General features: G+C 71.4%; 90 protein-coding genes, 1 other RNA gene, 1 pseudogene and 1 riboswitch (2 of these 93 running past the window's edge). Of the genes and pseudogenes, 47 read left to right on the forward strand and 45 right to left on the reverse strand.

Annotated features, from left to right (window positions below; genetic code table 11):
• The 8 genes from ACIRU3_RS22945 to ACIRU3_RS22980 all read left to right on the forward strand — a co-directional run.
• On the forward strand, positions 1-5,863 hold the 3' portion of the coding sequence (locus ACIRU3_RS22945) for an SDR family NAD(P)-dependent oxidoreductase (RefSeq protein ID WP_404059065.1). It extends 3,251 nt beyond the left edge of the window; only the last 5,863 of its 9,114 coding nucleotides appear in the window; the start codon falls outside the window, past its left edge; it ends in the stop codon at positions 5,861-5,863.
• 11 nt (positions 5,864-5,874) lie between these two features.
• Positions 5,875-8,346, forward strand: a complete 2,472-nt coding sequence (locus ACIRU3_RS22950; RefSeq protein WP_404059068.1) for a beta-ketoacyl synthase N-terminal-like domain-containing protein — start codon at positions 5,875-5,877, stop codon at positions 8,344-8,346.
• Positions 8,343-9,146 carry a thioesterase II family protein gene (locus ACIRU3_RS22955; protein ID WP_404059071.1) on the forward strand — a complete coding sequence of 268 codons (804 nt, stop codon included), beginning with the start codon at positions 8,343-8,345 and terminating at the stop codon, positions 9,144-9,146. The genes ACIRU3_RS22950 and ACIRU3_RS22955 overlap by 4 nt, the downstream gene beginning before the upstream one ends.
• 57 nt (positions 9,147-9,203) lie before the next feature.
• Positions 9,204-9,794 carry a flavin reductase family protein gene (locus ACIRU3_RS22960; protein ID WP_404059074.1) on the forward strand — a complete coding sequence of 197 codons (591 nt, stop codon included), beginning with the start codon at positions 9,204-9,206 and terminating at the stop codon, positions 9,792-9,794.
• Complete coding sequence (locus tag ACIRU3_RS22965) at positions 9,791-11,095, forward strand: AMP-binding protein (protein ID WP_404059077.1); 1,305 nt, start codon at positions 9,791-9,793, stop codon at positions 11,093-11,095. The genes ACIRU3_RS22960 and ACIRU3_RS22965 overlap by 4 nt, the downstream gene beginning before the upstream one ends.
• 50 nt (positions 11,096-11,145) lie before the next feature.
• Positions 11,146-12,519 carry an NAD(P)/FAD-dependent oxidoreductase gene (locus ACIRU3_RS22970; RefSeq protein WP_404059080.1) on the forward strand — a complete coding sequence of 458 codons (1,374 nt, stop codon included), beginning with the start codon at positions 11,146-11,148 and terminating at the stop codon, positions 12,517-12,519.
• Positions 12,520-12,639: 120 nt separating this feature from the next.
• Complete coding sequence (locus tag ACIRU3_RS22975; RefSeq protein ID WP_404059083.1) at positions 12,640-13,596, forward strand: alpha/beta fold hydrolase; 957 nt, start codon at positions 12,640-12,642, stop codon at positions 13,594-13,596.
• Between the two features lie 36 nt (positions 13,597-13,632).
• On the forward strand, positions 13,633-14,832 hold the full coding sequence (locus tag ACIRU3_RS22980; protein WP_404059085.1) for a cytochrome P450: 1,200 nt from the start codon (positions 13,633-13,635) through the stop codon (positions 14,830-14,832).
• 86 nt (positions 14,833-14,918) lie between these two features.
• Here the strand turns inward: ACIRU3_RS22980 and ACIRU3_RS22985 are convergent, their stop codons facing one another.
• The 3 genes from ACIRU3_RS22985 to ACIRU3_RS22995 all read right to left on the reverse strand — a co-directional run bounded on the left by ACIRU3_RS22985 (position 14,919) and on the right by ACIRU3_RS22995 (position 20,596).
• Positions 14,919-16,895 (reverse strand): BTAD domain-containing putative transcriptional regulator, encoded by a 1,977-nt coding sequence (locus tag ACIRU3_RS22985; protein WP_404059087.1) that lies wholly within the window; start codon positions 16,893-16,895, stop codon positions 14,919-14,921.
• Positions 16,896-16,951: 56 nt separating this feature from the next.
• Complete coding sequence (locus ACIRU3_RS22990; protein ID WP_404059090.1) at positions 16,952-18,352, reverse strand: salicylate synthase; 1,401 nt, start codon at positions 18,350-18,352, stop codon at positions 16,952-16,954.
• Between the two features lie 804 nt (positions 18,353-19,156).
• Positions 19,157-20,596: an MFS transporter gene (locus ACIRU3_RS22995; RefSeq protein ID WP_404059093.1), complete on the reverse strand. Its 1,440-nt coding sequence runs from the start codon at positions 20,594-20,596 to the stop codon at positions 19,157-19,159.
• A gap of 221 nt (positions 20,597-20,817) precedes the next feature.
• Here ACIRU3_RS22995 and ACIRU3_RS23000 point away from each other — a divergent pair, with 221 nt between their 5' ends.
• Both ACIRU3_RS23000 and ACIRU3_RS23005 read left to right on the forward strand, forming a co-directional pair.
• Positions 20,818-21,546: a TetR/AcrR family transcriptional regulator gene (locus tag ACIRU3_RS23000; protein WP_404059096.1), complete on the forward strand. Its 729-nt coding sequence runs from the start codon at positions 20,818-20,820 to the stop codon at positions 21,544-21,546.
• A gap of 286 nt (positions 21,547-21,832) precedes the next feature.
• Positions 21,833-22,498, forward strand: coding sequence for a TetR/AcrR family transcriptional regulator (locus tag ACIRU3_RS23005; RefSeq protein WP_404059099.1), 666 nt, complete (start codon positions 21,833-21,835; stop codon positions 22,496-22,498).
• Between the two features lie 112 nt (positions 22,499-22,610).
• On the opposite strand, the gene ACIRU3_RS23010 is transcribed toward ACIRU3_RS23005, so the two are convergent.
• From ACIRU3_RS23010 to ACIRU3_RS23045, 8 genes are all read right to left on the reverse strand, one after another.
• A complete protein-coding gene (locus ACIRU3_RS23010; RefSeq protein ID WP_404059102.1) occupies positions 22,611-24,239 on the reverse strand; it encodes a (2,3-dihydroxybenzoyl)adenylate synthase in 1,629 nt (542 codons plus the stop codon).
• An 86-nt stretch (positions 24,240-24,325) separates the two neighbouring features.
• On the reverse strand, positions 24,326-25,069 hold the full coding sequence (locus tag ACIRU3_RS23015; RefSeq protein ID WP_404059104.1) for a thioesterase II family protein: 744 nt from the start codon (positions 25,067-25,069) through the stop codon (positions 24,326-24,328).
• A 70-nt stretch (positions 25,070-25,139) separates the two neighbouring features.
• The gene (locus tag ACIRU3_RS23020; protein ID WP_404059107.1) at positions 25,140-26,855 is read right to left on the reverse strand and encodes an ABC transporter ATP-binding protein; all 1,716 of its coding nucleotides are present in this window, start codon (positions 26,853-26,855) and stop codon (positions 25,140-25,142) included.
• Positions 26,852-28,720 carry an ABC transporter ATP-binding protein gene (locus ACIRU3_RS23025; RefSeq protein ID WP_404059110.1) on the reverse strand — a complete coding sequence of 623 codons (1,869 nt, stop codon included), beginning with the start codon at positions 28,718-28,720 and terminating at the stop codon, positions 26,852-26,854. The genes ACIRU3_RS23020 and ACIRU3_RS23025 overlap by 4 nt, the downstream gene beginning before the upstream one ends.
• Complete coding sequence (locus ACIRU3_RS23030; protein ID WP_404059114.1) at positions 28,717-30,150, reverse strand: MFS transporter; 1,434 nt, start codon at positions 30,148-30,150, stop codon at positions 28,717-28,719. Before ACIRU3_RS23030 ends, ACIRU3_RS23025 begins: the two co-directional genes overlap by 4 nt.
• A 179-nt stretch (positions 30,151-30,329) precedes the next feature.
• Positions 30,330-31,427 (reverse strand): Gfo/Idh/MocA family oxidoreductase, encoded by a 1,098-nt coding sequence (locus tag ACIRU3_RS23035; RefSeq protein WP_404059117.1) that lies wholly within the window; start codon positions 31,425-31,427, stop codon positions 30,330-30,332.
• Positions 31,424-36,976: an amino acid adenylation domain-containing protein gene (locus ACIRU3_RS23040; protein ID WP_404059120.1), complete on the reverse strand. Its 5,553-nt coding sequence runs from the start codon at positions 36,974-36,976 to the stop codon at positions 31,424-31,426. The genes ACIRU3_RS23035 and ACIRU3_RS23040 overlap by 4 nt, the downstream gene beginning before the upstream one ends.
• A complete protein-coding gene (locus ACIRU3_RS23045; RefSeq protein WP_404059123.1) occupies positions 36,973-41,622 on the reverse strand; it encodes an amino acid adenylation domain-containing protein in 4,650 nt (1,549 codons plus the stop codon). The genes ACIRU3_RS23040 and ACIRU3_RS23045 overlap by 4 nt, the downstream gene beginning before the upstream one ends.
• Positions 41,623-42,243: 621 nt before the next feature.
• Here ACIRU3_RS23045 and ACIRU3_RS23050 point away from each other — a divergent pair.
• The 3 genes from ACIRU3_RS23050 (at position 42,244) to ACIRU3_RS23060 (ending at position 44,277) form a co-directional block, all read left to right on the forward strand.
• Entirely contained in the window at positions 42,244-42,474 is a 231-nt protein-coding gene (locus ACIRU3_RS23050) for a hypothetical protein (RefSeq protein ID WP_404059126.1), read from the forward strand.
• A 185-nt stretch (positions 42,475-42,659) separates the two neighbouring features.
• Positions 42,660-43,052, forward strand: coding sequence for a hypothetical protein (locus ACIRU3_RS23055; RefSeq protein ID WP_404059129.1), 393 nt, complete (start codon positions 42,660-42,662; stop codon positions 43,050-43,052).
• Position 43,053: 1 nt separating this feature from the next.
• Positions 43,054-44,277, forward strand: coding sequence for an MAB_1171c family putative transporter (locus ACIRU3_RS23060; RefSeq protein ID WP_404059131.1), 1,224 nt, complete (start codon positions 43,054-43,056; stop codon positions 44,275-44,277).
• Here the strand turns inward: ACIRU3_RS23060 and ACIRU3_RS23065 are convergent.
• On the reverse strand, positions 44,214-44,702 hold the full coding sequence (locus ACIRU3_RS23065) for a hypothetical protein (RefSeq protein ID WP_404059134.1): 489 nt from the start codon (positions 44,700-44,702) through the stop codon (positions 44,214-44,216). The genes ACIRU3_RS23060 and ACIRU3_RS23065 overlap by 64 nt on opposite strands.
• 196 nt (positions 44,703-44,898) lie before the next feature.
• Between ACIRU3_RS23065 and ACIRU3_RS23070 the strand changes: the two genes are divergently transcribed.
• On the forward strand, positions 44,899-45,627 hold the full coding sequence (locus ACIRU3_RS23070) for a VOC family protein (protein WP_404059137.1): 729 nt from the start codon (positions 44,899-44,901) through the stop codon (positions 45,625-45,627).
• On the forward strand, positions 45,617-46,783 hold the full coding sequence (locus ACIRU3_RS23075) for a PucR family transcriptional regulator (RefSeq protein ID WP_404059139.1): 1,167 nt from the start codon (positions 45,617-45,619) through the stop codon (positions 46,781-46,783). Before ACIRU3_RS23070 ends, ACIRU3_RS23075 begins: the two co-directional genes overlap by 11 nt.
• 45 nt (positions 46,784-46,828) lie before the next feature.
• Here ACIRU3_RS23075 and ACIRU3_RS23080 read toward each other — a convergent pair whose 3' ends face one another.
• The 3 genes from ACIRU3_RS23080 to ACIRU3_RS23090 all read right to left on the reverse strand — a co-directional run bounded on the left by ACIRU3_RS23080 (position 46,829) and on the right by ACIRU3_RS23090 (position 51,018).
• A complete protein-coding gene (locus ACIRU3_RS23080) occupies positions 46,829-47,665 on the reverse strand; it encodes a class I SAM-dependent methyltransferase (RefSeq protein WP_404059142.1) in 837 nt (278 codons plus the stop codon).
• Positions 47,666-47,747: 82 nt separating this feature from the next.
• Positions 47,748-49,355, reverse strand: coding sequence for an FAD-dependent monooxygenase (locus ACIRU3_RS23085; RefSeq protein WP_404059145.1), 1,608 nt, complete (start codon positions 49,353-49,355; stop codon positions 47,748-47,750).
• A gap of 43 nt (positions 49,356-49,398) precedes the next feature.
• Positions 49,399-51,018, reverse strand: coding sequence for an MDR family MFS transporter (locus ACIRU3_RS23090; RefSeq protein WP_404059148.1), 1,620 nt, complete (start codon positions 51,016-51,018; stop codon positions 49,399-49,401).
• A 228-nt stretch (positions 51,019-51,246) separates the two neighbouring features.
• On the opposite strand from ACIRU3_RS23090, the gene ACIRU3_RS23095 reads away from it, so the two are divergent.
• From ACIRU3_RS23095 to ACIRU3_RS23160, 14 genes are all read left to right on the forward strand, one after another.
• The gene (locus ACIRU3_RS23095) at positions 51,247-51,675 is read left to right on the forward strand and encodes a nitroreductase/quinone reductase family protein (RefSeq protein WP_404059151.1); all 429 of its coding nucleotides are present in this window, start codon (positions 51,247-51,249) and stop codon (positions 51,673-51,675) included.
• A 233-nt stretch (positions 51,676-51,908) separates the two neighbouring features.
• Complete coding sequence (locus tag ACIRU3_RS23100; protein ID WP_404059153.1) at positions 51,909-53,300, forward strand: phenylacetate--CoA ligase family protein; 1,392 nt, start codon at positions 51,909-51,911, stop codon at positions 53,298-53,300.
• A gap of 98 nt (positions 53,301-53,398) precedes the next feature.
• Positions 53,399-54,229, forward strand: a complete 831-nt coding sequence (locus ACIRU3_RS23105; RefSeq protein ID WP_404059155.1) for a 2-amino-3,7-dideoxy-D-threo-hept-6-ulosonate synthase — start codon at positions 53,399-53,401, stop codon at positions 54,227-54,229.
• A 44-nt stretch (positions 54,230-54,273) separates the two neighbouring features.
• Positions 54,274-55,551: a 3-dehydroquinate synthase II gene (locus ACIRU3_RS23110; protein ID WP_404059158.1), complete on the forward strand. Its 1,278-nt coding sequence runs from the start codon at positions 54,274-54,276 to the stop codon at positions 55,549-55,551.
• The gene (locus tag ACIRU3_RS23115; RefSeq protein WP_404059161.1) at positions 55,541-56,311 is read left to right on the forward strand and encodes an amidohydrolase family protein; all 771 of its coding nucleotides are present in this window, start codon (positions 55,541-55,543) and stop codon (positions 56,309-56,311) included. Before ACIRU3_RS23110 ends, ACIRU3_RS23115 begins: the two co-directional genes overlap by 11 nt.
• Positions 56,308-57,588, forward strand: coding sequence for a phenylacetate--CoA ligase family protein (locus ACIRU3_RS23120; RefSeq protein ID WP_404059163.1), 1,281 nt, complete (start codon positions 56,308-56,310; stop codon positions 57,586-57,588). The genes ACIRU3_RS23115 and ACIRU3_RS23120 overlap by 4 nt, the downstream gene beginning before the upstream one ends.
• Before the next feature lie 30 nt (positions 57,589-57,618).
• A complete protein-coding gene (locus ACIRU3_RS23125; RefSeq protein ID WP_404059166.1) occupies positions 57,619-58,146 on the forward strand; it encodes a hypothetical protein in 528 nt (175 codons plus the stop codon).
• Positions 58,143-59,420 (forward strand): phenylacetate--CoA ligase family protein, encoded by a 1,278-nt coding sequence (locus tag ACIRU3_RS23130; RefSeq protein WP_404059168.1) that lies wholly within the window; start codon positions 58,143-58,145, stop codon positions 59,418-59,420. The genes ACIRU3_RS23125 and ACIRU3_RS23130 overlap by 4 nt, the downstream gene beginning before the upstream one ends.
• Positions 59,390-60,355, forward strand: a complete 966-nt coding sequence (locus tag ACIRU3_RS23135; protein WP_404059170.1) for a PQQ-binding-like beta-propeller repeat protein — start codon at positions 59,390-59,392, stop codon at positions 60,353-60,355. Before ACIRU3_RS23130 ends, ACIRU3_RS23135 begins: the two co-directional genes overlap by 31 nt.
• A complete protein-coding gene (locus tag ACIRU3_RS23140; RefSeq protein ID WP_404059173.1) occupies positions 60,348-62,240 on the forward strand; it encodes an FAD-dependent oxidoreductase in 1,893 nt (630 codons plus the stop codon). The genes ACIRU3_RS23135 and ACIRU3_RS23140 overlap by 8 nt, the downstream gene beginning before the upstream one ends.
• Positions 62,237-62,851 (forward strand): NADPH-dependent FMN reductase, encoded by a 615-nt coding sequence (locus tag ACIRU3_RS23145; protein ID WP_404059176.1) that lies wholly within the window; start codon positions 62,237-62,239, stop codon positions 62,849-62,851. Before ACIRU3_RS23140 ends, ACIRU3_RS23145 begins: the two co-directional genes overlap by 4 nt.
• A complete protein-coding gene (locus tag ACIRU3_RS23150; protein ID WP_404059180.1) occupies positions 62,851-63,378 on the forward strand; it encodes an ACT domain-containing protein in 528 nt (175 codons plus the stop codon). The genes ACIRU3_RS23145 and ACIRU3_RS23150 overlap by 1 nt, the downstream gene beginning before the upstream one ends.
• 55 nt (positions 63,379-63,433) lie before the next feature.
• Positions 63,434-65,041 carry an FAD-dependent monooxygenase gene (locus tag ACIRU3_RS23155; RefSeq protein ID WP_404059183.1) on the forward strand — a complete coding sequence of 536 codons (1,608 nt, stop codon included), beginning with the start codon at positions 63,434-63,436 and terminating at the stop codon, positions 65,039-65,041.
• A gap of 395 nt (positions 65,042-65,436) precedes the next feature.
• Complete coding sequence (locus ACIRU3_RS23160) at positions 65,437-66,060, forward strand: TetR/AcrR family transcriptional regulator (RefSeq protein ID WP_404059185.1); 624 nt, start codon at positions 65,437-65,439, stop codon at positions 66,058-66,060.
• 674 nt (positions 66,061-66,734) lie between these two features.
• Here ACIRU3_RS23160 and ACIRU3_RS23165 read toward each other — a convergent pair.
• The 9 genes and pseudogenes from ACIRU3_RS23165 to ACIRU3_RS23205 all read right to left on the reverse strand — a co-directional run bounded on the left by ACIRU3_RS23165 (position 66,735) and on the right by ACIRU3_RS23205 (position 73,859).
• Positions 66,735-67,115, reverse strand: coding sequence for a hypothetical protein (locus tag ACIRU3_RS23165; RefSeq protein WP_404059188.1), 381 nt, complete (start codon positions 67,113-67,115; stop codon positions 66,735-66,737).
• A 54-nt stretch (positions 67,116-67,169) separates the two neighbouring features.
• The gene (locus ACIRU3_RS23170) at positions 67,170-67,724 is read right to left on the reverse strand and encodes a hypothetical protein (protein ID WP_404059191.1); all 555 of its coding nucleotides are present in this window, start codon (positions 67,722-67,724) and stop codon (positions 67,170-67,172) included.
• Between the two features lie 36 nt (positions 67,725-67,760).
• The gene (locus ACIRU3_RS23175) at positions 67,761-68,033 is read right to left on the reverse strand and encodes a hypothetical protein (RefSeq protein WP_404059193.1); all 273 of its coding nucleotides are present in this window, start codon (positions 68,031-68,033) and stop codon (positions 67,761-67,763) included.
• A 166-nt stretch (positions 68,034-68,199) separates the two neighbouring features.
• Positions 68,200-69,729 (reverse strand): S8 family serine peptidase, encoded by a 1,530-nt coding sequence (locus ACIRU3_RS23180; protein ID WP_404059196.1) that lies wholly within the window; start codon positions 69,727-69,729, stop codon positions 68,200-68,202.
• Positions 69,730-70,131: 402 nt separating this feature from the next.
• Entirely contained in the window at positions 70,132-70,416 is a 285-nt protein-coding gene (locus ACIRU3_RS23185) for a hypothetical protein (protein WP_404059199.1), read from the reverse strand.
• A 449-nt stretch (positions 70,417-70,865) separates the two neighbouring features.
• Positions 70,866-71,271, reverse strand: an RNA gene (gene rnpB / locus ACIRU3_RS23190) — RNase P RNA component class A.
• 118 nt (positions 71,272-71,389) lie between these two features.
• A pseudogene (locus ACIRU3_RS23195) lies at positions 71,390-72,169 on the reverse strand (DMT family transporter); the annotation flags it as partial.
• Positions 72,170-72,188: 19 nt separating this feature from the next.
• Positions 72,189-73,013 carry an AraC family ligand binding domain-containing protein gene (locus ACIRU3_RS23200; protein WP_404059202.1) on the reverse strand — a complete coding sequence of 275 codons (825 nt, stop codon included), beginning with the start codon at positions 73,011-73,013 and terminating at the stop codon, positions 72,189-72,191.
• A 225-nt stretch (positions 73,014-73,238) separates the two neighbouring features.
• Positions 73,239-73,859 carry a TetR/AcrR family transcriptional regulator gene (locus tag ACIRU3_RS23205; RefSeq protein WP_404059205.1) on the reverse strand — a complete coding sequence of 207 codons (621 nt, stop codon included), beginning with the start codon at positions 73,857-73,859 and terminating at the stop codon, positions 73,239-73,241.
• A gap of 46 nt (positions 73,860-73,905) precedes the next feature.
• Between ACIRU3_RS23205 and ACIRU3_RS23210 the strand changes: the two genes are divergently transcribed.
• The gene (locus ACIRU3_RS23210) at positions 73,906-75,528 is read left to right on the forward strand and encodes an FAD-dependent oxidoreductase (RefSeq protein ID WP_404059208.1); all 1,623 of its coding nucleotides are present in this window, start codon (positions 73,906-73,908) and stop codon (positions 75,526-75,528) included.
• A gap of 76 nt (positions 75,529-75,604) precedes the next feature.
• Here ACIRU3_RS23210 and ACIRU3_RS23215 read toward each other — a convergent pair whose 3' ends face one another.
• On the reverse strand, positions 75,605-77,038 hold the full coding sequence (locus tag ACIRU3_RS23215) for an RNB domain-containing ribonuclease (protein ID WP_404059211.1): 1,434 nt from the start codon (positions 77,036-77,038) through the stop codon (positions 75,605-75,607).
• A gap of 74 nt (positions 77,039-77,112) precedes the next feature.
• Between ACIRU3_RS23215 and yaaA the strand changes: the two genes are divergently transcribed.
• Complete coding sequence (gene yaaA / locus ACIRU3_RS23220) at positions 77,113-77,895, forward strand: peroxide stress protein YaaA (RefSeq protein ID WP_404059213.1); 783 nt, start codon at positions 77,113-77,115, stop codon at positions 77,893-77,895.
• A 165-nt stretch (positions 77,896-78,060) separates the two neighbouring features.
• Positions 78,061-78,723, forward strand: a complete 663-nt coding sequence (locus ACIRU3_RS23225) for a bifunctional 4-hydroxy-2-oxoglutarate aldolase/2-dehydro-3-deoxy-phosphogluconate aldolase (RefSeq protein WP_404059216.1) — start codon at positions 78,061-78,063, stop codon at positions 78,721-78,723.
• On the opposite strand, the gene ACIRU3_RS23230 is transcribed toward ACIRU3_RS23225, so the two are convergent.
• Genes ACIRU3_RS23230 through ACIRU3_RS23240 form a run of 3 tightly spaced genes read right to left on the reverse strand, consistent with a single transcriptional unit; the run spans position 78,695 to position 81,759 of the window.
• Entirely contained in the window at positions 78,695-80,098 is a 1,404-nt protein-coding gene (locus ACIRU3_RS23230; protein ID WP_404059219.1) for a bifunctional RNase H/acid phosphatase, read from the reverse strand. The genes ACIRU3_RS23225 and ACIRU3_RS23230 overlap by 29 nt on opposite strands.
• Positions 80,099-80,110: 12 nt before the next feature.
• On the reverse strand, positions 80,111-80,854 hold the full coding sequence (locus tag ACIRU3_RS23235) for a zinc ribbon domain-containing protein (protein WP_404059481.1): 744 nt from the start codon (positions 80,852-80,854) through the stop codon (positions 80,111-80,113).
• Positions 80,851-81,759 (reverse strand): Nif3-like dinuclear metal center hexameric protein, encoded by a 909-nt coding sequence (locus ACIRU3_RS23240; RefSeq protein WP_404059222.1) that lies wholly within the window; start codon positions 81,757-81,759, stop codon positions 80,851-80,853. Before ACIRU3_RS23240 ends, ACIRU3_RS23235 begins: the two co-directional genes overlap by 4 nt.
• Before the next feature lie 186 nt (positions 81,760-81,945).
• Here ACIRU3_RS23240 and ACIRU3_RS23245 point away from each other — a divergent pair, with 186 nt between their 5' ends.
• The gene (locus tag ACIRU3_RS23245; protein ID WP_404059225.1) at positions 81,946-83,193 is read left to right on the forward strand and encodes a hypothetical protein; all 1,248 of its coding nucleotides are present in this window, start codon (positions 81,946-81,948) and stop codon (positions 83,191-83,193) included.
• 324 nt (positions 83,194-83,517) lie between these two features.
• On the opposite strand, the gene ACIRU3_RS23250 is transcribed toward ACIRU3_RS23245, so the two are convergent.
• Genes ACIRU3_RS23250 through ACIRU3_RS23260 form a run of 3 tightly spaced genes read right to left on the reverse strand, consistent with a single transcriptional unit; the run spans position 83,518 to position 86,433 of the window.
• Positions 83,518-84,456, reverse strand: coding sequence for a 3-oxoacyl-ACP reductase (locus ACIRU3_RS23250; protein WP_404059227.1), 939 nt, complete (start codon positions 84,454-84,456; stop codon positions 83,518-83,520).
• Positions 84,457-84,468: 12 nt separating this feature from the next.
• Entirely contained in the window at positions 84,469-85,545 is a 1,077-nt protein-coding gene (locus ACIRU3_RS23255) for a Zn-dependent alcohol dehydrogenase (RefSeq protein ID WP_404059229.1), read from the reverse strand.
• Between the two features lie 30 nt (positions 85,546-85,575).
• A complete protein-coding gene (locus ACIRU3_RS23260) occupies positions 85,576-86,433 on the reverse strand; it encodes a MaoC/PaaZ C-terminal domain-containing protein (protein ID WP_404059231.1) in 858 nt (285 codons plus the stop codon).
• A gap of 241 nt (positions 86,434-86,674) precedes the next feature.
• Here ACIRU3_RS23260 and ACIRU3_RS23265 point away from each other — a divergent pair, with 241 nt between their 5' ends.
• From ACIRU3_RS23265 to ACIRU3_RS23275, 3 genes are read left to right on the forward strand one after another with little or no spacing between them, the layout of a single operon-like run.
• Positions 86,675-87,595, forward strand: a complete 921-nt coding sequence (locus ACIRU3_RS23265) for an ATP-binding cassette domain-containing protein (protein ID WP_404059234.1) — start codon at positions 86,675-86,677, stop codon at positions 87,593-87,595.
• The gene (locus ACIRU3_RS23270; protein ID WP_404059236.1) at positions 87,595-88,311 is read left to right on the forward strand and encodes an ABC transporter permease; all 717 of its coding nucleotides are present in this window, start codon (positions 87,595-87,597) and stop codon (positions 88,309-88,311) included. Before ACIRU3_RS23265 ends, ACIRU3_RS23270 begins: the two co-directional genes overlap by 1 nt.
• A gap of 15 nt (positions 88,312-88,326) precedes the next feature.
• Positions 88,327-89,604 carry a sensor histidine kinase gene (locus ACIRU3_RS23275; RefSeq protein WP_404059238.1) on the forward strand — a complete coding sequence of 426 codons (1,278 nt, stop codon included), beginning with the start codon at positions 88,327-88,329 and terminating at the stop codon, positions 89,602-89,604.
• Here the strand turns inward: ACIRU3_RS23275 and ACIRU3_RS23280 are convergent.
• Entirely contained in the window at positions 89,582-91,150 is a 1,569-nt protein-coding gene (locus tag ACIRU3_RS23280) for an alpha-L-arabinofuranosidase B (RefSeq protein ID WP_404059240.1), read from the reverse strand. The genes ACIRU3_RS23275 and ACIRU3_RS23280 overlap by 23 nt on opposite strands.
• 223 nt (positions 91,151-91,373) lie before the next feature.
• Here ACIRU3_RS23280 and ACIRU3_RS23285 point away from each other — a divergent pair, with 223 nt between their 5' ends.
• Positions 91,374-91,985, forward strand: a complete 612-nt coding sequence (locus tag ACIRU3_RS23285; RefSeq protein WP_404059244.1) for a response regulator — start codon at positions 91,374-91,376, stop codon at positions 91,983-91,985.
• A gap of 25 nt (positions 91,986-92,010) precedes the next feature.
• Here the strand turns inward: ACIRU3_RS23285 and ACIRU3_RS23290 are convergent, their stop codons facing one another.
• The 4 genes from ACIRU3_RS23290 to ACIRU3_RS23305 all read right to left on the reverse strand — a co-directional run bounded on the left by ACIRU3_RS23290 (position 92,011) and on the right by ACIRU3_RS23305 (position 96,111).
• Positions 92,011-92,832, reverse strand: a complete 822-nt coding sequence (locus ACIRU3_RS23290; RefSeq protein ID WP_404059247.1) for a hypothetical protein — start codon at positions 92,830-92,832, stop codon at positions 92,011-92,013.
• Positions 92,832-93,371 (reverse strand): SigE family RNA polymerase sigma factor, encoded by a 540-nt coding sequence (locus ACIRU3_RS23295; protein WP_404059249.1) that lies wholly within the window; start codon positions 93,369-93,371, stop codon positions 92,832-92,834. Before ACIRU3_RS23295 ends, ACIRU3_RS23290 begins: the two co-directional genes overlap by 1 nt.
• A gap of 51 nt (positions 93,372-93,422) precedes the next feature.
• Complete coding sequence (locus ACIRU3_RS23300) at positions 93,423-94,859, reverse strand: MFS transporter (protein WP_404059251.1); 1,437 nt, start codon at positions 94,857-94,859, stop codon at positions 93,423-93,425.
• A gap of 64 nt (positions 94,860-94,923) precedes the next feature.
• Positions 94,924-96,111 (reverse strand): lipid-transfer protein, encoded by a 1,188-nt coding sequence (locus tag ACIRU3_RS23305; RefSeq protein ID WP_404059253.1) that lies wholly within the window; start codon positions 96,109-96,111, stop codon positions 94,924-94,926.
• 163 nt (positions 96,112-96,274) lie between these two features.
• Here ACIRU3_RS23305 and ACIRU3_RS23310 point away from each other — a divergent pair, with 163 nt between their 5' ends.
• The 5 genes from ACIRU3_RS23310 (at position 96,275) to ACIRU3_RS23330 (ending at position 102,220) form a co-directional block, all read left to right on the forward strand.
• A complete protein-coding gene (locus ACIRU3_RS23310) occupies positions 96,275-98,020 on the forward strand; it encodes an MFS transporter (RefSeq protein ID WP_404059255.1) in 1,746 nt (581 codons plus the stop codon).
• 165 nt (positions 98,021-98,185) lie between these two features.
• Positions 98,186-98,836 carry a class I SAM-dependent methyltransferase gene (locus ACIRU3_RS23315; RefSeq protein WP_404059258.1) on the forward strand — a complete coding sequence of 217 codons (651 nt, stop codon included), beginning with the start codon at positions 98,186-98,188 and terminating at the stop codon, positions 98,834-98,836.
• A 307-nt stretch (positions 98,837-99,143) separates the two neighbouring features.
• Positions 99,144-100,100: an N-acetylmuramoyl-L-alanine amidase gene (locus ACIRU3_RS23320; protein ID WP_404059261.1), complete on the forward strand. Its 957-nt coding sequence runs from the start codon at positions 99,144-99,146 to the stop codon at positions 100,098-100,100.
• Positions 100,101-100,258: 158 nt separating this feature from the next.
• The gene (locus tag ACIRU3_RS23325) at positions 100,259-101,104 is read left to right on the forward strand and encodes a DUF5336 domain-containing protein (RefSeq protein WP_404059263.1); all 846 of its coding nucleotides are present in this window, start codon (positions 100,259-100,261) and stop codon (positions 101,102-101,104) included.
• A 105-nt stretch (positions 101,105-101,209) separates the two neighbouring features.
• Positions 101,210-102,220 (forward strand): LLM class F420-dependent oxidoreductase, encoded by a 1,011-nt coding sequence (locus ACIRU3_RS23330; RefSeq protein ID WP_404059265.1) that lies wholly within the window; start codon positions 101,210-101,212, stop codon positions 102,218-102,220.
• A 250-nt stretch (positions 102,221-102,470) separates the two neighbouring features.
• Here ACIRU3_RS23330 and ACIRU3_RS23335 read toward each other — a convergent pair whose 3' ends face one another.
• The gene (locus ACIRU3_RS23335) at positions 102,471-103,037 is read right to left on the reverse strand and encodes a hypothetical protein (protein WP_404059268.1); all 567 of its coding nucleotides are present in this window, start codon (positions 103,035-103,037) and stop codon (positions 102,471-102,473) included.
• Between the two features lie 138 nt (positions 103,038-103,175).
• On the opposite strand from ACIRU3_RS23335, the gene ACIRU3_RS23340 reads away from it, so the two are divergent.
• Complete coding sequence (locus ACIRU3_RS23340; RefSeq protein ID WP_404059270.1) at positions 103,176-103,466, forward strand: hypothetical protein; 291 nt, start codon at positions 103,176-103,178, stop codon at positions 103,464-103,466.
• Between the two features lie 54 nt (positions 103,467-103,520).
• Here the strand turns inward: ACIRU3_RS23340 and ACIRU3_RS23345 are convergent, their stop codons facing one another.
• From ACIRU3_RS23345 to ACIRU3_RS23355, 3 genes are read right to left on the reverse strand one after another with little or no spacing between them, the layout of a single operon-like run.
• The gene (locus ACIRU3_RS23345; RefSeq protein WP_404059272.1) at positions 103,521-104,591 is read right to left on the reverse strand and encodes a prenyltransferase; all 1,071 of its coding nucleotides are present in this window, start codon (positions 104,589-104,591) and stop codon (positions 103,521-103,523) included.
• The gene (locus ACIRU3_RS23350; protein ID WP_404059275.1) at positions 104,588-105,331 is read right to left on the reverse strand and encodes a class I SAM-dependent methyltransferase; all 744 of its coding nucleotides are present in this window, start codon (positions 105,329-105,331) and stop codon (positions 104,588-104,590) included. Before ACIRU3_RS23350 ends, ACIRU3_RS23345 begins: the two co-directional genes overlap by 4 nt.
• The gene (locus ACIRU3_RS23355) at positions 105,325-106,737 is read right to left on the reverse strand and encodes a glycosyltransferase family 4 protein (protein WP_404059278.1); all 1,413 of its coding nucleotides are present in this window, start codon (positions 106,735-106,737) and stop codon (positions 105,325-105,327) included. Before ACIRU3_RS23355 ends, ACIRU3_RS23350 begins: the two co-directional genes overlap by 7 nt.
• Before the next feature lie 219 nt (positions 106,738-106,956).
• Here ACIRU3_RS23355 and ACIRU3_RS23360 point away from each other — a divergent pair, with 219 nt between their 5' ends.
• Complete coding sequence (locus ACIRU3_RS23360; protein ID WP_404059281.1) at positions 106,957-107,589, forward strand: TetR family transcriptional regulator; 633 nt, start codon at positions 106,957-106,959, stop codon at positions 107,587-107,589.
• Between the two features lie 79 nt (positions 107,590-107,668).
• Positions 107,669-107,844, reverse strand: a riboswitch (TPP riboswitch).
• Positions 107,845-107,960: 116 nt separating this feature from the next.
• On the opposite strand, the gene ACIRU3_RS23365 is transcribed toward ACIRU3_RS23360, so the two are convergent.
• Positions 107,961-108,830, reverse strand: a complete 870-nt coding sequence (locus tag ACIRU3_RS23365) for a tetratricopeptide repeat protein (protein WP_404059284.1) — start codon at positions 108,828-108,830, stop codon at positions 107,961-107,963.
• A gap of 166 nt (positions 108,831-108,996) precedes the next feature.
• Here ACIRU3_RS23365 and ACIRU3_RS23370 point away from each other — a divergent pair, with 166 nt between their 5' ends.
• Together ACIRU3_RS23370 and ACIRU3_RS23375 are read left to right on the forward strand one after the other, a co-directional pair.
• Positions 108,997-109,971 carry a helix-turn-helix domain-containing protein gene (locus ACIRU3_RS23370; RefSeq protein ID WP_404059286.1) on the forward strand — a complete coding sequence of 325 codons (975 nt, stop codon included), beginning with the start codon at positions 108,997-108,999 and terminating at the stop codon, positions 109,969-109,971.
• A gap of 268 nt (positions 109,972-110,239) precedes the next feature.
• On the forward strand, positions 110,240-110,674 hold the full coding sequence (locus tag ACIRU3_RS23375; protein WP_404059289.1) for a hypothetical protein: 435 nt from the start codon (positions 110,240-110,242) through the stop codon (positions 110,672-110,674).
• Between the two features lie 175 nt (positions 110,675-110,849).
• Here the strand turns inward: ACIRU3_RS23375 and ACIRU3_RS23380 are convergent, their stop codons facing one another.
• The 3 genes from ACIRU3_RS23380 to ACIRU3_RS23390 all read right to left on the reverse strand — a co-directional run bounded on the left by ACIRU3_RS23380 (position 110,850) and on the right by ACIRU3_RS23390 (position 112,996).
• Positions 110,850-111,083, reverse strand: a complete 234-nt coding sequence (locus tag ACIRU3_RS23380; RefSeq protein ID WP_404059292.1) for a ferredoxin — start codon at positions 111,081-111,083, stop codon at positions 110,850-110,852.
• Between the two features lie 2 nt (positions 111,084-111,085).
• Positions 111,086-112,537, reverse strand: coding sequence for an aldehyde dehydrogenase (locus ACIRU3_RS23385; protein ID WP_404059294.1), 1,452 nt, complete (start codon positions 112,535-112,537; stop codon positions 111,086-111,088).
• Positions 112,538-112,849: 312 nt separating this feature from the next.
• Positions 112,850-112,996: a hypothetical protein gene (locus ACIRU3_RS23390; protein WP_404059297.1), complete on the reverse strand. Its 147-nt coding sequence runs from the start codon at positions 112,994-112,996 to the stop codon at positions 112,850-112,852.
• A gap of 187 nt (positions 112,997-113,183) precedes the next feature.
• Here ACIRU3_RS23390 and ACIRU3_RS23395 point away from each other — a divergent pair, with 187 nt between their 5' ends.
• The gene (locus ACIRU3_RS23395; protein ID WP_404059300.1) at positions 113,184-114,221 is read left to right on the forward strand and encodes an MBL fold metallo-hydrolase; all 1,038 of its coding nucleotides are present in this window, start codon (positions 113,184-113,186) and stop codon (positions 114,219-114,221) included.
• A 6-nt stretch (positions 114,222-114,227) separates the two neighbouring features.
• Here ACIRU3_RS23395 and ACIRU3_RS23400 read toward each other — a convergent pair whose 3' ends face one another.
• Positions 114,228-115,343 carry the 3' portion of an MAB_1171c family putative transporter gene (locus ACIRU3_RS23400; RefSeq protein ID WP_404059484.1) on the reverse strand. The gene runs 195 nt beyond the window's last position, so 1,116 of the gene's 1,311 nt are visible here — the last part of the coding sequence; the start codon falls outside the window, past its right edge; its stop codon occupies positions 114,228-114,230.

The raw sequence follows: 115,343 nt of genomic DNA on the forward strand, positions 1-115,343 counted from the left end.
CGCGGGCCATACCGTGGTCTGTCCGCTCGATCTGCCACGGCTGACCCGGATCATGTCCGGACTGCGCCCCCGCGGCCTGTTCTCCGGTACCCCGGAGGCGGTCGAGAGCTCCCCGTCCGCGCGGGAGGCGTGCGTCGCCGACGAACTCGCCGCACTGGCGCCGAAGGCGCGCGAGGAGGCGATCCGCGGCCATGTCCGCCGGCTGCTCGCAGAGCAGCTCGGGCACGCCGAGCCGGACGCGGTCCGGGAGGATGCCGGATTCCTGGACCTGGGCCTGGATTCGATCATGGCGGTGGACCTGTCGGAGCGGCTGTCCACGGTGTTCGGCCTCGGCTTCCAGGTCGCGGACGTCTTCAACCACCCCACGGTCCGCGAGTTGAGCCGGTTCCTGCTGGAGCGGCCGTCCGCGCTGCCGTCCTCCGTCACGCCACCCCAGCCCGCCCCGCCGCCGTCCCCCGACGCACCGCTGCCCCGGCCGTCCGCCGTCGCAGTGCCCCACCCCGCCGCGGACGACCGCGAACCCATCGCCCTCGTCGGCATGGCGGGCCGCTTCCCCGGAGCGGATTCCGTGGACGAGCTGTGGGATCTGCTGAGCGAGGGCCGGGACGGCGTCGGGACCGTGCCGCCCGGCCGCTGGGACGAGGAGCTTGTGCACAGCACGGGTCCGGCCGGCCGGATCACCACCGACCAGGGCGGCTTCCTGCACGACCTGGACCGGTTCGACGCGGCTTTCTTCGACATCCCGGCTCGGGAGGCCGAGAACCTCGACCCGCAGCAGCGGCTCCTGCTGGAGTCGGCCTGGCACGCCCTGGAGGACGCCGGCATCGACCCCAAGAGCCTTCGGGGCTCGCGTACCGGCGTGTTCGTCGGCATCAGCTATTCGGACTACGCGCGGCTGCTGGCCCGGGGCGGACCCGACGGCGTCGACGCGTACTACAGCACCGGTACGGCGCTGAACGCGGCCGCCGGGCGTCTGGCCTTCACCCTGGGGCTGAACGGACCGGCCGTGGCCGTGGACACGGCCTGCTCGTCCTCGCTGGTGGCCCTGCATCTGGCGGTGCGCTCGTTGCGCTCGGGCGAGACCGACACCGTGCTCGCCGGCGGTGTCAACGTCCTGCTCGACCCGCTGTCCTCCGTCGCGGTCAGCCAGGCCCACATGCTCTCGCCGCGCGGCCGCTGCCGGACGTTCTCCGCCGGAGCGGACGGCTTCGTGCGCTCCGAGGCATGCGGCGTGCTCGCCCTCAAACGCCTCGGCGACGCCCGGCGTGACGGCGACCGGGTCCTGGCCGTGATCCGCGGCACCGCCGTCAATCAGGACGGCGCCTCCTCGGGACTGACCGCACCCAGCGGCCGGGCGCAGGAGTCGATGCTCGCGGCGGCCCTCGCGGACGCCGGCGTCGCGGGGCGCGAGGTGTCGTATCTGGAGGCCCACGGGACCGGTACCGCGCTGGGCGACCCGATCGAACTGGGTGCCGCCTGGCGGATGCTCGGCCCGGAGCGGCGCCCCGGCGAAGCGCTGCTGGTGGGATCGGTCAAGAGCAATGTGGGGCACTGCGAGTCGGCGGCGGGCGTCGTCGGCGTCATCAAGACCGTTTTGGCGCTGCGCCACGGAGTGATCCCGGCCAACCTCCACTTCGACGAACCCAATCCGCATGTGCCGTGGGCCGACATGAACCTCCGCGTGGCCGACACACCGACCCCCTGGCGGGCCGGTGAGCGGCCCCGGCTGGCAGGAGTCTCCGGGTTCGGCTTCACCGGGACCAACGCGCACGTCCTGCTGTCGGACGCCCCGCCCGTCACCTCTCCGGCGACGGCCGCGGCGCCCGGCGCGCCCCGGACGCACCTCGTCCCGCTGTCCGCCCCCGACGCGGCGGGCCTGGAGCGGCTCACCGAGGCCTGGGAGCGGCGGCTGTCGCAGGCGACCGAGGAGGAACTGCCGGCCCTGGCCTCGGCGGCGGGCGCCGGGCGCGCCCACTTCCCCTACCGGCGCGCCCTGTCGGGCCGCTCCGGGGATCAGCTGAGGTCGGCTCTGCGCGGCGCCGCGCCGGTCCGGGAACCCGCGCGCGCTCCCCGGGTCGCGTTCCTCTTCTCGGGCCAGGGCAGCCAGTACTTCGGCATGGGCCGGGAGCTGTACGAGACCGAGCCGGTCTTCCGGGAGGTCTTCGACTCCTGCGATCAGGTGCTCGCTCCCCGACTGGGCGCCTCACTGACCGAGCTGACGCTGTACGGGAGCGACCCGCGGCTGATCGACGAGACCCGGGTGACGCAGCCCGCGCTGGTGACGCTGGAGATCGCGCTGGCGGCCCTGTGGGAGTCCTGGGGCGTGACGCCCGCCGTCGTCATGGGACACAGCGTCGGTGAGATCGCCGCGGCCCTGCATGCGGGGGTGATGGACCTGCCGACGGGGCTGGGCCTGATCTCCGAGCGTGCACGGCTGATGCAGGACACCCGGCGCGGCGCGATGCTGGCGGTCGTCGCGTCCGAGGAGCAGGTGCTCGACTGGATCGACGGCACGGGTCTGGACCTCGCGGCCGTCAACGCCCCCGAGTCGACCGTGGTCTCCGGTGCTCCCGAGGCAGTGGACGCGCTCGCCGCCCGGCTGAAGGAACAGGGGGTCAGGTCCCGGCGGCTCAGCGTCTCGCACGCCTTCCACTCGCGCCTGCTGGACCCGGCACTGTCCCAGCTGGCCGAGAGCATGGGAGCGTTCGAGTTCCGCGCGCCCCGGCTGCCCGTGGTGTCCAACCTCACCGGCGGGCTCGCGGACGCGGACTCCTACGACGTGGACTACTGGTGCCGGCATGCCCGCAACCCGGTCCGGTTCCACGACGGCGCACGCCGGCTGGACTCCCTCGGTATCGACGTGTGCCTGGAGATCGGGCCGGACCGGACCCTGATCAATCTCGTGCGGTCCGCCGGCCTCGAACCGGCCGGCGGTCTCGCGGCCTCACTGCGGCGTGGCAGGGGCGACCGCGACTCGCTGCTGACCGCCGCCGGAACGCTCTACGAACGGGGAGCGGACCTCGACTGGAACGCCGTGCACCGGCGCGACGGCGCACCCCGGGTCGGCGCACCCGTGTACCCGTTCGCCGCGACACGGCACTGGACACAGGCACGGAGCGCCCCTCAGGCGGCCCGCCCGCGGCACCACGGGCCGGCCTGGGGCACCGAGTTGCGCTCTCCCGCCCTGCGCGGACGGGTTTTCGTCACCGAGCGCAGCACCGTCTATCCGCCCCACCTCACCGACCACCGGCTGTTCGGCACGGTGTCGGTCCCCGGGGCGTCCCAGACGGCCACCGCCCTGTCGGCACTGGGCGACGGAGGCGTGCCGGTCGCTCTGGAGGACCTGCACTTCCCGCGGGCACTGGTCCTGCGGGACGGGGAGTGCTACGAGCTCCAGACCCTCGCAGGCGAGCGGGAACACGGTACCCGGACCGTGAGCGTGCAGAGCCTCGTCGACCCTCGACGCGACCAGTGGCAGGAGCATTTGGCGGCCCGGGTCGTGCCCGCGGAGCCGGCCCGGCCACGGGCCACGCCGGACCGCGACGCCTTCGTCGCCACCGCCGAGCGGCATCTGAGCGGCGAAGCCTTCTACCGCCATCTGCACACGCTCGGTTACCACCTGGGTCCCTCCTTCCGCTGGATCGGGGACGTGTGGATCACAGGCGACGAGGCGCTCGTCCGCTTCGTGCAGCCGCGGGACACGAAGGAGCCCTCGTCGGCCTACGAGATCCACCCGGGGCTGCTGGACTCCTGTCTGCAGAGCACGGTCGCCTTCGGGGTGGACCAGCCCGGGGCGGATCCGGTCGCGGAGGCCCGCGAGCTCGCGATCCCCTTCGCGGCAGCCCGGCTCGACTTCCCCGGCCGGCCGGGGCCGGACGAGGAGCTGTGGGGTCACGTACGGGCGGTGCGGCAGCGCAGCTCCGGTGACTTCCTCCAGGTGGAGTCCGCTGATCTGCATCTGTTCGGGGCCGGCGGCTCGACCGTGCTCGCCGTGGACGGATTCCGGTTCCGTGCCGCCCCGCGTGCGCTGCTCGAGCGTTCTCTGCGCACGGGGACGGAGCACGCGTACGAACTGGTGTGGACGCCGGTGGAACAGCCCTCCGCGTCGGCCGCCCGGCAGGACATCGCCCTTCTCGGCGCCGACGACGAGACCGGACGGACCGCACGTGTGGCGCTGGAGGCCCAGGGGCACCGCGTCAGCGCCGTGGACGCGGCCGGGCTCGCCGCCGCCGACGCGGATCTCGTCGTCGACGCCCGCTTCCATGCGCCGGACCGCCCGACCGCGCAGGACGCGGACGCCACTCTGGCCGCCGCCCTGGAGCTTGCCGAGTCCCTGCGGGCCGCGCCCGCCGCTGTTCCGTACGCCGTGCTCTGCGCGGACACGGACTCCGCGGCGCCGCTGCGCGAGGCGCTGTGGGGTCTGCTCGCCTCGCTGGCCGCCGAGCAGCCCGGTCGCCGGCTGCTGCGGATCGGGCTGACCCCGGACTGGGACGCCGGCACCCTGGCGCGCACCCTGGTGGCGGGGCCGCGCGAGGGCGTCCTGGCTGTGTCCGCGCACACCGTCCGCACGGCTCACCTGACGCCGTTGCGGGACACCGGCCCGCAGGACGGGACGGGCGCGATCGGCGCGCAGGAGGCGGACGGACGAGGCGAGGAACCGGGTGCACCCGGTGGCGTGCTGATCACCGGCGGGCTGGGGGCACTCGGGCTCAGCACCGCGGCGTTCCTCGCCCGGCGCACGTTCCCGTCGCTCACGTTGATGTCGCGCTCCGCTCCGGACGACGCCGCCCGTGCCCTGCTCGACGAACTGAAAGCGGGCGGCACCCGGGTCCACGTGGTGCGCGGCGATGTCACCGATCCGGACGACTGCCGGGCAGCCGTGGCCCGTGCCGAGCAGGACGGCCCGCTGCGTCTGGTGTTCCATCTGGCGGGTACCGCCGACGACCACGCCTTCGAGCAGCTGACGGCCGGTTCCTTCGAGACGGTCTTCGCGGCCAAGGCCCGGGGAGCCGTCACCCTCGCCGAGGCCCTGGGCGAGCGCACGCTGGATGCCTTCGTGCTCTACTCCTCGGCCTCCAGCGTGCTCGGCTCGGCGGGGCAGGCGAACTATGCGGCGGCCAACGGATTCCTGGACGGGCTGGCCCGACTGCTGCGATCCCGCGGGATCCCGGCCACCAGTGTCGACTGGGGCCCGTGGAGCCCGCGTTCGGGACGCGGACTGGCCGCCACCGACAGCGTCGAGCGGGCCGCCGCCCGCCTGGGCATCCGGCCGCTGACGGACGAAGAGGCGGACGAGCTGCTCTCCGTGGCCCTGGACGGGCGTCGGGAGAGGCTGGTCGCGGTTGCCGTGGACCGGTCCCGGCACGCCGAAGCACTGTCGGGCCGTGGCCGCACCAGCCTGTTCGACGGATCGCTCCCCCGTCCCGCCCAGGCCGAGGAGCCTGCCCGTGGGTGGTTGCGGGCGGAGCTCGAAGGACTCGGCCGCGAGCGCGGCGATGCCCGTCTCCGCGCGGAGATAGGCGCACTGGCCGGCGAGGTGCTCGGCGAAGACTCCGCGGTCGACGAGGAACGGGGCTTCGGGGACATGGGGTTGGACTCGATCATGGTGATCGACCTGCGGACCCGGCTCTCGCAGGCGCTGGACACCGACCTGCCCGCGACGATCGCCTTCGACCACCCCACCGTAGCCCGGCTCTCCGCACACGTCATGGCCGGGCTGTACGGCGATGAGCACCAGGCGTCCGCCCCCGCGGACCACGCACCGGCCGTCTCCGAATCCGCGACCGACGACGGTTCCCTGCAGAGCCTGACCTTCGACGAACTCCTCCACGCCGTGCAGGCGGACGTGGCGGCAGAGAAATGAGGGCGCAGACCATGGACACCGCGCAGATACGCGCCTTGATGGAGGAGCAGCTCACTCTCTCCCGCAGGTTGCGGGCGAGGGTCGAGGAACTGGAGGAGGCGAGGCACGCGCCGGTGGCGGTCGTCGGCATGGGCCTGCGGCTGCCGTCCGGCACGGCCGAGGACATCGACTCGCCCGAGGGTTACTGGGACTTTCTGCGCAGCGGCGCGAACGCGCAGTCGGAACTGCCCGACGAGCGACCGGGACTGCGTGCCGTGTACGACCCTGTGCCGGGCACGCCGGGCCGGTCGTACGTGTCCCGGGCGGGCTTCCTCACGGACATCGCGCACTTCGACGCGGACTTCTTCGGGATCTCCGCGCGCGAGGCCAGGTTTCTCGACCCGCAGCAGCGCATGCTCCTGGAGACGGCGTGGGAAGCCCTGGAGCGGGCCGCGATCCCGGTCCAGCGCTCCGCACGCCTCGATGTGGGTGTGTACCTGGGCATGATGGCCTCCGAGTACAGCGAGCGACTCGAGGACCGCGCGGACACCACGCGCATCGACCCGTACTACACGACGGGCGGCGGGCTGTGCTTCGGCGCGGGGCGGATCGGCTATGTGATGGGCTTTCGCGGGCCCGTGGTCAGCGTGGACACGGCCTGTTCCTCGTCGCTGTCCGCGCTGCACCTCGCCGTGCGCGGGCTGCGCGACGAGGAGTGCCGTTATGCGCTGGTGTGCGGCTCGAACCTGCTGCTGTCCGCGAACCTGATGGTGTCGCTGTCCCAGACCCGGGCCCTGTCCCCCGACGGCCGCTCGAAGTCCTTCCTCGCCTCGGCCGACGGCTACGGGCGTGCAGAGGGGGTGGGCGCACTGGCCCTGATGCGGCTGGCCGACGCCCGGCGGGAGGGCCGGCCGGTGCTGGCGGTCGTCCGCGGTACGGCCGTCAACCACGACGGCGCCGCCTCCGGCCTCACCGCCCCCAACGGACCCGCGCAACAGGAGGTGATCCGGGCGGCGCTGGCCGACGCCCGCACCGATCCGGCCGAGCTGGGCTGGATCGAGGCCCACGGCACCGGGACCGTACTCGGCGATCCCATCGAGATCGGCGCGCTCGACAACGTGGTGGGCGAGGCCGTGCGCGAGCGGGGCACTCCGCTGGCGCTGGGCAGCGTGAAAGCCCGCCTGGGCCATCTGGAGGCCGCGTCGGGGATCGCCGCGCTGATGAAGACGGTCCTGATGCTGCGGCACGGCGAGATCCCGTCCACGCTCTCGGACGATGACGGCGAGCTCAACCCCCACATTCCCTGGGACCGGCTGCCGTTCGAGGTGCCCCGGAGCAACCGGCCCTGGCCGCCGGCCCTTCCCCACCGGGTCGCCGGCGTCAACTCGTTCGGCATGAGCGGCACCAACGCCCATGTCGTCGTCGCCGCGTACGAGGACGTCGTGGACGAGGACGGTGCGCGGCCGGCGGAGTCCGCCGGATCCGGGGGCGTCCGCACCGAGCTGCTGTCCGTGTCCGCCAAGGACGAAGGAGCGCTGCAGCGGCTGGCCGAGCGGGTCCGGACGTATCTGAAGGGCACGGACACCGCCATGGTGTCCTCGGTGTGCCACACGCTGCGCACGGGGCGCGCCGTCTTCGGGCACCGGCTGGCGGTCACCGGCACCACCGCGGCCGAACTCGCCGAAGCGCTGCAGGCTGCGCTGGAGCAGCGGCCCCGGGCCGGGCAGGCGGCAGTGGCGGCGCCCCCGGACGGCCCGGCGACGCTCCGGGTGACCTCCGACGCGGAGCGGCTGGCCCGTGGAGTCGCCGTGCTCGCCGACGCCTTCCCCGGGCTGGCGAGGCACGGAGAGGTCACGGACGACGACCCGGCACGGCGGCTGACCCGGATGCTGGGCTCGCTGGGGGTGCGCGTCGCCATCGCGCCCGGTGAGCCGGCGCAGGACGCGTCGGCCACACTCGACTGGGGGCCGGAGGCCTCCCGCATCCTCATACCGGACTCACCCGAGGGCGCCACCGCCCGTCTGCAGGCAACGCTGGCCGCGCTGTTCACGGCCGGGGCCGAGCTGCGCTTCGACGCCCTCCGGGCGCCCGGGGCACGGCTGCTCGGCGATCTGCCCACCTATCCGTTCGCGCGCAGGCGCCACTGGCTGGACGAACCCGCGCCGGGGACACGTGCCGCCGGCGTGCCCGACGGCGACGCCACACCCCGCCCGGACCTGCCCGCCGCGCACGATCGCGCGGCCGTGCGCGCCTATCTGCTCGCCGAGTTGGCCGACGTACTGCAGTCAGCCGACCCTCTCGATCCCCAGCTGTCCTTCCTGGAGACCGGCGGCGACTCGTTCCTGTCCACCCTGTTCATCACCAGGGTCGAAGCGCACTACGCGGTCAGCCTCACGCCGGAGGAGCTGCCGCTCGACCTGCCGCTCACCGAGCTCTTCGGGCGTCTGTCGGACGACATCGCCGCGACCGCCGCCACCGCCGAGCCGGAGGTGACGGGCATATGACCGCCTTCGTACGTCCGCGCCGGCTGGACGCCCCGGCGTTGCGCCTCGCGGTGATCCACCACGCGGGAGGCTCGGCCGCGGCCTACTTTCCGCTCCACCGCGGACTCCCCGACGACTGGGACCTGCTGCTGCTGGACCTGCCGGGGCGCGGCAAGCGTCACGGGGAGGCGCCGTCGGCCGATATGGCGGAGCTGGTCGACCGGGCCGTCGAGGATCTGCTGCCCTGGAGCGGCTCCGCTCCCCTGGCGCTGTTCGGTCACAGCCTGGGCTCGGTCGTCGCCTTCGAGGTCGCGCACGCCCTGGAGGACCGTGGGGTGCCCGTCGCGTGGGTGGGCGTGTCGGGCCGTCCGGGGCCGAAGTCACCGGTCCCGGCGCCCCGTCTCGACCCCGCGCTGCCGGACGAGGAACTGCTGCACGGGCTGGCCCGGCTGGGCGGGCTGCCCAGCCTGTTCCACGAGCACCCCGACCTCCGCCACCGTTTCCTCGGGCTGATCCGGGCAGATCTGAGGGCACTCGGCACCTACCGGCCGGACCCCCTGCGGCGCCCCCTGTCGGCGCATCTGACCGCATTCGGCGCGGTGGACGATCCCCTGGCGCCACCGGACTCCCTGAACGCCTGGGCGGGCGAGACGGCCGGAGAGTTCGGGCGACGTCTGCTGCCCGGCGGACACTTCCACTTTCTCTCCGACTCCTTCACACGGTTCACCCGCCTGCTCACCGCGGAGATCCGGACCCGGGTCCCGTCGTCGCCCACCGAACAGCCGTCCGCGGCCGCCGGGTCCGCCCGCACCGCGGTCTGAGCCGCCCGGCCCGGCCCCGCCCATGACTCGCCCCACATCTCCACAGGAGAAAGAGACATGACAGGTCAGCAGACCTCGACAGACCATCCGCCGGGCGACCTTCGTTCACTCATGGCGGCGTTTCCGACCGGCGTGTCCATCGTGACGACATCCGGCAGCAACGGCACCAACTGGGGCATGACCTGCACGTCCCTGTGCAGTGTCTCCCTCGATCCGCCGATGCTCCTCGTATGTCTGCGGTGCGGCAGCCCCACGCTGAACGCCGTACGCGAGAGCGGCCGGTTCGCCGTCAACCTGCTGCACGAGCAGGCACGTCCGACCGCCGAACTCTTCGCCTCCGGGGATCCGGACCGCTTCGAACGGGTCGCCTGGTACTCCGACGAGAGCGCCGCCGGTCCCCATCTGACGGACTCGTCGCACACGATCGCCGACTGCTCGGTGGCCGCCACCCACGAGGTCGGGGACCACACCATGGTCCTCGGGAAAGTGGACATCGTCACCCAACTGCGCTCCCAGCAGCCCTTGTTGTACGGGCTTCGCCGCTACGCCTCGTGGCCGCCACCGGCCGAGAAGGCAGCACCCGTCAAGAACTTCTCCAGAGCGCGGGGCCAGGCTGGATGTGTCCCCGACCCCGAGGAAGGGCTGTGATCACTGACCAGGCGGTGGCGACGTCGTCTCCGCGCACCGTGAGGACACCTCGCACCGCACAGGGCGTTCCCTCTCTCCGTCCCGGGCGTGCCGGCACGAGCGCCGGAGCGGCCGGCCGGAACACCCCGCCGGCCGAGGACACCCTGGACGCCGTGTTCACCCGGGCCGCCCGTCGGTGGCCCGGCGCCGTCGCCGTGCAGGACGCACGCGGCGGGCTGGGGTTCGCCACGGCCGAGCTGCGGGCCACACAGCTGGCCTCGGTGCTGACCCGCGGCGGAGTCCAGCTCGGCGACCCGGTGATCGTCCACTGCGACGACCACCGGCAGGCGGTGGTGGCCCAGCTGGCCGTGCTGAAGGCGGGCGGAGTGTGCGTGCCCGCCGCTCATGGTCTCGGCCGGACGGAGCTCAGGGCGATCGCCGCCCTCAGCGGGGCGTCGACCGTCCTGTGCAGCCGTTCCACCCAGGACGCCTGGCCGCGCCGCTGCGCCTCGCTGCCGCTCGACGACCAGCAGACCTGGCGACGGGTCGCCGCGCACCGGCCGGAACGGGCGCTGCCCCTCTCGTCGGCCCGGGAGGCCGCCTACCTGCTGGTGTCCGGCGAGGGGCCGGACGAACCCACGGGGCACCTGATCGACCACCATGCGTGGCGGCTCGCGATCGCCGCCCGGACCCGTGCGGCGGGACCTGCGCCACGCCAGGTCTTCGTGTCCGCGCCGCCCGCGAGCCCCCGTGCGCTGTCCGCGATGTGGTGGGCGTTCGCCTCCGGCGGGTCGTTGCGCACGCTGCCCGGCGCCGGCTCCCCGGCGGAGCGCGTCGGCCCGGTGTGCGCCGTCGTGTTCAGCCCCGACGAGTACGCCGCCGTCGTGGACACACTCCCGATCCGGCCGCGGCTCGTCCAGCTCCTCGGCGGCCCGGTGCCGGGCGAGCTGGTCGCCAGGCACTTCGCGGCCCTGCCGGACACCAGGTTGCGCGCCGACTTCGCCCCGAGGGGTGGCGCCCTGCCCTGGACGTCCCGCGAGTTCGCCGCGCAGGCGGGGGCCCTGCCGTCGCCGAGCACGCTCGGCACCCCGGTGCCCGAGGTCCGGGTACACGTGGTGGACGGCCGGGGCCGTCCGCTCGCGGCCGGGCAGGAGGGGGAACTGTGCGCGGCGGGCCCCGCGCTCCCCTTCGGCACCATCCGCCGTCCCGGGCGCACGGCAGCGGCCTGGGAAGACGCCCCGCTGCTGCGTTCCGGGGTGCCCGGGCGCCGCCTGGCGGACGGCGGTCTCGAACTGACCGAACCGCCGCCCACCGCCGCCTGACCCCCGTCCGTCCGCCCTCGCGCCAGCTGCTTCGGAGAAAGGAGACCGGTATGTCGACCAAGTCCGGTCAACACGGACTCGTACTCGGCGGTGGATTCGCCGGAATCCTTGCCGCCCATGTCCTGGCCGCCCGCATGGACTCCGTCACCGTCGTGGAACGCGACGGCCTGCCCGGACGCCCGGAGCCACGCAAGGGGGTCCCACAGGCCCGCCAGTCGCATCTGTTCATGGGCGCCGGTGCCCGCACGGCCGACGCGCTCGTACCGGGGCTCCTGCGTGCCTGGACCACGGCCGGCGCCCACCGGCTGAGCGCTCCCGGTGATGTGGCGTTCCTGACGAAGTTCGGCTGGCTGCCCCGCACGCCGCACGACGAGTTCGTGCTGTGCTGCAGCCGGGACCTGCTCGACTGGGTGGTGCGTGACCTGGTGCTGCGCAATGAGCGCATCACCGTCCTGACGGAGACCGAGGCCGTCGGTCTCACCGGTGACGCGCAGCGGATCACCGGTGCACGGCTCCGCGATCGCGCCACCGGCGAACACACCTCGCTGGAAGCCGACTTCGTGGTCGCGGCGACGGGCCGTTCGTCCCGGGTGGACGACTGGCTGGGCGCGCTGGGCCTGCCGAAGGTGCCCGTCGAGGTCATCGACGCGGGCACCGCGTACGCGACCCGGATCTTTTGCCCGGCACCGGACAGGCACCGGGCCACCCCCGGCATCGTGATGATCGCCAACGTCACGGGCGAGGCCACGGGCGGTGTCCTGCTCCCCCTGGAGGACGGCCTGTGGACGGCCACTCTGATCGGTATGCGCGGCAGCGAACCCCCCGTCGGTGACGACGCGTTCCTGGACTTTGCCAAGGGGCTCTCCCACCCGGTGCTGGCCGAGCTCGTCTCGGAGGCCGCCCCGCAGGGGTCCGTACGCGGTTTCCGGGGGCTGGTGAACCGGCGCCCGCGCTTCGACCGGCTGCCCCGTCATCCCGAGGGTCTCGTGGTGCTCGGGGACGCCGCGTGCACCCTGAATCCTTCGCACGCGCACGGCATGACCGTGGCCGCCTCGGCTGTCGCCGCGTTGCATGCGCATCTGGAGCAGTACGGCATCACCCGCGGGGTGGCGGCGCGCATCCAGCGTGCGGTCTCCAGATCCGCCGCGACGGCATGGCAGTTGTCCGTCAGCGACGATCTGCGTCACCCGGACGTCGTCGGCTCCGGCCTCTCGCCCGCCGTCCGGGTCCAGAACCATTACGCCGACAGGGTCATGCGTGCGGCGACCGAGCGCCCCGCCGTGGCCCGCGCGTTGGTGGACGTGATGGCGCTGGCCAAGCCGGTGACGTCGCTGATGCGTCCGCGCACGCTCACCGCCGCGTTCCGGGGACCGCGCCGACGCCTCGCCTCCGCCGACGCCCCCCTGGCACCCCGTACCACCTGACCGGCCGCACGGGGTCCCGCTTGCCCGGCCGCCCCGGCCGCCCGCCTTCCCTCACCCCGACCGCCGTCCGTCCCCGTCGTACCCCCTCGCCCCTCGAACCGTCGACCCCAAGGAAGCCGTATGCCCCGCCACCACACCGTCGAAGTCAACGGTCTTCGTCTGCACGTAGCAGAGGAGGGAGAGGGACCGCTCGTCCTTCTCCTGCACGGATTCCCGGAGTTCTGGTACTCCTGGCGCCACCAGCTGACTGCGCTGGCGCAGGCCGGCTACCGCGTGGTCGCACCGGACCAGCGCGGCTACGGGAGCAGCGACCGCCCCGATTCCCCGGACGCGTACTCCATCCTGCATCTGTCCGGCGACGTCGTCGGGCTGATCCATGCCCTGGGTGAACGGCAGGCGTTCGTGATCGGTCACGACTGGGGCGCGCTGGTCGCCTGGTCCACCGCCACCATGCGGCCCGACGTCGTCCGCGGGGTCGCCGGCCTCAGCGTGCTTCCCCCGGCACGGGGGCCGCTGCCGCCGCTGCGGCAGACTCGGGAAAAGTTCGACGGGCGGTTCTACTGGAACTACTTCGAGCAACCGGGCGTCGCGGAGGCCGAGTTCGGCAAGGACCCGGACCGCACCTTCCGGCGCCTGCTGTTCGGGGCCTCGGGCGACCGTCAGCTCAGCGGCCCGCCCGGCCCGCCGTTGGTCCCGCCGGGCGGCGGCTTCCTGGACCTCGCCGCCGATCCCGAGCGGCTGCCGCCCTGGCTGACGGAGGAGGACATCGCCGCCTATGTGGCCGCGTTCGAGCGCTCCGGCTTCACCGGCCCGCTGAACTGGTACCGCAATCTCGACCGCAACTGGGAGCTGACCGCCACCTGGGCCGGCGCCCGCATCGACGTGCCCGCCCTGTTCGTGATCGGCGACCGTGACCGGGCCTTTCCCGGACGTGACGGGATCGTGGACGCCCTGTCCGCGGCAGCACCCCACCACCGCGAACCCGTGATAGTCGCCGGGGCGGGGCACTGGGTCCAGCAGGAGCGCCCCGCGGAGGTGGGCGACGCCCTGGTCTCCTTCCTCGCGTCGCTCGCCTGACCGTCCTCCGCTTCCCCCCACCGCCGAGGAGTTGTCTTGGCCGCTCACACCCCCATCGACCTTGCCGCGCTGGGCGAGGACTTCGCCCGGGACCCCTATCCGGTGTACGAACGATTACGCGCCGACGGTCCGGTGCACCGGGCCTGGATGCCGGAGGGAGCCGAGGTCTGGCTCGTCGTCGGCCACGCGGAGGCACGGGCCGCGCTCACCGACCCCCGGCTGTCCAAGCAGTGGGACAACGCCGCCGCCTCCTTCCCGATCAAGAGCCCGTCCGGCAGCCACATGATGAACTCCGACGTGCCCCGCCACACCCGGCTGCGCAAGCTGGTGGCGCGCGAGTTCACCACACGCCGGATCGAGGCACTGCGTCCCCGCGTCCAGCAGATCTGCGACGAGCTGCTCGACCGGATGCTCGCGGCACCCGACGGACGCGCCGACCTGGTCGACGCGTTCTCCTTCCCGCTGCCCATGTCGGTCATCTGCGAACTGCTCGGTGTGCCGTTCCTGGACCAGGCCGAGGTGCGGCGCTGGGCGGACGCGGCGATTTCGTCGCAGGACCCGGACGAACGCACGGCCGCCGCCGCGGATGCCGCGCGCTTTCTCGCCGCTCTCGTGGAGGAGAAGCGCGCCCGGCCCGGCCCGGACCTGCTGAGCGCGCTCATCCGCACGGTCGACGAGGACGGCGACCGGCTCTCGGCGGACGAACTGATGGGGACGGTCTTCCTGCTGATCGTCGCCGGGCACGAGACCACCACCAACCTCATCGGCAACGGCGTGCACGCACTGCTCCGGCACCCCGACCAACTTGCCCTGCTGCGCTCCGACTTCAGCCTGCTGGACGGGGCGGTCGAGGAGATGCTGCGCTATGACGGGGCGGTGGAGAGCGCCACCTTCCGCTTCGCCACCGAGGCGTTCGACATGGGGGGCCACCGTATCGAGGCGGGGGAAGCGGTGATGGTCGATCTCAATGCCGCCAACCGTGACGCCGCACGCTTCCCCTCCCCCGATCGGTTCGACATCCGCAGAGCCACCGCAGGTCATGTCGCCTTCGGCCACGGAATCCACCACTGCCTGGGCGCGCCGCTGGCCCGCATGGAGGCCCGTATCGCCATCCGCTCCCTGCTCGAGCGCTGTCCCCGGCTGGCTCTGGACGCTCCCGCGCACACGGTGCTGTGGCGCCACGGCATCCTGGTACGCGGTCCGCATCACCTGCCGGTCCGCTTCACCGCCGGCTGAGCCACGCATGCCGTCCCGTCGGTTCCGGGCAGGATCCGGCGGGAGGGTGGGGCCGACGGCGGCGGAAGCCGGCGGCGGCCCCCCGGTCAGCTCGCGGTGACGTGCGGCATCCAGTCTTCTTCCAGGGCCACCTTCCGGTGCCGCGCGAAGCCGCGTCCCGGCTCGAACAGGCGGGTCAGCGCCTGTTCACGGTCGGCGAGCGGCTCCCGCTGGGCGCACTCCGCCGCGTAGAGCCTGATCAGAGCGTGGAAGCGGTAGTGGTGCCGGTACACCTCTTCCAGCAGATGGTTGTCGACCAGCAGATCGAGCAGATGCCGGGCCTGCGCACGACTTGTGCCCATCAGGGTGGCGGCGACCTGGACGGTGATCGGATTGCCCGAATGCAGGCCCAGGTAGCGGAACATCCGGGCCGCTTCGGCAGGCAGCGCCTGGTACGACGCCTCGAACACCGTGCGCAGGCTCGCTGCCGCGTCGTCCTCCACGTTGAGCCTGTCCAGCAACGCACCTTCGTCGGAGTACCGTTCGACCATCGCGGTTGCCGGAACGTCGCGCGTCGCCAGCAGGCCTTCGGCCGCACTGCGCAGCGCCAGCGGCAGCCCTCCGCAAATGCGTGCGAGACTCATGACGGCCGCCTCCTCGCCCCGCAGACGGTCCCCGCCGAGATAACTGAGCAGGTCAGCCGATTCCCGGTCGGACAGCGGGTCGATCCGGATCAGATGGGCCCCGTCGCGGATCGCCAGACCGCTGAGCCGCTGCCTGCTCGTGGCGAGCACACAGGACGAGCCCGGGGGGATCAGCGGCCGCAACTGGTCGGCACTGAGCGCGTCGTCGAGCACCACCAGCATCCGTCGGCCGTGCAGCAGACTGCGGTAGAGGGTGACGCGCCCGGCCGGGTCCTCGGGGATCCGCGCGTCGTCGACGCCCAGGCTGCGCAGCAGCTGGGCATGTGCCTCGAACGCGGTGAGCGGTTTGCCCTGAAGTCGGGTGCCGCCGAGGTCGACGAACAGCTGACCGTCCGGGAACCGGTCCTTCAGCCGGTACGCCAGTTCCAGGGCGAGCGCCGTCTTGCCCACACCCGCCAGGCCGTCCACCACGGCCACGGGAGTGCTGGCGCGGTGTCGAGCCAGCTGCACGTCCAACACCTCTTCCAGCCTGGCCAGTTCCGTCGCACGGCCCACGAAGCCGCGGACCAGGGGTGGCAGCTGGGCCGGGCGGGGAGTGTCCGGCGGCACCGTGTCCGCGAGGTCGACGGACGTCACCGGTGCGGGTGACTGGGCACGGCAGGCCGTGACCGGACGCCCCGCGAGGATGTCCTGGTGGAGGTGGCGCAGTTCCGCGCTCGGTTCGATGCCCAGTTCCTGGTTGAGCAGTCGCCGCGTCTCGGTGTACACGGCGAGTGCGTGGGCCTGCCGGTCGCAGCGGTACAGGGCCAGCATCAGCAGCCAGCGCAGCTGCTCACGCAGCGGCTCCTCGGCCACCGCGACGGACAGGTCGGCGACCACCTCCCTGTGCCGTCCTGCCTCCAGCATGTCCGATGCCCGCTCCTCGACGGCCGTCAGCCGCAGGTCCTGCAGCCGGGTCCGTTCCACGGCCGCGAACGGTCCGGGGATACCGGCGTACGCCTCACCGTGCCAGAGCGTCAGGGCCTCCTCGTACAGCTCGAGAGCCGCTTCGGTGCCGCAGCCGGCGCGCGCCTTGCGGGCCTGTGCGTGGCTGCGCGCGAACCGTGTGACGTCCACGGCCTCGGGATCGATGCGCAGGCAGTAGCCGCCGGACGCGGAAGCGAGAACAGAGCTGGTCCCGCGCCTGCTGCGCCCGGGCTCCAGCACGCGGCGCAAGCCGGCGACATACGTGTGGACGCCGTTGGCGGCGGTCTGTGGGACGTCGCCTCCCCACACGGCGTCGATGATGTGCTCGATGCCCACGACATCGCCGGCCCGGCTGGCAAGCAGGCCGAGGACGGCACGTTGCTTGGGTGGGCCGAGGACGACTTCGGTGCCGCCCCGCCAGGCCCGTATGGGCCCCAGGAGCTGGATCTGTATGGTTTCCCCCGTGGTCAGCACTGTGCCGTTCCCTCCATGAGTGTGTGGTTGGTCGCCTGCGAACTCCGGAGCCGTGGTCAGTTACGCGCTGCTCCGGCACGAACGGGCGCGCCACCGGCCGCGACAGTGCCGAAGTCCTCGGTCCGCGCGAGCAGCGATGTGGCCACGCACCTCAGCTTCTCGCGGGTCTCCTCGAGCTCACGCTCCGGTCGGGACTGCTCGACGATTCCGGCGCCCGCCCTCAGCCAGGTCCGGCCTCCTTGCGCGTAGACGCTGCGCAACACCAGGGCGGCGTCCATGGTGCCGTCCTCGGCGACCTTCAACACCGCGCCCGCGTACGGGCCGCGTGGGTGCTGCTCATGCCTGCGGATGGCCTCGTAGGCGGCGCGCTTGGGCACTCCGGACGCGGTGACGGCGGGGAAGACGGCGGCGAACGCGTCCCAGGGGCTGACCCCTTCGGGTATCCGCCCCACCACCCTGGAGGCGAGGTGCTGGACGGAACCGCGTTCCTTGACGGACATGTACTCCTCGACGACGACCGTCTCCGGCTTGCAGGGGCCGGCGAGTTCGTCGACCGCGATCTTCACCGAGATGGCGTGCTCGTGCAGTTCCTTGGGGTCCGACAGAAGGTCTTCGCGAAGCTTGCGGTCGACATCGGGGTCCCCTGTCAGGGCACGTGTGCCGGCCAGCGGCTGGCTCGCCACCCGCCGGTCGGCGGACACCTCGACGACCGTCTCGGGGCTGAATCCGAAGCAGCGCAGTCCGCCCATGTCCAGGAGGAAGGACCGGGCGGGCGTGTTCTGGCGGCGGCCCCTGCGGTAGCTGGCGGGGAAATCGATCTCGGCGTCGACGGAGATCTCACGGGAGAGGATGGCCTTCTGCAGCTTGCCCGCCCTGATCTCCTCGACCAGCGACGCCACGGCCAGGCGGTAGGCGCCTGCGCCGGTTTCCAGACCCACCTCGACGGGCCGGCGCCGATCAGCCGGAGCCGTGTCCGCCCGGCCGGCTGTCACCTCCGCCTCGATGCGGGCCAGCGCGTTCTCCACCGCCGTCAGAGCCGCGCCGTCCAGGCTGCGCACGACGATCCGGGACCCGGTCAGCCTGAGCTCCGTCTCGGGGACGATGAGGTGGAGCAGGGTCCCCTCTTCCACCGTCATCCCGGCGATGGCGTGGGAGAGCTCGAAGGCGCACCAGCCGTACGCGGTCCAGTCGGCGATCGGCAGGTCGGACAGAAACTCCTGGACGGCGGCCAAGGGGTCCCCGTACCAGCGGTGTTCACGGGTCTCCCCGGACCTGGTACATCGCAGGGTGTCCGCGTCGACGACCACCTCCGCGGCCACGCCCCCGGCTATCGACCAGCCGTCCGGGGCCTCGTGGATCACCGAGGTCTCGAACAGGCCCGAGGCGGCGAGGCCGACGGCGATGTCCAGCGGCTCGCATGTGGTTTCCACCACGGCGGTGCGGTAATGGGTCTTCATTTCACTTCCTCCGAGTGGGGGGCGACATCGCGTCCGGCGGAGCCAGGGATGGGCTCGCCAAAGCCCGCGGTCGTCGCCTCTGAGGGAAATCAATGACAGATCGGGCAGAGCCGACCACACAGCACGAACGGAGAATCACCGGAGGCGGCGCAGACCCTCGCGGTCAGAAAAGGAATCGCCGCACGTGCGCATCACAAGGAGTGCGATCACTTCGCGACATCGCGACGACCGCACTCATCAAAGGGAGGGTAGGAATTCAGACAAGAATCGGCTCGCGGACCCTCACGTTCCGCAGCACGGACCGCCGGACCACTTGCTTCACGACCTGTGCGAGTCGTTCGGCTCCACACCGAGGCGCCCGACATTCGCCAGGGCGGCTCGGGCTACGAGCGCAGCAAGGAATCAACCGATCTCAAGGACGACGAGCGGCCGCAATTCTTCATGAACACACGCCGATCAGACATCGCCACCCCGTACGAGAAACACCTCTATGTCGACCCGGTTGTCCGAGTCGACCGAACTGAACACGAGTCTACCTAATCAAGGATACCCGTTCAACATATTTTACCTGGGCCCTGGCGGCCACCTCCATTCATTTCCCGGTGGAACCTATTCCGGCCATTCAGTCATTTCACCCGCCGGAAGCCGGCCGGCCTCGCCACGGTCACCGCCTCACGTAATTCCCGATAACGGGAGGCGGTCCACGGGCACCACGGTGGAGAGCGACGGCGGGGGCCGACGGGGGTTGCGGCCCCCGCCGTCGCGGCTGGGAACTCCGCCCGGACAGGCGGAGAAGATCACTCGTCAGCGCGTGTCGGCCGTCGCACCGCTGGGCCGGGCGGCCTGTGCGGAGGGGGGCGCCGGCGTGTCCGGTCCCTTGCCGCGTGCCCGCCCGGGCAGCACGAAGACCGCCACCAGCACCGCGAGCAGCAGGAAGCCTCCGGCCAGGACGAATCCGACGGCGTAACCGTCGGTCGCCGCGCTCTTCGCCGAGGCTCCGGCAGCCAGGCGGCTGTCGGTGTGGGCGGCCTGCACGGTCACCAGGACGGCGAGACCGATGGCGCCGCCGATCTGACGCGAGGCGTTCAGCAGCGCCGAGGCCATGCCGGCCTCCTGCGGCGGCAGCCCGCCGGTGGCCGCGACCGTGAGCGGTACGAAGGACGTGCCGATGCCGAGCCCGGCCACCAGGGACGGCCCGAGGACGTCGGTCAGGTAACTCCCGGACGGGTCCACCAGTCCGAACCAGGCGAATCCCGCGGCCGCGAGCAGACCGGCCGGAATCAGCAGCACCTTCACGCCCACCACGGGGAGCAGCCGCGTGGCCAGCCGGATGCCCACGACCACGATCAGGCACAGCGGCAGGAACGCCACTCCGGCCTCGGCGGCCGTCAGGTTCAGAGTCCGCTGGAGATAGAGCGAGAGGAAGTAGAAGACACCGAACTGGCCGGCCACCAGCAGCCCCATGTAGAGGTTGGCGCCGCCGACGCTGCGTCTGGCCAGCAGGCCGAGCCGGATGAGGGGATCGGCCATCGGCCCGTACTGCTCCCACAGACCGAAGCCGGCGAGCAGCACCACGGCCGCGGTCAGGGTGACCACCGTGGTGGTCGACGTCCAGGAGAGCTGGTCCGTGCGCACCACTCCGAGGATCAGCAGACCCACACCGGCCGTGGCCAGCACGGCACCGACGACGTCGAGCCGGCCGCGCTTGTTGCCGAAGGTGCCCGCCGGCACGCTGCGCATGGCGAGCACCATGACGCCGAGCACCATCGGAAGGTTCACCAGCATCACCCAGCGCCAGCCGGCGTACTGAGTCAGCAGTCCGCCGATGAGAACGCCCGCGCCGCCACCTACCGCGGAGACCGCGGCGTACACCCCGAGCGCCCGCGTGCGCTCCGCGCCCTCGCGCTGGGTGAGCGTGAGCACGGCCAGCGCCGCCGGGGCCATCACCGCCGCACCCACCCCCTGCACGGCACGGGCGACCACCAACTGCCACGGCTGCTGTGCCAGCCCACCAACCAGGGAGGCGAGCGCGAAGAGCGTGGCACCGGACAGGAGAATGCGGCGCTGCCCGAACATGTCCGCGGCGCGGCCGCCCAGCAGCAGGAACCCGCCGAAGAACAGGGCGTAGATGTTGACCACCCAGGGAAGCCGGGCCGGGTCGAAGTCGAGACCGGATCCCATGTCGGGCAGCGCCACGTTCACGATCGTCATGTCCAGGGTCACGGTGAACTGGGCCAGAGCCACTGCGAAGAGTGCCCCTCCCCGGTTCAGACCCGCCTGAGGCATCTGCCCCTCCAGAGTTTTTGTACTCGTAATACGTACGCGTACGATAACTGTATCCCGAGGTCGGTCGGTTGTCACCCCCGGCCCGGACGCAGTACCGCGAAACATGGCCCGACCAGGCCGTGTTGCCGTTTGGGCCGACCGGCCGACGCCGGTCGCAGACACGCGAGGAGACGAGCACGGTGGAACCGAAGCAGCCGGACGGCAGTCGTGGGCGCAACACCGGGGCGCGGCGCCGCAGCCGGCTCTCCCAGGCGGTGATCGTCGCCGCGGCGCAGCACATCATCAGCACCGGGGGCGACGGCAGTCTGTCCATGCGGCAGCTGGCCCGCGAGCTGTCCATCACCCCGATGGCCCTCTATCACCACGTGCGCGACAAGGACGAACTCCTCATGCTGCTCCTGGAGACCAAGGCACAGAACGTGTCCAGGCCTCCGCTTCCCGCGGACCCGCGCGAGCGGCTGGTGACAAGCTCCCAGCTGCTCTACGACATGCTCGCCGACTGCCCGTTCCTCGGGGAGATCCTGTCCTCCGAGGACCTCATGACGGCCTCGAACCTGTGGATCATCGAAGCCGTGCTGGATGCGGCCGTCGACTGCGGTTTCGCGCCCGACGAAGCCGTCGGGATCTACCGCGTCATCTGGCACTACACGTCCGGGGAGCTCATGATCCGCCTCACCCGCGAGCGCCGCCTCGCCGAGCTGGACCAACCCCCCTACCGGGAGCGGGTCTTCGCGGACATCGAACCGCGGACCTACCCACGCCTCCACGCCCTCGCGGATCGCTGGACCGACCTCACCGCGCGGCAGACGCACCGCAAGGGGCTGGAGGCGCTCGTCGCCGGCTTTCTGCGCGGCGCCGGCACGGCCCCGTGGCCGCCCGGCCACGCCGACGGACACATCGCCGGGTGACCCGACCGGCCGGATGCTACGGTGTCGGCCAGGCATTCTGTGGCTTCAACTCGCTTGGCACCAAGAGGTGTTGACAACCCGGCCAGAACGCGGGCCCTTGGGTTTGACCGGCAGTGATCCCCGCGGGCGGCTCCCCCCCTTCCGGCGCCTACGCGACGGCCCTCCGACACCCCACCACGGCCTTGCGGGACCGGGGAGCCGGTCGGCGGGGTCCACGGTCGCGCACAGCGCCCGCTACGAGGCGGGCCGCGGACGCGGCCGGCCAGACGTGAAGGAAGATGGACGGATGCAGCCCCGAACGAATCGCACCGGCAGGACCGGTCGTCCGCCCCGACTGTCGCAGGAGGCGATCATCTCGGCCGCCCAGCGTCTGCTGGCGGCGGAAGGCGCCGATGGCCTGTCGATGCGGCGCCTGGCGAAAGAGCTGGCCAGCACACCAATGGCACTCTATCACCATGTACGCGACAAAGATGAGCTGTTGCTGCTCCTCCTGGAGGAGCACGCGCGGAGCATCCCCCGCCCCGAACTGCCGAAGGATCCCCGCGAGCGGATGATCACCGCGGGGCAGCTGCTCCACGACGTGCTCGCCGAGTGCCCCTGGATCGTCGAAGTGCTCGCCTCGGACGATCTCATGGCCGTCTCCGCGTTGTGGATGGTCGAGGCCATGGTCGACGCCGCCATCGAGTGCGGTCTCACGCCCGAGCAGGCCGTCGACGCGTACCGGATCGTCTGGTACTACACCGTCGGCGAGTTGATGATCCGCGTGACCCGTGAGCGCCGGCGGGCGGAGGCGGACCGCCCCTCGCATCGCGACCGCACCTTCGCCGCCCTGGCCGAGGACGAGTACCCGCGGCTCGCCTCTCTGGCCGGCCGATGGGCCGAGCTCACCGCCCGCGACACCCACCGCCAGGGCCTCGAAGCGGTGGTCGAGGGACTGCTCGCACACGTCTGATCGGAACTGCGCGCACCGTGGCCCGGTGAGGGGTTCCAGACCTTCACCGGGCCACGGCACGGGCGAGCCGGACCGCGTCACACTCCGCGGGAAGCCCGCCCGGGGGAACCGCTCACGAGGAAGCGGCTCGGGCGGTCGCGGGGCCCGCGAGCACGTTCACCCGCAGTGCCTTCTTGTCGACCTTGCCCACGGCGGTCAGCGGGAGCTCGGAGAGCACCACCAGACGGTCGGGCAGCTTGTAGGCCGCGATACCGCGCGCCCGCAGGGCGCTCTGCACCTCGCGCAGCGTCGGCGGGTGAGCGGTGTCCCGCGGGACGACGCAGGCGCATGTCCGCTCCCCCATCAGGTCGTCGGGCAGCGCGATGACCGCGGCGGCAGCGATCCGGTCGTCCGCGCCCAGGTGCTCCTCCAGCTCCTGGGCCGGCACCTTCTCACCACCCCGGTTGACCACGTCGCTGACCCGGCCCACCACTTCGAGGTTCCCGTCGGCCGTCCGGACCACCAGGTCACCGGTCCGGTAGTAGCCGTCCTCGGTGAACCGGGCCCGGTTGTGCTCGGGAGCCCGGTAGTAGCCACGCAGGGTGTAGGGCCCGCGCGTGAGCAGTTCGCCCGGCTCTCCGGGCGCGGCCGGCCGGCCGTCCTCCCGGATCACCAGGATCTCGTCCGCCGGTGACAGCGGGCGCCCCTGCGTGTGGCACACCACCTCCTGAGGGTCGTCAGGACGCGTGTAGTTGAGCAGTCCCTCGGCCATGCCGTAGACCTGCTGAAGCGTGCAGCCGAGTCCGCCGGGCACCTGCCGTGCCGTGGCGGCGTCGAGTTTGGCACCGCCCACCTGGAGCAGCTCCAGCGTGGAGAGGTCGTGCTCGTTCCACTCCGTGGCCTCCAGCCACAGGGGGAGCAGCGGCGGCACCAGAGACGTGGCGGTCACCCCGGCGCGCTCGATGAGCGGGAAGCACACCTCCGGTGTCGGCACCGGAGCCAGCACGGCCGTTCCGCCCAGCCGCAGGACGCCCAGGACACCGGGACAGGCCAGGGCGAAGTTGTGCGCCGTCGGCAGCGCCGCCAGATAGCGGCTGTCCGGGCCGAAGCCGCACAGCCGCGCACTCTCCCGTATCTGGTACGTGTAGTCGGCGTGGGTGCGCGGTATCAGCTTCGGCCGGCCCGTGGTGCCACCGGAGAGCAGGAACAGCGCCACGTCGCGGGGGCCGGGCGCGGGCAGGTCGAGGGGCTCCGCGTCCACCTCGCCGAGCGTGCCGAAGGGGCCCGCCCCGCCCGCCACCAGCACCTCCCGCAGGGAGGCACAGCGGGCTGCGACCTCCTTGGCCAACCGCCCGTACTCGCTGTCCAGGGACTCGGACGGGCAGACGTACGCCACTGCCTCCGCGGTGTCCACGAGGTGGACGATCTCCACTTCCCGGTGCGCCGGAAGCGCGAAGACGGGAAGCGCGCCCAGCCGGAACAGTGCCAGGCTGAGCACCACCAGCTCCGCGGTGTTGGGCAGTTGTACGACCACACGCTCGCCGGGCCGCAGTCCGCGTGCGTACAGCCCCGCGGCCGTCCGGTCGGCGGCCAGGTCGAGTTCGGCGAAGGTCAAGTGCCGTTCCGGAGTGATCAGGGCGGTCCGGGCGCCGCGATCCGGTACACCGGACGGCCATACACCCAGCGTCTCGTCCGTCCAGTACCCGAGTTCCTGGTAGCGCCGGGCCACTGCGTCGGGCCAGCCCACAAGGCCTTCGCTCATCGATGATCCCCCGTCTGTCTGCTGAATGGTGATGCCGGGCACCTCTGCGGCCCGGCTCCGTCGCGGCCGCACCGCGACGGGGCCCGTCACGGCATGGCGCTCCAGGCCGCGGGCGGGCCGGCCGCGGCGCGCGCCTGCGCCACGATGAGGTCGAGCACCGCTCGGCGGTGGGTCTCGAGGTAGAAGTGGTCGCCGGGGAACACCTGGACCGCGCAGGGGCCCTCGGTGGCCTCGTGCCACGCCGCGGCCTCCCGCTCGTCGACTTCGGGGTCCCCGTCCCCGTACAGGACGGTGACCGGGGCCCGCAGCGAGACGCCCGGCAGCGGCCGGTACGTCTCGATGAGCTGGTAGTCGCGTCGGACGGCGGGCAGTACGGCCGTCATCAGGGATGCGTTGCCCAGGACGGCGCTCCCTGTGCCGCCCAGGCGACGCATGTCCGCGATCAGGTCGTCGTCCGTGCCGAGGTGTACCGTGCCCGGCCGCGACAGCCGGGGCGCGGGACGGCCCGACACCACCAGGGCCACCGGGGGCCGGCCGGCGGCCGTCAGTCCCCGGGCGACCTCGTAGGCCACGGCCGCCCCCATGCTGTGTCCGAACAGCACCGTCGGGAGCGGGGTACCGGCCGACGGGTCGGACAGCAGCTCGGCGACGATCTCGCCGACCAGCCCGGCCATGTGGGCGGGCGCCTGCTCCTCGTAACGATCCTCGCGGCCGGGGTACTGGATCACCGCGAACTCCAGGTCCCAGGGAGCCTCCACGGCCCACCGGCGGTAGTGGCTCGCGGCGCCGCCGGCGTGCGGGAAGCAGAGCACCCGGGCTCTGGCACACACGCGTGGAGCGGGTCGGCGGACCGCCGCGCCGGCTCGGGACGGTGGCAGGGGGTCGGAGATCATGTCCGCCTCACTCACTCGGTACGGGTGCCAGGGACACCTGCCAGAACCGGGCGTAGCGCCCGTTCCGGCGCAGCAATTCGTCGTGGGTGCCCTGCTCGACGACGTGCCCGCCGTCCAGGAAGGCGATACGGTCCGCCTGCCGGACGGTCCTCAGCCGGTGGGCGACCATCACCACGGTCCGCCCCCGGAGCAAGTGCTCGATACCCTCCTGGACGGCCGCCTCGTTCTCCGGATCCAGTGCGGAGGTCGCCTCGTCCAGCAGCACGACAGGGGCGTCCTTCAGCAACGCCCGGGCGATGGAGACACGTTGGCGTTCTCCGCCGGAGAGCACCGCACCGCCCTCTCCGACCCTGGTCGACCAGCCCTCCGGCAGCCGGGCCACGACCTCGTCCAGGCGGGCGGCCGCCGCGGCGGCACGCAGTTCGGCGTCACTGGCGTCGGGCCGGCCGAGACGTACGTTCTCCTCGATGGTGCCGTCGAAGAGATAGACCTTCTGGAACACCACCGAGACCCGGCTCATCAGCTCGTCGGTGCGGATGTCACGGACGTCCACGTCACCGAGCCGCACCGCGCCCGCGTCCACGTCGTGGAAGCGCGCCACAAGGTGGAGCAGCGTGCTCTTGCCCGCTCCGGACGGGCCGACGACCGCGAGGCACTGGCCGTGAGGCACGGTCAGCGACATCCTGTCGAGGACCGTGCGGCCGCCGCGACGGAACACCACCGAGTCGAACGACAGGGCGGCGTTCCGTGGTTCGAGCGGCTGCGCCGGCTCGGGCAGCGGTTCCTCCCGCAGTACGGCGTCGAGCCGCTCCAGCTCACCGCGCGACGCCCGCATCTGGCCGGCGAGGTCGGACAGCGACAACAGCGGGTCCACGCACCGGGCGGCCAGGACCAGCAGCGCCAGCACCTCGGCCGGGTGGATCCGGCCGCCGAGCGCGAGGTCCGTGCCCAGCACCAGGAGCGCGGTGAACACGGCCTGCACGGTGAAGGACAGTCCCAGCACGCCGGGGAGTGCCGACAGGGCGGAGCGCCGTATCGCCCGGCGCTGCCCGTCGAGCGCGTCGTCGAGTTGCCGGAACCCGTCGGTGGTCCGGCCTCCCACGCGCAGCACGGGCTGGGCGCGGACGTACTCGATGACCCGGCCGGCCGCCTCGTCGCCCCGGCGCAGGCGCTCCGCGTCCTGCGCCGCGGTGGCTCGGCCGGTCCAGATCTGCGTCGCCGCGACGACCGGTACGGCGGCCAGGGCGGCGAGCCCCATCCGCCAGTCGTAGCAGAGCATCACGGCCACCACGGCGAGCGGTGTCACGCAGGCGCCGATGAGCGGCTGGAGGCGGTGGGCCGGGACGGCCATCACCTGCAGCACACTGCGGCTGGCGAGGACGGACACGTCGCCGACGCGCTTCGGGGTGAACCATCCCAGGGGCAGCCTGGCCAGCCGGCCGCCGAGCCGGTGGTGCAGGCCGCGCGAGAGGACGGCCCCGGCCCGGAAGCCCGACAGGTCCGCGAGATAGCGCAGCACCGCGCAGCCGGCCGCCACGGCCGCGAAAGCGCCCAGCCACGGCCAGGCGTCTGCCGGCCGGTCGCCGAACAGGGCGTTCAGCAGCGGGACCAGCAGAGCGTAGGACAGCCCCTCTGCCGTCGCGGTCGCGGCCATCAGGGTGAGCGTGCGGCGCAGCGGCCGGGCGTGCTCGTCGCCCAGCACATGCAGCAGCAGACGGATCATCGGGCCTCCCCTCCTTGCACCACCGGGTCACGGTCCTGCGGCAATTCGCCGCGCCTCGCCTGCTGGGCCTGCTGGGCCTGCTGGGCCTGCTGGGCCTGCCACATAGTGGCGAACTTTCCTTTCCGCGCGAGGAGTTCGGCGGGTGTGCCGCGCTCGGAGACCCGTCCGTCCTCCAGGACCACGACGGTGTCGGCCCCGGCGATCGTTTCGAGCCGGTGGGCGATGACCAGTTGTGTGCGGTGCTCCCTGAGCGTGTCCAGGGCCTGGCGCACCTCGTGTTCCGTACGGGGGTCGGCGAACGCGGTGGCCTCGTCGAGCACCAGCACAGGTGCGTCGGTGAGCAGCGCCCGTGCGATGGAGATCCGCTGGGCCTCTCCCCCGGACAGCCCCGCGTCCTCGCCGATCACGGAATCGTATCCGCGGGGCAGTTCGACGATCCGCTCGTGGATGCGCGCGAGCCGCGCCGCGCGGACGATGTCGTCCGTGCCGGCGTACGGCACCGCGAGCGCGATGTTCTCGGCGACCGTGGCACGCAGCAGCCGGACGTCCTGGAACACGAAGGAGACCAGTCCGTACAGCTGCCCGGGTGCGATGTCCCGCAGATCGACGTCGCCCAGCAGGACGGCACCGCTCGTCGGGTCGAAGAAGCGCGGCAGCAGCTGGGCCAGAGTGGACTTCCCGCTGCCCGAGGGGCCGACCAGCGCCGTGGTGGTGCCCGGTTCGAGGACGAGGTCGACACCGCGCAGGACTTCGTGTCCCGGCTCGTAGGAGAACCCGACGCCGCGGAGCTCGACCCTGTGGCCGCGGGGTGCGACCGGACGGGCCGGCTCGGGCAGCGGTGGCTCCCGGAGCAGGGCGCGGATCCGGCCGGCTGCCCGCTGGGCGGCCTGCACGTCGTCGAGGCCGTGACCGAGAGCGGCGACCGGGGCGGTGAGCCCGAGTGCCAGCAGCAGGAAGGGCAGCAGGTCGGCGGGCGGCATGGCGTCACCGGTGATCAGTACGGTGCCACCGGTGAGGACGACGACCAGGACGAACGGCGGCGACAGCACGAGGGAGGCCAGGGCACCGAGGCCTGCGACGCCGGTCACCCAGCCCAGGAAGTAGTCGGCGAAGTCGTCCGCCGCCTCGATGAAGCTGCGGTGTGCGCGCCCGGCGCCGCCGAAGACCTTCACCTCCGAGATCCCCTCGACGAACTCGACGGCGGAACCGGCGATCCGGCCCATCGCGGCGTCCAGGGCGAGTTGGTCGCGACGCCGGCTGTCCGACATGAGCATGAGGTTCAGCACCAGGCCGAGCAGCACCGGAATCAGTGCGACCAGGGTGAGCCGCCAGTCGATGGAGCACAGGTAGACCAGGGAGGCCACGGGCACGACGACAGCCGAGGTGATCTCGCCGGGGGTGTGGGCGGTCAGCGGGTGCAGATCGCCCACGTCGTTCTGCACGACCTGGCCGAGCTCGCCCGAACTGCGCCGGGAGTACCAGCCGATGGGCAGCCGGCCGAGGTGGGCGGCGAGCATGCGCCGCAGGGACAGCTGGAGTTCGCCGTCGACGACGTGTCCGATACCCGAGGCCAGGGCCGCGAAGAGGACGCGGACGAGCAGCCCGATCGCTCCCGCGGTGACGACGGTCCATACATGGTCCTCGTGCACCGGACCCGGCAGCAGCAGCGTACGTCCGAGTTCGACCACCGCGATCAGCGGTGCGAGACCGGCGAGAGCGCTGATGATCTGCAGGACGAGGACGGCGCCGAGGCTGAAGCGGTGCGGCCGCAGCAGCCCGATGAGTGCCTGCCCGCCGGAGGCCCCGGCGCTCGGCTGCTCTCCGTGGGCGCCGCCCCCCTCCGGGGACTCGGCTTCGGCGGTCACCGCCGTACCTCCGTCGCCGGGACGCCGGTGCCGTCGGCAGCCTGCGCGGGTGTGCGGCCCGCGGCGGCGTCCCGCGCGCGTCCGGGCAGCACGACAGCCGCCACGAGCGCGGCCACGGCCATGATCGCTCCTGCCAGGCCTAGTCCCAGACCGAATCCACTGGTCATGGCCTCCTTGGGAGTGTCTCCGGCGCCAAGTCCGTCCTTGGTGTGCTGGACCTGGACGGTCACCAGCACCGCGAGGCCGATCGCCCCGCCGATCTGCCGAGCGCTGTTGAGCAGCGCGGAGGCCATCCCCGCCTCGTGCGGGGGGAGTCCGCCGGTGGCCGCGCCGGTCGGCGGGACGAAGCAGACTCCGATGCCGAAACCGGCCACCAGGGACGGCCCGAGGATGTCGGTCAGGAAGCTGCCGGACGAGCTGATCATGCCGAACCAGCCGAAGCCGGCGGCTGCCACCAGACCGCCCGGGACCAGCAGAGCCTTGGCCCCGAGCGTGCCCAGCAGCCGGGTCGAGACGGCGCTGCCCGTGATCATGCCGGCGCAGAAGGGCAGGAAGGCCGTACCGGCGGCGACGGGCTTCATCTCGAGCACCTGCTGGAGGTAGAGCGAGACGAAGTAGAAGCCGGCGAACTGGCCCGCGCACACCAGGAGCATGAAGAGGTTGGCGCCGCCGACGCTGCGCCGGGCCAGGAGTCCGAAGCGCACCAGCGGATCGGTCGTCGACGAGCGTGTCTCGACCACGACGAAGGCGAAGAGCAGGACCACCGCCCCCGCGAGCGTGCCCAGGGTGACGGCCGAGGTCCAGGCGTACTCGTTGGTGCGTACGACGCCGAGGACGAGCAGCCCGACTCCGCCGGTGCCCAGGATGCCGCCCAGCACGTCGAGCCGCCGCCGTCCGGCCGCGGCGCCCCGGGGCACGTGGCGCAGGGCGAGCCAGACCACGGCCAGGGCCATGGGGACATTGACGAGCATGACCCAGCGCCAGCCGCCGTATTCGGTGAGCAGGCCGCCGGCGAGCACGCCGGCGGCCCCGCCGACGGCCGACACGGCGGCGTACACGCCGAGCGCCCTGGTGCGCTCACGGCCTTCGCGCTGGGTGGTGGTGAGCACCGCGAGTGCCGCGGGCGCCATGGCCGCGGCGCCGAGACCCTGCACAACGCGCGCGACGATCATCTCGGCGGGATTCTGCACCAGCGCACCGCCGAGCGAGGCGGCGGCGAAGACCAGCGCACCGCCGACCAGCAGCCGGCGCTGTCCGTACACGTCGGCCGCGCGGCCGCCGAGCAGCAGCAGGCCGCCGAACACCAGCGAGTACGCGTTGATGACCCACGAGAGCTGATCCGGGTCGAATCCCAGGCCGGTGCGGATCGCGGGCAACGCCACGTTCACGATCGACATCACCATCGTGACGGTGAATTGCGCCAAGGCCACCGCAAGGAGCACTCGACCCCTGTTCAGACCTGCCTCGTTCACTGCTCCTCCATTTTCGTACGCGTTATTTGTACGCGTACAAGAACTGTACAAGGGGCAGGCGACCCTTGTCACCCCCGCTCTCTCGAAGGATCTTCGGACAGGCTCTGATCACGCACGGACCGCTGGTGAGGGGCGGCTCACCAGCCGGCGGGGAGCAGGTCGGCGGCTGTCAGCGGAGCACCCGGCCGAGGACCGGCCGCCTGCGGGTAACCGAGCGCTTCCGTGAGCTCCTGCCAGGCGTGAGCCACCGTCAGATGCCGTTGAGCGCCGCGCAGCGGGTCGCCGCCGGCGTCGATGCGGGTGCGCAGCGCGTCCAGGGCGCGCAGCACACCGTCCGGCCACACCTCTTCCAGCACCGCCTGCCACGCGGGCGCCGCGGCGGGGCCGAGCACCTCGGCACTGGCCCCCTGGTCACCGCCGGTCCCTGGATCCGCCGCGTGCGCGCCGCCCAGGAATCGGCCGACAGCATCCGGCACCGTGCGCAGGACAGGGCTCCAGACCACCGGGCCGTGGGTGTTGACGAGCGTCAGGTTCCCGGAGTCCGTACCGACGGTGATGCGGTGCAGGAAGAGACTCGTGCTGTCGTCCCCGGGCTCCATCCGGTTCTCCACCCGCAGGGTCAGCGGGATCCCGGCGACCGTCGCCTGCACGGCGGTGAGCGGGTGGCCGTCGGCCGCCGCCGGTGCGGTCAGCGACCAGGGACGTACCCCGCCGAAGATCTCGCCGAGGATGTCCAGCAGGTCGAAGGAGACCTGGACGGCGCACATCGCGTCCACGAACACGGGGGCCCGCAATTCCACCAGGCGGCGCGCCGCGGCCACGAAGCGCCGGACGGGCTCCAGATGCGGGTAGAAGGTGTTCAGCGCGTACTGCGTCCCGGTGCGCCGCGCGGTGCGCAGACAGTCCGCCAGCTCGGACGGGTGCACCGGGTGCTCCTGGAGGACGTGCACACCGCGCTCCATCAACTCCCGTGCCAGCTCGGCACCCTGGCCGCCACCGACGCCGCTGGAGACCACCACACAGGCAGCGTCCACGTCATCGGGCAGCGAGCCGACCGTCGAGTACAGCGGGACGCCATACTCCTCGGCGAGGGCCACGGACCGGGCGCTGCCCCGGGCGACGATGCCGACGAGGCGGTAGCGGTCCGGACACCGGCTCAGGGCCGACAGATAGACCTGGCCGAATCGCGTACCGCACACCACGACACGCAGCGGGGCACGCGCGGGGCCGCTCATCGCTCCGCTCCGGCCCGCGCGGTGATCGCCGCGGCCGTCTGCGCCACGTGCGGCGCCTGGATGCAGGTGAAGTGGTCGCCGGGGACGTCGACGACCGTCAACTCGCCCAGACACAGTTCCCGCCAGAAGCGCGTCATGTCGTCCTGGAAGCCGGGGATGAAGTGCGTAGGCGCAAGGGGTCGCAGGAAGGTGATGTCGCCCGCGTACGGCAGCGGCTCGTAGTGGGTGACGGCCTGCACGGTGCGCTCGAAGACCCGGTGCAGGGCAGCCACCTGGCCGGCGTCGCCCAGGCCCGCGTCGGTGTCGGCGAGTGCCCGGCACAGTGCGTCCTGGCGTTCCTCCGTGGCCCGTTCCCCCAGCAGACGGAAGCGTTCGGCGACGGATTCCAGCTGCTCGTCACCGCCGAGCAGCGCGAAGGCTCCGGGCTCCAGCGCCTTCGGGGAGCGGGCCAGCGCCGCGGCGAGCGCCCGCCCCATGTCGCCCTCGTGCGCGGGCCAGCCGAGCGCCGCCAGGTCACCGCCCATGACCCGGGCGAAGGCGTAGTCGACCATGAGCTCGTCGTGCAGCCGGTACGGGATGCGGTAGCTGGACACCACGGTCAGCCGCCGCACGTCGGCCCCGCCCTCGCTCAGCGCCCGTGCCAGTTCGGCGGCGATCAGACCACCGGAGCAGTAGCCCACCACTTCGAGCTCGCGGTGCCCCGCGGCAAGCACCTCACGGGCATACTGGGCGGCCAGGTCCTCGACCAGACGGTGCGGGGCGAGTTCGAGGTAGCGGGCGCTGTCCTGCACGGCTAGCCCCAACAGACGCCCGTCGGCGGCGAGTTCCTTGATCAGCGGGCGGTAGGGGGCGAGGGTGCCCAGCCCCTCATGCACCAGCAGCCGGACCGGGCCCGGGCCCGACCCGCCCAGCTCGACCAGCGCGGACGGCGGGCCGGCGAGTGCCTCCCGGCGCTCACCGGTCCCTGCGGCCCGGTCGTCCTGGGTCGCCAGCCGGGCGGCCAGGCCCGCGACGGTCGGAGTGTGCAGGAGGGTGCGCAGCAGGACGTCGAAGGTGACGGCCGCGGCCTCGGGCAGACTCTCGCGCACCCGCCCCACCAGCCGCGCCGCCAGCAGGGAGTCGCCTCCCGCCTCGAAGAACCCCTGTTCCCGGGCGGGGGGTTCACCACCGAGCAGTTCCGTCCAGAGCTCGGCGACCCGCCGTTCCACGCCGGGCCTCGGCGGCTCGGCCCGCTGCTCCGCCACGCGTTCGCCGCGCCGTGGCACCCAGCCGAGGAGCCGTTTGCGGTCGACCTTGCCGTTGGAGGTCAGCGGCAGCGAGTCGACCACCTGGAGGTGCGCGGGGACCATGTAGGCGGGCAGTCGCCCGGCCACCCACCGGGTGATCTCCTCGGCGTCGACCGGGGCACGGTCCTGTTTGAAGGAGGCGGCGAGCACGCGTTGTCCGAGCGCGGCGAACGGGTCGTCGGGTCCGGGCCAGCTCACGACCTCGCGAGCGCCCGCGTCCATCAGCAGATCACGCCACTGGTCCTCGTGGACGAACAGGTTCCCGTGCTCGCGCCGCAGGTCCTCGGGTTCCTCCATCATGAACGCCTGGGTGGCCGTGATCTCCGGATGTTCCCGGGTCATCTCGAGCAGACAGAGCCAGCCCTGCGGGGCGAGCAGCGTCCGCAGCCGGGAGATCACCTGCGCGGTGTCCCGTGCGTTGTTGAGCGCTCCGGCACTCAGGACGACGTCGAACGAATTGGGCAGCAGACCCTGGGACCGCAGGTCCCGGTTCATGTCGAACAGGCCGAAGCGCAGTCCGGGCCGCCCACCGAACCGTTCCCGGGCGTCGGCGAGGAAGTACTCGGAGACGTCGGTGAACAGATAATCCACCGGCCGGTCGCCCAGCGCCTCCAGGACCGGTCCTGTGGCCGCTCCGATACCGCCCCCGACCTCGAGCACCCGCAGCGGCCTGCCCTGCGACCCCTTCGCCGCGCCGCGTACGGCCGCCCCGAGCGTCGCGAGCAGGCGCCGTGCGGCCAGGTTGTCCGCGTACCAGGCACGCGCGATCTCCTGGCTGCCGTCCGGGAAGAACAGCCGTACGGCTTCCTGCTCCCCCCGCAGCAGGGCGGGGAGGGCGACGGCGTGGGCACGGAAGTACGCGAGCAGCGCGGGCGGGCAGACCTCCTCGCGGGCCTGGGCGGCGAGGCCGTCCCACGCTCGGTCCACCTCGGCCCGGGCAGGTGTGCGCAGCATGCGCCAGGTGTCGGTGGCGGGCTCGTGCCGCATGTGTCCCGAGCGCGCCAGGGCGACCAGCCAGCGGCGCAGCAACCCCCGATGCCGCTCGGCGACCCCGAGCCGCCGGGCCACCTCGTCCGCGGAAGGGGCCGCCCCCTGACCCTGACCCTGGCCCTGGCCCTCGCCCTCGCCCTCGCCCTCGAAGAGTCCGGACCCGGCGACGGCGTCGGCCATGGACAGCAGGAAAGCATGGTTCAAGTGGTCCACGTACGCCGCGACCTGACCGGCGGTGGGGGCGCCGGGCAGCAGCGGAGCGGCGCTCTCCACGTCGGCCTCGGCCACGACGGCGGCCACCGCCGAGGGCTGCGGCGTGTCCGCGCGAAGGGCCGGTTCCACGAAGGCGACAAGTGAACGCTCGAGTGCGTCCCCGCCCTCCACCAGGACGGCACTGGAGCCGACCGCCGGGTGTTCGCCGAGGACCGCGTCGATCTCGCCGAGCTCGATGCGGTGCCCTCGGACCTTGACCTGCTGATCGGCGCGCCCGAGGAACTCGATCGCGCCGTCCGGCAGATAGCGCCCCAGGTCGCCCGTGCGGTAGAGGCGTTCACCGGTGGCGGGGTGCGGTGGGAAACGCTCGGCGGTGCGGTCGGGGTCGTGGAGGTAGCCCTCCGCCAGTCCGGTACCGGCTATGTACAGCTCGCCTGCGACCAGGTCGGGGCGGTCGCGCAGCGCACTGTCAAGGATGTGGAAACGCTGGTTGGCGAGCGGCGTCCCGTACGGGATGCTGCGCCAGTGCGGCTCGACGGAGCGGATGGGGTGGAAGATCGACCAGATCGCCGCCTCGGTCGCACCGCCCAGGCTGATCAGTTCGGCCTCGGGCAGATGCCGCCGCGCGTGACCGGGCAGCGCGAGCGGAATCCAGTCCCCCGACAGCATCGCGAGCCGCACCCGGGAGAGCGTGCGGGGTTCCGCGTCGAGGTAGTGGGCGAGCATCTGCAACTGGGCGGGCACGGAGTTCCACAGCGTGACACCGTGCCGCTGCGTCAACTCCGCCCAGTGCGAGGGGTCTGAGCGCCGGGCGGGATCGGGCAGGACCAGGGCCGCGCCGAGGGCCGGCGGGCCGAACAGGTCGTACACGGACAGGTCGAAGCCCAGCGCGGCAAGACCGAGGACCCGGTCCGAGTCGGTGACGGCGAAGCGCCGGTTGATGTCGTGCACGGTGTTGGCCGCGGCCCGATGGCTGATCATCACGCCCTTGGGCTCACCGGTCGAACCGGAGGTGTGGATCACATAGGCGAGGTCGCCGGACGACACGGAGTTCTCGTCGGGGACGGCGGAGGGCGCAAGCCGCTCGGCGGCGGCCACGTCCACCGGCCGGACGGCGGGCGGCAGGGTCCGTGCCAGGCCGGCGTCCGAGAGGACCGCGTAGTGGGCACGACAGCCGGTGAGAATGCGATCGCGGCGCACCTGCGGCTGGCCGATGTCCACCGGAACGTAGACGCCGCCCGCGAGCAGGACGCCCAGAACGCCGACGACCTGATCCCTGCCCTTGTCCATCAGGACGGCGACGGAATCGCCCGGACGGCAACCCGCGGCACGCAGCTCCCGGGCCACCCAGGCAGCCCGCCCCAGCCACTCCCCGTAGGTCATCGACCCGTTCGCGTCGATCACCGCCGTCTCGTCGGGACAGGCCCGCGCGTATGCCACGAGCGGCGCGTGCAGCAGGCCGCCGGGCTCCGGGGCCGCGGTGGCGTTGACGGCGTCCCGCCGGGCCCGCTGCCGTTCCGGCAGCCCGAGCGGATCCGCCTCCGTCCAGGGGGCGTCCTGCTCGGACATGCGGTGCAGCAGCCGCTCGAACGCCGCGAACATGTCGTCCACCATGCCGTCGGGGAAGACCCCCTCCCGCACGTCCCAGTTCACCTCCAGGCCGCCGAACTGATCGGTGGCCTGGCAGTCGATCCACACCTGCGGCGTCTGGCTGATCCCGTACACCGGACGGAGGCCTTCGGCGCCTCCCAGGGCACGGCCCACGACGCCGATGCCTCCGGTGAACACCACCGGCATCAGGGCGGCTTCACGGCCGCGGCGCCGGGCGATCTCGCGGAGCACCTCGACGCCGCTGCACAACCGGTGGTCGAGGTCGTCGAACAGACGCTCGCCCAGGCTCCGGGCCCGGTCGGCGAAGGCAGCCCGGTCCGTACGGTCCACGGCGAGCAGGCTGACCGAGGTGAAGTCGCCCAGCAGCCGGTCCACGTGCGGGTGCAGCGGCATGCGGTTCAGAACGGTCAGCCCCAGACAGAAGCGCTCGGCGGAGCTCCAGCGGCCGACGGTCTCCGCATAGGCTGCGAGTACCGCGTTGGCCGGTGTGATGCCGTGTCCGGCCGCCCGGGCCTTCAGCGCACGCCAGGCCTCCTCGCTCAGCGAGCTGCCGAGGCGGCGGAAGCGGGGCGGCACGGTGGCCGGGTCGTGGCCGTCGGCGAGAGGCAGGGCCGGAGCGGCGGGCAGGTCGTCCACCCGGTCCCACCAGTAGGCGCGGTCGCGTGCGTAGCGCTCGGTGTCGCGCAGGCGGCGTTCGGCGGCGACGTAGTCGCGGAAGGTGGCGTCGACGGGCGGCAGCTCGCAGTCGGGCTGGCGGTGGCGAAGATCCAGCTCGGAGAGCAGCAGCTGGATGCTGATCCAGTCCAGCACCATGAAGTCCATGGACAGGTGCAGCAGGCTGTGGTCGGCGAGCCGGGTCAGGCGCAGTTCGTACATGGGGCGCTCACCCGCCGGATGCACCTTGTGGGACAGCTCGTCGCGGAGGCCGGCCAGTGCGTCCGTCACGCCTGCGGCGTCGGCCGCGCGCAGGTCGGTGACCTGGATGTGGGTGTTCGGGAGGGTCGGCACGATGCGCTGGGTGCCGTCCTCCGAGACGACCGAGCGCAGCATGTCGTGGCGTTCCACGAGGCCGTCCCACGCCTGTTGCAGCCGCTGCGGGTCGAGGCCGGCCGGGCGCCGGAACTCCAGGTAGATGTGGCAGGAGACGCCGCCGTAGTCGAAGGCCTCGTCGCGGCCCAGCAGATACGCGGACTGAACATCCGTCAGGGGGAAGGGCTCGTGGCGTGCCGTCGGCTCGGCCGACCACCGGGAGGGGCCGGCGGCGGACTCCCCGGCCGGCGCGGCCCGGTCGGGCAGACCGGCCAGGAGGTCCTCCTTGCAGCCGCGCAGGGCCGCGAGGCGCTCGTCCGTCATGACACCGCGCGGGGCACGGAAGCGCAGCTGCTGCCCCTCACGCCAGACGCGGATCCCGGCGCTCTCGAACTCACTGATCAGATCGCTGGCGTTCACAGCACACCTTCCTCGAAGTCACCGTCGACAGCCCCGGTCCCCGGTGTGCCGTCCTGGTCCGCGGTCCGCAGACGCTCGATCAACGCGCTCAGGCCGGCCACGGTCGGCGCGCGCATCACGTCCCGCATGGGCAGCTCGACGCCCAGCACCGTGTGCACCTCCGCCACCAGACGGGTGGCGAGGAGGCTGTCGCCGCCGAGCGTGAAGAAGTTCTCGTCACGGCCTGCCGAGGCGAGGCTCAGAAGCTTTGTCCACAGCCCGGCGACGCACTGCTCCGTGGGACCCTGCGGCGGGTCGGCCACCGCACGGGGCCGCGCGGCCAGCGACGCGAGCAGGCTCTCGACACGCCGCCGGTCGACCTTTCCGTTGGCGCTCAGCGGCAGGGCGGGCAGCGCCGCGAAGTGCGCCGGGACCATGTGGGCGGGCAGCTTGTCGGCGACCCAGCGGCGGAGCTCCTCCGGGTCCAGTCCGCCCGCTCCCTGCGGCCGTTGTGCGGTCACCAGCACCTCTCCGGTGGCCTCCGTACGCACCACGCGGGCGCCGACGAGTCCCGCGGCCGCGCAGGCCCGCGTCCAGCGCGGCCCGGTGTGCAGCCAGGACGTGTTCGGCCCGCCCTCCCGCAGGCGGCCGGCCTCCGCTTCGAGCGGCAGCGCGATCAGCAGGGCGAGCGGGGAGAGGCGGGTGCGTTCGACCACGTAGAGGCGGCCGCCGGGCTTGAGCAGCAGCGCCATGGCCGCCACTGCGGCATCCGGGCCGTCGGGTATCCGGTGCAGGACGTTGTTGGCCACCACGGCGTCGAACGCGTGCACATGAGCGGCTGGAAGGGCGGTGGTGCCCTGCTGGACGCTGCGCACGCGGTGCCCGGATTCCGCGAGCCGGGCGTCGGCCGTGGCCAGCTGTACGGAGGACGTGCCGAACAGCGTGTAGTCGACGGCGCCCGGTTCGATCGCGGCCAGCAGCCGTGCGGCACCGAGCCCGCTCGTCGCGTCCCACTCGGCGACCGCCGCCGGGCCCTCACCCGCGCATGCCCGCAGGTCGGCCGCGACGTCCCGGACGCACTCCCTGGCCCCGGGCATCACATCGTTGAGCCCTTCGGGGGACAGCACCGGATCATCCAGAAGTACAGAGGCGTGGGACGCTCCGGAGAGCACGGCCGTCAGCATGGGGCCGGCCCAGGCCAACGCGTTCGCCACCGGCTCCAGATGGGTGCCGTTCGCCCGTTCCCGCAACCGCTGCGCCCTCCGTGGGTCGCGGGCCTCCTGCCAGCGGCCGCCCGGCCGGACGGCGAGGCCGTCGCGGTGCACGACATCGCGCCGCACGAGTTGGTCCAGCCAAGTCTCCAGGACGGGGCGCTGTTCCCGGGACACCGGGATGGTCCGCGCGGGGGCGGGAGCAGGCGCCACCAACGGCTCCACCAGTTCGGCCAACAGCGTTTCGACCAGATGGAGTTCGAGGTCCTCCGCGTCCGCTGCCGAGATGCCGCCGGCCACCGCCGGGGTGCCGCTCCCGGTCGGCTGCCCGGAAGCCGCCGTCAGCCCGGCGCCCGTCACGGGCGAGGCGTCCGCCTCCGCGGAACCGGCACCGGATGCCGCCCCGTTCGTGTCCACCGGCTGCGGGGGGCGTTCGACGACGGCCGCGATCAACTCGCCGCGCCGCTCGCCGATCGCGACGACGACGGCGCCGGAGACCTCGGGGTGGGCCTGAAGACCCGCTTCGATCTCACCGAGCTCGACCCGGAAGCCGTTGATCTTCACCTGGTGGTCCAGCCGCCCGAGGAACTCCAGGTTCCCGTCCGGCCAGTAGCGGCCGAGGTCACCGGTGCGGTACCAGCGCTCGCCGTGTTCCTCGGGAAAGCGGTCCGCCGTCAGCTCCGGCTCACCCCGGTAGCCGAGCGCCACTCCGGCGCCGCCGATCCACAGTTCGCCCGGCACCCAGTCGGGACAGTCCCGTCCTCGGCCGTCGACGACGCGGAACTTCTGGTTGCGCAGGGGCTTTCCGTACGGGATGGACCGCCAGTGCTCGGGTACGTCGACGACGTCGTACGCATTGGACCAGATCGCGGCCTCGGTGGCCCCGCCGAGTGCCACGAGCCGACATCGGCCGTCCGTCGCGGCGGCCAGTCGGCGCGGCAGGTCCAGGCCGATCCAGTCACCCGACAGCATGGCCAGGCGCAGTGCGGAAGGCAGCGGGGCCCCGTCCGCGGCGGTGAGCAGCATGTCCAGCAGGGCGGGGACGCTGTTCCACACGGTCACCTCGTGCCGTGAGCACAGCGTCAGCCACCGGTTCGCGTCCCGCCGGTCGGACTCGTCCACCAGCACCAGGGCGCCGCCCTGGGCCAGCGGTCCGAAGATGTCCCACACGGAGAGATCGAAGTCCAGGGCGGAGACGGCCAGCACGCGGTCCCCCGGCCCGACGCCGAACCGCTCGATGTCCTCGACGGTGTTGACCGCCGCCCGGTGGCTGACCTCGACACCCTTGGGCGTGCCGGTGGAACCCGAGGTGAAGATGACGTAGGCGGGGTCGTCCGGTGCGGCGGACAACGGTGCGTCGAGCGGCTCCGCGCGCAGCGCCTCGGCGATGGACAGGACGTCGGTCCCCGGGCTGTCCGGCTGCGGAGCTGCCGTACCGTCCAGAACGAGCTGGGCGCCGCTGAGACCCAGGATGCGCGCCCGCCGCGCGGCGGGCTGGTCGACGCCGACGGGTACGTACGTGGCGCCCGCCGCGAGCACGCCGAGCACCGCGGCGATCTGATCCGGGCCCTTCGGCGCGGTGACCACCACGGACGAGCCCCGGCCGATTCCCCGACGGACCAGGGCTCCGCCGATGCACAGCGCCCGTCGGGCGAGTTCGCCGTGGGTGAGCCGCCCGTTCTCGTCCCACAGCACGGCGGGCCGCGCGGACCGCTCCCCGGCGTGTTCGAAGAAGGCCGTGTGCAGCAGGAGTCCGCTCTCCGCACGGACCGAGGAGTTGACCTCGTCCCGGCGGCTTCGCTGCTCGGCGGGCAGGGCGAGATCGGGTGTGCCTCGCCAGTCGCCCGCCGTGAGTTCCCGAAGGAGCGTGGCGTACGCCGACATCATCGCGTCCAGCAGACCTGCGGGAAACAGTTCGTCCACCGCGTCCCAGGCCAGCAACAGCCCCCCGGCACGGGTGCGGTAGACCTGGTGGTCGAGCCAGACCTGCGGAGTCTGGGAGACCATCCAGGACAGCTCTCCGAACCGTGCGGCGAAGGCGTCGGGGATCAGCGGCGCGTCGAGGTTGCAGGCGAACACGACCGGCGCGCTGCGCGGCGCGTCCGTGTCGGCACGGACGAAGTCGCGCAGCACGTCGACTCCGGTGTACGCGGCGTGACCCACGTCCTCGTGCAGTTGTTTCTGTACAGCGAGGGCGCGTTCGGCGAAGCTGCCGCCGCCGGCCAGGTCGACCTCCAGCAGCACCAGGCTCGTGAAATCGGCGACGATGCGCCCGATCTGCGGATGCGCCTCGAGATCGCGATCGAAGAGCGGCAGATTGAGCAGGAACCGGTCCTCGCCGCTCCAGCGGGCGAGGACCTCGGAGAAGGCCGTGGCCAGCAGTACGGCAGGGGTGACGCCGGCCTCCGCCGCCCTCCCTTGCAGGGTGCTCCACTCGGCGGGAGTCAGTTCATGGGTGCGCCGTACGAAGCGAGTGGCCGTGATGTCCACGGGTTCGGTCGCGAGCGGCAGACGGGGGCCGCCGGGCAGGTTCGGCAGCCGCCGCTGCCAGTACTCGCGCGCCTTCTCGCGCTCCGCGTCCCTGGTGGCGGCCCGATCGGCCAGATACTGCCCGAAGGTGTAGGTCAACTCCTCCACGGACGCGGGGTCTTCGTAGAGTGCGGCCAGATCCGCGAGAAGCAGCCGGATGCTGTGCACATCGGCGACGAGCAGATCGACATTGATGTGCAGACGGTCGCGGCCACCGGGCAGCCGGCTCAGCCGCACGTCGAGGACCTCTCCGGCGCGCACGTCCAGCCGTCGGTGCGAGAGCCGGTCGCGCACCTCCTCCAACGCCCGGACGACGGTCTCCTCCGGTTGCGCGCGGAAGTCGTGCACGGTCGGCCCGGACCACAGGGACCGGGGCAGCACACGCTGCGTGGCATCGTCCTCGAACCGGGCCCGCAGCATGGGGTGCAGATCCAGCAGGGCGTGCACGGCGGTTTCGAGGCGGCCGGGGTCGACCTCGTCGGCGTCGATCTCCAGGTAGGCGTGACATCCCACGCCGCCCAGGGGCTGGTCGTCGCCACGTCCGATCCAGTAGGCCTGCTGCACCGCGGTGAGCGGAAAAGCCCCGCGCTCGTCGACCGGGGCGGCCGCGGCGGGGGGCGAGGCCACGTCCGCTGGGGACGTGGGCCCGGCCGCGTCCTTCAGCAGCGCGTACCACGACGCCAGTCGGGGATCGTCGGACAGCGTCCTGAAGTCGACGCGGGCTCCGGCGCGGTTGAGGCGATTCGTCAGTCGCATCAACTGCATGGACTGCAGGCCGAGTTCGAAGAGGTTGACGTCGTCCTCGGCCGGGCCGAGGTCCATGTCCAGCAGCCGGGCGACCTCCTGTCGCAGGGTCTGTGGTGTCCATGCGGGAGCGGCCGTGGCGGCAGCCACGGCAGGCTGGGGCGACATGCTCTGCTCTGACATCCCTCAACTCCGGTTCGTCGGTCCCGTGCGAGCGGCTCTGCGCCCCTCTCCCACCGCGATGGGCCGACTCAGGAGCGACCGGAAGCCCGGCTCAGCCTCACACTCACGACTGGCCAGAATCTGGATGCCTTCTGGGATCCGTCTGACCCGCGGGGACGTCGCCCGGTGGCACGTCAGCGCTCCGGCTCCGACGGCGTACGGAGCCGGTCGCCGGCGCTCACGAGCCGGTTGGCGTGCATGCTCACCTCCGAGGCGTCCCCACCCTCCAGCCGATGCTGATATTCAGCCAAGATGGCCGGTAAGGCCAGGGTCAGACCGCTTCCCGGGGATCGCTGTTAGCATTCCCGAGCGGTCGAACGTTCGTGCACCAGCGGGCGCGACAGAAACCAGCGATCGGAGTTGTGAGTGCAGAAAAGTCCGGCCGCCGTCCACGAGCAGAATTCCTCACCGATTGAACGCATCGGCGCCGCACCCCAGCAGCCCTGCAGCGCAGAGGGTCATGCCCTGCGGGCCATCGGGCTCGCCGGACGCAGCACCGGCCGGGCCCGCCGCACCCCGATCGCGGTCACCGAGGCCGCCCGAGAGCGTCACCCCTGTTCCTCCGACCGGGAACGCGCCCGGGTGCGCACTCTGCCGACCGCTGGGACCTGCAACGTTCTTCGCACCGACACCGCATCGCACCGGGCCGTCCTCGCCGAGGGAAGGCAAGCCGCCACGCTGTTCGAGGCGCACCCGAGCGCCCTCCGGCTTCCCTTCACCGTAGAGCAGTTGCCGGTGATTGCGGACGACTCCGCGGAAGATATTTCCGCCCACACGAAACAGGCAGCCATATTCCGTCTCGAAGTGACCTGACACAACGACGGACGGAATTACCGGAAAAAGAACTGAAACCGGGGGACGGACGGGGGATGACAAGGGAGGGAAAACTTCGTCGGCGATGCCGTCGGCTGTTACGGGAGCTGGATATCAGGCCCCCGCTCGACACGCCGGAGCTCTGCCGACGTCTGGCGGTCCATCGGGGCCGCCCCATCAAGCTGGTGGCCTATCCGATCGAGGCCCCCGGCCCCTTCGGGCTGTGCGTGATGACCGAGTCCATGGATGTCATCTTCTACCAGCAGGAGACGACCCGAGCCCACCAGGATCACATCATCCTGCACGAGGTGGGACACATGATCGCCGGCCACGGGGGTGAGCAGGCATGGCCACCGGAGGACCTGACAGGGGCCGGGCCCGGCGGTCCGGCCCTCTGGCTGCAACGCACCTGCTACGACTCCGCACACGAGCGTGAGGCCGAGCTGATCGCCACCATCATCCTGGAGCGGGCCGCCCTCCTGGACCCTGCGGACACCCTGGGTCCCGTCCCGCCGCCGGAGGACCACGCCCTGACGCGCATAAGGCGTGCCCTGACGCATCAATCCAACTGGCTGTGACATGAATTCAGGCCTGTTCATCTTCGGCTCCCTCGAAACGGTCCTGTGGGCCACCGCCTTGTCCAAGCTGCTCCATCTGAGACGGACACCCACCGACCTCCCGCTGCGCGCGATCACGGCCTGCCTCGTCTGCACCGCCCTGGCGCCCTTCTTCTCCCTTCCGCCCGTGCGCACCACGCTCGACGGCTGGGTGGCCGGGCTGGACAAGCTCCTGCTGAACGTCGTGACCCTGGCCGCCACCTATTGGCTGACGGCTTTCTTCCGGTACTCCGTGCACGGCCCGGACGCCCGGCGTGCGGTGCGACTGCAGCTGATCCCGCTGTTCGCCACGCAGGCCGTGCTGGTCGGCGCGTGGGTGCTCGCGCCACCGCCCGTGCGGACCTCCCCGGCGAGCCTCGACAACGGCCAGGACATCCACGCCACCGTGTTCGTGCTGGCGGCGCTCGGCTACATGGGATACGGCCTGGCTCTCGCGCTGCGCTCCTCCCTCGCGTACGCGAGGGCGATCAGCGGCAGCCATCTGCGCAACGGCCTGCGCATCGTCGCCGCGGCGCTCACCGCCCTGTCGTGCGCGTGCGGGATCAAGTTCCTGCTCGCCCTGACGCAGGCCGTGCTCCGACCGCCTCCGGAACCACGGATCCTGAACGCCGTGTACGTCACCCTCACCCTCGTCGGAAGCCTTCTGCTGGCCACGGGCATCACGTATCCGGCCGCCACCGGCGCAGCGGCACGATGGCGGATGCTTCGGCAACGCCGACGCGTCTTCAAAGAGTTGGAGCCGCTGTGGCAGAAACTGCGCAAGGCCTTCCCGCACTTGATTCTGCCCGCCCACACCGCCGCACCGCGAGCCGCGCCCTGGTGGCCCTGGACCCACCGCGCCTACTACCGTCGTGTCATAGAGATCCACGACGGAATCGTCCAGTTGACTCCGTACTACGACGCCGAGACCGCCGCACGGGCGGACGAGAGCGGGGGCGCTGCCGGACTGAGCGGCTCAGTGCTCGACCTGCACATCCAGGCCGCGCTCACCATCGACGCCCTGCGCCGCCAGGCGGAGGACCGGCCGGCCGAGCAACCGTCCCCGGCGCCGGCGCTCGGCGGCTCGGATCTGCAGTCGGACGCGCAGTGGCTGGTACGGCTGAATCAGGCCATGAGGAAGCTCTACGAGGACGAGGACTCGTCGCCCCCGGTGTCGTCGAGCACGTCGAGCATCCGCAATACCTGACGGCGCACGGCGGGGCTCATGTCACCGGCGCGCATGGCGATCGCCCGCACCTGATGGTCGGCGAGCCGACGCCTGAGCTCCTTCTCCTCCTCGTCCTCGTCGCCGTCCTCCCCGAGCAGGAACGCGGCGCTGACGGGACGGCCCCCCGGTTCACGGTGATCGTTGAAGAACTTGGCGATGGCCTTGACGACGGCAATGGTGGGGTTCACGTTGCTGCCGGACCGTAGCGTCGCGAGATAGACCCGGGACATCGCCGTGTCGTGGGTGGGGTCGTCGCTGATCGCCTTGGCGACGTACGGAGTCGAGTACTCCCGTCGTCGCCCGCGCTCGTCCACGTACGTGATGGTGGTGAAGAGCTCGTTGAGGCGAGCGGCCAGTCCATTGACCGAACGGGCCGGAAACCGCCCTGCGCCGTCCTTGTTCAATCTCCCAGTTCCTCTGTCCGCCCCCGAGCCAACAAGCCCATCAGTTGAACTTGCGACAACACTACCACTTGTCGATCACCCCACTCGAAGGTCGATCCGTACAGTATAGTTAACGACAGGCGAGGGGTCATCAGTACACGCACTCACCCCTCACCGGTCGGCCTGATGTGGCTTCTACACATGGGAGACAGAGAACGTGTTCCTAGATCACGTCACGTTCGCACTCCGAGACCTGGATGACGCCGTAGAACAGGTGGAAAACTCCCTCGGAGTCCGATTCGAGGCCCCGACGCGCACCATCCCCGGCATCACCGGACGCGTCGCCGTACTGGACAGCGGGTTCATCGAGATGATGGCGGTCCACAACCGGGAAGATGCCCAACTGGCGCCTTTCGGACAGAAGTTCGTGGACTACCTCGACACACGTGGCAACGGGATATTTTCCACGACACTGCGCACCGAAGACATCTCTTCCTACAAATCCGGGCTGCCCGAAGACGTCCGGCACTGCGGCCCGATCACGACCTGGGTGCCGCAGCCCGACGGCACCAGAATCAACTTCTCCTCGGTCTTCTTCGGCCAGTATCACCTGACCCCTTGGGTCATAGCCTACGAGGGCGCGCTGCCCACGGTGCCGGGCGATCTGGCCCTGCGGACCGTCGACGTCAACGCACCTGAGCTGAAGTCCGAGGTGGACCGCTACGCCGAGTTGTACGGGATTCCGCAGGACCGGATCACCATGAACGCGCACGAGGCCGTCATGGAGTTGTCCGAGGGACTCCTCCGACTGCGCCCGGGGACCCCGGCCGGCTTCTCGACCGTGGGCATCGTCGGGCCCGGCATGTCCTTCACCATCGGCTTCGACGGCTCGAAGATGGAAATAGACAAGAATCCGACGGGGGACATAGAAAGCGATGAGCCATAAACGAACGGACCTACTCGACAGGCTCGCCGAACAGTCGGAGGGAATCGCAGGCGCCGTCTGGACGACGGTACGCCCGCTGCTCAATCCGTGCGAGGGACTGTGCGATGCCGTACCCGAGCTCACGCCGGCCGCACTCGGGCAGGCGCTGAACCGGTCCATCGAACTCTTCCGCCATCAGCGGCAACTCCCCGCCGACGACCTCATGCGGTGCACCGAGCCGGCCGTCGTGCTCGCCGAGCACGGCGCCCGCATCGGCCCGCTGCTCCAGGCATGGGACCTCGGAAGTTCCACGATGCTCGCCGAATGCTGGGCCCGGGCCCGGCCCGGCGAGCAGAAGGAACTCGCGACCTACACACAATGGGTCACCAGGACGGTTGCGGGAATCACGACAGAGATCGGCGCCGCCTACTCCCACACGCTCAAGCAGACCGGACTCGGCCTGCCCCGGCGGGTACTCGCCGAGATGATGGTGAGCGGTTCCGTCAACGACGAGCTGGCCTCGGCCGCCCGTCATGAGCAGACGGGCCGCTATCTGGTCCTGGCCTTCGGCCTGGCCGACGGAACGGTTCCCGGGCCGGCCACCGTCGCGCTCGGCGCGGCGGCCCTCGCGGCGGACGACACCGGGCTGTGCTGCCAGGTGGAGCAGCATGTCTGCGTGCTGGTCCCGTTGCGTTCGCAGGAGACCCCCGCTGTCATCGGGGCCCATGTACTGGACAGGCTGCGACAGGCGGACCTGGCCGTGCGGCTGCCGGTCGGCGCCGTCATGGCCGACCGGTCGAAGCTGGACGACGCGGCCAGGCGGGCCATCACCGTGGAGTCCTTGGGCGCTGCCGCCGGCCTGGCCCGGGCGGTGATCGAGGAGAACGAGATCATCAGCGAGCTGGCCATGCTGCGCGATCGCTCCTACCAGGAGGAACTGGTGGCGCTCATCGATCCCCTACGGCACCACCCCGACCTCATCGAAACGCTCCGCACGCTGTACTCGATGGATCTCGACCGGACGCGCACCGCTCGGCGGCTGAACGTCGCACGCCGGACGCTGACGTACCGCATCGAGAAGATCGAGCAGCTGACCGGCATCAATCCGATCCAGACCCGCGGCATCCAGTCGCTCACACTGGCGCTCACGGCTCAGAGCCTGCTCGCCACCGCATGACGACGGGCCGGCAGCCTCACCGAGGCGCCGACCCGGTCTTCGTTCTCAGCCCGCGTCCGGCACTTCCTGCGACATCGTCAGCTCGGCGGTGAACAGGAAGTTCCGCGGCACGTCGGGGACGTGCCGCGGCAGTACGAGATAGGGCCAGCGGTCGGATCCGTCCTCGCCGGGCTGGACCACCCCCTGCGCGCTCCAGCCGCACCGGGCCAGCAGCTCCTCCGGCTTGTCGGCGCCGAACAGCCAGGGCGCGCCGTCCTCCGCCAGCGCCTCAAGGAAGGGCCGGGCCACCGGGTTGTTCAGGGCCGCCTCGCTGACCACGTCGCCGCACAGCACACTGCCGGGGCCCGAGAGCCGTGCGGTGCTGCGGAGCAGCCGGCAAGCGACCTCCTCCGGCAGGTAGTACAGGAGCCCCTCCACCACCCAGAGGGTCGCCGCCCCTTCGTCCAGCCCCGCGGCGGTCAGCGCATCCTCCCACGGGCCGGCGAGGTCGACCGGCACCGTGATGCGCGTGGCACCGGCGGCCGGTACGTGGTCCGCGAGCAACTCATCCTTGGCCTTGAGGAGTTCGGCGTGGTCGAGTTCGTAGAGGGTGGTGCCCCCCGGCCATGTCAGCCGGTAGGGACGGGTGTCCATTCCGCCGGCCACGAACACGACCTGTCGGATGCCCTGTTCGGCGGCGCGGACCACGATCCGATCGAGGTAGGCGGTGCGCAGCGCCAGATAGTCGACCGTCACCGGGCTGGCGTAACGTTCCAGCAGACGGAACCCGCTCTCGCCGGCCAGGGTGCGGGCGAAGGGGTCGGTGAACAGGCTGTCCGCACGGTCCGATTCGATGGCTCGTGCCGCGGCGGTCCACTGCGCGGTGAAAGAAACCGCTTCCATGACAAATCCTCTCCGGGATGTCTTCGAAGGTCGTCGGGAACAGATGTCGATGGCCGGTGGCCGGGTGTCGGAGTCGTGGGCGTCAGAGCCGTCCGAGCACCCCGTCCAGCACCTGGCCGAGCACATGCTTCGGATCCGTGGCCGGCCCCGTGGCACGCCAGGCCACGAATCCGTCCGGGCGAACCAGCAGTGCGCCGTCCGGGCCCGTGCCGGCCAGGGCCAGCCAGCGGCCCTCGGGCACCTGCACTCCGTCCCGGCCCATCCGGTACACACGCAATCCGGTGCCGCTGGAGTCGGCCAGCGCCCGGCCGGCCTCGTACCAGCCGTCCGCGGACGGGCCGACGAGCACGGTGAACCGAGAGCCCGGCAGATCGAGAGTCGACAGCCGCTCGCCGTCCCGCTCCACCCACAGGTGCGGCAGCCGGGAGCCCGGTGAACCGTCCAGGTCCTGCCGGACGTCCTCGGTGGACGGGAGTGTCAGGTCGGCGCCTACGACGGCCGAGGAGTCGTAGCGGTAGCCCAGGTGCACGATGGGCGTGGCGACCACTCCGGCCTGCCGGCGCTCCGCCGCCGCGAACGGATTCCAGTGCAGCGCCGGATTCTTCAGCCGCGCCATCGCCTGGCGCAGGGTGAACTCGGCGACCGGGTGGCGCTCGGCGTGGTACGTGTCGAGCAGCTGGTCCTCCGCGTCGCCCCGGATCACCGCGGCGAGTTTCCAGGCCAGATTGTGCGCGTCGGCGATGCCGGTGTTCATTCCGAAGCCGCCGAGCGGCGGGATCGTGTGGGCGGCGTCCCCCACCAGGAAGGTGCTGTCGTGGCGGAAACGGTCCGCGACACGGGCGGTCAGTCGCCAGGGCGCGGCGCTCAGGATCTCGACCGGCACGTCGTCGGTGCCGAGCGCCCCTCGCACGAGGGCCGCGCAGCGCTCCGGCGTGAAGTCGGCGGGGTCCGCGCCGTCGGCCGGGTCGTAGTCGACGTGCAGCATCCAGCGGTTCGCGCCGTCGACGGCGATCAGCACGGCCCATGACCCCGGTGACGTGATGTCGGTCATGAACGGGATGCCGCCGAACCGTTCGTACAGGTCGGCACGGAACACGATGTTCATCTTGGGGATGCCGAGCACTCCGGGGCCCGATGTACCGATGCCCAGGGCGCCCCGCACGGTGCTCGACGCACCGTCCGCGGCGATCAGATGGCCGGCGTGCAGGACCTCGCCGTCGGACAGCGTCGCGACGGCGCCGCCCGGATGGGACGTGACGGACGTGACGGACACCCCGTAACGGATCGTGGCTCCGCTCCTGAGAGCCGCCGGCCGCAGCACCGAGTCGAGCCGGTCCTGCGGACACGTGCCGGCGACCTCGGCCGGAGAGACCTCGGCGATCGCCGGCGTACGAAAGTCCAGCGGCCCTTCCACGGGCGGGAAGGACGCTGCCGCCAAGGTGCTGACGGAGGCCCGCCAGGCGCCCGTGGGCAGGCGACCGCAGACGTCGTCGACCGCTTCCTCCAGGCCGATCTCGCGCAGCAGTTCCAGGGTGCGCTCATTGATGCCGAGCGCACGCGGATGGTCGAGCGGGCCCGGCTGCCGCTCGACCACCGTGGCGGACACTCCGTGGTGTCCCAGGAAGGCGGCAGCGGCGAGGCCGACGGTACCGCCGCCCACGATCAGAACAGGCACATGGTTCGAGGGCATACGTGGTCTCTTCCGGTCGTACGGGCAAGGGCGCGGGTCACCGTCAGGCGGGGGCGGAGCCGCTGTCCGCGGCGCCCGGCGTGGCCGGGTCGGCGGGCCGGGCGGCCGGACCGCCGGGTCCCCCGGGCGGGCCCGGCCGGTTCAGCCGCTTGGCGAGCTTGACGCTGATCAGGATGCCCAGCAGGCAGACGGCCGCGGTCACCAGGAAGACGGTGGACAGTGCGGTGCTGAGCCCGGACCGCAGCATGTCGACGAGTTCGGCGGGGAAGTCGGACCGGTCGGAGAAGAGCATCTCGCTCACCCCGCGCGGGCCCGCTTCGGTCACCAGCCGCTCGGCCGGCCCGTGGAGGCCGCTGGTCTCACCGACGAACAGGTAGTACTCCAGAACACCGAGCAGGCTCACCCCGATCATGCCTCCGAACTCGCGGAAGAGCTGCGCCAGCGACGAGCCGACCCCTATCAGGAAGGGCGGCAGGGCCGACTGGACGGCGATCATGAGCACGGGGAGGCCGACGCCGGTACCCGCCCCGATCAGCAGGGTGAAGGCCGCGGTCTGCCAGCCGGGTGTACTGGTGTCCATCGTCGCGAGCAGGGCGAACCCCGCACACAGCAGCACCATGGAGAGGATGCCCATGGACCTGATGCCTGCCTTGAACACCACGCGTCCGGCGAACAGGCTGCCCACGATGCTGGCGATCTGGAAGGGAAGCAGCGTCAGACCGGTCTTCCCGATCGAGCCGCCGCTCACTCCCTGGGCGAAGACGGGCACGAAGAAGATGGCGCTGTACATCACCAGGCCGATGATGAAGTTCGCCGCGAACGCGGCGGTCAGCGCCCGGTTGGAGAAGAGATTGAGCGGGATGATCGGGACTTCTGCCCGCCGTTCGACCCGCAGAAAGAAGACGAAGGCCAGCAGCCCCCCGATCAGGAACGGCCACACCAGCGGGTCGGCCCAGTCACGCTGCTCTCCGAGCCGGTAGACGCCGAAGAGCACACCGGCGGTGGAAAGAGTGATGAGCACGGCCCCCGGGAGGTCGAGCTTCTGACCGCTCGCCTCCGTTGTCGGGTCCTGGTAGTTGCGGTGGATCAGCCAGGCGGAGAGCAGCAGCAACGGCGGGTTGATGTAGAAGGCGTAGCGCCAGCCGACGTACTCGCCCAGCACGCTGCCCATGAGCGGGCCGAGCAGGCTGCTCAGTCCGAACACCGAGGCGAAGACGCCCTGCAGGCGGCTGCGCAACCGAGGCGGGAACTGCAGACCGATCGCTGCCATGCCGATGGGGAACAGCGCGGCCGCGCCGAGGCCCTGCACGGACCGGGCGATGATCAGCTCGACCATTCCGGTGGAGGCACCGCACCAGACGGAACCCACCAGGAAGATCGCGATACCGATATAGATCGTCCGCTTCCTGCCGAAGTGGTCGGAAAGCCTCCCGTACAAAGGCAGCAGGGCGGTCAGCGCCAGCATGTAACTGCCGAACACCCAGGCGGAAAGGCTGACACCACCGAATTCTGCGACGATGGTAGGGGTCACGGTCCCCGCGATCGTGGAGTCGAGCGCGGAGACGGTCATCGCCACGATGAATCCCCATACGGGGGTCAGGAGATGACGGATCGGCTCCTTCGCGGTCTTCCCGGCCCTGTTTCGGACACTGTTCTCGGCCAACGGAATCCTCGTTCGGTCGGGCCCCGGGTGCTCCCGGTACGCCGCTCAGTCGGTTTCTCTCCGCCCAGCCTTCCGTGACAGCACCCACCGGACAATTTCCCAATGCGGCAGGCAGCTCGGTGCCCCTTCTCGTATGTGCAGACCCGGGGCGGATCGATGCGCCGGCGGAACGCGGCCGGGCAGCATGTCCGTCACGAATGGACGACCCACCGGACGAGGAGAGGGCAGTTGAGCAGGTTCGGAAGCCGACCCGAGTACAACATCCCGATCATTGAGGAGTACCGCGCGAACAAGGAGCAGAAGGGCCCGGACGCCAATGGCGCGGGACTGCTGCTGCTGACGACCACCGGGGCACGGACCGGCAGGCCGAGGACGAGCCCGCTCGGCCACACCACGGACGGCGACCGGCTGGTCGTGGTCGGCGCGAAGGCCGGGACCCCCACCGACCCGGACTGGTACCACAACCTGCGGGCCCATCCCGAAGTGACGGTGGAACTCGGCCCCGAGACGTTTCGGGCCCGCGCCGCCGTGGTCACGGGCGAGGAGCGGGAGAAGCTGTACGTCCGGCACGTCGAACTGTTCCCGGTGTACCGGGAATACGAGCAGCGGACGTCCCGGGTCTTCCCCGTGGTCGTCCTGGAACGCATCGACGGCTGAAGAGCGGTGCTGTCCGCGCGGGCCCCCGGGTGAAGCCGCCCCCGGGGGCCCACTGCGTGAGTGCAGCCTCGGCAACGCCGTTTCCCAGATCCGCAAGACCCCGGAATTCCCTTCCAGGTTGTGCAGACGCCGACCCCGGGGTCGTCTCCCAATAATGATGACTACGCGAGCACGGAAGGGCGCAACTTGTGGACGTCATACGTGACCGAATGATCGCGGGACAGTCCTCCATCATGGGGGTCTATGACTTTCTTGAGGAGAACGAGCGGCTGAGTGAGGATCAACTCGCTCTGCGAAGCCGTCATTTGCTGCACAATCAGCTCGAATTCGCCCGCGGCCAGTCACCCTACTTCAGCAATCTGCTGCGGGACCTTTCGGTGGAGGAACTGCTCTCCGACCCGGAGCGGTGGAGTGACGTGCCGCTCATGGACAAGGGCGTACTGCTGGAGAATTTCGACGTCGTACGGACGCGCTCGGACATTCCCCACCATGCCGTCGGCGCCTACCTGGACGACAGGTCCAGGGCCGACGAGCCGTTCAACAACTCGGACGACCTGCTGGTCGTCAGTACCGCCGGCACCTCGGGGAAGCCGGGCCACTTCGTCTACGACCGGCTCGAACAGGCCCACATCAGGGCCCAGTACTTCCGGTTCATGCGGGCGGTGCTGAACACCGTCAGCCCGACCGGTCCGCTGCGCTCGGCAGCCATCATCGTGACCGGGGCGCACATGATCGGCTACAAGATGCAGCGCCTGCTGCCACCGGAGTTCTTCCGCATGATCCCGGTACTGCGGGACGGCCGGCCGGTGACGGTCGAGGAGACGGCTGCGTCGCTGGAGGAGTTCGCCCCGCACGTCCTCACCTGTTTCGGCTCGACGCTGCGCATGCTCATCGAGTACAAGGAGGCCAACCCCAGGTTCTCCTGGCGTCCGCTCGCGCTCATCAACACCGGCGCGACGCTGGACAAGGACTTGCGGCGCCGGGCGGCCGAGGCATTCGACGGAGTCGGCGTCTTCGACCTGTACGGATCCACTGACACCGGATACCTGGCGTGGACGTGCGAGCGGGGTTCGATGCACCTGAACAGCGACTGCGCGCTCATGGAAGTCCTCGACGCCGAGGGCCGGCAGGTGCCTGCGGGCCAGGTGGGATCGATCGTGATCAGCAGCTTCTGGCACCGTACGCTGCCGATCGTCCGCTACCGGCTCGGCGACCTGATCTCCGTGAGCAAGGACCGCTGCGAGTGCGGCCGGAGCCTGCCCGTCGTGGGCGAGTTGCTGGGCCGGGAGAACACCCTGCTGTACCGCCGCAGCGGACAGGACCTGCACCCGGTTCCGCAGGGCGTCTTCATGGAACTGTTCGAGAACATCCCGGGCGTCAAACGGTTCCGGCTGGTCCAGGAGGCCGTCGACCAGGTGTCCGTCCTGGTCGAGCCGCTGCCCGGCAGTGGCGCCGGCCTCCGTGACCACGTGGCCCGACGCGTGGCACCGGCCTTCGGCGCGGACTGCGCCGTCGAGGTGTCGATCGTCGACGCCATCCCCACCTCCCCGTCGGGCAAGTTCCTGCCGGTCGAGCGCCGGTTCGACCCGGCAGCCGCGCGCAGGGCGTCGGCCGGCACCGTCTGACGCCCGTCCGCGCACCGTCCGAGGCGGACGACACCGGCAGGGACCCACGAGTTCCGAACGCCGGATCCATGACAGAGCGAAAAAGGGGGAAGCCAGCAGTGAGCGAAGGCAAGAAGCTGCGGCTGCGGCGCCTGATCTCGGATCAGGGACGGTCGCTGATCGTACCGATGGACCACGGCATCAGCGTCGGTGCCGTGACGGGGCTGCGCGACATCGCCGCCACCGTGGAACGCGTCTCCGTTGGCGGCGCGGACGCCGTGGTGCTGCACAAGGGCTTGGTGCAGACCTGCGCCAGGCGGCTGCGCGCGTCGACCTCGCTGATCGTCCACATGAGCGCGTCGACGACTCTCGGCCGGCACATCAACCGCAAGGTCGCGGTGTGCACCGTGCCCGAGGCGGCCAGGCTCGGCGCGGACGCGGTGAGCGTCCACATCAACGCGGGTTCGGAGACGGAACCCGAGCAGATCGTGGACACCGCCCGCATCGCCGAGGAGTGCGACGCCTGGGGCATCCCGCTGCTGGCCATGGTGTACGTCCGGGGTGCCGATCCCCAGGAGGAGTTCGCCCCGGCCAAGGTGGCCCACGCCGCGCGCATGGCCGCGGAGCTGGGCGCCGACCTCGTCAAATGCCACTACACCGGCGATCCCCGGTCCTTCGACGAGGTCGTCGAAGCGTGCCCGGTGCCGGTCCTGATCGCCGGTGGCGCCGCACACGGTGACGTCGGGCAGCTCTTCACGACCGTCGGCGAGGCCCTCGGCGCGGGCGCGGCGGGTGTGTCCATCGGCCGCAACATCTTCGAGCACAGTGACCCGGCCATGCTGACCCGGCACCTGGCGAAGATCATCCACGGGGGGCTCTCGCCCGCCGAGGCGTACGAGGAGTACCAGGACCTCCTGGCGGGGACGCCGTCGCTCGCACCTGCCGTCTGACCCTGCGTCCCGGTTCCAACGACCCCTTTCCCGGAAGGCCCGAGATGACTGACGTACTCGACACCAAGTCCAAGACCAAGTCCGGCGGTGCCGGCGGCAAGCAGCCGCCGCCCGCGGCGGACACGACCGCCAAGCGCGCCGCGTCCCCCAAGGACGCGGACCCGGCCACGGACAAGGCGGCATTTTCCGCCAGGCGTTACACCTGGCACGACTTCCGCCGGGCGGGGGACCGCCCGGGCCTCGACGAGCTGTACGACGCCGTGCTGCGGGTGCACCCGGGCGCCGCGGTGGTCGTGGACGAGGACCAGCTGGGCCGGGTGCCGGACGGCTTGCGGAAGGTCAAGATCCTCTCCGGTGTCCCGTCCGAGGACAAGCTCGCCCGGATCCGCGAGGACTACGACGTGCTCGTCCTCGACGCGGACGTCGTGGGAAGCAACTGGTTCACGGAGAACAAGGCGCGCATCGGCATCAGCGTGGGCGCGTCGGTCGACGTCGTCGACCCGGCCTCGCTGGACCTGGCTGTCGAGATGACCCGGGCGGTGCCCCTGCTGCTGGTGACGTTCAAGGACGACACCAAGATTCCGCTGGAGATCGTCCTCGCGGACGCGCAGAACCATGGCACCGACGTCGTCATGGGCGTCCGCGACAGCGTCGAGGCCAACGTGGTGTTCGGCGTGCTGGAGATCGGCGCCAACGGCGTGATGACACAGGTGACCGATCTGAGCGCGGTCTACGCCCTCGGTGAGGTCGTCGTCGCGGCCGAGCGCATCCACGGCCAGGAGCTGTCCGAGCTGACGGTGCTGGAGACCAGGCACGTCGGCATGGGGGACCGCGCCTGCCTCGACTTCACTTCGTACCTGGGGCTGGACGAGGGCGTACTGCTCGGATGCTTCTCCAGCGGGGGAATCCTCGCGACCAGCGAGACCCACCCGCTGCCGTACATGCCGACCCGGCCGTTCCGGGTCAACGCCGGCAGTCTGCAGATGTACGTTCTGGCCCCGGGCAACCGCACCTGGTACCTGTCCGACCTGCGGGCCGGCATGGAGGTGCTCGCGGTGAAGACCGACGGCACCGCCCGGCCGGTCACCGTCGGCCGGGTCAAGATCGAGCGGCGGCCCATGCTGCAGATCAAGGCCCAGGCGCCCGACGGCACCCTCGTGACCACGATCATGCAGGAGGACTGGCACGTCCGGGTCTTCGGCACCGACTCCCGCCCCAGGAACATCACCGAACTGAAGCCCGGGGACCGGCTGTACGGCTACACCACGGATCCGGGCCGCCACGTCGGCGTCAAAGTGGATGAGCTGATCATTGAACAGTGACCCCTGGGCCGGCATCGATGTGACCGACGCCCACGCCCATGCCAATCGCGCACTCGTGCCCCGCCTGCTGGCGACCATGGAGGACACCGGACTCTCGGCGGCCTTCCTGGTCGCGGGCGGTGTCGTCCCGCCGGAGGAGTTGTCGCGCACGATCCTCACGGAGGGTCCGGGCCGGGACGTCGACGCCGACAACGCCGACCTGCTGGACGCCGTGAAGGGCGAGAACCGCCTCGAGGTGTTCTACTTCGCCAACACCCGCCGTGCGGCCGACGAGACCGACCTGGAACTGATCCGCGGCTGCGCGGGCATCAAGTTCGCTCCCGGAGTGCACGGCGTGGGCCACCTCGATCCCCGGGTCCAGTCGTACGTCGACATCGCGAGGGCCGAGTCCCTTCCCGTGTACGCGCACTGCATCGGCAACGGCCACCTGTCGGTCGAGCAGTACGCCCGGCTGGCGCGGCGGAACCCCGAGGTGGACTTCCTCCTGGGACACGCCGGCCGGGGCAACTTCGACCTGCTGGCCGCGCACGAGATCCGGAGCGCCCAGAACGTGCTGTTCGAGACCTCGGGCGGATTCGACCACGTCATCAGAGAGGCGATCACCGTCCTCGGCCCCGAACGGGTGGTGTTCGGCTCGGAGTTCCCCATTCAGCACCCGCGAGTGGAGCTCACCAAGCTCGCCCTGGCAGTGCCGGACGCCGCACTGCCGGCCGTCCTCGGAGGGAACATCCGTCGCGTCACGAGGGGAGCAGGGCAATGAGCGAGTCCGAGCAGCTGCGGGAGATCGTCACGCGTGCCTTCCGCCACTCGCCGTATCTCCACGAGAAGTGGTCGGCCGCCGGAACGGTGCCCGAACCGTGGTCGAGCGAGGTCTTCGAACGTCTGCCGTTCATGACCAAGGACGACCTGCGCCGCGGCTATCCGGACGGACTGCTGGCCGTCGACTGGCGCGACGTGGCGGTGGTGCACGAGTCGAGCGGTACGACCGGGCAGCCGACGTCGTCGTTCTTCACCGCGGAGGACATCGACGAGTGGCTGGACCGGATGCTGCTCAACGGCGTCGGCCTGGGCGCCGAGGACGTGGTCCTGGTGAAGACGCCGTACTCGATGCTGTCCACCGCCCACCAGATGCACGGGGCTGCGCAGCGGGCCGGGGCCGCCGTCATTCCCGCGGGCAACCGGACCGAGCTGATGCCATACAGCCGTGTCCTGCGGCTGCTGCGCGACTACCGGGCGAGCGTGGCGTACTGCATGCCGATCGAGCTGATGCTGTTCGCGCGCAGGGCGCTGTCCGAGGGCTTGACGCCTGCCACCGATTTCCCCGCGCTGCGCGCCGCCGTCGTGAACGGGGAGATGCTCAGCGACGCCAAGAGGCGGTTCCTGGAAGAGCTCTGGTCGATCAGGCTCTTCCCGGACTACGGCTCCACGGAGACGACGTCGCTCGGCGGGGCGTGTGCCTTCGGCACCATGCATCTGTGGTCCGACCGGTTCCGCTTCGAGGTGTACGACGCGGCCCGCGGCACCTGTGCACAGCGCGGCACGGGCGAACTGGTGGTCACCTCCTACCACCGCCGGGCCATGCCCATCGTGCGCTACCGCATGGGTGACATCGTCACGGTGTCGGACGCCTCGTGCCCCTGCGGGTCGGCGCGCCCCCAGGTGCGCGTGCACGGCCGCGCGGCCGACCTGTTCCGGGTCGGGGAGCGCGATCTCTTTCCGATCGACGTGGAGGACACCGTCTACGGTCCGCTGCTCGGTTGCGAGCCCGTCTTCTGGACGGGCTCGGTGGACGGGGACCGGCTGGAGCTGAGCCTGGAGAGCACCGACTCGGGGACGGCCGAGGTGGCGAGCCGCGCCGACGCGGTCGGAGAGGCGCTGGCCGAACGGCTGGGGCTCCGGGCCGAGATCCGGATCGTGGCGCCCGGCACCCAGATGACCCTCGATCGCCGCGCCGAGCAGGAAGCGATGTTCAAGCCGGTCTACCTGCACACCGGCCGGGCCGAGGGGCGCGGCCTGGAATACACCGGCTCCCGATGACCACCTGTCACCAGGCCAGGAAGGATTGACGTGGAACACAACGAAGGCAACGCAGCCGGCAACGGCGACGCGGGGACCACGGAACTGACGGGGATGCCCGCCGAGGCCAAGGCCGAGATGTGGAAGGCGATGTACTTCCGTGCCCAGGCCGGCATGGAGCGGTACATGGTGTCCAACTACGGCTACGGCGCCATCGACGAGTGGATCGACTTCTCCGCCGAGGCCACCGCCAAGCAGTCGGACCGGTACAAGACCGAGGGAGCGGTGCCGTTCACCGAGAACCTGGCGCGCATTCTCGGCGCCTGCTGGGGATCGGACGTCACGGTGCGGGAGAAGAGCACCGAGCGGTCGGAGGTGGACATCGACAACTGCGGGATCCTCTCCTACCGGCGTGGGGCCGCCCGACTTGGAATCGAACTCACCTTCGATGACCCGTGTCGCGAGTACTGCACCAAGCTCCAGTCGGCGATCGCCTCCAAGCAGGGCCTGACCGCGTCCTGCACGCTCAAGTCGGGCGGCTGCTCCTGGACGTTCACCCGGAACGCGGAGGAGGCATGACCACGTCCGTCCGGCCGACGACCGTCTCACCGCCCGCGGCCGACCGGCTCGAACTCCTGCGCACCACACTGCGGAAGGCGGCGAACTCCCCCTTCTACGCGCCCGTCCTGTCCGGTCTGGAGCCCTCCCGGCTGAGCGGCGCCGACTTCGACGTGCTGGCCACGCTCCCCTTCACGGACAAGGACGCACTCCGCGAGGCGGGCCTGCGCATCCTGTCCGTGCCGCTGGAGCACACCACGCGCTACTACGAATCCTCCGGCACCACCGGCACACCGACTCCCACGCCCAAGACCAGGCAGGACATCGAGTCCAACACCCAGGGACTGCTCCTGAACTGGCGCCGCATCCTTCGGCCGCGGTCCGACAAGGCGATCCTGATGGTCCCCTCCGACATCGCCCCGGTCGCAGACGCGATGGTCTACGGGCTGGAGGCCATGGAGGTCTTCAGCGTCCGCGCGTTCCCCTTCACCCGCGGTGTGTCCGGCTGGGACCAGATCATCCGGATCTGCGGCCAGACGGGCATCACCACCGTCCTGACCACACCGGGCCTGTGCCTCCACCTCTACTCCGAACTCAAGGACCGCGGACTGGAACCGAAGGAATTCGGCATCACGAAGATCCTGCTGCTGGGAGAACTGCTCACCGAGCCCATGCGCGCCATGCTGGAACGCATCTGGGGCGCCGAGGTCTACATCAACTCCTACGGGTCCTCCGAACTCGGCACCTGCTGCACCTCGTGCCCCGAGAAGCGCATGCATCTGCTGGAGCACATGTACCACTTCGAGTGGCTCGACCCGGAGACCGGAAGGTCCACGGACAGCGGCGACGCGGAGCTGGTCGTCACCACACTCACCGCGGACGCCCGGCCGCTGTTGCGCTACCGCACCGGCGACCTCGTACGGCGCGAGCCGGACGGCTGCCCGTGCGGACTCGATCTGCCGGTGGTGCGCGTCCTCGGCCGGGTTTCCGACGAACTCGTCGTCGCGGGCACCTCGGTGCGGCCCTACCAGGTGGAAGAGCTCGTGTTCGCCGTCCGCGGGCTGCTCGGGTACTGCATCCGGGTCGAGGACGACGGCCGCGCCGTGCTCTGCCTGGAGGTCGACCGCGATCACCAGAGCGACGCGGAGTGCGCTCGCATCGGCCGGGAGGCCCGGGAGGGACTCCGTTCCCGCGGCCTGCCGATGGACGTGGAGCTGACCTTCGACTTCAACGAACTGACCAAGCGGGGCGGGGGCTTCAAGAATTGGAAACTGACACACATCGTTCGGAGCTGACCGGCCACGGAAGCTGGGACCTCGGGAACTGGGTCACGGCCGCGCTGCTGGAGGGCCGGCGAACAGCCGCCGCCACGGCGGACGGGGAAGTGGCCCTGGGCCTGTGGGGCACGGACGAGCCCGACTCCCGGGTGCGTCTCGGCTGCCCCGTCTCCGACCTGGCGCGGCACCCCGACGGCTGGCTGCTGTCCCTGGAATCCGGCGATCTTGCACTCGTCGGCGCCACCGGCACGGTTCTCGATCGACGGTCCGGTGTCGGAGGCTGGCGGCTCGGGCGGCACCAGGACGGCTGGCTGGCCGTCGGCCGCAACGGATCGGTGGCCCTGCTCGATGCCGGCCTGGACATCCGCTGGCGACAGGACGGCGACTCCGCCTGGAGCATCGCGGCCGCCCGGGGGCTGGTCGTCACCTCCAGCATGGAAGGCTCGGTGACCTGCCGTTCGGCGAGCTCCGGCGAGGTGCTGTGGCGCTGTACGCAGGACCTGCCGGTGTACGGGTGCGCGGCCGTGAGCGAGGGATTCGTGGCCGGCACCGCCGAGGGCGCGCTGCTGGCCCTGGACGACCACGGCACCCTCGTCGACCGGGTGGCCACCCCTGCCGTGCGCCAGGTGACGGGCTTCGGGACGGGCACCTTGGTGGCCTGCGTCGACGGCTCTCTGCGCGCCTACTCGGACCGGCTCACCCAGATCTGGCGGTTCACCACCGGGTCCTGGGTCAAGAGCACGGCCGCGGACGACAGCACCATCGCCGTGGCCTCGGCCGACCACCACCTCTACCTCCTCGATCACGACGGGCGGGAACTCGGCCGCCACCGCGCCGGACACACCGTTCTGGCAGCCGCCCGCGCGGGATCCGATCTCGCCGCCGGCTCGGCCGACGGACGGCTGTACTTCCTGCGTCACACACCACACGTGAGGAACCACGCACATGTCTGACTACATCGCGGCCAAGGTGGACGTCTGTGTCATCGGCGCCGGACCGCACGGACTGGCCCTGGCCAAGGCCCTCATCGACGCGGGCCGTGAGGTCGCCGTCGTCGACCGCGAGACGGAACGCACGAGCAAGCGGCAGACCATGCTGATCCAGCCCGGTGCCATCAAGGCGCTCGACGCGCTCGGTGTCAGGGAGACGATCGAGGCGGCCACGCACAAGCTCGACGGATACGACTACTACGTCAACGGGGAATCGATCGCGGCACTGCGGTACACGGAGCTGGGCGACAGCCCCTACCCCTACGGTCTGGGTGTGCCCTACCGCACGATGCAGCAGGCGTTCCTCGACGAGTTGGAGCGGCATCCCTCCTTCCACCTCTTCGACGGAGCCACGGTACGCACGCTGCTCAAGGACGCCTACGGCACGCTGAGCGGTGTGGCGTTCACCGCGGACGGCGTCGACGGCGAGCGTGTCGTGGAGTGCCGGCTCGTCGTGGCGGCGGACGGTGAGGGTTCACCGACCCGCACCCTCGCCGGGATCTCCGTCCAGCCGACGACCTGGGACTACGAGGCGATCACCTTCCTGGTGCCGCGTCCGGAGGACTGGCCCTCCGTGCTGAGCAACTACCGCTCGGACGGCAACCGTTACCTGGGCCTCGCCGCCTACTCCCCCGACGAACTGAGCCTCCTGTGGGGTATCCGCAGCAACTCCTTCGACGAGGTCCGGAGCGCGGGCATCGACGCGCTGCGGGAGCGGATCCTCTCGGTCGAGCCGCGGCTCGAACCCTCGCTCGCGGGCATCCGGGACTGGACGGACGTACGCCACCACGCCTTTCCCGGTCACATCGCCGACACCTGGGTCACCGACGGCGTGATGCTCATCGGCAGCACCGCGCACAGTCTGACCACCTTCGGCGGGCAGAACATGAACCTGGCGCTGTACGACGCGGCATCCGCGGCCCGGACCGCGCTGCGCGCCCTGGACGCCGATGACCTGTCGGCGGCCTCGCTCAAGGAGTTCGAGCAGGAGCGCAGGCCGCTGGTCGAGAACATAGCGAAGTTCCAGAGCCAGGCGGCCGCTCCGGACACCGACGGTTCGGGCGGCCCGGCGGCCGAGGCCGTGGCCGCGGGACTGAAGCAGATGTTCCGGTCCATGGCACTCGGCCCCGAGGCGTGGAAGGGGACTGCGGCACCGGCAGCGTCCGGGGCGGCGGACGCGGCGGGGACCGGGGCCGCGATCCCTTCCCGCATCTACAACTTCGGGTTCCGCTACGACGAGATCCTCAACTGGGCCTGGCAGATGACCCCCAAGAACGATCCCGTCATGACCGAGATGGGGATGTACGCCTGGCAGCATCAGGTCCCGGTGATCGGCCCGTTGTCCGGCCGGCTGCTCTGGCAGCTGGCGAAGATGTCGCGGTCCCGGCGCGTCTTCGAGTTCGGTTCGGCGATCGGGTTCTCCACCATCTGGCTCGCCCGAGCCGTCGGCCCCGGTGGCAAGGTCTACTACACGGAATCCGACGAGGCGCTCGCCGAGCGCGCCCGCGAGTTCGTCGACAAGGCCGGTGTCGCCGACCGGGTGGAGTTCCTGATCGGGGACGCGGTGGAGAGCTTCCGGTCCGTGGAGGGCGACTTCGACCTCGTGCTGTGCGACATCGACAAGAGGCTGTACCCCACGGTGCTCCGCGAGGCGCAGCCGCGGCTGCGCACGGGCGGGCTCTTCATCGCCGACAACGTGTTCTGGAGCGGCGCCTGCCTGAACGGCTACGGCGAGGACGCCATGGGACGTGGGGTGGGCGAGATGCTCGACGAGATGCTGGCCGAGCCCTCGCTGTTCACCACGCTGATCCCGCTCGGGGACGGTCTCGCGGTCGGGATCAAGTCATGACCGTGTTCATGGTGGCGATCGGCGGCAGCATCGGCGCGCCCGCAGGCGCCTCCGCCACCGAGGCCGCGCTGCGGTGCGCGGCCTCGGCCGCGCAGGCGCGCGGCGCCGAGGTGGAGTTCTTCACCGGTGAGCGGCTGCGGCTGCCGCTCTACGATCCGTCGGCCGGCGTCCGCCCGCCGACGGTCACCCGGATGCTGGACGCGGTGGCCGCGGCCGACGCCGTGCTGATCGCCTCCCCCTCCTACCACGGCGGGGTCTCCGGGCTCGTCAAGAACGCCATGGACTACCTCGAGGGCCTGCGCGGCGACCCGCGCCCCTATCTGACGCAGCGGGCCGTCGGCTGCATCGGTGTCGGCGGGGGCGCGCAGGGTGCCGCCGCCACCTTGCGCAGCCTGCGCGAGACCGTGCACGCCCTGCGCGGCTGGCCCGCGCCCCTCGGGGTCGTCGTCGGACCGGAGGACCGACGGGGCGATCAGCCGGGCGAGGCCGGGTTGAGCGACACGGTCGTCGGCCGGCTGGAGACTCTCGGCACCGAGCTGTTCGAGTTCGCAAGGATTCGCCGGCCCGCCCGGGCACCGGTGCCGACCATCGCCGGCCGGGCGGTGGGGTGATGGAACACCCGATAGTCCTGAGCACCTGTTACGACACGGAGACAGCGAAGATCACCATGGCCGGCGTGCTGGACCGGCCCGGGGCCATGGCGGCGATCTTCCGCTGCGTCGCGAATGCCGGGATCCAGCCCGACCTCGTACAGACCGTCTGTCCGGCGCCGGGACTCCACGAGGTCACCCTGGTCGTCGCCGATCAGGACGTCCGCACGGCGGTGGCCGCCCTCGGCAGGGCGCGTCCCGCCATCGGCTACACCCACCTGGGCCACGACACCGAGATCGGAACCGTGGCGTTGTCGGGCGCGGCCCTGCGGGCGCGCACGCGGATCATCGCTCAGTTCTTCGAGTCCTTCTCCCGGGGAGGAATCCCGGTCGAGCTCGTGTCCGCCACCGACACACGCATCACGGCGGTGACCCGGCGACAGGAGGCGGCCAGGGCGGCCCGAGCACTCGCGATGAGTTTCGGCCTTGGCCGGGATCACATCAACTCGTTGTCCAGACAGAGCGGTTATCGTCTGACCGAAGCCTGATCGGACCGACGGAAGCCTGATCAGACCATTCGGCCACCCGGTGGAGGACCCGCACATGCCCGACACCCACAGCGGTACCTCACATGTGTCCGTTCTTGTAGTCGGCGGCAGTCTCAGCGGCCTGTCGTCCGCCCTCTTCCTCGCCGCTCACGGTGTCGACTGTCTCCTGGTGGAACAGCACCCGGGCACCTCCGTCCATCCGCGGGCCCGCCTGGTGACGGCCCGCTCGATGGAGCTGTTCCGCTCCGTGGGCCTGGAGCAACAGGTCCGGGAGGCCGGCGATCCCGGGCCCATCGGGTTTGTCGTGGTGGACACGCTGTCCGACGAGCACTACCAGCCGACCGGGGACCACCAGGACGAGACCCTGGCCATCAGTCCCACGGGCATGCGGCTGTGCGACCAGCAGCTGCTGGAGCCGCTGCTGCTCGATCGCGCCAGGGAACTCGGCGCGGACATCCGGTTCGGCACCGCGCTGACCGGGTTCGACCAGGACGCCGACGGGGTCACGGCCACTGTCCGCGACAAGGACACCGGCGAGACCAGAACCGTGCGGTGCGCCTACCTTCTGGCGGCGGACGGTATCCGCAGCCCGGTCCGGGAGCGGCTCGGCATCGGCCGTCACGGTCCGGGGGCGATGGGCCGTTCGGTCAGCGCGATCTTCGACGCCGATCTGTCCCCCGTACTGCGCGGGCGCCGGGCCATGGCTGTGATCGTCAAGAGGGCGGGTGCCTTCCTCTTCGCGCGGGGCACCAGCGACTCCCGGCTGTGGCAGCTCGGATTCCCCTACGACGAGGCGGACGACAGTCCCGTGGCACTGCGTGAACGGACCCGGCGGCTGGCCCGGATCGCCGCCGACCTGCCCGACCTGGACGTCGAGGTGCACAGCGCCATGGCGTGGGAGAGCGCGGCGCTGGTCACCGATCGGTTCCGCGAGGGCAGGGTGTTCCTGGTCGGGGACTCGGCGCACGCCATGCCACCGGCGGGCGGCTTCGGGGGCAACACCGGCATCCAGGACGCGCACAACATCGCCTGGAAGCTCGCCGCGGTGCTGCGCGAAGGGGCGGACGAGAGGCTGCTCGACTCGTACGACTCCGAGCGGCGGCCGGTGGCGGACTTCACCATGGAGCAGACCCTGGCCCGGATGAGGCAGGACCCGAAGGCGGTGGACCGGGCGACGGTGCAGCTCGGCTACTGCTACCCGGGGCCGGCCGAGGGCCCCGGCACACCACCCGGGATCGCCGAGGATCCCTTTCGTCCGAGCGCCCGCCCCGGCACCCGGGCCCCGCACGTCGTGTTGCGGCGTGGCGGGGTGCCGCTGTCCACCCTGGATCTGTTCGGGGAGGGCTTCACCCTCCTCACCGGTCCGGGCGGGGGCGAATGGATCACGGCCGCCGCGAAGGTCACGGCGGCCGACCCCAGGGTGTCCCTGGCGGCCCACCGCATCGGGTACGCCGGCCTTCAGGACCCGCACAAGGCGTTCCCGGACGCCTACCGCATGGAGGCGGACGGTGCCGTGCTCGTCCGTCCGGACGGATTCATCGGATGGCGGGCGAAGGAGGCAGGTCCGGACGCGGCCGGCCGGCTCGCCGAGGCCCTGGCCCGGCATCGCGGGCCGCGAACGCCCTCCGGCCCCGCCGGGGCGACCCACCTGCCGACGGCCTGACCGCCGCGGCCACCCGGCACGGCCGTCATCGCGGACTCCGTACGGAAGGAGAACGTCGAGGACGGCGGAAAGCGGGGCTTCCGGCCGACGCGGCATCCGACCGAACGGGAGCGGGAGCGCCGCGAGCACAGGCGGCCGCTCGACCGGTGCTCACGCGATCGCCTCGTCCGGACGGCGAGCCCGCAGAGGCGGCACTCATACGCGGCGGCCCGGCACGGGCGTCCGGGGAGGCAGTACGTCGGCCGCGCGGCCCGGGCTCGGGCGCACCCAGGGGTCGGGGTGGTGTCCGGCTGTCCGTGCGGCCCGGAAGGCTGCCGACCATGCCGGTGATCTCGCGAACGGTGAAGTACCGGCTGTCCCGACCGATGGGCACCACACAGAGGAGTGATGTGCGCATGATAATCGCCGGGACAGGCTCCGGCCGCCCGCGCGACCCCGACCTCGACCGCAGGATCGCCGACGCCGCCGTCGAGATCTTCGGCCAGGAGGGCTGGTCGTCGTTCAGCGTCGAGGCCGTCGCGCGTCGGGCGGGAGTGGGCAAGGCGTCGGTCTATCGGCGCTGGAGCAGCAAGGAGGCGCTGCTGGCCGAAGCACTGGCGACCCGCCTCGACGTCATCACGGACGTGGACACCGGCTCGGTACGCGGCGACCTCGTCCAGCTGGTCCGTCAGCTCCTTGAGCTGTACGGGGGCGAGCACGGCCGTGCCGCCCTGCGCCTGGGGATCGAGGCGGAACTCATCCCGGGACTGGCGCAACGCTACGCAGAGGTGACGCGGGATCAGATCCGTGCCGTCCGCACCATCGTGCGGCGCGGCATCGAGCGCGGGGAACTGCCGAAGCAGACATCGGCGACGCATCTCCTCGACGTCCTCTGCGGAGGCTCCATGAACCACGCCATGGCGACCCGGCTCACTCCCTCCGACGTGCTCCGCCCCCGACCCGGCAGGGAGTGCCCCTACGCGGAACGGTTCGTGGAATTCGTACTGGCGTCGCTCCTGGTCGAGGAGGGACCCGCCTGACCCCTCCCCGGGCCCGCCGCCCGTGAAGTCCGCAGGCGCCGTCCGAAGGCCGCCGGCCGCCGGTTCGGGCGAAGCTCCCCGCAATCCAGAAAAGGGCACCTGCCAGCACTTTCGCTGGTCCGGGCCCCTGGCGGCAGACGAGTCGGGCTGTACGCCGGGTTCTGTTCCGCTCAGGAAGCGATCAGGCTCTGACCTGAATGTTTACGGACATCCGGCGACTGTCCCAGCCCTCTGGGACTTCTCAGGGACTTTCAGCCGAGGTCCGTGAACCACGTCTCGATCGCGGACAGTCCCCGCGCGCCGGCCTGCGGCATGTGTGCGTGTACGTCCGGAGCGTGAACGCCGGGTCGGAGTACAGAGCCGGGCGAGCGTGGCCCGCGACATGCCGCGCGACTCCGGCAGCACCTCTTTCGCTCGCCGACGCCCAGGTCGTCCGCCAGTTCCACGCCTGCCTCCTTGGGCCGGTGCCGTTGTCGGCAGGGTACGGCGGCCGTGCCCCGGATACGCCACGAACGCGCCTACACGGCCGTTGCGGACCGTGCAGGCGCGCTCCATGTCACCCACACCCGCGCCTGCATCAACCTCGGCGACCGCCTCGCCGCCCAGGCTCGCGCAGACGTAGTCACGACCGACCGTCGCGCGGTCGGTCCAGGTTCAAGCAGTCGCCCGGGAGTTCACAGAGGCGATCCCGCAGAGGAATTTGCGTTCTGCTTAAGCGAACCGGCGATACGGTAAAGGAGCTTTGCGTACAGTGCCGTGATCGCGGCGATGACAGTCGGAATCAACGCCAGTGCGAGCACGCCAAGAAGCACGGGCCACTGGCGCATGCCGCTGTCGCAGGGGCTGTAATCCTGGGCGGCATGGAACAGTGGCGCTCGACACTCGACTCCGCCGGCCTCGTACCCGAAAAGGAGTAGGTAGAGAAACCAACACCACATGCTAATCGCCACGAGCGCCCACGCAATCGACCACTTATCTATTCGGTCGGCATCTCGCAGGCATTGCTCGTCGCGCGATTTTCCAAGTGGCGGTGGCGCCTGGCTTCGCTCATTCACGGCTCTCTCTCCTTGCTCGTCAGCATGGTCGTGCTGGACTTCATCCCATGCCGCCTAATTGGTGCAGTGGAACTTCTTGGTTTCGCGAGGGACGAAGTCGTTGACGAATCGTTGGAGTTTCTTGTAGCCGGTGGGATTATTCTCGACGCGATCGCCCCAGAAGTCCACCACGACGGACACGTGCGCGTTCCTGGTGTTACACGTCGCCTCGACCACGGCACGGCTACTTCCGATCGATGCATGTCCCGGGAATGTGACTTTTCGCTGGGCAGCATACTTGTACGGCGACCCAGCTTTGTCCCAGTCTGTCGGGTCTGGCGCCCGATCCCATCGCCTCACGGCGACGGACAGGACACCACGACCGTCCACGCTCAGGTCACACTGTGCGCCGGGGTTCGACTCGAAGGGCGTGTATTTCTGCTCCAGGCTGTCTCCATTCGGAACTAGCGGCGCCAGGACCGAATTATCAATGTCGACATGACAGAAATCAGCCGGCATTCCAGGTTGCACTTCACCGCAACCCGCCGCCGTGAGTACAACAGCTCCGCAAAAGGCCAATTGCGCAGCGCGCCACGCTTTCATCATCAGCGAATTCCAATAGCTGGGCATGCCCGTCCTACCCCTCGCCCCCGTTTCCCCGATTTCCTAGATCTCGCCCCCCTGGTGGGGACCGGCATTGATTTGCCCCGTCCGGCTGCCGACGTCGTAGTCGACGTACTGGAGATGCTGATGGCTGCCTTCGAGCGCCGCCTTGTCCTGCCCCAGGCGCCCCTTCAGGTTCTTGACCTGCAACTCCCATTCCGCGTGGGCGTCCTTGAGACCAGAGCCGGTCTGCCAGCCGCTGAACTCGCGCGCGGCCGTGGCTGAGGAATCGTCGGCGTGACCGCCTTGCCCTGTCCGTGTCTCGCGGTATCTCATCCTGCAGGGCCTTGACGGCGGTGTCGTTCCCCGCTTTGTTCGTCATGAGATCAGGGGCCCCGCGGCGCCGCTTCCTCCCGCGCCCGCAGCGCTGTCCAGCCGCATCCCATTCTGCCGACGGGCCAGCGCGTCGGCCTTCAGCTGCTCCCACTCGTCCCACACCACCTCAGGACCTCCCCCCGTAGTTGCTGTCTCCGTACCACGGCGCCTGCCCCGGCCCAGGCGGCATGGCTACGTGCGCCTGGGCCACCACTACTGCACGTCGGCGCCTGCGTACCGCCCCGACGGCCAGAGCCCCACCCGCAACCACGACAACTCCGGCACCTCCGAGAATCCATGGCAGTGCAGAGCCGTCGCCCGTAGATGCGGATGATGCTGGCGATGGGCTGCTGCCGTCCTTCGCCGAGGCCGTGGCCGACCCGTTGGATGCCTTGGATGCCGCTTGCTTGAAGTCGGGCAGCGGGTAGACGTCGGCCGGGCCGGGGTCGCCGGGGTCGGTCAGCGCGATGCGGGGGCGGACGGCGCCGTAGCCGAGGTAGTCGGTGCGCTTCTTGCCGCTCGGCGGCTTGCTCGCGGTGTTGAGCATGACCCTCAGGACCTGGTTGTTGGTCCAGTTCGGGTGCTTGGACCAGATCAGGGCGGCGGAGGCGGAGGCGATCGCCGTGGCGTCGCTGGTGCCATGTGTCTTGCACAGTTCCGTGCCGCCGATGCACGCGGCAACCATGTCCTCGCCAGGGGCGACCAGATCGACCTGCGGGCCGTGCTCGGACTCCTGGGTTGCCTTGGCGCTTCTGCCGATCGCTCCGACACCCACCACACCAGGTGTAGTCGCTGGGTACTCCGCCTGGTTGAGCGCAGCACCATCATTGCCCACACCAGCGAAGATCAGCTTGCCCTCGGAGAGCGCGTAGGCGACAGCATCAGTCAGCTCCTGGGAGTGTGCGGTACTCGCCTGCGAGACGTTGATGACCTGGGCATCCGCATCGGCCGCGAACCGGATGGCCTTGGCCGTGTACGTGGGGTAGTCATCCGGATTGCCATCGGCGCGGCTTTGCTCGATGAAGTCCGGGATACGGATCGGCATGATCTTCGCTCCCGGAGCCAGGCCGTAGGACCCGTTGGCGGCGCCACGGGCGCCTGTTCCGGCGATCAGGACGGCCATGCCGGTGCCGTGGCCGTGTTCGTCCTGGCCGGACACATCCGCCCCGCCGTGAGCGTGTCCCTTTACTTCCGGCCGGGCCTCATCGGCAGCCAGCTTGTCGGCCTCGACACGGAGGCGGTGCAGGCGATCGCGAACGTCGGCGTCGAGATTGTGATAGTTGCTCTTCGACGCGTCGACCGTAACCATCAGCCCCTCGATCTGCAGCGCCAGCACCTTGGAAAGGCGCTCCAGTTGGGAATGCACCTGGTTGTAGGTGCCGTGGAGCACGTCGGCTTCGTCGCAGTTGCCCAACCGTCCCGTCGGCAGGGTGCCGTCCGCGATCCTGTGCGGGGCAGCCTTCGACTTCTCCAGCCGAATCAGAAGGTCGTTCACCCGGTTCTTGAAGGCAGTCAGAGTCTCGGCCTCGACCCGCAGTTCCCGGGCCACGACGGCACCGGCACCTGCGATCGGGCCGATGCCGGACGCGGCCAACGCGCCGGCAGCCGATGCCAGCGCAGCCGCAGTTGCCTGCGGATCCCCCGTGTTGTCGGCCATTGAGTCCTCCCCCGTGCGGTCAGCCCTCAGCAGTACCTAGCCACCAGCTTGTGGTGCCCCTGCCATCTCCATCCGTAACAGAAGCAACCCAGGCACGATAGTCATGATCTTGCCTGGTCACGGAACTTTGACGCCGCCCATAGCCCGCGACTGACGGGAAAGTGACCATGCCGTATGTCACAGCGACATCGCTGCCTCCATCCATGTCCTTGATGCACCCAGAAACGGGGTAGGAACGCTGTCCGCCGTCGGACCCAGGGACGTGTTGCGCATGGCTGGTACGGAACGGCATCAGCCTCGCGCCGGAAGGAGCTCCACCACCCCTCTGGTCGGGAGAACCGGCCGGCGAACGACAGGCGTAACCATCCACTGAAGGGATCACCCCACCACCCGGTCAGATGCTCACGGCCGTGGGGAATGCTCCGGCTCAGACGGAGTCAGCCCCTGTGAACCCTTTTCGGGTGGCACCCACCGTGACATGTCCGGCGTTGGACTCCACGGCGCGATAGTGGGGTTCGGTGGCGCGAAGGGGCCTGCCTGGTTGTGCATCAGTAGCAGCATCACCACGGCGAAGCCGATGGCCACCACGATCAAGGCGAAGCCTAGGGGGTTCCGCGGGTTGTACTCGTAGCGGTTCGTCCCCCACTTGCTCCGCTTGAAGACGGGCTCATTGTCGTCGAAGCGCACGGGCATGACCGTATTGCGAGCGCTCGAAGCACTTGAGGGAGGGGGGCGATTTCAGAGCGATGCGATGGCCATCGCCACCAACCAACGCGTGCCCTCCGGTGCCGACCTGGCGTCCCATGTTCTGCCGCCCACCATCCCGGCCGCCACGGCCGAGGCGGCGAGGATCAACGGCACCGCGATCGTCATTCTCGTGGCCGCGCTGCAAGGACATCGCGTCCCGCCTCACGGGACGGTCGCAGAGCCGCCTGCCGAGACCGACGGAACTACGATCTGTCCCCAGGTCAGAGGCGTCCCCCGCGCGTATGCCAGGGACTTTCAGGGACTTTCAGCGCTGCCCGAGGGACTTCCGAGGGACTTTCCGCCGCCTGACGCGGCAAGCCCTCGAAGGACCGGAAAGGGCCTCCGACGCAGGCCAGAGGCCCTTTCTCAGGCAAAACCGCAGGTGGCGGCAGACGAGTCGGGCTGTACGCCGGGTTCTGTTCCGAGGGGACCTCACGGTCCCCCCGGCGACGGCCATCCATCTAGGGCCGGTGTTGCCACCGGCCTCGTGCGGTCTACCCGCGGACTCGGGCGAGCAGCCCTCGGACGTCCGCGCAGAGCGCTTTCTACGGCGCTCCTCTTGACCTTGCTCCGGGTGGGGTTTACCTAGCTGCCCAGGTCACCCTGGGCACTGGTGGTCTCTTACACCACCGTTTCACCCTTACCGAGGGCCGAAGCCCTTGGCGGTCTGCTTTCTGTGGCACTGTCCCGCGGGTCACCCCGGGTGGCCGTTAGCCACCACCCTGCCCTGTGGAGCCCGGACGTTCCTCGGGAAGCCCCCCTAGGGGGACTCCACGCGGCCGTCCGCCCGGCTCGTCTGCCGTGTCGACCATGGTACCGGGCGTGGGGGCCGGCGCGGACCGGCGGTCGCCGTGGCCAGTACCGAGCCCGCCAGGATCAGGGTGAAGGCGACGGCGATGCCCGTCGTCAGGGATTCGTCCAGGAACAGCGCACCGGCCGCCACCGCGACCGCCGGGTTGACGTAGGTGAAGACCGTCGCCCGGGTCGGGCCCGCCTCCTTGATCAGTTCCAGGAAGGCGACGAAGGCGACCGCGGTGCAGATGACGCCGAGGCCCGCGAGGGAGGCCAGGACCTGGCCCGACGGTACGGCGGACGGCCGGGTGACCGCGGCCGCGGGGGCGTATACCAGGGCGGCCAGGGTGAGGCACGGGGCCGTGAGCTGGAGGGTGGGCACATCCTTCAGCCACCGCGCGGCTATCAGCGGGGCGGTCGCGTAGCCGAGGACGGTCAGCAGGACCTCGCCCAGCGAGCGCGCGTCGCCGCCGGTGAGGTGCGGGACGGTGAGGACCGCGACGCCGACGAGGCCCAGGGCCAGGCCCGCGACCCGCCGCGCGCCGAGGCGTTCGGTGTCGCCGAAGAAGCGGGCCAGGAGCACCCCGACGATCGGTACCCCCGCGATCAGCAGGCCCGCCGTGGAGCTGGACAGGTGCCGTTCGGCGTCGGTGAGGGTGAACCACGGGCCCATGATCTCGATGCACGCGAAGGCCAGCATGGGACGCCAGTGGGTGCGGACGACGCGGATCAGGCCGCCCTGGCGGATCGCGAACGGGAGCAGGAGGAGCGCGCCGAGCGCACAGCGCGTGAACACCACCATGGAGGGGGACAGGTCGTCCACCGCCACCTTGATCATCAGGTAGGGAATGCCCCAGACCACTCCCATCAGGGAGAACAGGAACCAGCCGCGTGCAGTCATGGGGCGAGTTTCGGCCGGGTCAGGCGGCGACGTCTTGAACGCTGTTGCGGTACGCCGCCGGGGTCACCCCCAGCACCCGACGGAACCAGCGGGTGAGGTGTGCCTGGTCCGCGAAGCCCACCAGAGCCGCCACTTCCGCCGGTCGCAGTCCGGCCTCCAGCAGACCCCGCGCCCGCGTCACCCGGTACTGGGCCAGCCAGGCGTACGGGGGTATGCCCATCGTCGTACGGAAGGCCCGTAGGAGCTGGTAGCGGGACAGGCCCAGGTCGGCGGCGAGCAGGGCGAGGGAGGGAGGAGCGATGAGTTCGTCGGCCAGGCGGTCGCGGACGGTCAGGGCGAGGCTGGCGGTGCCGGGGATGCGGTCGCAGAGCGGTCTGGCCGTGGAGTGGCGGCGGGCCAGGGCTGTCAGCAGCCAGGGGAGGCGGGATTCGGCCTCCAGGGGATCGGGGCAGGCGCTGAGGTCGGCGTGCGTCGCACGGAGGGCGGCCGCCAGCTCGGGGTCGGCCAGGAGTGGTTCGCGGAAGTGCGGGAGACCGCCGAGGGTGCCGTCGACCAGCAGGGCCGGCTCGGCGTACAGGGCGCGGTAGGCGTAGCCGTCGGTGGGGGTGCCCGGTCCGCCGGTGTGCATCTCGCCGGGTTCGAGGACGACGATCGTGCCGGGGCCGGTGCGGATGTGGCCGCCCCGGTAGTCGATCACCTCGGAGCCGCCCACGCAGACGCCGACGGTGTACTCGTCGTGGGCGTGCGGGGCGTAGACGTGCTGCCGGAAGCTCGCGGTGAGCAGATCGAGCGGCGGGCCGCACCGGCCCAGTCGCGCCCTGGTCCACAGCGCCTGTTCCGCCATCGCACACCCCCTTGCGTACTCCCTGCCAAGCGTGCAACGCCTTCGGGCCCCGCTTCCATGCCGCGTCCTGGTCGGCATCGGCCGGGAACCTGCCGTGGATCTCCAGGATCACCATGCCGTGGGCGAACGCCCGGACGGCGCGGGCCAGGTCCAGGTCGCCGGCGCAGGCCCGCAGCAGCGGCTGGTGTCAGCCGTCAAGGTTCCGCGGCACCCGGGTCCGCTCCCCTACGGCAGCACCCGCTCCAGCGCCTCGAAGGCGGCCCGGATCCGGACCCGGTGGTCCTCGGCGACCTCGACCGCCCGCTCCCCCGCGAGCAGCCGGCGCGCGGAGGCGACGTACACCGTGCGATAGGCGGCGACCGTCAGCGCCGCGAGGAGGTCCGGCTCCGCGACCCCCGCCTCCGCGAAGGCCCCGGCGAGGGCCACCTCCAGCTCCTCCACCCCCTCGCGGGCGCGGGCACGCAGACCGGGCGAGCCGATGACGACCCGCCAGAAGGCCGGGAAGTCGTCGTCGACCCCGCCCAACGGATGCCGCTGGTCGAGGAGTTCGAGCGCGAGGCGGCACAGCGCGGCGAGCGGGGTCTCGCCGGGACCACGTCGGCGCACCGCCCCGGTGAAGGTCTCGACGGCCTCCGGGATGCGGTCGAGGAACAGATCCTCCTTGCGAGGGAAGTAGTTGAAGACCGTCATGGCGGAGACACCGGCCACCCGGGCGATCTCCGTGACGGCCACCTGGTCGAAGCCTCGCTCCACGAACAGCCCCGTCGCGATGTCGGAGATCCGCTGCCGCGTCTGCCGCTTCTTGCGCTCCCTCAGGGGAAGTTCTGCCTCTTCGCCGTCCGTCATGAGTAAATTATAGCGGCTCGAAATTTTTAGTGACTATAGTAAAGTCATGACGACGACGGATTACGACGTGGTGGTGGCCGGCGCCGGGCCGGTGGGGCTGTTCCTCGGCTGCGAGCTGGGGCTCGGCGGGGCGCGCGTGCTGGTCGTGGAGCGGCTGACCGAGATCGACGAGACGATCAAGGCGGGTGCGATCAACATCCCGAGCGCGGTGGCGTTCTACCGGCGCGGCCTGCTGCCGGAGCTGACGGCGGTGTGGGAGGCCGCGCTGGAACGGATGCGCGCCTTCAAGAAGGAGGCCGCCGGCAAAGAGGGGGCCGGAGGCAACGCGGGGGCCTCCGGCAGGAAGGAGGCGTCCGGTCGGGAGGACGGCGAGCCCCGCATGCCCCCGAAGTTCGCGGGTCACTTCGCCGGGATCATGATGGACGCCGATCTGTTCGACGGCTCCGCCCCCGTCTGGGCGGAGGTCGGCCCGGTCGCCGACGCCGGCCTCGGGGTGCCGCAGGCACAGCTGGAACGGATCCTGGCCGCGCGGGCCGCGCGACTGGGCGTCGAGGTGCGCCGGGGCGTGGAGCTGACCGGCTTCGAGGCGGACGAGGAGGGGGTGACCGTACACCTCGGTGGCCCCGAGGCGATCCGGGCCGGCTGGCTGGTGGGCTGCGACGGCGGCCGCAGCACGGTCCGCAAGCTCGCCGGATTCGACTTCCCGGGGACGGATCCGGAGATCACCGGCTACCAGGCGGTCGTGGAGATGTCCGGCGCCGAGCGTCTGGGCGTGGGCTGGAACACGACCGACACGGGGACATACGTCCACGGCCCCTTCCCGGGACGCGTCCTCAGCGTGGAGTTCGGCGGTCCCCCGGCCGACCGGTCGGCGCCCGTCACGGCCGAGGAGCTCCAGGCGAGCCTGCGCCGGGTGTCGGGGGTCCCGGAGGTGACCGTCACGAAGGTGGTCACGGCGACCCGGTTCACCGACAACGCCCGCCAGGTCACGGACTACCGCAAGGGCCGGGTGCTGCTCGCGGGGGACTCGGCGCACGTGCACTCGCCGTTCGGCGGGCAGGGGCTCAACCTCGGCATCGGGGACGCGATGAACCTCGGCTGGAAGCTCGCCGCCGTGGTGCGCGGCCGGGCGCCGGAGGCCCTGCTGGACAGCTACACCGCCGAACGGCGGCCGATCGGCGCCTGGGTGCTCGACTGGACCCGCGCGCAGATCGCGGTGATGCGCCCGGACCGGCACGCCCGCGCCCTGCGCCGGGTGATGACCGACCTGGCCCTGACGACCACCGGCACCACCTACCTGGTCACCCGGATCTCCGGCGTCTGGCAGACCTACGACCTGCCCGGCGACCACCCGCTGACCGGGCACAGCGCCCCCGACCTGGAGCTGGCCGACGGCACCCGGCTCGGCGACCGGCTGCACACCGGCCGGGCCCTGCTGCTCGACCTCACGGACGACCCCGGACTGCGTGCCCGCGCCGAGGAGTACGACGACCGGCTGGACGTCCTGACGGCCGCCTGCCCCGCCCGGCCGGACCTGGCCGCGCTGTTCCTGCGGCCGGACGGGTTCGTGGCATGGGCGGCGGACGGCGGTGACGGGGCCGATGCCCTGCCCGCGGCCCTGGAGCGCTGGCTCGGCACTCCGGCGAGCATCGCCCGGCCCGCCGCCTGAGCCCGCCGCGACGCCGACGGTGTCGTACGAGCGCTCACGCCGGCCCGAAGGTCACGCCCGCGCCCCGGCCGCGCCCTCACGCGGGCGCGAACAGAATCCCTGCCGTGCCCGGGTCCGCCCGGGTGAGCCGGACCCGCAGACTTTCGCCGAGCGGCAGATACTCGCCCTCGATCCGGCCGATCACGGCCGGTGATTCCAACTGCACGGTGCCCACGGCTGGTTGGTGGTCCGAGAGTTCCACCACGCAGCCGTCGAAGACCTCCCCGACCCGGTCCCTGAGGAGGGCGGCCTCGACGATGTCGACGCACTCCCGCTCGACCGTGGCCGCGCGCCGGCTGCCCTCGGCCATCCGCTGGGGCAGGGCGTCGAGTGCGGCGAGCACCCAGGCGGGCGGGGCCTGGCCGGCGGCGGCCGCGAGACAGAGTTCGCAGGCGTAGCGGTCGGCGAGGCGGCGCAGCGGGGCCGTGCAGTGGGCGTAGGGGGCGGCGACGGCGGCGTGGGTGGTGATCGTGGGCAGGTTGCCGTCCCGGAAGACCGTGTAGCCCGCACCGCGCAGCAGGGTCGTGCACTCCTGCAGGAAGGCCGCGTGGTGGGTGTCGTGCGGGTCGAGGGTGCGGATCAGCGCCGCGTACGACACGTGGTGCGGCCAGTCGATGTGCAGGGCGACCGCGGTGCGGCGCAGCCGGGCCACCGCGCCGTCGGGTGCCGCCGGGAGGGTGCGCAGGACGCCGGTGCCGGTGGTCACCATCAGGCCGGCCGCGGCCATGCCGGTGAGCAGGGACACCTGGGCGTTCCAGCCCTCGGCGGGCAGCGGGGCGCGGTACGCCAGCTCATAGGTGTGGTCCCGCTCGGTGATCTCCTGTTCGGGGACGTTGAGCGAGATGCCGCCGCGCTCCACCTCCAGCCGCTCCCGGGCCAGGCCGATCTCCTTCAGCAGCGCGACCGGCTCCTCGGCCGTCCCGCTGTCGATCTGCCGCTGCACGCCCGCGTAGTCGAGCTGCGCCGTGCTGCGGACCAGGGCCCGGCGCACGTCGACGGCGACGGTTCGGCCCTCCGCGTCCAGGTCGAGGGTCCACAGCACGGCCGGCCGTGTCCGGCCCGGCAGCAGGCTCGCGGCGCCCTCGCTGAGCTCGACGGGGTGGAGCGGCACCTTCAGATCGGGGAAGTAGAGGGTGTTCACCCGCTTGTGCGCCTCCGCGTCCAGCGCCCCGCCGGGTGCGACGAAGGCGGCGACGTCGGCGATGGCGTACCGGACCCGGTAGCCGGTGCCCTGCCGGGACAGGTGCATCGCCTGGTCGAGGTCGGTGGAGGTGGGCGGGTCGACGGTGAAGAAGGGGAGGTCCGTGGCGTCGTACGACGGCAGGGCGGGCGCCTGCGCGGACCGCTCGGCCTCCTCCTGGACCCCGGCCGGAAAGGCCTCCGGTACGCCGAGTTCGGCGCGGAGCGCGGCGAGGGCGACCCCGAGGGGGGCCTGCGGGGCGCCGGTCACGCGGATCGTGCGGCGGGGCATGTGTCGAGCGTAGGGCGAAGGCGCGTGCCCAGCACCCCGTACGCTGGCGCAGATCTCTAGACGAAGGAGTACCCGTGCTTGTCCTGCTGCCGCCCTCGGAAGGCAAGGCGTCCTCGGGCCGGGGCGCCCCGCTGAAGCCGGAGTCGCTGTCCCTGCCGGGGCTGGCCGGTGCCCGGGAGGCGGTGCTCGGGGAGTTGGTCGAGCTGTGCGCCGGTGACGAGGAGAAGGCGCGCGAGGTACTCGGGCTGAGCGAGGGGCTGCGGGGCGAGGTCGCCAAGAACGCCGGACTGCGGGCGGCCGGGGCCCGCCCCGCCGGGGAGATCTACACCGGGGTTCTGTACGACGCCCTGGACCTGGCCTCGCTGGACGCGGCCGCGAAGCGGCGTGCGGCGCGCTCGCTGCTGGTCTTCTCGGGGCTGTGGGGCGCGGTGCGCGTGTCGGACCGTATCCCCTCCTACCGCTGCTCGATGGGCGTGAAGCTGCCGGGTCTCGGTGCGCTGTCCGGGCACTGGCGTGCGCCGATGGCCGAGGTACTGCCGGAGGCGGCCGGCGACGGCCTGGTGCTGGATCTGCGTTCCGCCGCCTACGCGGCGGCCTGGAAGCCGAAGGGCGAGATCGCCGGGCGGACGGCGACCGTACGGGTGCTGCACGCGCCGACACGGAAGGTCGTCAGCCACTTCAACAAGGCGACGAAGGGCCGGATCGTACGGAGCCTGCTGTCGGCCGGGGGCGCCCCGAAGGACCCCGCCGAGCTGGTGGCGGCGCTGCGGGACCTCGGGTACCAGGTGGAGGCGGAGGCGCCGGGCAGGGCCGGCAAGCCGTGGTCGCTGGATGTGCTGGTGGAGGAGATCCACTGACGGATGCAGCGCCGGGTCCACCGACGGATGCGCGGAGGGATGTACCCGGGGGACTGAGGGGTGCACTGAGGGATCCGCTCGAAGGCACGCTGAGAGCCTGCTGATCTCATTGCATCATGTGCAACGCCCTTTGCGCATGATGCCACCCGTGGGCACGATGAGGGCATGAGTTCACCCCTGCCCTCCTCCCCGGCTGCCTCCGTGCTGGATCTCGCACCCGTCGTGCCCGTCGTGGTGGTGTCCGACGCCTCCGACGCCGTACCCCTGGCGCGGGCACTGGTGGCCGGCGGGCTGCCCGCGATCGAGGTGACGCTGCGGACGCCCGCCGCGCTGGACGCGATCCGGGCGATCGCCCGCGAGGTGCCGGACGCGGTGGTCGGCGCGGGCACGGTCCTGACGCCGGAGCAGGTGACCGAGTGCGTGGCGGCCGGGGCGCGGTTCCTGGTCAGCCCCGGGTGGACGGACGGGCTGCTGACGGCGATGCGGGCGTCCGGGGTGCCGTTCCTGCCCGGCGTGTCGACCACCTCGGAGGTGGTGGCGCTGCTGGAGCGCGGGGTGCGGGAGATGAAGTTCTTCCCGGCCCAGGCGGCGGGCGGCACGGCCTATCTGAAGTCCCTGGCCGGTCCGCTGCCGCAGGCCCGCTTCTGCCCGACGGGCGGGATCGGCCCGGCGACCGCGCCGGAGTATCTGTCCCTTCCCAACGTCGGCTGCGTGGGCGGGAGTTGGATGGTCCCGGCGGACGCGGTGGCCGCCGGGGACTGGGCCCGGGTCGAGGAGCTGGCGCGGGCCGCCGCCGGGCTCAGGGACGCAGATGGGACGTGTCGTTGAACAGCCGCACGCTCGCGTTGCCGTCCGCGTAGTAGGCCACGGCCGACAGGGACGCGGCGGACAGCTCCATCCGGAACAGCGACTCGGGCGGGGCGCCGAGGGCGAGGCGCAGCATGGTCTTGATCGGGGTGACGTGTGTGACCAGCAGGACCGTGCGGCCCGCGTAGGCCGCGACCAGCTTCTTGCGGGTCGCCTCGATCCGGACGGCGGTCTCGGCGAAGCTCTCGCCGCCGCCCGTGGGGTGCGCCTCCGGGTCGGCGAGCCAGGTGTTCAGGTCGTCCGGGTGGCGCTCGCGGACCTCGCCGAAGGTGAGGCCCTCCCAGGCGCCGAAGTCCGTCTCCCGCAGCCCTTCTTCGATGGCCACGTCCAGCCCGAGGCGGGCCGCGACGACGCCGGCGGTCTCCCGGGTGCGGGCGAGCGGGGAGGCGACGACGGCCTGGATCGTGCCGCGTCCGGCGAGTGCCTCCGCGACCCGCCGGGCCTGCTCGCGGCCGGCGTCGGAGAGGGAGGGGTCGGTGCCGCCGCTGCCGGAGAAGCGCTTCTGGGGGGTGAGCGGGGTCTCGCCGTGGCGGAGGAGGACGAAGGTGGCGGGCGCGCCCAGGTCGGGGGCCGCGCTCCAGCCGGGCGTGGAGGGCTGCCGCCCGCCGGGAGGCGCCGCCTGCCGCGCGACGGGGGCCGCCCCGGCGGCACGACTGCCCGGGGCTGCGGTGGCTGGGGCGGCCTCGGCTGCGGCTGCCTCGACCGCGGCTGCCTCGACCGCGGTGGTCGAGGCCGCGGTGGTCGAGGCCGCGGTGGTCGAGGCCGGAGCGGCCGCCGGCCGCGCGGAATCGGTGGCGCGGCCCTCCGCCAGCGCGGCCCGGGCCTTCGCCGCACCCGCCGCAGCGTCTCCGGGCGGGCCCGACGGCTCGGGTACGGCCCGTGGGGTGTCCAGGTCGGCCCGGGACCGCGACGGGGACCACTGTTCGCCCTTGGCGCCCGCGTCCATCGCCTCGTTGGCCAGGCGGTCGGCGTGCTTGTTGCGTTCGCGCGGCATCCACTCGTAGGTGACCCGGCCGGGCGGGAAGACCCGGCCCGCCTCGGCCGCGAGGGGCTTCAGGTCGGGGTGCTTGATCTTCCAGCGGCCCGACATCTGCTCGACGGCCAGCTTGGAGTCCATCCGGACATGGACCCGGGCGGCGGGGTCCAGGGCGTGCGCGGCACGCAGGCCGGCCAGCAGTCCCCGGTACTCGGCCACGTTGTTCGTGGCGACGCCGATGTACTCGGCCGCCTCGGCCAGGGTCTCCCCCGTCACCGCGTCGCTCACCACGGCCCCGTAGCCCGCGGGCCCCGGGTTGCCCCGTGACCCGCCGTCGGCCTCGACGATGAACTCCCGCACCGCGTCCGCCCCTTACAGACCCGACTCGGCCGTGCGCACCAGGATGCGGCGGCAGTTCTCGCAGCGGACGACCGTGTCCGGCGCCGCCTTACGGATCTCGTTCAGCTCGGTGATCGCCAGCTCCTGACGGCAGCCCTGGCAGGTGCGGGCGTACAGCTTGGCCGCACCGATGCCGCCCTGCTGCGCGCGCAGCTTGTCGTACAGCTTGAGCAGGTCGGCGGGGACGGAGCCGGCGATGACCTCGCGCTCCTTGGTCACCGAGGCGATCTCGCCGTCGATCTCCTCGAAGGCGGCGTCCCGGCGGCCGGTCGCGTCGTCGATCTTCGACTGGACGGAGGCGACCCGCTCGGTCAGCTCACCGACCCGCGCCTGTGCTGCCTCGCGGCGCTCCATGACCTCCAGGACGACGTCCTCCAGGTCGCCCTGCCGCTTGGCGAGGGAGGCGATCTCGTGCTGGAGGTTGGACAGGTCCTTCGGCGAGGTGACCGCGCCGGAGTCCAGGCGCTGCTGGTCGCGGACGGCACGCTGGCGCACCTGGTCCACGTCCTGCTCGGCCTTGGTCTGCTCGCGGGCGCAGTCGCTCTCCTCGGTCTGCGCGGCCACCAGCAGGTCGCGCAGCTGCGTCAGGTCCTTGTTCAGCGACTCGATCTCGGCGTGCTCGGGCAGCGACCTCCGCTTGTGCGCCAGCTGCTGCAGGCGGACGTCGAGGGCCTGGACGTCGAGGAGTCGGATCTGGTCGGCGGGCGCGGCGTTCAGTTGGGGGCTCCCGTGGTATCGGAAGGGGCGCGCGAAGCGCTCGTTGGAAGGGTGGTGGTGGGCGACGGGTGGGCGGTGACGGAGGACGCCGCGTGGGCGGTCCAGGGGTCGGTGACCGTCTTGGAGACATGGACCCTGAGGTCCCAGCCGTGGCGGTCGGAGATCTCGTCGAGCTGGGCTGCGGCCAGCTCGCACCAGGGCCACTCGGTGGCCCAGTGCGCCGCGTCGAGCAGCGCGAGGGGACTGTGGAGGACGGCCTCGGACGCCGGGTGGTGGCGGAGGTCCGCGGTGAGGAAGGCGTCGACGCCGGCCGCCCGGACCTGGTCGAAGAGGCTGTCGCCCGAGCCGCCGCTGACGGCGACCGTGCGGACGACCGCCTCGGGGTCGCCGGCCACCCGGATTCCCTGCGCGGTGGCGGGCAGCCGCTCGGCGGCCCGGGCGGCCAGCTCGCGCACGGTCAGCGGGTGGTCGAGTTCGCAGACGCGGCCCAGGCCCCGGCGGCCCTCCGGGTCGGTCGGGTCCGGCACGAGGGGTCGTACGACCCGCAGGTCCAGCGCGCCGGCGAGCGCGTCGGAGACGCCCGGGTCGGCCGTGTCGGCGTTGGTGTGGGCGACGTGCAGGGCGATGTCGTTCTTGATGAGCGTGTGCACGACGCGGCCCTTGAAGGTGGAGGCCGCGACCGTGGTCGTCCCGCGCAGATAGAGCGGGTGATGGGTGACCAGCAGGCCGGCGCCGAGCTTCACCGCTTCGTCCACGATGTCCTGGACGGGGTCGACGGCGAACAGGACCCGGGTGACCTCCTGGCCGGGGTCGCCCACGACCGTGCCGACCGCGTCCCAGGACTCGGCCCGCGCGGCGGGCCACAGGTTCTCCAGCGCGGCGATGACTTCAGACAGACGGGGCACGGGGAAAGGCTACCTGGCTGTTCCGCGGGGCTGTACCGCATCCGCTCCCCCGGTCCCGCTCAGCACAGGGGCACCCACTTCCTCAGGTGAATCGCTTCTGCGCCACACGTATGTGTGAAGCACGGTTCGGCCGGTCCCACGTCTGTGCGTGCGAAAACTAGCTTCGTCGCCGGAGGTGACCGAACGATGACGGCCTGTGCGATCGAACCCCCCTCCACCGGTGAGCACGACGGTGTGCCGGGGACGGGGTGCGCCATCACGACGGACGGCGCGTACGCCGCCCGCCTCACGCTGGACGGCGACTGCTGGTTCCCGGAGCGCTGGACACTGGACGGCCCGGAGCCGTACGCCGTGCCGCTGCCCGGCAATCAGCCGGAAGAGCCCGGCACCCGCGTGCAGCCGATGGCGGACGGGCGGGTGCTGATCCACCGGCTGGTGGAGCACCGGCACACCTTCTCGCTGCTGTACCCGACCGGCCCCGGCACCGGCGAGCTGCCGCTGGGCGCGGTGGAGTGCCCGGAACCGGGCACCCGGCTCACGCTGCTGCCGCCGGCGCCGGGCGGAGCGCACGCGTACGCCCTCGCCGTCGGCCCGAGCGCCACGGCGGTGTGGCTGGTGGCGGGCGGCGCCTTCGGCCCCGAACGGCTGGCGGAGGTCCCGGGACGCTGCTCGGGCGGGGTCTGGCTGGACCGCACCGGGCGGATGCTCGCGCTGGACCGGGAACTCGGCGGGCGCACCAAGACGGTCGTGGTCGACCTGGAGCGCGGCGGCGAGATCTCGCCCCTGCTGCAGATCGCGGCGGACAGCGACGACCGGCTGCTGCTCGCCGACCCGGACAGCGGGCTGCTGCTGATCTCCTCGGACGCGCCCTCCCCGGGGCAGGAACGATTGGGCTGGGGGGTCATGGGCAGCACGCTGCCGGTGCGCTTCCCGGAGTGTCTGCGCGTCCCGGACTGCCCGGTGACGCCGTTCGCGATCCAGCCGGAGCAGGTGCTGATGCCGGAGAACTGTGCGGTGGCGCTGCGTATCGACGGGCCGTTCGGCAGCTGGGTCGGCATCTGGCGGCCCGCCGAGCGGCAGGTGAGCCATCTTCCGGCACCCGAGGGATGGTTGCACGGGTCCGGGTTGTGGACGCGGGACGGGGTGCTGCGGCTGCCCTACGCCACGGGGGAGGTCCCGTGCGGCGTGGCGGAGCTGACGGTGCCCTGGGGGGAGACGGGGAGCGCGGGGACCGCGTGCGGTTCTGCCGTCGCGACCCCGCGGGAAACGGGGGGACCGGGGGAGGCGGGTCTGGAGGATCCGGTCCGTGACGGCACGGCTGCCGGGGTGCCCGAGGCGTCCCGGGAGGCGGCGGAACCGGATCCTCCGGAGCCTGTGACGACCCGTCCCGTACCGCTGCAACAGGCCCCGCTCGGCCGACTTGTAACGAAGTAGCACCGGTCGGCGTGGCCGCCTGGATTCGGCCCGTGGTCTGCCGGTTAGACTCGCCCGGCTGTAAGAGATCTTGTTTACGGGGTGAATTCTTCCGATGAGCGACACCAGCACGACTCAGCCGCTGTCTGCCGGCTCTCAGGAGGCAGCCGGCCACGGCCGGCACCGGGGCCCGGTCGCGGCCCAGGACGGTGAGACGGCTCCGCGCGGGCGTCACCGCAAGCCGAATGAGGAGACCGCAGAGGCGGCTGCCTGACCGTAGTGGGAAGAGGGGGTGCCCGTCGGACGACGGGCACCCCCTCTTTCTCTTTCTCTTTCTGCCTCCCGTCAGCCGCGCTTGAGGCCCAGCACCTCCGCGGCCGCGAACGTCTCCCCCGGCGCCCGGTCCGCATAGTGCGGGGTGAGCAGCGCGTCGAGTTCGTCGTACGTGAACGTCTCCTGCTTGCTGTCGAACTTGGCCTGCACCCGCGGCCGTTCCACGACGGCGACCATGCCGCCGTGGACGACGAGGAGCTGGCCGTTGACCCGGGCGGCGGCGGGCGAGGCCAGATAGCCGACGAGCGGGGCGACATGCTCGGGAGCGAGCGGATCGAGGCCGTCCTCGGGCCGGGCCAGGCCCGCGAAGACGTCCTCCGTCATCCGGGTCCGGGCGCGCGGGCAGATGGCATTGGCCGTGACGCCGTACTTGGCGAGGGCGAGGGCGGTGGAGGTGGTCAGGCCGACGATTCCGCCTTTCGCCGCCGCGTAGTTGGGCTGTCCCGCGGATCCGGCCAGGAACGCCTCCGAGGAGGTGTTCACGATCCTCCCGTACACCGACCCTCCGGCCGCCTTGGCGCGGTCCCGCCAGTGCGCGGCGGCGAAGCGGGTGGTGTTGAAGTGTCCCTTGAGGTGGACGCGGATCACCGAGTCCCACTCGTCCTCGGTCATGGAGAAGACCATGCGGTCGCGCAGGATGCCCGCGTTGTTCACGAGGATGTCCAGCCTGCCGAACTCGGTGATCGCCAGGTCGAGGAGTTCTCCGGCCTGTTGGAGGTCGGAGACGTCTCCGGTGTGCGCGACCGCCCGGCCGCCCCGCTCGCGTATCTCGGCGGCGACCTCCTCGGCGGGCCCGGCCGACGCCGCGCCTGAGCCGTCTCGGCCCGGCTGTCCGTAGTCGTTGACGACGACGGCCGCGCCGAGCCCGGCGAGTTCGAGGGCCTCGGCACGGCCGAGGCCCCGCCCGGCGCCGGTGACGACGGCGGACAGTCCCTCAAGTGGCAGTGGCATGCGGGTCAGTCCTCAGATCTCGATGCACGTACGCAGGGCCGTCCCGGTACGCATCTGGTCCAGTGCCTCGTTGATCCCGGCCAGCGGCACCCGGTGGGTGATCAGGCCGGCGAGGTCGACGCGGCCCGCCCGCCACAGGGCGATCGTGCGCTCGTAGGAGCGCAGTACGTCACCGCCGCCGTACATGGAGGGCAGGATCCGCTTCTCGTCGAAGAACAGCTCGAACATGTTGAGCTGCAGGAAGTCGTCCATGGCGCCCGCGCCGACCACGACGAGGGTGCCGCCGCGCCGGGTGTTCTCGTACGCGGTGCGGGCGGTGGCGGACCTGCCGACGACCTCGAAGACGTAGTCGAAGCCCTCGCCGCCGGTGACCTGCTGCTTGGCGTCGGCCAGCTCGTCCGGCGAGATCGCCCTGGTGGCGCCGAACCGGAGCGCGGACTCGCGCCGGGAGGCGACCGGGTCCACGGCGACTATCTCGGCGGCGCCGTTCAGCCGCGCCCCCTGCACGGCGGAGATGCCGACGCCCCCGCAGCCGATGACGGCGACCGACGAACCGGCCTCCACGTCGGCGGTGTTGAGGGCGGCGCCGAGTCCGGTCGTCACGCCGCAGCCGATGAGGGCGGCGATGTCGTAGGGCACGTCGTCCGGGATCGGCACGGCGCAGCCGGCGTCCACGACGACCTCCTCGGCGAAGGTGCCGGTGCCCGCGAAGCCGAAGACGTCACCGCCGGGGCGCCTGAAGTTGGGGGTGCCCGCGTTCATGAACCCGGCCAGGCACAGCTCGGTCTGGCCGCGTTTGCAGGCGGGACAGGCTCCGCAGGCGGGCAGCCAGCAGATGACGACGCGGTCGCCGGGCTTCAGGTGCTTGACGTTCTCGCCGACCTCGAGGATCTCGCCCGCGCCCTCGTGGCCGGGTACGAACGGGGCCGGCTGGGGCAGCACCCCGTTCATGGCGGACAGGTCCGAGTGGCACAGTCCGGTGGCCCGCACCCGGACCCGCACCCTGCCGGGCCCGAACCCCACCGCCTCGACGTCGTCGAGGACCTCCAGCTTTTCCTGGCCGATCTCGTGCAGTACGGCTGCGCGCATGGTGCGGCTCCCCTCAGGCGGTGGGCTGGCTCAGGAGTGTTCGACGATGGTGTCGGCGAGGACGGGTGCGTCGTCCCGCTCGACGGCGTTCACGGCCACCCGCACGGCCTTGGCCTGCCGCCACATACGGATCCGCAGGGTCTCCCCCGGGTACACGACGCCCGCGAACCGGGTGGTGTACGACCGCACCCGGCTCACGTCCCCGCCGAGCAGCGTGTCGACGACCGCCTTGAGTGTCATGCCGTACGTGCACAGTCCGTGCAGGATGGGCCGTTCGAACCCGGCGACCTTGGCGAACTCGGGGTCGGCGTGCAGCGGGTTCCAGTCGCCGGAGAGACGGTAGAGGAGGGCCTGGTCCTCGCGGATCCGCCGTTCGACGGTCCGGTCGGGCTCGCCGGCCGGCGGTTCGAGGCGCGTCGCGGGGCCGCGGTCGCCGCCCCAGCCGCCTTCTCCACGTACGAAGATCTGGGCGTCGTTGGTCCACAGCGGGCCGTCGGCGTCGGCGACCTCGGTGCGCATCACGAGGACGGCAGCCTTGGCCTTGTCGTACACGGCAGCGATGCGGGAGGTGGCGGTGGCGGTGCCCTGCGCCGGGATGGGGCGGTGGACGGTCAGCGACTGGCCGCCGTGCAGGACGCGGGCCAGGTCGACCTCGACGCCCGGCATGGCCAGCCCGCTGATCACCCCGGGCGAGCCGGCGCCGGCGACGGTGGCGAAGCTCGGCAGGACGTGCAGCCGGGACTCCAGGGTGTAGCGCAGCTCGTCGGGGTCGGTGGCGGGGATGCCGGCGCCGATGCCGAGGTGGTAGAGCTGGACGTCCTTCGGAGTCCAGGTGATCTCGCCGGAACGGGGTTCCGCGGCGAGGGCCTTGGCTGCGTCGATGGGCATGGGGCTCCTGACGTGGCGTCGAGAAGACCTCGGCACGACCGTCCGCACCGTCGGCCGCACCGAGGTCGCTACGAGCCGATCTAGAACGCGTTCCAGTCCGGCGCCCCCTGTATAGCCCAGCACCCCGGAGTTGTGAAGTCTCCTGACACTGCGTCAGGTCGCGGTCCGTGACATTTGTACTGCCCGAGTCCGTACATGCGCATCTGCCGACGACAGGGCCCGGATTCCTACCGTCGTAGGCATGACACAGACGCAGAGCGCCGTGTCCTTCACGGGGGCGGTCAGGACATTCGGTGCCGTGCGCGCCGTGGACGGCATCGATCTGGACATCGCGAGCGGCGAGACCGTGGCCCTGCTGGGCCGCAACGGCGCCGGCAAGTCGACCGCGATCGGGCTGCTGCTCGGCCTGCTCGCACCCGACACCGGGTCGGTGGAACTGTTCGGTGCCGAGCCGGAGCGGGCGGTGCGGGCCGGCCGGGTGGGCGCGATGCTGCAGGACGCCCGCCCGGTGCCCCGGGTCACCGTGGGCGAGCTGGTCGGCTTCGTCGTCTCCCTCTACCCATCGCCGATGCCGGTGGCGCGGGCCCTGGAGCTGGCCGGGATCGCGGACCTGGCCGGGCGGCGGGTGGACCGGCTGTCCGGCGGGCAGATCCAGCGGGTGCGGTTCGCCGTGGCGCTCGCCGGGGACCCCGCGCTGCTGGTGCTGGACGAGCCGACGGCGGCGCTGGACGTGGCGGCCCGGCACGCCTTCTGGGACTCCATGCGGACCTATGCCCGCCGTGGCCACACCGTGCTGTTCTCCACGCACTACCTGGAGGAGGCGGACGCGTACGCCGACCGGATCGTGGTCGTCGACCAGGGGCGGATCGTCGCCGACGGCACCGGTGAGGAGCTGCGCCGTGCGGCGGGCGGCAACCTCGTGACCGTCGATCCGGCCGGCCGCGACCCGCAGGGACTCGCCCTGCTGCCCGGTGTGCGGTCGGTGGAGGTGCGCGGGGGCCGGGCACGGCTGCGCACCGACGACTCCGACGCGACGGTGGTCGCCCTCGCCGAACTGGGCGCGATCCGGGACCTGGAGGTGGCCCGGGCCTCGCTGGACGACGCGTTCCTCGCCCTCACCTCGGGCGACGCCCGCACCCCGCGCGACCGGGAGGCGGTGTGATGCTCGCCTACATACGCCTGGAGGTCCGCCGGACCCTGCGCGACACGGGCTTCGTGATCGGCGGCGTCGCGATGCCGGTGATGATGTATCTGCTGTTCACCAACCTCGGCGAGAACGACGGGGCCTGGAAGACGGCCTCGATGGTCGGCATGGCCGCCTACGGCGCGGTCGGCTCGGCGCTGAACACGGGCGGCGCGGTGGCCGAGGACCGGGCGACCGGCTGGCTGCGGCAGCTGCGGGTGACACCGATGACCCCGCGCGAGGTGGTGACGGGCCGGGCCCTGACGGGAGCGGTGACCGTGCTGCCGGCGATCGTCGCGGTGCTCGCGGCGGGCGGGCTGGTCAACGGGGTCCGGCTGGCGGCCTGGCAGTGGGCCGCGATCACGCTGCTGCTGTGGCTCGGCTCGCTCCCCTTCACCCTGCTCGGCCTCGGCAACGGCTACCGGCTGACCGGGCCCTCCACCGGGGTGGTCAACATGGTGTGCAACCTGGGTCTGGCGGTGCTGGGCGGCCTGTGGTTCCCGGTCGCTCTCTTCCCGCACTGGCTGCGCGCCGTGTCCGACTGGACTCCGACCCTCCGGTTCGCCCAGCTCGGCACCTCGGTCGCGCAGGGGCACCGGCCCGCCCTCGGTGCCATCATCGTGCTGGCCTTCTGGCTCCTGGTGTTCGGTTCGTACGCTGTGCTGTCGTACCGCCGCCGGGCGGGAACCATCTGATCGGGGGACGAAGAGATGTCGTGGTGGGCGGGCGCACGATGCCGCATCAAGGACGAGCGGGCGGCACGGGCCCGATGGCAGGCGGACATGGACCGCTTCAAGGCCGAGCGCAGGGCCGCCCGGAAGAACGGGGGTGCCCCGGCCGGCGACCACCCCGGCCCGCCGCCCACCGGCTTCGCCCTGCTGCCATGGCTGCTGATGGGCCTCGGGTCCTTCTCCAACCTGCTCCAGGGCGAGACCCCGAACCCGTGGATCGGCGGCCTGGGCCTGCTCGCCTTCAACTCGCTGTACATCTACGTCACCTTCCGCTCCTTCGACCGGGCCAGGCGCGAGGCGGTTTCCACCCGGGTCGCGCTGGGGCTGATGGTCCTGCTCACCACGGGCCTCGGTGTCGGGTACGGCGGCAGCTGGCTGATGTTTTTCCCGCTGCTGGGCCTCGCGACCGGCGCCACCCTGCGCGGCCCCTGGCTGGGCCGTACCGGCGTGCTGCTCGCGGTGTACGCGGGGGCGGTCTCCGGCGTCCGCGACGGCTGGGGGGATGCGTCGAACATCGGCTACGCGACCTTCCTGTCGAGCATGGTGACCGCCGCGATCCTCGGCCTGTCCGAGGCCGTGCGGGAGCTGCGCGCCGCCCGGGAGGAGCTGGCCCGGCGGGCGGTGGAGAAGGAGCGGCTGCGCTTCTCCCGCGATCTGCACGACCTGCTCGGCCACACCCTGTCGGTGATCGTGGTGAAGTCGGAGGCCGCCCGGCGGCTGGCCCCGCGCGACATGGACGCGGCGCTGACGCAGATCGGTGACATCGAGTCGGTGGGCCGGCAGGCGCTCACCGAGATCCGCGAGGCGGTGACCGGCTACCGCGAGGGCAGCCTGGCCACCGAGCTGACCCGGGCCCGCTCGGCGCTGTCCGCGACGAGCGTGGAACCGGTGGTACGGCAGTCCGGGACACCGCTGGCCCCGCAGAGCGAGGCGCTGCTCGGCTGGGTGGTGCGCGAGGCGGTCACCAACGTCGTCCGGCACAGCGACGCCACCCGCTGCGAGATCATCGTCGAGAGCAGCGGCGAGCGGGCTAGCCTCACCGTCACGGACAACGGCAGCGGCAAGGCCGTGACCCGCCCCGCGGAGGGCATCGGCGGCACCGGCCTGAAGGGTCTGACCGAGCGCCTCGCGGCGGCGGGCGGCTCCCTCAGGGCCGGCCCGTCGCCGCGCGGCGGCTTCACGGTCACCGCCGAACTCCCGGTGGACCCGGCGGAACTGGCCGCGGCGGGAGTGGCTACGGCGCCCAGGGCGAGCTGACCGCCCAGCTCACGTCGTCGCTCCACGAGGTGCTGCTGTCCCAGGCGTTGGAGCCGCCGTTGCTCGCTATGCAGAGGTTCCGGTCGTAGTGGCGCAGGTATCTCGTCGGGTAGTTGTACGAGGCGAACGAGGTGCCGGTGCCGCTCTTGCCGGTCCGCGGGCAGAAGGTGGCGTCGGCCCGGAACTGGCTGGTTCCGTCCATGGGCTGCCGGTGGAGCCGGAAGTCGAAGTGGCGCAGGAAGTCACCGGGATAGTTCCGCGACTCGAAGGAGACACAGGAGCTGTCGGCGAGCCCCCGGCGCACGATCCAGGTCGCGTCGTTCTTGTCGAGCGACGAACTCCCCGACGTCACCGAGGAGATGGCGGCCACGTCGTTCTGGTGGCGGACGTACTCGGTGGTGCAGCAGGACGTCGTCGCGCGCAGCGAGATCTCCGAGCCGGCGCCGAGCGTGCCGGTGCTGCCCGTCGGGCCGCCGTAGCCGACGGAGACGATGTCGGCCTGGATGGCGTCGTCGGCGGCGTCCGTCGGAATGCCGGAGGTCATCACGCCCTCGAAGAAGGACCCGATGGAGCCGTTGCTGTTGTCGCCGCCGGTGCCGAGGACGATCGCGCCCTCCTGGTGCATCGGCGCGTACCCGCCGGCGGTCGGCTCACCGCCCGAATACGTCGTCGTCAGCCGGCCGGATTGCGCATTGCCGTATTTCAGCGCGAAATGGTTCTGTCCGTTGTTCTTCAGCAGCGCGGTCACGAACGGCAGCGGTCCGGTGCCGATGCCGGACGTGTTCCTGCTGTACCCGGCGTCGGACTGGAACAGCCCGTTCTCCAGGTCTGCCTGCACCCAGGGCCCCTGCCCGTAGCAGGGCGAGAACCAGCACTCGGTGCCGAAGTTGATGGCGTCCATGTGACCGTTGCCGGTGTCCGTGTTGTTCGTCTCGGCGTTGCCGTAGTCGAAGCAGCAGCGGTTGTTGACGTGGGTGCCGGAGGTCACCATGTACATCCCCTCGGGCTGCCCGTCGACGGCCACGCCCGAGGTGGAGTTGTCCCGGTAGCCCATGCCTGCGGAGATTTCCAGACCGTAGACCTGGTGCCCGCCGACGGTCACCGGCAGGGCGTCCGCGGGCGCCCCGACGTCGGCCGCACCGGCCCCGCCCGCGCCCTCGACGGTGAGGTCGTTGTGGCGCGAGGACTGGTCGTAGATCTCGGTGATGATGCAGGTCGTGCCGGAGCAGAAGGAGTCCTGGGCGGCCGCGTCGGCGTACCCGCCGCTCGCCGACAGGCCGATGTTCGCGGTGGCGCCGTCGGAGGCCCGCTTCACCTGGTAGAGCGAGCCGCTGTACGACGAGTACAGCGCCCGGACCAGGCTGTGCGCGGCGACGCAGGGCGTGCCCGCGGCCGCGTAGACGTCGCAGGGCAGCGAACTCGCCGCGGCGGCCTGCGGGGCACCGACGCCGAGCAGCAGGGCGGCGACGGTGGCGAGCGTCGCGAGCAGGGAGAGGACGGCGCTTGAGATCCGTCGGGGACGGGCGCGCGCGGGGTCTGGGTACACGGTGCACCTCTTCGGTTCCTCGTGGGGCGGTGGGGGCGTCGAACGGGTTGGTCGATATACCGGACACCGTTCGATCGAAATACCGAACCAATTCGACATCGAAATGCCGAACAATTACCGGAAATGCAGAGGCGATTGTTTGCTTTCCATCGGAAGCCGTCAACCCCCGCGGCCCCGAACCATGACGTGTCTTTGATTTGCCGCCCTTGGCTACCCTTGGGTCGTGAAGAACATCCGAGTCCTGCTCGCCGAGGACCAGGGCATGATGCGCGGCGCCCTCGCCCTGTTGCTCGGCATGGAGGACGACATCGAGGTGGTCGCCCAGGTCTCCGCCGGCGACGCGATCGTGGACACCGCGCTCCTGCACCGGCCGGACGTGGCCCTGCTGGACATCGAACTCCCGGGCATCAGCGGCCTGGACGCGGCGGCGGAGCTGCGCGACCAGGTGCCCGACTGCCGGGTGCTGATCCTGACCACCTTCGGCCGGCCCGGCTATCTGCGCCGGGCCATGGAGGCCGGGGCAGCCGGTTTCCTCGTCAAGGACGGGCCCGTGGAGGACCTGGCCCAGGCGATCCGGCGTGTGCTCACCGGGGAGACCGTGGTCGATCCGGCGCTGGCGGCGGCCGCGCTCAGCGCCGGTCCGAACCCGCTGACTCCGCGTGAGTGCGATGTGCTGAAGGCGTCGGCGGAGGGGGCGACGGTCGCCGACGTCGCCGCCAAGCTGCATCTGTCCGAGTCGACGGTCCGCAACTACCTGTCCGCCGCCATCGGCAAGACGGGGACCCGCAACCGGGCGGAGGCGGTACGGGAGGCCCGGCAGCAGGGGTGGCTGTGAGCGGGCCTCCTTCTCGCTCTCCGGGCTACTTCGTCACCTCGACCGTCCGGTAGGTGGTCCTCTCGGGTGCCACGCACACGAACCAGTTCGCCGTCGGATACCCCTCGGCCGGCACGATCGCCGGCTTCGGAAGGTTGTGTTCGTAGACGACCGGGCCGCTCTTCAGGACGGTCGTCGTGCCGTCCTTCCAGGTGCAGGTGACCTCCCGCGCGGTCTTGGCGACCTCCCCGACGACCAGCCGGTCCCCCTTGGGCTCGCTCGTGTCGTCCAGGGGATTGGTGGCGGACTGGAGGTCCTTGCCCGACAGTCGCTCCAGCTTCTTCCGCGAGTCGAACAGGAACTGCCGAGGAGGCTCGCTGCCGTACTTCCGGGTCACGAAGTACGAGATCCTGCCGACCAGCGCGGCGGGCTTGTCGTCCACCGGCTCGATGCCCAGCTCCGCCATGGCGTCGAACTGCCGGGCCGCCTCGTCCTCGTTCTGCGGCGCTCCCCACACCTGGACGGCGACGTGCCACTCCTTGCCCCGGTAGGTCCCCCTGGCCAGCTCGGTCCGCTGCGGCTCATAGACATGCCGCGCCTGAGGCGAGGCCGGCGGCTTCGCCACGTTCGTCTGCCGGTCGCCCTGCCCTGCGCCCGGCAGCCCCGTCACCGCCAGGGCGCCCGTCGACCCGGCCACCACCACCGCCGTCGCCGCCACCGCCCACCGCCGCGCCCTGCGTCGCCGGCCGCCGCGCAGGACCGCCTGCACCGGGGCGGTGCCGATCTCGACCTCGTCGGCGGCGTCCGCGAGGAGGAGGGCGATGTCCGTCCGGCTCATGTCGTGGTTCCTGTTCTGGTCCGCACTCATCACTTCAGCCCTCCCTGCGTCACCGTCTCGGCCAGTCCCGGTACGGCCCGGAGTTTCGCGATCCCCTTGGCCGTGTTGCTCTTGACCGTGCCGACCGAGCAGCCCATCGCCTCCGCCGTCTGGGTCTCCGTCAGGTCCTCCCAGTAGCGCAGCACCACCGCCTCCCGCTGCCGCGCGGGCAGGTGGGCGAGCGCCTTGAGCAGGGCACTGCGGTCGTCGGCCTGTGCGATGCGGTCGCCCGTGTCGGGCATCTCACGCACCAGGCCCGAGTCGTCCCGCGGAGCCAGGAACTCCTTCAGCCTTCGTCGGTGTCTGCGCGCGTGTGCGTTGATCATCACCCGCCGTACGTACGCCTCCGGATCGTCGGCCGAGCCGACCTTGCGCCAGGCCACATAGACCCGTTCGAGCGTCGACTGGACCAGGTCCTCCGCGGCGTGCTGCTCCCCCGTGAGGAGAAATGCCGTACGCATCAGCCGCGGCCAGCGGCCGATCACGAAGCTCTGGAACTCCTCGTCCCGAGCCTGCTTCCGATCCCCCATGGGCACCTCCTAGATGTCAGAAGGAGTCCACGGGGCGCCCGGATCGTTGCCTCACTTCGCGGAAACCGGAGAAATTCTTCTCGGCAGCCACACCAGCATCAGCACCGCCCCGCCGAGCAGCAGCGCGGTGCTCGCGCGGAAGGCGAGCGCGTAGCCGTCCGTCAGCGCCTCGGCGCCGCCGCCGCTGCCCGTTCCGGCCGCGGCGATGGCCGACATGACGGCGAGCCCGAGCGAACCGCCCATCGTGCGCGAGGTGTTGACCAGCCCCGACACCAGTCCGGCATCCCCCGGCGCCGCGCCCGACGTGGCCAGCGAGGCCAGCGGGGTCGCGGCCAGGCCCGCGCCGAGCATCATCAGGATTCCCGGGACCATGATCCCGGTGAGGTAGCCCTCGTGCGGGCCCATCGTCGACTGCCAGCCGAAGCCCACCGCGGCCACCAGCGTGCCCAGGCCCGCCACCGTGCGCGCACCGGCCGACCGCATCAGGCGGGGCGCCAGCTTGGAGCCCAGCACCACCGCCAGCGAGCTGGGCACCAGGGCGAGACCGGCCTCCAGCGGCGAGTAGCCGAGCACGTTCTGGGAGTACAGCGTCATGAAGTACCACATGCAGAACATCGCCGAGCCGGAGACGAACATCGCCGTGTTCGCCGACGCCACCGAACGCAGCCGCAGCAGCCCGAGCGGCATCAGCGGAGCCGTCGTACGGGCCTCGACCAGCAGGAACAGGCCGATGAGGGCCAGTCCGGCGAGCAGCGGGATCAGGGTGGCCGCCGCCGTCCATCCCTCCGCCTCGGTCTGCACGATGCCGTAGGCCAGGGTCGCGAGGCCGGCCGTCACGAGCAGTGCGCCCGGCAGGTCCAGGCGCCGCCGGTCCCCGGCGCGGCTCTCCGTCAGCCACAGCACGGAACCGGCGAGCACCACCGCACCCACCGGCACGTTGATCAGCAGCACCCACCGCCAGGACAGCACGTCCACCAGCACCCCGCCGACCACTCCGCCCGCGGCCCCGCCGCCGGCGCCGACCGCGGTCCAGGTCGAGATCGCCCGGGCCCGGGCCGGTCCCTCGGGCACCGCGGCCGTCACCAGTGTCAGCGTCGCGGGCGCCAGCACCGCCGCGCCCAGTCCCTGCACGGCGCGCGCCAGCAGCAGCTGCCAGCCCTCCTGGGCCAGGCCGCCGCCCAGCGAGGCCAGCGTGAAGAGGCCGAGCCCGACGAGGAACATCCGCTTGCGGCCGTACAGGTCACCGGCCCGCCCGCCGAGCAGCATGAAGCCGGCGAAGGCGATGGCGTACGCGTTCACCACCCACTGCAGCCCGGAGTCGCTGAGCCCGAGATCCGTGCGCATCGACGGCAGCGCGACGTTGACCACGGACACGTCGAGCACGACCAGGAACTGGCCGGCGCAGGCCAGCGCGACCACGAGCCAGGCCGGGTGCGCGGTGCGGCGGGATATAGGGGAGACGTCGGTGGCTTCGAGCATGGGTGTCATGCTCTCAACCCGGTTACGGTCCTTGCATCGGTATTTCGGACCATGGACCCCTGGGTCGTACGACCTACACCGCTCGCAGCAGTGTCACCACCGCCGCCCCGCCCAGCCCGATGTTGTGCGCGAGACCCACCCGGGCCCCGGGCACCTGCCGCTCCCCCGCCGCGCCGCGCAGCTGCCAGGCCAGCTCGGCGGTCTGGGCGAGACCGGTCGCGCCCAGCGGGTGGCCCTTGGAGATCAGCCCGCCCGAGGGGTTCACCACCCACCGGCCCCCGTAGGTCGTCGCGCCCGACTCCACGAGCTTGCCGGACTCGCCCACCGGGCACATGCCGAGCGCCTCGTACGTCAGCAGTTCGTTGACGGAGAAGCAGTCGTGCAGCTCCACGACGTCCACGTCCTCGATGCCGAGCCCGGCACGCTCGTACACCTGCCGCGCCGCCTCGCGGGACATCGGCTGTCCGACGACGTCGATGCACGAGCCGGAGGCGAAGGACTCCTCGGTGTCCGTGGTCATGGCCTGCGCGACGATCTCGACCAGGCCGGTCAGGGACCGCTGTTCGGCGAACCGCTCCGACACCACCACGGCCGCCGCCGCGCCGTCCGAGGTGGGCGAGCACTGCAGTTTGGTCAGCGGTCGGTGGACCATGCGCGCGGCGAGGATGTCGTCCACCTCGTACACGTCCCGGAACTGGGCGTAGGGGTTGTGCGCCGAGTGGCGGTGGTTCTTGGCGGCGACCGCGGCGAGCTGGGCCTCGGTGGTGCCGTACCGCTCCATGTGCTCGCGCGCCGCGTCACCGAAGATCTGCGCGGTCGGCGGGCTCATCTCGAAGCCGTGCCGGGCGGCCATGACACCGTAGTGCCGGGCGACCGGAGACGTGGAGAAGTCCCCTCCGTCGGCGCCTCCCCCGAGCGCGCCCCTCTTCATCTTCTCGAAGCCGAGCGCCAGCACGCAGTCGCAGACGCCGCCCTCGACCAGCTGCCGGGCCAGCATGAGCGCGCTGGCGCCGGTCGCGCAGTTGTTGTTGACGTTGTAGACGGGGATCCCGGTGAGGCCGAGCTCGTAGGCGGCGCGCTGGCCGGCGGTCGAGGGCTGGAAGCAGTAGCCGACGGGAACCTGTTCTACATCGGCGTACGGGATGCCGGCGTCCGCGAGCGCCGCTCCCCCCGCCTCCCGCACCATGTCCCAGTACTGCCATTCACGGGTCTCGGGCTTCTCGAAGCGCGTCATTCCGACCCCGGCGACATAGGCCTTCATGGCGGGCCAGACTAGAACGTGTTCCACCAACAGACCAGACCCTGACGACAGTTCAGAAACCCATGAGTTGGTCAAGGATTCATTAGGGTCCCGAAGCAACGGAATAGTTGCCTGTGCATACGAGGTTTACCGGGCACTTATGTCACGCGGGAGGCCTTACTCAATGACGCACACGACGACCGACCAGCCCACCCGGAGGGCCGGCGGGGCCGTGGTCCCGGTGCTCGCCTTCGCGGGCATCGTGGTCGCGGTGATGCAGACGCTGCTCGTGCCGGTCATCAAGGACCTGCCGCAGCTGCTGGGCACCGCCCCGAGCAACGCCACCTGGGTCCTCACCTCGACCCTCCTGTCCGGCGCCGTGGCCACCCCGATCATGGGCCGGCTCGGCGACCTCTACGGCAAGCGGCGCATGCTGATCCTCAGCCTCGCCGTGATGGTGGTCGGCGCCCTGGTCAGCGCGCTCACCAGCCAGCTGCTCACGATGATCGCGGGCCGTGCCCTGCAGGGCTTCGCCATGGGTGCGATCCCGCTGGGCATCGGCCTGATGCGGGACATGCTGCCGCGCGAGAAGCTCGGCTCGGCCATGGCCCTGATGAGCTCCTCCATCGGCGTCGGCGGCGGCCTCGCGCTGCCCGCAGCGGCCCTGGTCGCGCAGCACGCCGACTGGCACGCCCTCTTCTACGGTGCCGCCGGCCTCGGCGTCCTCTCCATCGTGCTCACCCTCCTCGTCGTCCCCGAGTCCCGGATGCGCGCCGAGGGCTCCTTCGACCTGCTGGGCGCGATAGGCCTGTCCACCGGCCTCGTACTGCTCCTGCTCCCCATCACCAAGGGCAGCGACTGGGGCTGGTCCTCCGGCACCACGCTCGGCCTGTTCGGCGCGTCCGCCGCAGTGCTCCTGCTGTGGGGCCTGTACGAGCTGCGCATCCAGGCGCCCCTGGTCGACCTGCGCACCACCGCCCGCCGCGAGGTGCTGCTCACCAACCTCGCCTCGATCATGGTCGGCGTCAGCTTCTACGTCGTCTCGCTGGTCCTGCCCCAGCTGCTCCAGCTGCCCGCCGCGACCGGCTACGGCCTCGGGCAGTCCATGGTCGTCGCGGGTCTGTGCGTGGCCCCGCTGGGCCTGACGATGATGTTCACGGCGCCGGTCTACGCCCGCCTGTCCGCCCGCTACGGCCCCAAGACCACCCTCATCATCGGCCTGATGATCATCGCCCTCGGCTACGGCGGCGGCCTCGGCCTGATGAACGCCGCCTGGCAGACGATCGTCACCTCCGTGGTGCTCGGCGCCGGCATCGGCCTCGCCTACTCCTCCCTGCCCGCGCTGATCGTCGGCGCCGTCCCGGCCTCGGAGACCGGCGCGGCCAACGGCCTCAACACCCTGATGCGGTCCATCGGCACGTCCGTCTCCAGCGCCGTCATCGGCATGGTGCTGGCCAACACGGCGAACAACGTGGGCGGCATCGCGATCCCGACCATGCACGGCTTCCGCGTCTCCTTCCTGATCGCCACGGCCGCCGTCGCGGTCGGCCTGCTGCTCGCGGTGTTCCTGCCGAGTGCCGGCCGCCCGGCTCAGCAGCACACTCGGCTGCGGGCGAGCAGCGAGGAGGACGCCGCGCTGGAGCGGGCCGAGGAGGCACTGCGGGGCTTCCGGGGCCGGGTGCTGGACGCCGCCGGCACACCGGTGGCCAGGGCCAAGGTCACCCTGATCGACCGGCGGGGACGGCAGGCGGGCGCGACCGTCTCCGCCGAGGACGGCAGCTACGCGGTCGGCGTTCCGGCCGAGGGTGCCTATGTGCTGGCCGCACGGGCCGCCGGACACGGTCCACTGGCCTCTTCCGCCACGCATTCCGGGGAAGAGCGCGCCGTCGATCTGGATCTTTCGTTGCCCGCGGAGACTGTCAGCGCGTAGCGCTCTGCCGGGACTGCCCTCGGACGTCTCCGGACGATGTGCGCCGTGGCCGTTCGCACAGTCCCCCGCGCCCCCTCCGGGGCGCTACCAGCACCCCCTGTCGCCGGCCGACGGGGGGTGCGGCAGCATGGGCGCCCGGACAGCCGTACGACCGAGAGGACCCCCATGCCCGCGGCACCCAAGCCCGAGATCCTGGCCGCCTTCGAGGCCGCGAAGGGGTTCATGCCCGCGGACGAGGGGCTGGCGCTGTACGCGGCCGCGGTGGAGGCCGGGCGGCTCGGCCTGCCGCTGCTGGAGGTCGGCACCTACTGCGGGCGGTCCACCGTGCTGCTCGCCGACGCGGCCCGCGAGACCGGTGTCACCGCGCTCACCGTCGACCACCACCGGGGCAGCGAGGAGCAGCAGCCCGGCTGGGACTATCACGACCCGGAGACCGTCGACCCGGAGATCGGCCTGATGGACACGCTGCCGGCCTTCCGCCGCACCCTGTACCGGGCCGGTCTGGAGGAGCACGTGGTGGCGCTCGTCGGCCGCTCGCCGCAGATCGCGAAGTTCTGGAACACCCCGCTCGGACTGGTCTTCGTCGACGGCGGCCACACCGACGAGCACGCCACCGCCGACTACGAGGGGTGGGCGCCGCACGTCGCCGAGGGCGGCCTGCTCGTGATCCACGACGTCTTCCCGCATCCCGAGGACGAGTTCACCGGCCAGGCGCCGTACCGCGTCTGGCTGCGCGCGCTGGAGTCGGGCGCGTTCACGGAGATCTCCGTGGCCGGATCGTTGCGCGTACTGCGACGGACCGGCACGGGGATCTGACCCGGGCTCACCCGGGCTCACCCGGGGAGGGGTGGGCGGTGGAGTTCCTGACCGGACCGGCCCTCACCGGCTTCGGGGCGCCGCTCGCCGGCATCATCGGCAACGCGCTCCGGGACACAAGGGGCCGGGCCGTGGGCATCGGGATGTGCCTGACCGTCCCGGCGGTCGCCGGGTGGCTGATGGCCGGCAGTCTCCGAGGCGTTCCGGCCGCTCCCCGAAGGGGGCGCCGCCGCCGTCCCGCGACCCGGCCACCCATTGAGCCCTCTCGGCCATGTGAAGGACCTGGACGGCCGCTAGGGTGGCAGACGTGTCGTACGTAGGCCCGGACTTCGATCCCCCACAGCCCCGCCGACCCCGGCGCGGGCCGCTGACCGTCGCGCTCGCCGCACTCGTGCCCGGCGCCCTGCTGGGCTGGCTGGTGTACGAGGCGGTGGGCGGATCCGGCGGCCCGGGCGGCGGCTCGGCCAAGGCGGGCGCGCGGACCTCCGCGGCCTCGCCGAGCACTGCCGAACCCTGGTCGGCGCCGGGCACCGCCGACGCCAAGGAGCCGAGCCCGAGCCCCACGCCCTCCGCCCCCGCCGCCTCCGGCCCCCTCAAGGGCAAGGTCGTCGTCATCGACCCGGGCCACAACCCCGGCAACTTCGAGCACACGACCGAGATCAACCGCCCGGTGGACATCGGCACGAACAAGAAGGAGTGCGACACCACCGGCACGTCCACCAACGCGGGCTACACGGAAGCCCGGTTCACGCTGGACGTGGCGCACCGGCTGCGCACGCTCCTGGAGGAGCAGGGCGCCACGGTGAAGTTGACGCGCGACGGTGACTCCCCGCCCTGGGGCCCGTGCGTCGACGAGCGGGCCCGGATCGGCAACACGGCACACGCGGACGCCGCCATCTCCATCCACGCCGACGGCTCCGCGGAGGGCAACCGCGGCTTCCACGTCATCCTCCCGGCGTCCGTGCACGCCGGCGCCGCCGACACCCGCCCCATCGTCGCCCCCTCGCGTGACCTCGGCGAGCGCATCGCGGGCAAGTTCCTCCGGGCCACCGGCGAGCCCCCCTCCAACTACGTGGGCGACGGTACCGGTCTCGTCACACGTGAGGACCTGGGCGGTCTCAATCTGTCAACGGTTCCCAAGGTCTTCATCGAGTGCGGCAACATGCGCGATAGCAAGGACGCGGCGCTGCTGACCAGCGGCGCATGGCGGCAGAAGGCGGCGCAAGGGATCTCTGAGGGAATCGTGAGTTTCCTGCACGGGTAGCGCTCGGCGGGCCCATCCGGGCGGACAGTGTGATCGTGCGGACGATAGTCTCATCCCTACGATGAGGGGCCACCCCTGCGCTTAACACCGGGGCCTGAAGGCACCATGGTGACAGCGACGCCTCTACCGACGACGAGACGACCTGCGAAGGACCTGAAGTGAATATCCGCTCCCTCACTAGAGGCGACGGCGTGGTGATCGGAGCAGCGGTGTTGCTGTTCATCGCGTCGTTCCTCGACAACTACTCGTACGACGGACTGTCCGACAGCGTCGACCTGCCGAATCTCTGGGAGAACGGACCGGTCCTGCTCAGCGTCGTCCTGGCGGGCCTCATCGCCGCCGCGCTGATCGTCGTGGCGCGCGGCCTGCCGCAGCCGCCCAAGGTGGCGGGTCTTGAACTCGGCGCCTTCGGTGTCGCGTTCGCGGTATTCGCCGCGTGGAGCACACTTGGCAACGTGATCGACCCCGTTGGCGGTCTGGACAACCTCGGCGGTGGGGACGACCGGGCGCCGAGCGCCGGCACGGGCCTGATCATCGCCCTCGTCGCCACCCTGCTGATGGCGGCCGCCGCCGTCGCCACCCCGCTGGTCCCGGCCCTGCAGGCCGCCCTGGTCCCGGCTCCCAAGCCGGCCGCCCCGCAGCCCTACGGCGCCCAGCCGCCCGGCGGTTACGGCTACCCGGGTGCCCAGCCGCAGCAGCCGCAGCCGCAGCCGTACGGTGCACAGCCGCAGCCGGGGCAGCCGTTCGGGCAGCCGGGTCCGCAGGCCCCCGCTCCGGCGCCGCAGCCGGCCGCCGCCGCTGCCGGGGACTTCTCGCCGTTCTGGTTCGCCGTGCCGGTGACGCGTCCGCTGTTCGCCGAGGACGGCTCGCCGACGCCGATCGCCGAACTGGCGCCGGGCACCTGGTACCTGGCGGTCGAGCAGCGCGGTGCCACCCTGGTGGCGCAGACCCAGGACGGTCGCCGTGGTGTGCTCCAGGACACCTCCGGGATCCAGCGCGGCTGAGCCGCACCCGTACCGTCGCGCACGGCCCCTCGCCCTTCCGGGCGGGGGGCCGTTGCCGTACAGTCGCCTCCCGCAAGTGAACTGACGGAGCGTCAGGAGGCAGCCATGCGGCTCGGTCTCGCACTCGGCTACTGGGGACGCGGCCCGGATGCCGGTCATGTGCCGCTGGCCCGCGAGGCCGAGCGGCTCGGCTACCACTCCGTGTGGACGGCCGAGTCCTGGGGCTCGGACGTCTTCACCCCGCTGACCTGGATCGCCGCACAGACCTCGACGATCAGGCTGGGTACGGCGGTTGCGCAGATGGCGGCCCGCTCCCCGACGACCACCGCGATGCACGCGCTCACCCTGGACCACCTCTCCGGCGGCCGGATGCTGCTCGGGCTCGGCCTGTCCGGGCCGCAGGTGGTGGAGGGCTGGTACGGCCGCCCGTTCCCGAAGTCGCCGCTGACCGCGACCAGGGAGTACGTGGACGTCGTACGGCAGGTGCTGCGGCGGGCGGCGCCGGTGGAGTCGGCCGGCCGCTTCCATCCGCTGCCGTACCGGGGGCCGGACGGCACCGGTCTGGGCAAGCCGCTGAAGCCGATCACCCACCCGCTGCGCCACGACCTCCCTGTCCTGCTCGGCGCGGAGGGCCCCAAGAACGTGGCCCAGACGGCCCGGATCGCCGACGGCTGGCTGCCGCTGTACTGGGCGCCGAGCCGGCCCGAGGTGTACGGGGACGCGGTGCGGGAGTTGCCCGAGGGGTTCCTGGTGGCGCCCATGGCCAGGGTGAAGGTGTGCGACGACGTGGCCGAGGGGCTTTGGCCGGTGAAGGCCATGCTCGGCTTCTACATCGGCGGGATGGGGCACGCGGCACGCAACTTCCACGCCGACCTCATGGCCCGGATGGGCTACGAGGAGGAGGCGCACCGGATCCAGCAACTGTTCCTCGCCGGGCGGCGCGAGGAGGCCGTGCTGGCCGTTCCGGACGCCTTCGCCGACGAGATCTCCCTGGTCGGCCCGCGCGAACGCATCGCGGAACGACTGGAGTTGTGGCGCAAGGGCCCGGTGACGGACCTGCTGGCCCTGTCACCGGACCCGCACACCCTCAGGGTGCTTGCGGAGCTGAACTCCTAGCAGGTGTCGTTCGGACCATGCCGGCGTCGCGGGGTGTGGCACGCCCTCCCGCACTGCCTCAAGGGCGTGGGGGCACCTCCGGCCGCGTTGTCGTCACTCACCGACTCCCCCGCGCCCGGCTGCGCTCGCGCGGGGGGACTCCCATCGCGTCGACGCCCTCCTCCGCCTTGCAGCTGCACGCACCGCACCCCGCTCGACTCGGCTGCAAGGCACCGCTTCTCACAGCCGGCCTGACCCGAAACGACACTCCCTAGCCGCCGCTGAGCTGGGAGGCCGACGGCACCTTGTCCTTGACCGGGGCACCGGCGCTCTGGCCCGCGTCCTTCACCTTGTTGATGATGTCGTCGAAGGAGCCTGCCGCGTTCTCGTCGCCCTTGCGCAGCTTGGACGGCAGGTTCTTCAGGGCCTCGATGCCGGCGGTGAGGGGTGCCAGGGCCTTGGAGAGCGTCGGGTCGCCCTTGGCGTTCTTCTGGGCGGCCTTGAGCCGGTTGTAGGCGAAGGCACCGGCGAGGCCGGCCTTGACCAGGGCCAGCTTGCGGCCCTTGGCACCCTTCTTGAACTTGCCCGCCTTCCAGGGCTTCACGATCCACTGGTAGGTCGCGCCGGCCGCGAGGCCCGCGTTCGCCACGAACCTGGTCTTCGCGAACTTCTGCCGTTCGGCCGACGTGCTCGGACTGGGCGTGGCCGCGTCGAGGGCGGCCACCTGCGCGGTGGCCTTCGCACTGGGCTTCTCACTGTTTCCGCAGGCGGTGGCGCCGGCCACCAGGGCGCAGCACAGGGTGAGCGCCACACAGAGGCGCCGTATCGGTACGGGCACAGGGTCCTCCCGACGTGTCTCCCCGAGCGGGTGCTTCCTACGGCAGCGTCACCCGAACGGCCGGTGTCCGCCACTTGGGCGAACCCTGTCCGGGGCCCGGCCGGGTTTCACCGCCCCGGAAGCGGCAATCCGAAGGACATGTCTCGATATCACAGCAGCACGAATCAAGCCGGGAGGGTCATCGCGATCGTCGCCGACGTCATGGCCTTCATCCTCGGTCTGTGGATTCTGATGTACCTGCTGGACGCGAACCGGGCCAACAGCCTGGTCCAGTTCGTGCACGACACCGCCGCCTGGCTGGCGGGCTGGTCCCATGACCTCTTCACGTTCGACGAGGCCTGGGCCCGGGTGGTCGCGGGCTACGGCCTCGCCGCCGTCGTCTACCTCTTCGTCGGCCACGCAATCGCCGGCCGCCTGCACCGGCACTGAACCCGCGCCCCGGGCCGCCTGCACCCGTACGGCCCCGGCCCCCGGGCGAACCGCTCAGCCGCAGCAGTCGGGGTCGAGGCCGGACGGCAGGTGCTCGCCACCGAACACCGCGCACGTGGCGTCGTGGCCGCCCAGGGCGGCGACGGCCAGCAGCAGGGAGCCTGCCGTCCAGGTGGTGAGTTCGCGGGGCCAGATCGCATCGTCCTCGAAGACGTAGCCCGTCCAGTACAGACCGCTCTGCGGGTCGCGCAGGTGCTGGATGGACTGGAGGATCTCCAGCGAGCGGTCGGACTCGCCCATCGCCCACAGGGCCAGGGCGAGTTCGCTGGACTCGCCGCCGGTCACCCAGGGGTTGGGGACCACGCAGCGCACGCCCAGGCCGGGTACGACGAAGCGGTCCCAGTCCGCCTCGATGCGGGACTTGGCCTCCGCTCCGGTCAGGGCGCCGCCGAGGACCGGGTAGTACCAGTCCATCGAGTAGCGGTCCTTGTCGAGGAAGCGCTCGGGGTGGGTGCGGATCGCGTGGCGCAGCGCGCCGGCCGCCAACTCCCAGTCCGGCTGCGGCTCTTCACGCTGCTCGGCGATGGCGAGGGCACAACGCAGGGCGTGGTGGACGGAGGAGCTGCCGGTGAGCAGGGCGTCGGCCGTGGGCGTACCGTCGTCCTCGCGCCGCCAGCCGATCTGGCCGCCGGGCTGCTGCAGCCGCAGCACCCACTCGACGGCCGCGTAGACGGTGGGCCACATACGGTCCAGGAACGTGTCGTCGCCGGTGGACAGGTAGTGGTGCCAGGCGCCCACGGCTATGTAGGCGACGAAGTTCGACTCGCGGGCGCGGTCGGTGACGTCGTCATGGGCCCCGTCGGCGTAGGCGGCGTACCAGGAGCCGTCCTCGTTCTGGTGGGTGGCGAGCCAGGTGTACGCCCGCTCGGCGGCCTCGTGCTCGCCGGCCGCGTCCAGGGCCATCGCGGCCTCGGTGTGGTCCCACGGGTCGAGGTGGTGCCCACGGAACCACGGGATCGCGCCGTCCTCCCGCTGTACGGCGAGGATGCCGCGCACGGTCGCGGCGGCCTCCTCGGCGGTGAGGACCCCGGGCAGGACGAGGTGTTCTGTCCGGGGAGTGGTCACTTGGCGTCCGCCTCGGAAAGACGGGGCAGGTGCGGCTTGGTCGCGTACGCCACGAAGCTCTTGCCGATCAGCGGGTTCAGCGCCTGCTCGGCGACCCGGGTGGCGAGCGGTTTCTTCATGATGTCCCAGACCAGCAGCTTGTGGTACGCCCGCACCGGCAGCGCCTTGTCGTTGTCCACGCCGAAGGCGCACTTCAGCCACCAGTAGGGCGAGTGCAGGGCGTGCGCGTGGTGGGTGCCGTACGGCTTCAGGCCCGCCTCGCGGATCTTGGCCAGCAGTTCGTCGGCCTTGTAGATGCGGATGTGGCCGCCCTCGACCTCGTGGTAGGCGTCGGACAGCGTCCAGCAGACCTTCTCGGGCCCGTAGCGCGGCACTGTGATGGCGATCCGGCCGCCCGGCCTGAGCACCCGCACCATCTCGGCGAGCACGCCCTTGTCGTCGGGGATGTGCTCCATCACCTCGGAGATGATGACGACGTCGAAGGACTCGTCGGGGAAGGGCAGCGCGAGGGCGTCGCCCTCCATGGCGGTGGCCGTGGCGCCCTCGGGCGCCTCGCCGGCCTCCTTCATCGCCGCGAACCACTTCGCGACCTCTCGGATCTCCTCACCGTTCTGGTCGAGGGCCACGACCTGTGCGCCGCGCCGGTAGCACTCGAAGGCGTGCCGGCCGGCCCCGCAGCCGAGATCCAGGACACGGTCGCCCGGGGCGAGCGGGAACCGGGAGAAGTCGACGGTCAGCACGTGGCCCTGCTTTCGGGAGAGATTCCTGCAACAGTCGCTGAGGCCGCCGGGCGGCCGGGGTCGTGGGCCCGGGAACGGCCGATCGCCTCGCGGTAGCGGGCGACCGTCCCCTCTGCGGCGCGGGCCCAGGTGAAGTTCCGCAGGACCCGCTCACGGCCGGCGCGGCCGAGTGCGGTGCGCAGCTCCGGGTCCCCCAGCAGCCGGTTCAGCGCGGCGGCCAGCGCGCCCGCGTCGCCGGGCGGTACGGCGAGGCAGGTCTCGCCGTCGCGGCCGGCGACCTCGGGGATCGCGCCTCCGGTGGTGGCGACCAGCGGGGTGGCGGTGGCCATGGCCTCGGCGGCGGGCAGCGAGAAGCCCTCGTAGAGGGAGGGCACGCAGGCGACCTCGGCCGAGCGGATCAGGTCGACCAGCTCGGCGTCGGAGATGCCCTTGACGAAGTCGACGGCGCCTTCCAGGCCGTAGCGCTCGACGGCCTGGGCGACCGGGCCCTCCTCGGGGCGCTTGCCGACGACGACGAGATGGGCGGCCGGATGCTCGGTGCGGACCTTCGCGAGCGCCTCGACGAGGAAGACCAGGCCCTTGAGGGGCACGTCCGCGCTGGAGGTGGTGACGATGCGGCCGGGTACCTCGGGGACGGCCGGATTCGGCGCGAACAGGTCGGTGTCGGCGCCGATGTGGACGACGTGCACGCGGTCGTCGCGGACACCGAGGTGGTCCACGATCTCCTGGCGGGAGCTGCCGGAGACGGTGAGCACCGAGGGCAGCCGGCGGGCGACGCGCTTCTGCATCCGGGTGAAGGCGTACCAGCGGCGCACCGAGTAGCGGCGCTTGAAGCCCTCGGCCGCGTCCAGCTCCAGCTGCCGGTCGACCGTGATGGGGTGGTGGATGGTGGTGATCAGGGGGGCGCCGAGGTCGCCCAGCAGGCCGTAGCCGAGCGTCTGGTTGTCGTGGACGACGTCGAACTCGCCGCGCCGGGCGCGCAGATGGCGGCGGGCGCGCAGGGAGAAGGTCAGCGGCTCGGGGAAGCCGCCGGTCCACATGGTGCCGACCTCCAGGGCGTCGACCCAGTCCCGGTACTCGTCCCGTTTCGGGGTCCGGAAGGGGTCGGGCTGGCGGTAGAGGTCGAGGCTGGGCAGCTCGGTGAGGGTCAGGCCCTCGTGCCCCTCGTCCAGGACGGGATAGGGCTGCGAGCCGATGACCTCCACCCGGTGGCCGAGGCGGGCCAGCTCGCGGGAGAGGTGCCGTACGTACACACCCTGGCCGCCGCAGAACGGGTTCCCTTTATAGGTGAGAAGCGCGATGTTGAGCGGTCGCCCTCCGCCACTCTCGGCTTCGCTCGAACGGGAGGGACCCCCACCGCCTGCGAGGTCCGGTCGGGGACCCGCCTGACTGGCCTCAGCGGTCACTCCGGGCCCCCTTCTCCCTGCACTGTCCCGCGAGACTACGACGGGACGCTAATCTAGAACAAGTTTCAGACTTGATCGTTCAAGAGGCTCTGAATCTACCGGCAGGTAGGGGCACTGCGAGCAGTGGATCAGGTGATTCACGCCACGCACGGACCCCCTCCGTGCAGGATGATCACGTGCCCTACAGATGTCCTCACCGACTGTCACGGAACGGGTCCCATGCCTGCGGAATCCAAGCTGGAAGCCAGTAGCGTCCGGCCCCCTTCGGCGCCGCTGACCGAGCGGCAGGAAGCCCGCCGCCGCCGGATCCTGCACGCGAGCGCGCAGCTGGCCAGCCGGGGCGGTTTCGACGCCGTGCAGATGCGCGAGGTCGCCGAGTCCTCACAGGTGGCCCTCGGCACCCTGTACCGCTACTTCCCGTCCAAGGTGCATCTGCTGGTCGCCACCATGCAGGACCAGCTGGAACACATGCACGGCACGCTGCGCAAGAAGCCTCCGGCGGGCGACACGGCGGCCGAGCGGGTCGCGGAGACCCTGATGCGGGCCTTCCGCGCACTGCAGCGCGAGCCGCACCTGGCCGACGCGATGGTCCGCGCCCTCACCTTCGCCGACCGCAGCGTCTCCCCCGAGGTCGACCAGGTCTCCCGGCAGACCACGGCGATCATCCTGGACGCGGTGGGCCTGGAGCACCCGACCCCCGAGCAGCTCTCCGCGGTCCGGGTCATCGAGCACACCTGGCACTCGGCCCTGATCACCTGGCTCTCCGGGCGCGCCTCCATCGCACAGGTGAAGATAGACATCGAGACGGTGTGCCGGCTGATCGACCTGACGGAGCCCACCGACTCCCGCTGAGACGGCCGTGCCGAGGGCGCCGAGACTGCCGTGCCGAGGAGGCGACGGCGGCGGGTCTCGCGGACATCCGGGCACGCCAAGACCTACGAGACGGGTTCCCTTCGCCGGCATGGTCCGGATCAGGTGATGGAGGTCGCCTTCCGGCCTGACTGCTGCTTTCCGGCCTCTCAGCCCTACCGTCGCTGTCGGCCCCGGCGGATGCATGTACCTCTCGCCAAAGTCGGCTACTCCGGTCGGACTCCCTCACTCGCCTCGTAGGCTGATACCAGCATAGACCCGGCGAAGCATGATGTAACCCGGCAAATAGGAATTTTTTCGACCATCACCTCAGGGTTGCCGACCGTCCCCTCAGGGTTGCCGACCATGGGGCGTCACCCCTGGGCGACCGGCTCCAGACCGCTCCAGCGCCGCCCCGCCGCCACCTGCCCGGCCCACTGGTCCAGCAGGCGGCAGGCCTCCTCCTCGGGGGCGGCCAGGGACACCTGCTGGGCGCCCGCGTGGACCTTGCGCTCCTGTTCATGGGTGCCCTCGCTGCAGCAGCCGCACAGGACCTCGAAGCTGCTGGCCGGCTCCGCGCCGTAGCCCTCCCGCAGGAACAGATCGACCAGGGCGTCGACGTCGGCGGCCTCGCTCGCGTCCACCGTCACCGACAGCGTCGGCAGCTCGGAGGCCTCGAACAGGAGGAGCTCGTCGAAGACGGGGTACTCACGGCCGTCGACGACCCGGCGGCCCTTGGGTTCACCGTCGTGCACGACGATCTCGCCGAAGCGGCGCCCGGCGGTCACCGGCACGTTCATCACCCGGCCGCGGGTGGGGCAGAGCCGGTCGATCCAGACGACCTCCCGATCGCCGCCCGTGTCCAGGCGCACACAGGCCGGGCCGAAGCGGCCGTCGATCTCGCCCTCGCCGGCCGGGAGCGTGATGCCGAAGCCGGTCCATGCCTCCCGGGCGGTGGCCCAGTCGCGCTGGATGGTGGCGGCGATGCCCAGGTTCCAGTACGCCGGTTCGCCCTCGCCGTGCGGAGCGCGGGCGGCGGCCTCCCGGCCCAGCTCGTACGCCTTCGCCCAGTTCCGCAGGAACTTGTGGGCGAGCGCGGCGTCGTACCACCACACCGCGCTGCGCTCCTCGTCCGGGTAGTGCGCGAGGACCTGCTCCAGCAGACCGGCCGCGGTCAGCCACTCCTCGGCCTCCCACGCCTCGTAGGCCTCGTCGATCAGCCGCTCGGCCTCGGACTTGCGCACGCTTTCCCACCCCGGTCGGTACGTCGTCGGAACCGCAGGAGCGTACCCCGCGGCTCCGGCACGTCCGAACAGCGTCCGCCGCTCGATGGAACCGGGGCCTCCAGTACACCGTTCACCACTGGGTGGGGGCCCTTTGACCCGCGGCTTCAGAAACGGGGAGCGAGTGTTGTTGGACGAGATGGTGTTCCGGAGTGACGACGTGCCCGTGCAGGACCGGTTCGACTACTGGGTCGAGCTGTTGGGCCGCACCCATGCCCCCATGGAGCTGCTCAGCGACCACGCCGAAGACTTCCATGCCTCCCAGCGCGTACTGGACGTCGGTGCCGTCACCGTGTGGTCCGCCAGGTTCCAGCCACTGGTCTTCCGGCGCACGCCGAAACTGATCCGCCAGTCCGACCCCGAGGCCTACCACCTGTCATTCGTCCTGCGCGGCACCGGTGCGGGCATCTGGAGGCACCGGGAAACCCGGTACAAGCCCTACGACCTGTTCATCAACTCCTCCTCCCTGCCGAACGACGTCCACAGCAGCGGGGACCCGGTCACGACGATGGCGCTGGAGGTTCCCAAGGCCCTGCTGCCGCTGTCGCGCGACATGGCCGGCCGGATCGTCGGGGCGCCGGTGTCGGGCCGGGAGGGAATGGGTGCCCTGCTGACGGGCTTCCTCACCCAATTGACCGCGGACACGGCCGGGTACCGGCCCGCCGACCGGGCCCGGCTGGGCACGGTCCTGGTCGACCTGGTCGCCGCGCTCTTCGCCCACGTGCTGGAGGCCGGCGACAGCCTCCCCCCGGAGACGCACCGACGCACCCTCGTCCTGCGGATCCAGGCGTTCATCCGGGAGCACCTGCACGACCCGTGCCTCACCCCGGCCACGGTCGCCGCCGCGCACCACATCTCCACCAGCTATCTGCACCGCCTGTTCCGGGACGAAGACGCCACAGTCGCCGCGTGGATCCGCCGCCTGCGCCTGGAGGCGGCCCGCCGCGACCTCACCGCCCCGGGGTTCCGCACCGCCCCCATCCACGCCATCGCCGCCCGCTGGGGATTCCCCCGCGCGACCGACTTCAGCCGCGCCTACCGCACCGCCTACGGCACCACCCCCCAGGCTCACCGGCACCAGGCCCTCCAGGGGCACGAGTGAACTCATTGCCAACCCGGTTGTGCACTCTGCGCTCACGACGCGCCGGCCGTATCCCGGCATCCTGAAGGGACGTTCACCGATCGGCGCAGGCCACTCCGGTCGGACCGTTCGTCCACCACCCACCACCACGTCGAGGAAGGCTTCGGGACCCTCTTGCGCGTCCGCGTCCACGCCGGCCGCAAGAGCATCCGCTCGCGCTCCTACGACGTCACCCATCGATACGGGGGACCGACCAGCTGTGGTAACCATCCTCACGCGTGCTGCCACTGTGGCAGGCGCCGCAGTCATCACCGCCGCGATCTTGACCGCACCCGCCGTCGCCGACTCCACCGGGCCCGTCGCCCCGAAGGCCGCGGCCGGGCTTCCCGATGTCACCTTCGGGTCCCGCGATGAGCAGCTCGGTGACGGCACCGTCTGGGCCAAGGACCGCTCCGGAGAGGTCGTCGCCGAGGCCCACTGGCAGGCCGACCCCGGCGGCGACGTGTACCCGAAGGGCGACACCCTCTACGTCTCCGACTACCTGGCCGACGGCCTCGACCCGCGCGGCGAGGCGTCCATAGGCATCAAGATCAGCCCCAGCGGGGCAGGCGACCGTGTCCGGCAGACCAAGGACATCGCCGAGGGCACCAAGCTCTACATCAACCTGTGCGTGTCCAACTCCGCGGGCACCCTGTGCTCGCCCGGCCTCACGGTGCACGCCTGAGTCAGGACGCACGGGGGTCGTCCTGACCGCCCGAGGGCGGCATGAACATGGGGGCCGTACCCGTTGCGGGTTACGGCCCCCGTGTGCTGTCCGGCCCGCACCGTGCCTCAGGCCCTGCCCGGCGGGTCATGCACGAAGCCGGAGGCAAAGGGATGCGGCGTCACGGCGCTCTGCCTCAGTCCTCGGGCGGGAACACCGGCTCCCCGCTCCCCATCAGCGTGATCATGATCGCCTCCACCGGGCAGCTCTCGGCCGCCTCGAGGACCTGTTCGCTCGCGTCGGTGTCCGGGTCGAGGGGGTGGGACTGGCGGGCGGAGTCGAGGCGGAAGCCGTCCGGTGCGTGGTGGAGGCACTGGGCCGAGCCGATGCACACCGACCGGTCGACCTCGACGTGCCAGCGGTCGCCCATCGCTAGGACCCCGCCGGCAGGTGGATCATCTTGTGTTCGAGGTACTCGCCGTAGCCCTCGGGGCCGAACTCCCGACCCAGCCCGGAGTTCTTGTAGCCGCCGAACGGGCCCAGCATGTCCAGGCTGAAGGTGTTGACGGAGTAGGTGCCGGTGCGGACCTGCCGGGCGACCTCGATGCCGTGCTCGACGTCGGACGTCCACACGCTGCCTGACAGGCCGTAGTCCGAGTCGTTGGCGATCTTCACGGCCTCCCGCTCGTCGCCGTACGGCAGCAGGCAGATGACCGGGCCGAAGATCTCCTCGCGGGCGATCCGCATGGAGTTGTCGACGTCACCGAAGAGGGTCGGTTCGACGTACCAGCCGCGTTCCAGCCCGTCCGGGCGGCCGCCGCCGGTCAGGATCTTGGCTCCCTCCTCCTGACCGATGCGGATGTAGTCCAGATTGCGCCGCTGCTGCCGCTGGGCCACCAGCGGGCCGACCTGGGTGGCCGGGTCCAGCGGGTCGCCGACCTTCAGCGCGCCGGCCGCCTGCGCGAAGGCGTCCGCGAACTCGTCGTAGCGGGCGCGCGGGACGAGGATGCGGGTCTGGGCGACACACGCCTGCCCGTTGTTCATCCAGGCCGCCGGGACGATGCCCGCGACCGCCGCCGACACGTCCGCGTCGGGCAGTACGACCGCCGCGGACTTGCCGCCCAGCTCCAGCGTGACCCGGGTGAGGTTGCGGGCGGCCACCTCCATGACCCGCTTGCCCGCCGCTACCGAACCGGTGAAGGAGACCTTGTCGATGCCGGGGTGCCCGACCAGGTACTCGCTGACCTCGCGGTCGGCGGGCAGGATCGACAGCACGCCCTCGGGCAGCCCGGCGTCCCGCGCGATCTCGCCGAGCAGATAGGCGTCCAGCGGCGATTCCGGGGACGGCTTGAGCACGACCGCGCAGCCGGTCAGCAGCGCGGGCGCGAGCTTGGCCGCGGCGACGAACTGCGGCACGTTCCACGGGACGACGGCCGCGACCACACCGACCGGTTCGCGCCGCACGAGGATCGGGCCGAGGACTCCGTCGCGACGCTCCTCGTGGGTGAAGTCCCGTGCGACCCTGATCGCCGAGTCCCACACCATCATCGCGCCGAGTGCCTGGGCGAGGACGCTCCAGGAGTACGGTGAGCCGTTCTCGCTGGAGATGACCCGGGCGATCTCCTCGTGCCGGGCGGCGATGCCGTCCTTGATCCGGTCGACGACCTCGATCCGCTCCGCCAGCGAGGCGCGCGGCCAGGGACCTTCGTCGAAGGCACGGCGCGCGACGGCCACCGCCCGGTCGACGTCCTGCCGGGATGCGTGCGGCACCCGGCCGATGACCTCCTCGGTGTGCGGGGAGATCACCTCGATGACGTCCTTGCCCAGGGGGTCGGTCAACTCCCCGCCGATGAACAGCTGTCCGTGTTCCACGAGCTCGGTCATGGCCGACTGCCTCCCGCCGCACCGCATGCATCTGACGCTGTTTCAGAACTGATATCAGTTCTAGTTATAGGGGGCAATGGCCGGAGCCGAATAGGCCCGGACCAGCGGGTTTGCCTACAGGTCCGGATGCGCTCATGCCGCTTGGGCCGTCTGTGGGCCGTCCGAGATGGGGGGGGCAACCCACACCCGACAACGACAGGCAACGACGGCTCCACAGCTGGTCAGAGCGAGACCAAGTGCGATACCTGCAGCACTATCTGACATGACATCAGCACTCGTCGTGCCATCGTCGCCTCGTCGGACGGTCACTCCTCAGCTCGCGTCCCCCCAGACGGCCTGCAGGTCCTCGCAGCGGACGGTGATCGACACGTCCGTGAGTGCGATCTCGTGGATGCGGCCGCCGCCCTCGTCCGGGAGGATCTCGTCGAGGAGCACGGTGTCGACCAGTTGCCTCCCCACTTACGGGACTTGGCCGCCCTTGGGCCGTCCAAGGACGGCCGACGACAACCGACAACGGCAGACAACGATCGCTCCGCAGCTGGTCAGGGCGCACCCAGCCACGGATGCCGCACGACTATCTGACGTGTAATCAGTTCTAGTTATAGTGGGCATGGTCGCGTGCTGCGGGCGGTGGGGTGGAGGACGGATGACGAAGACGTTCGATCACGGCGGGGGCGTGCGGTCGATTCGGGTCCCCATCCCGGACAACCCCCTCGGGTACACGCTGGTGTACGTCGTGGACACCGACCGGGGTCCGGTACTGGTGGACACGGGCTGGGACGACCCGGCGTCCTGGGAGTCCCTGGTGTCCGGGCTGACGGCCTGCGGCACGTCCGTCGCCGAGGTGCACGGAGTGGTCATCACGCACCACCACCCGGACCACCACGGGCTGTCGGGGCAGGTCCGCGAGGCCTCCGGGGCGTGGGTGGCGATGCATGCGGCCGACGCGGCGATCGTGCGCAGGGCGCGGGAGACGCGTCCGGAGCGCTGGTACTCGTACATGGCCGCGAAGCTGACGACGGCGGGCGCGCCCGAGGAGCACGTCGCTCCCCTGCGCGCCGCGCGGCACCGCCGCACGCTTCCCGGTCTCTCGCCCGCGCTGCCCGACCGTGAGATCGTCCCCGGCGAGCTCCTCGCTCTGCCCGGGCGCAGACTGCGCGCGATCTGGACCCCGGGTCACACACCGGGCCACGTCTGTCTGCACCTGGAGGAGGAGCATCCGTCCCGGCTCCCGGGCCATGGACGGCTGTTCAGCGGCGACCACGTGCTCCCGGAGATCACCCCGCACATCGGCCTGTACGAGGATCCCGACGACGCCACCGTCACCGACCCCCTCGGCGACTACCTCGACTCGCTGGAGCGGGTGGGCCGCCTCACCCCGGCCGAGGTGCTTCCCGCGCACCAGCATCCCTTCACCGACGCACCCGGCCGGGTACGGGAGTTGCTGGCCCACCACGAGGAACGCCTCACCGGCCTGCTCGCACTCCTCTCCGAGCCGCTCACCCCCTGGCAGCTCGCCGAGCGCATGGAGTGGAACCGCCCCTGGGCCGACATCCCCTACGGATCGAGGACCATCGCGGTCTCGGAGGCCGAGGCGCATCTGCGGCGCCTGGTGAAGCTGGGGCGGGCGGAGCCGGTGCCGGCAAGCGAGCCGGTGGCGTACGTGGCCGTGCAGGTCGGTTGAGGCAGGTCAGGCACGAAAGCCGAGGCCTTCGGCGGCGACCGCCTCCCGGCGGAAGGTTTCGACGACTGACGAGTGGAACCGCAGAGCACGCCCGATGCACTCCAGCTCACTGTCGGGGACATCGGCGTCGCGGACGTCTGTGTCGCGGACATCGGCGGCAGGGACATCGGCGGCGGGGTCGGACGGCCCGCCGGGGGCGGGTGCGGGCTCGGGGCGGTCGGACGGCTTCGGATCCGCGTGTCCCGTCGCCACCGGGCCGTCCCCGACCCCCGGCAGGCTCAGCGTCTCCGTCGCGATCAGGATGTCCACCGCGCCCGCGATGCCGCGGGCGGTGGACTCGGAATAGCCGGCTGCCGTCGCCGCCTGACGGGTGCGGGCGCGGCGGGACGGGCTGAGGTGGGGGGAGAGTTTGAGCAGGCCGTCGTTGATGGTGGCCCGGCGCAGTTCCAGGCGCAGGGCCGCGCCGCTGACCCGGCCCGTTGCCGGGGCGGCCGCCGCGGTGACGGTCAGCATCGCCTGCCACAGGGGCTTCAGGCGCCGGTGGGTGCGGACCAGCCGCCGGCGTTCCTCGACGACCGGGCCGGCCTGTCCTGCGATGAAGCCCACCGCGACCAGTCCCGCCTCGGCGATGGCGAACGGCGGGGCGACGTACGTCGACAGCCAGTCCCCGTCCCGGCCGCTCCAACGGGCCCCGATCGCGGCGAGTTTGGCCGCGTCGAAGATGAGCCCGAGCGCGTAGGCGACCTGGAGGAAGACCACGGCTCGGCGCAGCCAGGTGTCCTCGACCTCCTTGAACCAGGCCCACAGGATGCCCGCCGCGACCACCGCGGACACCATGTGCCCGAGCACGTAGAGCAGCACGAACTCGCGCATCCACGGCGTGTTGGCGTAGTAGGTGTCGAGGTCCCGCAGCCGTTCGGCATGGTGGTCGCCGAGCAGGAAGGTCGTCCACAGCCCGAGGATGATGGCTGCGTAGACCATCCAGACCGTCCGGGTGCGCCGGCGGCGGACCGGGGACGGGGGCTCGCGCCAGGTGATGATCAGCCACAGACAGGCCCCGCAGTAGGCGGTGAGCAGTGAATACACCCACAGCCCGGCGAAGTTGGGGATACCGGTGATCTG

Origin of the sequence: Streptomyces sp. NPDC101151 (assembly GCF_044768335.1) — a bacterium.
In the GTDB taxonomy this organism is placed as follows: domain Bacteria; phylum Actinomycetota; class Actinomycetes; order Streptomycetales; family Streptomycetaceae; genus Streptomyces.

Bases quoted from the DNA above. Each gene is read 5' to 3' on its own strand.
- ACIRU3_RS23330 (WP_404059265.1), top strand. From the start codon at position 101,210: ATGCGGCTCGGTCTCGCACTCGGCTACTGGGGACGCGGCCCGGATGCC.
- ACIRU3_RS23080 (WP_404059142.1), bottom strand. From the start codon at position 47,665: ATGGAAGCGGTTTCTTTCACCGCGCAGTGGACCGCCGCGGCACGAGCC.
- ACIRU3_RS23305 (WP_404059253.1), bottom strand. From the start codon at position 96,111: ATGAAGGCCTATGTCGCCGGGGTCGGAATGACGCGCTTCGAGAAGCCC.
- ACIRU3_RS23225 (WP_404059216.1), top strand. From the start codon at position 78,061: ATGAGTTCACCCCTGCCCTCCTCCCCGGCTGCCTCCGTGCTGGATCTC.
- ACIRU3_RS23035 (WP_404059117.1), bottom strand. From the start codon at position 31,427: ATGAGCGGCCCCGCGCGTGCCCCGCTGCGTGTCGTGGTGTGCGGTACG.
- ACIRU3_RS23315 (WP_404059258.1), top strand. From the start codon at position 98,186: ATGCCCGCGGCACCCAAGCCCGAGATCCTGGCCGCCTTCGAGGCCGCG.
- ACIRU3_RS23045 (WP_404059123.1), bottom strand. From the start codon at position 41,622: ATGTCAGAGCAGAGCATGTCGCCCCAGCCTGCCGTGGCTGCCGCCACG.
- ACIRU3_RS23310 (WP_404059255.1), top strand. From the start codon at position 96,275: ATGACGCACACGACGACCGACCAGCCCACCCGGAGGGCCGGCGGGGCC.
- ACIRU3_RS23290 (WP_404059247.1), bottom strand. From the start codon at position 92,832: ATGAGTGCGGACCAGAACAGGAACCACGACATGAGCCGGACGGACATC.
- ACIRU3_RS23010 (WP_404059102.1), bottom strand. From the start codon at position 24,239: ATGAGCGAAGGCCTTGTGGGCTGGCCCGACGCAGTGGCCCGGCGCTAC.
- ACIRU3_RS23020 (WP_404059107.1), bottom strand. From the start codon at position 26,855: ATGATCCGTCTGCTGCTGCATGTGCTGGGCGACGAGCACGCCCGGCCG.
- ACIRU3_RS23205 (WP_404059205.1), bottom strand. From the start codon at position 73,859: ATGACGGACGGCGAAGAGGCAGAACTTCCCCTGAGGGAGCGCAAGAAG.
- ACIRU3_RS23075 (WP_404059139.1), top strand. From the start codon at position 45,617: ATGAGCCATAAACGAACGGACCTACTCGACAGGCTCGCCGAACAGTCG.
- ACIRU3_RS23130 (WP_404059168.1), top strand. From the start codon at position 58,143: ATGACCACGTCCGTCCGGCCGACGACCGTCTCACCGCCCGCGGCCGAC.
- ACIRU3_RS23180 (WP_404059196.1), bottom strand. From the start codon at position 69,729: ATGGCCGACAACACGGGGGATCCGCAGGCAACTGCGGCTGCGCTGGCA.
- ACIRU3_RS23215 (WP_404059211.1), bottom strand. From the start codon at position 77,038: ATGCCCCGCCGCACGATCCGCGTGACCGGCGCCCCGCAGGCCCCCCTC.
- ACIRU3_RS23155 (WP_404059183.1), top strand. From the start codon at position 63,434: ATGCCCGACACCCACAGCGGTACCTCACATGTGTCCGTTCTTGTAGTC.
- ACIRU3_RS23145 (WP_404059176.1), top strand. From the start codon at position 62,237: ATGACCGTGTTCATGGTGGCGATCGGCGGCAGCATCGGCGCGCCCGCA.
- ACIRU3_RS23210 (WP_404059208.1), top strand. From the start codon at position 73,906: ATGACGACGACGGATTACGACGTGGTGGTGGCCGGCGCCGGGCCGGTG.
- ACIRU3_RS23395 (WP_404059300.1), top strand. From the start codon at position 113,184: ATGACGAAGACGTTCGATCACGGCGGGGGCGTGCGGTCGATTCGGGTC.
- ACIRU3_RS23265 (WP_404059234.1), top strand. From the start codon at position 86,675: ATGACACAGACGCAGAGCGCCGTGTCCTTCACGGGGGCGGTCAGGACA.
- ACIRU3_RS23380 (WP_404059292.1), bottom strand. From the start codon at position 111,083: ATGGGCGACCGCTGGCACGTCGAGGTCGACCGGTCGGTGTGCATCGGC.
- ACIRU3_RS23175 (WP_404059193.1), bottom strand. From the start codon at position 68,033: ATGAGATACCGCGAGACACGGACAGGGCAAGGCGGTCACGCCGACGAT.
- ACIRU3_RS22975 (WP_404059083.1), top strand. From the start codon at position 12,640: ATGCCCCGCCACCACACCGTCGAAGTCAACGGTCTTCGTCTGCACGTA.
- ACIRU3_RS23340 (WP_404059270.1), top strand. From the start codon at position 103,176: ATGTCTCGATATCACAGCAGCACGAATCAAGCCGGGAGGGTCATCGCG.
- ACIRU3_RS23260 (WP_404059231.1), bottom strand. From the start codon at position 86,433: ATGCCCATCGACGCAGCCAAGGCCCTCGCCGCGGAACCCCGTTCCGGC.
- ACIRU3_RS23120 (WP_404059163.1), top strand. From the start codon at position 56,308: ATGAGCGAGTCCGAGCAGCTGCGGGAGATCGTCACGCGTGCCTTCCGC.
- ACIRU3_RS23150 (WP_404059180.1), top strand. From the start codon at position 62,851: ATGGAACACCCGATAGTCCTGAGCACCTGTTACGACACGGAGACAGCG.
- ACIRU3_RS23385 (WP_404059294.1), bottom strand. From the start codon at position 112,537: ATGACCGAGCTCGTGGAACACGGACAGCTGTTCATCGGCGGGGAGTTG.
- ACIRU3_RS23110 (WP_404059158.1), top strand. From the start codon at position 54,274: ATGACTGACGTACTCGACACCAAGTCCAAGACCAAGTCCGGCGGTGCC.
- ACIRU3_RS23100 (WP_404059153.1), top strand. From the start codon at position 51,909: ATGGGGGTCTATGACTTTCTTGAGGAGAACGAGCGGCTGAGTGAGGAT.
- ACIRU3_RS23170 (WP_404059191.1), bottom strand. From the start codon at position 67,724: ATGCCCAGCTATTGGAATTCGCTGATGATGAAAGCGTGGCGCGCTGCG.
- ACIRU3_RS23300 (WP_404059251.1), bottom strand. From the start codon at position 94,859: ATGACACCCATGCTCGAAGCCACCGACGTCTCCCCTATATCCCGCCGC.
- ACIRU3_RS23140 (WP_404059173.1), top strand. From the start codon at position 60,348: ATGTCTGACTACATCGCGGCCAAGGTGGACGTCTGTGTCATCGGCGCC.
- ACIRU3_RS23160 (WP_404059185.1), top strand. From the start codon at position 65,437: ATGATAATCGCCGGGACAGGCTCCGGCCGCCCGCGCGACCCCGACCTC.
- ACIRU3_RS23085 (WP_404059145.1), bottom strand. From the start codon at position 49,355: ATGCCCTCGAACCATGTGCCTGTTCTGATCGTGGGCGGCGGTACCGTC.
- ACIRU3_RS22970 (WP_404059080.1), top strand. From the start codon at position 11,146: ATGTCGACCAAGTCCGGTCAACACGGACTCGTACTCGGCGGTGGATTC.
- ACIRU3_RS23060 (WP_404059131.1), top strand. From the start codon at position 43,054: ATGAATTCAGGCCTGTTCATCTTCGGCTCCCTCGAAACGGTCCTGTGG.
- ACIRU3_RS22960 (WP_404059074.1), top strand. From the start codon at position 9,204: ATGACAGGTCAGCAGACCTCGACAGACCATCCGCCGGGCGACCTTCGT.
- ACIRU3_RS23295 (WP_404059249.1), bottom strand. From the start codon at position 93,371: ATGGGGGATCGGAAGCAGGCTCGGGACGAGGAGTTCCAGAGCTTCGTG.
- ACIRU3_RS23360 (WP_404059281.1), top strand. From the start codon at position 106,957: ATGCCTGCGGAATCCAAGCTGGAAGCCAGTAGCGTCCGGCCCCCTTCG.
- ACIRU3_RS23255 (WP_404059229.1), bottom strand. From the start codon at position 85,545: ATGCGCGCAGCCGTACTGCACGAGATCGGCCAGGAAAAGCTGGAGGTC.
- ACIRU3_RS22950 (WP_404059068.1), top strand. From the start codon at position 5,875: ATGGACACCGCGCAGATACGCGCCTTGATGGAGGAGCAGCTCACTCTC.
- ACIRU3_RS23250 (WP_404059227.1), bottom strand. From the start codon at position 84,456: ATGCCACTGCCACTTGAGGGACTGTCCGCCGTCGTCACCGGCGCCGGG.
- ACIRU3_RS23270 (WP_404059236.1), top strand. From the start codon at position 87,595: ATGCTCGCCTACATACGCCTGGAGGTCCGCCGGACCCTGCGCGACACG.
- ACIRU3_RS23245 (WP_404059225.1), top strand. From the start codon at position 81,946: ATGACGGCCTGTGCGATCGAACCCCCCTCCACCGGTGAGCACGACGGT.
- ACIRU3_RS23275 (WP_404059238.1), top strand. From the start codon at position 88,327: ATGTCGTGGTGGGCGGGCGCACGATGCCGCATCAAGGACGAGCGGGCG.
- ACIRU3_RS22990 (WP_404059090.1), bottom strand. From the start codon at position 18,352: ATGAAGACCCATTACCGCACCGCCGTGGTGGAAACCACATGCGAGCCG.
- ACIRU3_RS23005 (WP_404059099.1), top strand. From the start codon at position 21,833: ATGCAGCCCCGAACGAATCGCACCGGCAGGACCGGTCGTCCGCCCCGA.
- ACIRU3_RS23200 (WP_404059202.1), bottom strand. From the start codon at position 73,013: ATGGCGGAACAGGCGCTGTGGACCAGGGCGCGACTGGGCCGGTGCGGC.
- ACIRU3_RS22955 (WP_404059071.1), top strand. From the start codon at position 8,343: ATGACCGCCTTCGTACGTCCGCGCCGGCTGGACGCCCCGGCGTTGCGC.